Below are 113,497 nucleotides of genomic sequence, written 5' to 3'. Positions count from 1 at the left end.
ATGATAAGCACTGGCCGGAATCACACTGGCGAAGACTCATTGAGCTAATGCAACCGACCGGCATCCATATTAAACTCCCGTGGGGCGCAGAACACGAAAGGCAACGCGCAGAGCGTTTGGCCGCGGGTTTTTCAAATGTGGAAGTGTTACCTAAACTCACGCTGGCTCAGGTTGCCGCGCAACTGGCAGGCGCCAACGCCGTCGTATCCGTGGATACCGGATTAAGCCATTTAACCGCAGCGCTGGACCGCCCCAATATCACCCTCTTCGGTCCGACCGACCCGGGACTGATCGGGGGGTACGGTAAAAACCAGCATCAAATGGTCAGTCCGACGCAGCATATGAGAGACATTACCGCAGATGCGATTTTTTCGTTTTTACAGGGCAGCCATCGGCTTTCTAACAGGGATATTTAACCCATGAGTTATGTATTTCTGCTGATTTTACTTTTTCCGGTGAAACTCATCCGGAAGCTGTTTCGCAAAGACACGGGCAGAAACCTTGTCATTCAGACAGCCAAAATCGGTGACTTTATCAATGCAACGCCTCTACTGGCGTATCTGCAAAAAAGCGATGTGCTGATCAGCCGCAGCGTTAACGCATTGGCTCAGCATGACGACAGTATCGAAGAGATCTTTTTTGTGGAGCAGCAAAAGCGCAACCTGTGGCGTAAGCTCTGCTTCGCCTGCCGGATCATGAATCGCTACGACAATGTCTATCTGCTGCAGCCCAACAGTGTGAATCTCTTTTTCGCCTCAGCCTGTAATGCAAAAAACAAACAATTTTTAAGCACTTATACGCGCAGGTGGTATCACGGAATTTTTTATGCCACGGCTGATGGTACCGTTGAGCATGGCAAAAAGACGCTGTCCGTCACTAACTATCTCAAGCTCGCCGATCGCGCGCTCACCGGGCAGGACTCCCCCAAGCACGCCACAAAGCCCCTGTTCAAGCCTGCGGTTTACCCGCAAATTCTCGATAAACCCGGGGTTATCCGAATTGGTATCAGTATTTCTGCCGGTAACAAAGCAAAGACGGTTCCCCCGGCAATCTGGAAACGTATTGTCGATCATCTTGCCGACCTGCCCTGCGAGTTTTATGTTTTTGGCGCACCGAACGAACAGCCGTGGATGGATGACATCACCCGCGCTTACGGTGAAATTCCCAATTTTATCAACCTCATTGGGAAAATATCGCTCGAAGAACTGCCGTGGGCGATATCCAAAATGGATTGTTATATTGCGTCAGATTCAGGGAATATCTACATTGCCGATGCGGTGGGCGTCCCGGTGGTGTTGCTGTTTGGCCCTTGCTGCCATTATGAACAACGTCCGCTTGGCAAGGTATTGCTGATTGGGAATGATGCGCATATTTGCTCGTATGTATTTGAAACACGCTACTATTTCTCCCAAGATCGGGAAGAACTTTTCGCTGTGACAGACGAATCACTACGTGAGCTTAAAGATTTTATTCGCGAATTACCAAAAGCGAACACAATCACATCTCTCACTGATGCCCAGGGAAACTAATTTTTATGGCTTTTCTAAGCATCATCATTGCCGCGCATAATGCCGAAGATACCCTTCATGCCACTTTAGAAAGCCTGCAGAATGCGATTGGGAGTGCAGGCGATACTGTTGAGATCATCATCTTTAATGACAGCTCAAATGATGGCACACAGGATATTATTGAAGCGTGGTTACCAAAATTACCTCATGCAACAACGCGATGTGTGGATTACCGTAACGTGGGTCAGGTCCGAAACAGTGCTGTCACGCTGGCATCAGGAGACTATATTACGATGCTGGACAGCGATGACCGGCTAAAACCGGGCAGCATTCAGGATGCCGTGGATTTTCTGCAAGCACAGCGTCCAGATATGCTACTGACGCGCTTACGTGAAATTCGTGATATTCAAAAGATCACCTCAACCTGGCAGGGTTTCGACCCTGTGGCAATCTCACAACAAGACGCGATCTCCCGTTTTTTGCGACATAAAGACTTTCAGGCACATCTGATCGGCCAATTTATTCACAAAGACCTGTATAAAGCTAACCCTATACCTTCGATGGTCTGTTACGAAGATTTCGCTGTGTTCCCCGGAATGATTATGCAAGCGCATAAAATATTTTATCAGCGTCAGGGGCATTATTATTACATCAAACGTCATGGAAGCTTATCCAGCGAACTTGATGCCAGCAAAGTCTCTTCACTTGTTGATTGCACGCTTCGCATGGAAGAAACCTTCCCGCGCAGTTTTAAACATCTCATCAATTGTCACTGGTTTGATATATACAGTAACCATAAAAAGTATCTCTCGACGCCACACTTAAATCTGGTAAAAGATCGGGTGAGCCAGATTTATTCGATTTCGTTCTTTATGGACACACATATTCGGTTTAGTTATAAGAAAAGGGTTATTGAGGCATTATGGAAAAAATAAAACTTCGACTTTATCAACTGACACTTTTTCTGAGCTTCATCTCTTTGATGCTTGCATTAGTCAATTCAGGGAAGCAACGTGAGTTTTTCTATATTGCAATTTATATCGCTATTCTCGGTTTAGCGTTTGAATATAAAAAAATTACGCTAAAACCATTCTCAATAGCACTACCCATATTTCTTATTGGATTACTGAACTTTGTCTGGTATATGGTCTATGAGTACCATAGCGAAGGCTTAAACATGTACAGCGATTATCTCGGTGCAAGTAAAAAATTACTTTTGGCGAGTATTCTCGTTTTCTATATTGACCGTTTTAAAGATTATATCGACAGAGAAAGCTTTAAGAAATATTTTCTTTTAGCGACTGCGACAGGATTTGCACTCGCAACCGGTTATGGATTGTGGCAGGCATCGCAAGGTATGGCTCGTGTTGAAATGGCAATCAATCGAGCCACGGTCTCTGCCTATGTTTACTCCGTGCTGTCACTTGCCTTTGTGTACAGCCTTTACCTCCAGCAAAATGTAAAGCTCTATGTTCTGGCCGGTATTACCATTTTGGTCTCGTTCTTTGTTATCCTTTTAACCGGAACGCGTGCTGCAATGGGGCTCTATTTACTTCTTGCTATCGTCATGACGCTTTATCATTTCAGAAGAATTCATCTGAAATCGACTCTGATCTTTTTATGTATTGTGGCGGGTATTGTAGTCGTAAGCTACAAGCCTCTGATTTCACCTAAGATCATGCAAACGCAAATCGAAGTCGATAAATATCAGAAAGGCTACGATCGCACTTCTCTCGGCGCACGTTTTTCCATGTGGACTATCGGTATTCAAAATGGTCTGGCGCATCCGTTAGGTCAGTCAGTCGAAGAGAGAGAAACATGGACAAAAAAATATATTCAAAATGGGCATCCGCATCTCGCAACGGCTCTCGTTTACATTAAAGTGCATCTACACAATGAATTCATTGAAAAGTATTCATTACAAGGAATACCTGGCCTGGCAATACTGCTCTTTTTCTTCGTATCGATGATTGGCTACGCCATCAGAAACAAAAATGGTCTGCTATTGACTGCCATGCTTCTATTATTGCTCTATGGCCTGACAGACGTCATATTGTTGAGTTCAGAGGCATTGATATTCTTTATGATCCTGTTTGCTCTGAGTACACCTTTCTCTCAGACAAAACAACGATGATAAATAATGCCCGCCTGGCGGGCATTATTATTTCTGGTGTTGATAAAACTCCGCCAGCGTCATCCCCACCGTCTTGTCCGACAGCCATGTAAACAACTGGTCCAAATCCTGGTACAACCCTTCAATGGCCGCTTCATCTTTGAACGTAGGACTTCCGCCGGGCATAAATTCTGAAGAATGGAGCATAAACTCCACATAATCATTGCCCTGCGACAAGCACTGTTGTGCGACCTTAATCATCTCAGACGCATTTCCACCGGACGGACGCAGCCAGTTAACTGACGGGGAACGGTATTTCCCACGCAGCCGATCGTAGCCCTGTTTAACGGTGTTTAGCCAGGCCGGGTGTTTATACTGAATACTCATCGGCACTTCGAGCAAAGGGCTCTTTCCCGGGCGGGAAATATCCTCTGTATCGATAAAGTAGGCATGGTCGGGGAAATGCTGATAATTCGTTCCTCCGTGACCCTGCGGCGCCCCTTTGGCATTTCGCCAGTTCACCCGTGGGGTGACGGAACAGTCAACCTGATAACCCAGCTCTATCAGCAAGTTTGCGTAGCGACGATCAAACGCCCAACGCCCGGCACGGTGGCTCAGCATTTTGGTCTGGAAGGTCTCTTCCAGTAAGTGCGTCATAAAAAGCACTTTCTCGCGCATAATTTCATCTGAAAACTCAATCAGATAAGGTTGCCAGCGCCAGTCATCACCGGTGAGGTCATGTTCAGGTGGGCTGTTCCACGCATGAAGATGCATGCCAACCTCGCCCTGGCGGCGGGCAATCACATCTTTTGCGAACTCAATGAAAACCGGTTCGATCGCCATCTCATAGTTGGTCAGCCAGACCGGCTTAAAACCAAAACGCTCGCATAGCGCCTGAAATCGTGCCAGGTAGCGTGCGTTTTCCGTTTTGATAACACGGTGGTTTTGCCAGAGATTATCGCCTTCTGTATCAATGGTGATGATAAACGCTGGTTTTTTCATAATGAGTCCGTAAGACGTAAGAGTGAGGGCTATGTTACGCACTCTGCGAAGCAGGAGTAAACCCTTCCAGGGAAATTCCTGACATTATGGAGAAAGAGTGCAAGTCGCCATCAGGTCTATTAGAATTGCTGACAGTATACCGCTGATAAGATGATGATGATTAACCTACTCGACACGCCTGATTTACGTATTTTACTTATCAAACTTCGACATCATGGCGACATGTTACTCACAACTCCGGTCATTAATTCGTTACGTCAAAAATGGCCCACGGCGCAAATCGATGTTCTTCTTTATGAAGAGACACGCGATATGCTCGCCGCGCATCCGGCGATCGGCACCATCTACGGTATAGATCGTAAATGGAAGCAGCTCGGCACCCTGAAACATCTGCAAAAAGAGTGGCAGTTACTCTGTGCCTTAAGAGCGCAGCGTTATCATCTGGTGATTAACCTTGCCGATCAGTGGCGCAGCGCCATTGTCACCCGTTTCACCGGCGCGCCAGTACGCCTCGGGTTCGCGTTTAACAAGCGAAAAAACGCGTTCTGGCGTTTTTGTCATACCGATTTGGTTTCTGTCGCCAATCACCCGTCGCTCCATACCGTTGAGCAAAATCTTTCTATTCTTTCACCGTTGCCCGTCCCGGCTCAGCCAGCCGTCACTATGGCCTATCGCGCAGAGGACTGGGATCGCGCGCGCCAGCTACTGACGCAACAGGGTGTGGCTGATAACTACGTGGTGATCCAGCCAACGTCACGCTGGTTCTTTAAGTGCTGGGACGAAGGCAAGATGGCGCAAACCATCACGGCACTCCAGCAGGATGGCCACACTGTGGTTCTCACCGCAGGCCCGGATAAAAAAGAGCTGGCGATGATAGACCGCATTCTCGCCGCGGCGCCAAAAACGGGCGTAGTCTCACTGGCCGGTCAACTCACGTTGCGCCAACTGGCATCACTTATCGATCATGCGCGCCTCTTTATTGGCGTCGATTCTGTTCCGATGCACATGGCCGCCGCGCTTCAGACGCCGTGCATTGCTCTCTTCGGCCCGTCAAAACGGGTGTTCTGGTCGCCATGGCAGGTCAACGGTGAAGTCATCTGGGCTGGCGATTTTGGCCCACTTCCCGACCCGGACGCCATTGATACCAAAACAACTGAACGCTATCTCGACGCCATTCCCGTTGATGTCGTGGTCTCCGCCGCCAGGAGATACCTGTAATGAAACACCATCGTTTAGCGATTGTTCGCCAAAAATACCGACCTGATGGCGGGGCGGAACGCTTCGTTTCCCGGGCACTTACCGCACTGAGCAACCAAAACCTGGAGCTCAACGTCATCACGCGTGAGTGGCAGGGGGAGAAGCAGGACGACTGGCATATCCATATTTGCGACCCACGTAAATGGGGCCGAATCAGTCGCGAACGCGGGTTTGCACATGCTGCGCGTGCGCTGTGGGAACAGCAGCAGTTTGACATTGTGCAGAGCCACGAGCGTATTCCTGGCTGCGATATTTACCGCGCAGGGGATGGCGTGCACCGGCGTTGGCTGCTGCAGCGTGCGCGCATTCTGCCTGCCTGGCGTGCACAACTTCTGATGCACGATCGCTACCATCGCTACGTCATGCACGCCGAACGTGAAATGTATCAGGCTCCTGAATTGAAAGCCGTTATCTGCAATGCGGAGATGATCAAACGCGAAATCATCGAAGACTTTGATATTGACGCAAAAAAGATACATGTGATTTATAATTCAATTGATTCCAGCCGCTTCGTTCCGGCAACCGAAGGACAGCGCGCTGCACTGCGTCAGCAGCTCGGATTGCCTGTCGATGCCGTGGTGTTGTGTTTCGTCGGGTCAGGTTTTGAACGTAAGGGACTGGCCAGCGCTATCCGCGCTATTGCGGGCACACCCGCGTGGCTGATTGTGGTTGGACAGGATAAAGCAGAAAGTCGTTACCGTGACCTCGCCCGTTCATTGGGCTGTGAGGGGCAAATTCGCTTCCTGGGGATGCAAAAAGAGACACTACCATTTTACCAGGTATCCGATGGATTACTGCTGCCAACGCTGTATGATCCTTTTCCAAACGTCATTCTTGAAGCGATGGCCTGCGGTTTGCCCGTCATTACTTCAGTGAGTTGCGGTGGTGCAGAGTTTATTGAGCAAGGTCAGAATGGCTTTTACTGTGATGCACTTGATATCAGCAGATTGAAGGAGGCAGTCATGACCCTTCCATCTTTGGATAAGAATAACGATATGGGGCGGGCAGCGCGTGAGCGCGTAAAAGAAGCGACCCCAGAAAAATTATCAAGTCAGCTTATTTCGCTTTATCAAAAATTACTGGATTAAAAATGCGCATCCTAATGATTATTGATGGTTTGCCCGGTGGAGGAGCCGAAAAAACGGTTCTCACCCTCTCCAGCGGATTGATAGAAATGGGGCATCAGGTCTCCCTTTTCTCCCTGCGAAAGGTGTGCGACTACGCCATCCCGGCAGGCATTGATTATCAGGTCATTCAGGATACGTGTAAAAAGCCCTGGAGAAAGCTCACCGAGATCCCGCGCCGGGCGCAGCTGCTGGACAATGCCATTGAACAGGCTGAGCGCAGCGGGAAGTTCGACGTCATATTCTCGCACCTGCATAAAACCGATCGTATTGTGGCGCACAGTCGTGCGCTGGATCGCGATAAGGTCTGGTTCTGCGTGCATGGCATGTTCTCATTCTCCTACCTGCGTCATCGCCACGGCCTTTCACGCTGGTTTAAACATTACAAAATTCGTCATACCTACGAAAACCGAAACGTTGTCGCCGTCTCCGCCGCCGTGCTGAAAGATCTCTCAGAGACGCTGTCCATCGACCTTCGTCGCAAAGCGGTTATCCATAATCCCTTTGATATTCCTGAAATCCAGCGTCTGGCGGATGCGCCTTTTGAGATGCAGGGGCAGGATTACATTATTCACGTGGGTCGTTTTCATGAACATAAACGCCACGACCGCCTTCTGCGTGCCTATGCACAGAGCAAAATAGACGCATCGCTGGTGATGATGGGCAACGGTTCTGACACCAAAATTCAACAGCTTAAACAGTTAGCGAAAGAACTCGGGATCGAAGACAAGGTTATTTTCCGCCCCTTCGAGTCCAACCCTTATCCGTGGATTAAAGGCGCACGACTTTTAGTGTTAAGTTCTGACTGTGAAGGTTTTGGTAACGTACTGGTAGAATCCATCATCTGCCAGACGCCGCCTGTCAGTACGAACTGTCCTGGCGGGCCCGCTGAAATCCTCACGGGTACGCTGGCGCGCGGGCTGTCGGAGATGAATGATGAATCACTGGCGAAAACACTGGCCGATCTCTATACCTCCCCGCCTGTCGTTGATAGCGCAACGATCGCGTCGTTCGGGATAAATGCCATTTGCCAGCAATATGTTGCGTTGGTAGACAATCAATAATAATCAGGTTTCTTATGCAAAATTCAGCGCCATTATTAAGCGTAGTGGTTGCCGTTTATAACGGCGAAGCTTTCCTGGATCAGTTCTTTACCTGCCTTGCGAATCAACAGATCGACAGTATGGAAGTCATCATCGTCAATGATGGCTCCACGGACAGTTCGATGCAGATAGTCGAAACCTGGCGTGAAAAACTGCCGCAAATGCAGGTTATCGAACAGGAAAATCAGGGTGTATCCATTGCGCGCAATACCGGTCTGGCCGTCGCTACCGGTCAATATCTCTCTTTCCCGGATATTGATGATGTCTTTAAGCCCGGCATGTATCAGCGCTTGCTTGATATGGCCGTCACGCAGAATCTGGATGTCGCCACCTGCAACGGAAACTACGTCTGGGAAAACAATAAGAAGCCTTCACGGCCGATTCTCCCGGAAGACAAGCTGGCCTCAACAGGCGTCATGACCGGTGCGGCCTGGTTAAAAAAAGCGCTCGACTCACGCAAGTTTCTGCATGTGACCTGGCTGAATATCTATCGCCATGACTTTATTCGTCAGAATGGTTTTCGTTTTGAGCCCGGCCTGCGCCATCAGGATATCCCGTGGACTACCGAAGTCTTGCTCGCAGCTGACCGCGTGCAGTACACCAGTGAACGTTTTTACGACTATTACATTCACTCCGCATCGGTTTCCCATATGCCGGACAATGATGACACGCTGATTCGCTCGGCGCGCCATTACATGAAAATTCTGCAGATGCTGGATGCCATCAACCAGCGTTACCCGGAAAAAGTGAAAGATATCCCCGCCTGCCACTGGCAAATCGCCAAAGAGGGGCTTGGGATCATTCATACCTTCGACAATATGAAGGATGTGCAGAAGAAGTCGATGATAATAAAAGAGTTCTTCGACACGGGTATCTGGAGGCTTATCTGGAAAAGTGCCAAAAGCCCCCGTTTGCGCTGGCGCCTGGGCCGACGCTACTTCCGTTTAAAACGGTATCTGGCATAAGAGATAGCTTTACCCGGCTTAAATGCTTAGAATTTCCCCGCCGAAACTAAAAAACGGATAATCGCTTGGAATTGTTGTATACCGCCCTGCTCTACATCATCCAGCCACTGGTGTGGCTGCGACTGTTGCTTCGTAGCCGTAAAGCGCCTGCGTATCGTAAACGCTGGGCTGAACGCTATGGTTACTGCCGCAATAAAGTCGTGCCGGACGGTATTTTGCTGCATTCCGTTTCTGTGGGCGAAACGCTGGCGGCGATCCCGCTGGTTCGCGCCCTTCGTCACCGCTATCCGTCACTGCCGATCACGGTCACGACCATGACGCCGACGGGGTCTGAACGCGCATTATCGGCGTTCGGTAAAGACGTTCAACATGTCTATTTGCCTTACGACCTGCCTTGCGCCATGAACCGCTTCCTGAATACCGTTCGCCCGAAACTGGTGATCGTCATGGAAACTGAACTGTGGCCAAATATGATTTCCGCCCTGCATGCCCGTAAAATTCCGCTGGTGATTGCCAACGCGCGCCTTTCAGAGCGCTCGGCGAAAGGTTACGGCAAGTTAGGTAAATTTATGCGCCGCCTGCTCAGCCGAATAACGCTGATTGCCGCGCAGAACGAAGAAGACGCGGCGCGCTTTCTCGCTCTGGGCCTGAAGCGCAACCAGCTTGCGGTGACGGGTAGCCTGAAGTTCGATATATCCGTCACGCCTGAACTCGCCGCCCGTGCGATTACGCTACGTCGCCAGTGGGCACCGCGTCGGCAGGTGTGGATTGCAACCAGCACCCATGACGGCGAAGAAGCCATTATCCTGCAGGCCCATCGTAAGCTGCTGGAAAAATTCCCCGATTTGCTGCTGATTCTGGTCCCCCGTCACCCCGAGCGTTTTAAAGATGCGCGTGAGATGGTGCAGAAAGGCGGCTTCAGCTTTACCCTGCGCAGCAGCGGTGAGATCCCCTCCGGCAGCACTCAGGTGGTGATTGGCGATACAATGGGCGAGCTGATGCTGCTTTACGGCATTGCCGATCTGGCTTTTGTTGGCGGCAGCCTTGTGGAGCGCGGCGGCCATAATCCGCTTGAGCCGGCCGCACACGCCATTCCGGTGCTGATGGGTCCACACACGTTTAACTTCAAAGATATCTGCGCTAAGTTGCAGCAAGCCGACGGGTTAATTACCGTGACCGACGCGGACTCGGTGGTCAAAGAGGTCTCAACCCTTCTGACCGACGAAGATTACCGCCTCTGGTATGGTCGCCATGCTGTCGAAGTGCTGCATCAGAACCAAGGCGCACTCACTCGTTTGCTGCAACTTCTGCAACCTTATCTGCCTCAGCGGAGCCACTAATGTCAACGCGTCTGTCGGTCGTGATGATCGCCAAAAACGCCGCCGACCTGCTTCCGGACTGCCTGGCCTCCGTCGCCTGGGCTGACGAAATTGTCCTTCTCGACTCCGGCAGCGAGGACAACACGGTGGATGACGCCCGTACCGCGGGTGCAAAGGTCTTTATCGATACCGACTGGCAAGGCTACGGCATCCAGCGCCAGCGCGCGCAGCGCTATGCTACTGGTGATTACGTGCTGATGCTGGACACTGACGAGCGCATCACACCTGAGCTCCGCCAGGCCATTCAGGCGGTGCTGGCAGCACCTCAGCCTGGCGCGGTATACAGCATTGCACGTCGCAACTATTTCCTTGGCCGTTTTATGCGCCACAGCGGCTGGTATCCAGACCGCGTAATGCGCCTCTACGAGCGTGAGCGATATCAGTACAACGATAATCTGGTCCATGAATCCCTGGCATGCGACAGTGCCCCCGTCATTCCTCTGACGGGCGATCTGCTGCATCTGACCTGCCGGGATTTCGCCAGCTTCCAGCGCAAACAGCTTAACTATGCCACCGCATGGGCACAGGAGCGCCACCTGCGCGGCAAGAAGGCCACGCTGACCGATATTTTCACCCACACGCTGGGGGCATTTCTGAAAACACTGCTGCTGCGAGGCGGCGTGCTGGACGGTAAACAGGGGTGGTTACTGGCGGTGGTGAATGCCCAGTATACTTTCAACAAATACACCGAGCTGTGGGCGCTTTGCCGCGGCTACTCAGAGAAAACGTGAGCCATGAGCACAAAAGCGATTTATCCGGGTACCTTTGATCCCATCACCAACGGTCATCTTGACATCATCACCCGTGCGGCATGCATGTTTGATAAGGTGATTCTGGCGATCGCCGCCAGCCCCAGTAAGAAACCCATGTTCGACCTCAATGAGCGCGTTGCCCTTGCCACTGACGCTATCTCACATCTGCCAAACGTCGAGGTGGTGGGCTTCAGCGATCTGATGGCCAACTTCGCCCGTGCCCGGCAGGCTAACATTTTGATCCGCGGGTTACGCGCGGTGGCTGACTTCGAATACGAAATGCAGCTGGCGCACATGAACCGCCACCTGATGCCAGAGCTGGAGAGCGTGTTCCTGATGCCTTCAAAAGAGTGGTCGTTTATCTCTTCTTCGCTGGTCAAAGAGGTGGCGCGTCATCACGGTGACGTGACCCATTTCCTGCCGGCTAACGTCCATCAGGCGTTGATGGAAAAATTAAAGTAGCCCTATTTCTGGCACTGACGGCAATAGAACGTGGCGCGCTGGGCGTGCTTCGTTGCAATAATCGGTGTCCCACAGACTCTGCACGGCTCACCCTTACGGCCATATACCTGAAGCTCCTGAGCAAAATAGCCGGGTTTACCGTCGCTCTGCAGGAAGTCCTTCAGGGTGGTCCCCCCTTGCTCAATAGAACGCAACAGCACCGCTTTAATCACCCGGACCAGCAGTTCACACTCCAGGGATGACAGCGACGAGGCCAGCCGATCGGGATGGATCCCTGCGGCAAACAGCGATTCGCTGGCATAAATATTCCCTACTCCCACCACCAGCTTATTGTCCATCAGCCACGGTTTGATCGGGGTTTTCTTCTTTGCACACTTCGCTTTCAGGTATTCCGCGTTAAACGCCTCTGAGAGCGGCTCTGGCCCCAGATGCGCCAGAACGCTGTGCCCTTCAAGCTCTTTGGTCCACAGCCATGCGCCAAAGCGTCGTGGGTCGGTGTAACGCAGCACTTTACCGTTGCTCATCACCAGATCGACATGGTCATGCTTTTCCGCGGGCAGTTCTTCGGTAAGGATGCGCAGACTACCGGACATACCGAGATGGATGATAATCCAGCCGTCGGGCAGCTCCAGCAGCAGATATTTGGCGCGACGCTGGACGCTGAGAATCGGTTTATCGCTTAACGCATGGATTTCATCGGACACCGGCCAACGCAGGCGACCGTTGCGAACGATAGCATGAAGAATAGTCGCGCCGACCAGATGCGGCTCAATACCGCGGCGGCTGGTCTCTACCTCAGGTAATTCAGGCATGGTTCCTCCGGAGTAAGATGCAGAATGCAAAAAACCCCGCAGTTGCGGGGTTTTTCAATACAAGGAGGCTAAAATTATTTGATTTTAGCTTCTTTGTACAGTACGTGCTGGCGTACAACTGGATCGAATTTTTTCAGTTCCAGTTTTTCCGGCTTAGTACGTTTGTTCTTCGTGGTGGTGTAGAAGTGACCTGTACCAGCAGAAGAAACCAGCTTGATTTTCTCGCGAATACCTTTAGCCATGATTTATTTCCTCTTTAAGTACTTAGTACTTTTCGCCACGGGCACGCAGTTCGGACAGAACTGTATCAATGCCTTTCTTATCGATTACACGCATACCTTTAGCAGATACGCGCAGGGTGACAAAACGCTTCTCGCTCTCAACCCAGAAACGGTGAGAGTGCAGGTTCGGCAGGAAACGGCGTTTAGTCGCGTTCAGTGCGTGGGAACGGTTGTTACCGGTCACCGGACGCTTGCCAGTAACTTGGCAGACTCGGGACATGTCTATTCTCCAAAAATCAAATTAGCTCGAGCTTCGTATGGGGTATCGGCGCCTCGTCAGGCTTTACAGCCCGGTCATCGCATAGTTCTATTGAACTCTCGATTGCCAGGCCCAAATGCCAAACCCGAGATTCTCAAAGGTGGCGTAGTATACGCTGACTCGGCGGTGTGCTCAAGTCCCGAACAGACAAAGATCCCGATGGATCGCGAGAAATAGCCTAAATCCAGCCATGTTCTGCAAAAGAAATGTACTCGCCGCGACCAATTATCAGATGGTCGAGCACACGAATGTCCATGAATTGACAGCATTTGATAATGCGTTCGGTCATCTCTTTGTCAGCTCTGCTTGGTTCTGCACAGCCAGAGGGGTGATTATGCGCGAGTATCACGCCGGCTGCATTCACTTTTATCGCTTCCCGCACAATTTCTCGCGGATGAACCTCAACGTGGCTCAGTGTTCCGGAAAAAAGACGGCTATGTTTTAGTACCCGGTTCCTGTTATCAAGAAAGATCACCATAAAGATCTCGCGCTCCAAATCTGATAGCTGGCTCTGGAGAAATACGCGTGTCATATCCGGGGTGAGTATGGGATCTTCCTCTTCCATACGGACATCGTAAAAACGGCGGGCCAGTTCAGCAATCCCCCTCAGTTGGGCGAACTTCGCCACGCCAATTCCTTCGACGTGCCTGAATTCCGTCAGATCCGCCGTCAATAAGCCATACAGCGAACCAAAATGGTCGATGAGCTCTTTTGCCAGCGTAAATACCGTTTTGCCGGGCGTTCCGGTGCGTAAAAAGAGTGCCAGCAACTCGTCGTCCTTTAACAACGTGACGCCATAGCGCAGCATTTTTTCACGCGGTAGCAGCAGTTCAGTCTCTTCCATGCCTGTCTCCTTCGATTTGCCATCATGCTGCCACAGCCGCCCCCGGCGCTCGACGCCCACTTTTCATTCCTGCGTAACGCCTCGCAAACTGGCCGAAGGACAAAATCACCCCCTTTTTGGGATTGTGATAAAATGCCCGCTCTCTGGTGAAACCCAACAGGAAAGAATCATGATGAGCCTGGCCGGTAAAAAAATCGTTCTTGGCGTGAGCGGCGGTATCGCTGCCTATAAAGCGCCGGAGCTGGTGCGTCGTTTGCGCGAGCGCGGGGCGGATGTGCGGGTCGCGATAACGGAAGGCGGCAAAGCCTTTATCACGCCTCTGAGCCTGCAGGCCGTTTCAGGGTACCCCGTCTCTGACAGCCTCCTTGATCCGGCCGCCGAAGCCGCGATGGGCCATATTGAGCTGGGAAAATGGGCAGACCTGGTTATCCTTGCCCCCGCCACAGCAGATTTAATTGCCCGCGTAGCAGCCGGCATGGCAAACGATCTGGTCTCGACCATTTGCCTGGCCACGCCCGCACCTGTTGCCGTCGTCCCCGCGATGAACCAGCAGATGTACCGCAACGCCGCCACCCAACATAATCTGACGACGCTGGCCTCACGCGGCCTGCTCATCTGGGGGCCGGACAGCGGTAGCCAGGCGTGTGGTGATGTGGGTCCTGGTCGTATGCTTGACCCGCTGACCATCGTTGAGCTGGCCGCCGGCCATTTTTCGCCTGTCAACGATCTGCAACATCTCAACATCATGATTACCGCGGGTCCAACGCGCGAGCCGCTGGACCCGGTGCGTTACATTACCAACCATAGCTCCGGTAAAATGGGCTTTGCGATTGCTGCCGCGGCGGCAAAACGCGGTGCAAAGGTCACGCTGGTGAGCGGCCCGGTCTCGTTACCGACACCGCCATTTGTGCAGCGTATTGATGTCACCACCGCCCTGGAGATGGACGCCGCCGTACAGGCGCATGCGCAGAACCAGCAGATTTTTATCGGCTGTGCGGCTGTTGCAGATTACCGTGCCGAAACCATTTCCGGGTCAAAAATTAAAAAGCAAGGCGATGAATTAACACTAAAAATGGTGAAAAATCCGGACATTGTTGCGGGTGTCGCCGCCCTGAAAAACCATCGTCCTTACGTTGTTGGGTTTGCCGCAGAAACAAATAATGTGGAAGAATATGCCCGGCAAAAACGTACCCGCAAAAACCTCGATTTGATTTGCGCGAACGACGTATCGCTGGCCACGCAAGGATTTAACAGCGACAGCAACGCACTGCACCTTTTCTGGCAGGATGGAGATAAAGTCTTACCGCTTGAGCGCAAGGAACTCCTGGGCCAACAATTACTGGACGAGATCGTTACCCGTTATGATGAAAAAAATCGACGTTAAGATTCTGGACCCGCGTGTTGGTAAGCAATTTGCGCTGCCAACCTATGCCACCTCCGGCTCTGCCGGTCTTGACCTGCGCGCCTGTCTCGATGACGCCGTAGAGCTGGCTCCGGGTGCAACCACCCTGATCCCAACCGGCCTGGCAATCCACATTGCTGACCCGTCGCTGGCAGCGGTGATCCTGCCGCGTTCTGGTCTGGGTCATAAGCATGGAGTGGTACTGGGTAACCTGGTCGGCCTGATCGACTCTGACTACCAGGGTCAACTGATGGTTTCCGTCTGGAACCGTGGTCAGGACAGCTTCACCATTGAACCGGGCGAGCGTATCGCACAGATGGTCTTTGTACCGGTGGTTCAGGCAGAATTTAACCTGGTGGAAGACTTTGACGCCACCGACCGTGGCGAAGGCGGCTTCGGCCATTCCGGGCGCAAATAACCGCCCGACCGACACGTATCTCACAGCGCCATAATGCAATAACAAACCGCAAACGTCAGTTTGCGGTCGCTGTGTGGATGCCAGCCTGGCAAGTGCTTATTTTCAGGGGTATTTTGTAACATGGCAGAAAAACAAACCGCGAAAAGGAACCGTCGCGAAGAAATACTTCAATCTCTGGCGCTGATGCTTGAATCCAGCGATGGTAGTCAACGCATCACCACCGCAAAACTGGCCGCCTCCGTGGGCGTGTCTGAAGCGGCGTTGTATCGTCATTTTCCGAGCAAAACCCGGATGTTTGACAGTCTGATCGAATTTATCGAAGACAGTCTGATCACTCGCATCAACCTGATTCTGAAAGACGAAAAAGACACGACTGCGCGTTTGCGTCTGATTGTGCAGCTCATTCTGGGCTTTGGTGAACGCAATCCGGGCTTAACCCGTATCCTGACTGGCCACGCGCTGATGTTCGAGCAGGACCGATTGCAGGGCCGTATTAACCAGCTCTTCGAACGTATTGAAGCACAGCTGCGCCAGGTCCTGCGCGAGAAAAAAATGCGTGAGGGTGAAGGTTACAGCACCGATGAAACGCTGCTGGCAAGTCAGATCCTGTCGTTTTGCGAAGGCATGCTCTCCCGCTTTGTTCGCAGCGAGTTTAAATACCGTCCAACGGACGATTTTGACGCCCGTTGGCCGTTAGTGGCGGCACAGCTGCAATAATCTTCAGGCCCGGTAAGCAGAACGCCACCGGGCTTGATATTACACGCCGAAAGCTTCGCGATACCCACGTACCGCAGCCAGATGATCCGCCATCTCAGGCTTCTCTTCCAGATACGCAATCAGGTCTTTCAGGGTGATGATCGACGTCACTTTACAGTCATAATCGCGCTCAACTTCCTGAATCGCAGAGATTTCGCCACGCCCGCGTTCCTGACGATCCAAAGAGATCAGCACGCCAGCAAGCGTAGCGCCGTTGGCCTGAATAATCTCCATCGATTCGCGAATAGCGGTACCGGCGGTGATCACATCGTCCACCAGCATAACGCGACCCTGCAGCGCGCTGCCTACCAGATTACCGCCTTCACCGTGGGTTTTAGCCTCTTTACGGTTAAAGCAGTACGGTACGTCGCGGTCGTGGTGTTCCGCCAGCGCAACCGCAGTGGTAGTGGCAATCGGAATGCCTTTATAGGCCGGGCCAAACAGCAGGTCAAAATCAATGCCGGAGTCCACCAGCGCTTCGGCATAGAAACGGCCTAACAATGCCAGATCGCGCCCGGTATTAAACAGTCCGGCGTTGAAGAAATAGGGGCTCTTACGCCCGGATTTCAGCGTAAACTCGCCAAATTTCAGGACCTGCTTGTTAAGCGCAAACTCAATAAACTCACGCTGCCAGGATTTCATGGGCTTACTCCTCCGACTTTTGCTTTTGTACGAACAAAAAAAAGGCGACTCATCAGTCGCCTTTAAAATCAATTTTCTAACGCCGCCTTCTGCGTCGTTACGATAGATTCAATTCCCCCTCGGGCCAACGCCAGCAAGGTAAGAAGTTCTTCATGGGTGAACGGCTCACCTTCTGCCGTGCCCTGCACCTCAATGATGCGACCATCTTCAGTCATCACCACGTTCATGTCAGTCTCAGCAGCGGAATCTTCAACGTATTCCAGATCGCAAAGCGCTTCACCGTTAACGATACCCACGGAAACAGCCGCGACCATCCCTTTCATCGGATTCGTTTTCAGCTTACCGGCTGCAACCAGCTTATTCAGGGCATCAGCCAACGCCACACATGCACCGGTAATCGACGCCGTACGCGTACCACCGTCTGCCTGAATGACGTCGCAGTCCAGAGTAATGGTAAATTCACCCAGTGTTTTCAGATCAACGGCGGCGCGCAGCGCACGTGCGATCAAACGCTGGATTTCCATGGTACGGCCGCCCTGCTTACCTTTTGCCGCTTCGCGGGCGTTACGGGTATGGGTTGCACGCGGCAACATGCCATATTCCGCAGTGATCCAGCCCTGGCCCTGACCTTTCAGGAAGCGTGGAACGCCCTCTTCGATGGACGCGGTGCACAGCACTTTGGTGTCACCAAACTCAACCAGTACGGAGCCTTCTGCGTGTTTTGTATAGTTACGGGTCAGGGTGACGGGACGCACCTGATTGGCGCTACGACCTGCTGGACGCATAATGAAATCTCCGGCTTGAAACGAATGTGGCTGCGCATTATACGGATAAAGGACGCTTATTCCTATCCTGAGAAGCCCCCGAAAGCTATAATCCCCCCATCTCTCCTTTAAAAACGGGAATGTCTATGATCCGCAGTATGACCGCCTACGCCCGGCGTGAAATCAAGGGTAGCTGGGGTAGCGCTACATGGGAAATGCGCTCGGTAAACCAGCGCTACCTGGAAACGTATTTCCGTATGCCGGAGCAGTTCCGCAGCCTTGAACCTGTTGTACGCGAGCGTATCCGTGCTCGTCTGACGCGCGGTAAAGTGGAATGCAACCTGCGTTTTGAGCCTGATGCCAGCGCCCAGGGTGAGCTGATCCTCAACGAAAAACTGGCGAAACAGCTCGTCACTGCAGCGAACTGGGTCAAGATGCAAAGCGATGAAGGGGAAATCAACCCAGTCGATATTCTGCGCTGGCCTGGCGTCATGGCCGCCGGTGAGCAGGATCTGGACACGATTGCCGCTGAAATTCTCAGTGCCCTCGACAGCACGCTGGATGACTTTATCATTGCCCGCGAAACTGAAGGCCAGGCCCTCAAAGCGATGATTGAGCAGCGTTTGGAAGGCGTGACCACCGAAGTGGCTAAAGTCCGTACCCATATGCCTGCGGTCCTGCAATGGCAGCGTGAGCGCCTGGTGGCCAAACTGGAAGAAGCGGAAGTTCAGCTGGAAAATACCCGTCTGGAACAAGAGCTGGTGCTGATGGCACAGCGCATTGACGTTGCCGAAGAGCTGGATCGTCTGGAAGCGCACGTTAAAGAGACTTACAACATCCTGAAGAAGAAAGAAGCCGTAGGGCGTCGTCTCGACTTTATGATGCAGGAGTTCAACCGCGAGTCTAACACCCTGGCCTCGAAATCGATCAATGCTGAAGTGACCAACTCCGCCATTGAACTGAAAGTGCTGATTGAGCAGATGCGCGAGCAGATCCAGAATATCGAGTAACGCTTTATTCAAGCCGCTTTCTCATCATGGCCCCGTTCAGGGGCCATTTTTTTATCGGAACAGGCTATCGGCGGCAAACGCCTATAACATGAATAATTGTAATGTGAAAATTACCGTTTAACGCCATCACACCCAGCCAAACAACGTTTAGTCATTACGAAAAATAAGGCTAACATCCTCACACAAGAAAAACTAAATCGTGACAGACCGCACAAAACGCTACCCTGTTGCCCTCAATATCGGGGGAACACATGCTGCTACATATCCTTTATCTCGTCGGGATCACTGCCGAAGCCATGACCGGTGCACTCGCTGCCGGACGCCGTCGTATGGATACGTTTGGGGTCATCATTATTGCTACCGCCACCGCGCTGGGAGGCGGATCGGTACGTGATATCCTGCTGGGGCATTACCCTCTCGGCTGGGTTAAGCACCCCGAGTACATCATCATTGTGGCTGTCGCCGCAGTGCTGACCACTATCCTTGCTCCTGTAATGCCCCATCTTCGACGTCTGTTTTTAGTGCTTGATGCTCTGGGCCTGGTCGTGTTCTCCATCATCGGGGCACAAATTGCGCTGGATATGGGCGAAAGCCCGGTGATTGCCACTATTGCCGCAGTCGTGACGGGCGTATTTGGCGGCGTACTGCGCGATATGTTCTGCAAACGCATTCCCCTGGTCTTTCAAAAAGAGCTCTACGCCGGGATATCCTTTGCATCAGCCGTTCTGTATATCGCTTTACAGCATTATGTTTCCAGCCATGACGTCGTGGTCATCGCCACCTTGTTATTTGGCTTCACGGCTCGCTTGCTTGCGCTGCGCTTGAAACTGGGACTGCCCGTGTTTCATTACACTCAGGACACCCACTGACTGGCCGCTATCTATTCTCCCCAATAAGATAGCGGTGTTTATCAGCCATAAGCGACAGCAAGCTCACGTCAGAATCCTTGCACTCCCTGCTTGCCGAGCCAGGCAACCAGGCCGGCAATGCCAGGATCATGAATAAACGCAACGAGCTGCCGGGCTTTCTCCTTTCCTGTGCCGGGAAGTGCCTGCCAGTCTGCTGCGTTACGCTCACGCATTTTCTGCCACGTCAGGTCTCCCATAGCGTTTAGCGAGGCCTGCGTCAGCGGAACACCCAATGCCATGATCCAACGAATAAAGGGTCGCTCCCGTACCAGATTAAAGCGATGCCAGAGCGCCTGCCCGCGTGCTGCGGAAAACCCCGGGGTAGACTGCAGCTGCGCCTGCGTTAATGTCAGCCATGAGAAGATATGTTCAAAATGATGCGCCTGATGCAGCGCCCGCCAGCCTGACTCACCGACTCCTTCAATATTCAGCACGTGCTTTGAACTAAGCCACGTCAGGCGGGCAAAGAACTGCTCCATACACGCCGGCGAGGCGTAAAAACAGCTCTGCGCATGATAATGCGAGGCCGGGGGTGTGGGCTTTTGTCTCTCTTCCCCCCGCCAGACCACCTTATCGAACCGCGGGATACCCTGCCCGGCCAGACTGACCTGTATCTGATCACCCGTCGCAATATCCAGCCTTTGCCAGCGTTCAACGGACCCAAGACTGACCCGTTGTACCTGCTTATCATCCAGCAGGACAGGGACCAGCGCCGCCACGACTGAGATTTTTCCCGTGCGCCCCACGGCAAAATGAATATCTCTTACTTCGGCGATCTGTGCGACCGGGGGATATTTCCATGCGACGACCCAGCTGCCTTCTCCGGGCAACCAGTTTTCGCCGGGAGGGGCATCCGCGGACCGCACCACAATGCCGTCCGTGGCAAAGGGTAATGCCGTGTTGTGCCACGTCGAGCGCTGTTTCTCGACAGCATCAACAGTCTGTACAGGCAGGGTATAACGCGCCGTCAGGGAAAAGCCGGCTTTAGATAACTCAGACAGCGCACTCGACATCACTTTCGGCCCATCCGGCCAGGCCCAGATAAATATCCCTGTCTGGCTCAGAAGCGGATTGTCCTTTTGCCGCATCATCGCGCCCGCCACTTTTGCCCGTGCGTTCATTCCCCCCATCTGTCGCTGAAGATGGTTGTCACGTAACCAAAAAAGCTCCCCCTGTAAGACGCTATTGGCCAGCGCACCGGTCACTTTTTTGGGCACTGCGGGAATTAAATACACTTGTGCAGTCCAGTCCTCACCTTTTAGCCCATCACCACGACTGATAGCCTGGGTTAACTTTCCGTCGCGATACACCAGCGTCACGGCCACCCCGTCGACTTTTGGCTGCATCCAGAGAGTGTCACGACCACGCATCCACTGGCGTAGCTCTTCTTTACTGCCCGCTTTATGCACTCCCGTATGGGCAACAGGATGTCTTACGCTCCCCGTTAGAACCGGTAAGGCCTCCTCAGAAGGTATATCGCCGAAGCAGCGCTGCCACTGCTTTAAACGGCCATTGAGCTGGTCATAGACGTCGTCATTCACCTCGCTCACGCCCTGCTTCCAGTAGGCATCATCCCAGCGTTTGACTTGCGCACTCAACGTCGCAATCTCTTTCTCTGCTTTTGCCTGAGACCACACGGGACACACCGCCGCACCGTAGCCGCACCACAACAGCATTAATCCGCTCATCCATCGCCACATCGCCACCCCTCCTTTGCGTTGGTGGAGGTATAACCCGACGCGGAAAACCGTGCTAATGGCAATCTTTCACTCTGCGAGGCGTTGTCAGACGTTTATTTTTATTGCTGCAAAACAGCTGTAAAACCTGAAAACGGCGCGCAAAATTCAATAATGCAGGGGAAAAAGTGTGACAAAGGCTACGTCACACAGCGGCGACGTGTATAATAAGCCCGTATGTAGGACTTCTTCGTTAACACATACAAAAGACTCTCATGGCTCAAGGCACGCTTTATATTGTTTCTGCCCCTAGTGGCGCGGGTAAATCCAGCCTTATTCAGGCACTGTTAAAAACCCAACCGTTGTACGACACACAGGTTTCTGTTTCTCACACCACGCGTAAACCGCGTCCGGGTGAAGTGCACGGTGAACACTATTTCTTTGTTGATCACGATGAATTCAGAGCGATGATTGGCAGAGACGCGTTTCTTGAACACGCAGAAGTTTTCGGTAACTACTACGGCACTTCGCGTGAAACCATTGAGCAGGTTCTGGCCACGGGCGTAAATGTGTTCCTGGATATCGACTGGCAGGGCGCACAGCAGATTCGCAAGAAAATGCCTGATTCACGCAGTATCTTTATTTTACCGCCATCGAAAGATGAGCTGGATCGCCGACTGCGTGGCCGCGGTCAGGACAGCGAGGAAGTGATCGCCCGGCGTATGGAGCAGGCAGTTGCAGAAATGAGCCATTACGCGGAATATGATTACCTTATTGTGAATGATGATTTTGATGCCGCGCTGAGCGATCTCAAAACCATTCTTCGCGCAGAACGCTTGCGTATGAGCCGCCAGAAGCAGCGACATGACGCATTAATCACCAAACTGTTGGCAGACTGAACCCACTTTCAGTATCATGCCCAGTCATTTCTTCACCTGTGGAGCATTTTAAGTATGGCACGCGTAACTGTTCAGGACGCTGTAGAGAAAATTGGTAACCGTTTTGACCTGGTGCTGGTCGCCGCGCGTCGCGCTCGTCAGATGCAGGTAGGCGGTAAAGATCCGCTGGTACCGGAAGAAAACGATAAAACTACCGTTATTGCACTTCGCGAAATCGAAGAAGGTCTGATCAACAATCAGATCCTCGACGTACGTGAGCGCCAGGAGCAGCAAGAGCAGGAAGCCGCAGAACTGCAGGCCGTAACCGCCATTGCTGAAGGTCGTCGTTAATTAAACCTGCGGGTCGCCCTTGTATCTGTTTGAAAGCCTGAATCAACTGATTCAAACTTACCTGCCTGAAGACCAGATTAAGCGTCTTCAGCAGGCGTATCTCGTTGCACGTGACGCTCACGAGGGCCAGGCACGTTCAAGCGGTGAACCCTATATCACGCACCCGGTAGCGGTGGCCTGTATTCTGGCCGAGATGAAACTCGACTACGAAACGCTGATGGCCGCCCTGCTGCATGATGTGATCGAAGATACCCCTGCCACCTACCAGGATATGGAACAGCTGTTTGGCAAAAGCGTTGCCGAGCTGGTGGAAGGGGTCTCTAAGCTTGATAAGCTGAAATTCCGCGACAAGAAAGAGGCGCAAGCCGAAAACTTTCGCAAGATGATTATGGCGATGGTGCAGGATATCCGCGTCATTCTTATCAAACTTGCTGACCGTACCCACAATATGCGCACGCTGGGCTCACTTCGCCCGGACAAACGTCGCCGCATTGCCCGTGAAACCCTCGAAATCTACAGTCCGCTGGCGCACCGTTTAGGTATCCACCACATTAAAACCGAGCTGGAAGAGCTGGGTTTTGAAGCGTTATACCCGAACCGCTATCGCGTGATTAAAGAGGTGGTGAAAGCCGCACGCGGCAACCGTAAAGAGATGATTCAAAAGATCCTCTCTGAAATTGAAGGACGTTTACAGGAAGCGGGAATTCCGTGCCGCGTCAGCGGTCGCGAAAAACATCTGTACTCCATTTACTGCAAAATGGTGCTCAAAGAGCAGCGTTTTCATTCGATCATGGATATCTACGCGTTCCGCGTGATCGTCCACGACTCTGATACCTGCTACCGCGTGCTGGGCCAGATGCACAGCCTGTACAAACCGCGTCCAGGGCGCATGAAAGATTACATCGCCATTCCAAAAGCGAACGGCTATCAATCTTTACATACCTCGATGATCGGTCCACACGGCGTGCCTGTTGAAGTGCAGATCCGCACCGAAGACATGGACCAGATGGCGGAGATGGGTGTGGCTGCACACTGGGCTTATAAAGAGCACGGTGGTGAAAGCAGTACAACCGCACAAATCCGCGCCCAGCGCTGGATGCAAAGCCTGCTGGAGCTGCAGCAGAGTGCGGGTAGCTCGTTTGAATTTATCGAGAGCGTTAAATCCGATCTCTTCCCGGATGAGATTTACGTTTTCACCCCAGAAGGCCGCATTGTCGAACTGCCTGCAGGCGCTACGCCGGTCGACTTTGCTTACGCCGTGCATACCGATATCGGCCACGCCTGCGTGGGCGCGCGTGTCGACAGGCAGCCTTATCCGCTCTCTCAGCCGCTTTCCAGCGGCCAGACGGTGGAAATTATTACCGCACCGGGCGCACGTCCGAACGCGGCCTGGCTGAACTTTGTCGTGAGTTCCAAAGCACGCGCCAAAATCCGCCAGTTGCTGAAAAACCTCAAGCGCGATGATTCCGTCAGCCTGGGGCGTCGTCTGCTCAACCATGCGTTGGGTGGTAGCCGTAAGCTGGCTGAAATCCCGAAAGAGAACATTCAGCGTGAGCTGGAGCGCATGAAGCTCGCCTCGCTTGATGACCTGCTGGCAGAAATCGGCCTCGGCAACGCCATGAGCGTGGTCGTGGCGAAGAACCTGCAGCAGGGTGATACCACGGCGATCCCGACGACGACGCAAAGCCACGGTCATCTGCCGATCAAAGGCGCGGACGGCGTACTTATCACCTTCGCGAAATGTTGCCGTCCTATCCCGGGTGACCCGATTATTGCGCACGTCAGTCCGGGTAAAGGGCTGGTTATCCACCACGAATCCTGTCGTAACATCCGCGGCTATCAAAAAGAGGCGGAGAAGTTCATGGCAGTCGAGTGGGATAAAGAGACGGCACAGGAATTTATCACCGAAATTAAGGTGGATATGTTCAACCACCAGGGTGCCCTGGCGAACCTGACGGCAGCAATCAATACGGCCTCTTCCAACATTCAGAGCCTGAACACGGAAGAGAAAGATGGCCGCGTCTACAGCGCCTTTATTCGTCTGACCGCCCGTGACCGCGTGCATCTGGCGAACATTATGCGCAAGATCCGCGTGATGCCGGACGTGATTAAAGTCACCCGTAACCGAAACTAGACTTATGAATTCAAAACGTTACGAGCGTATCTGCGAAATGCTCGCCAGGCGTCAGCCTGACCTGACGGTCTGCATGGAGCAGGTCCACAAACCTCATAACGTCTCTGCAATTGTCCGTACCGCAGACGCCGTAGGCGTGCATGAAGTGCACGCCGTCTGGCCGGGTGCCCGCATGCGAACCATGGCTTCAACTGCCGCAGGCAGTAACAGCTGGGTGTCCGTCAAAACCCACCAGACTATTGGCGAAGCCGTATCGCACCTGAAAGGTCGCGGTATGCAGGTCCTGGCCACTAACCTGTCCGCAAAAGCCGTCGATTTTCGTGAGATCGACTACACCCGCCCGACCTGTATTTTGATGGGTCAGGAGAAAACCGGGATCACCCAGGAAGCGCTGGATCTGGCGGATCAGGATATCATCATCCCCATGATCGGCATGGTGCAGTCTCTCAATGTCTCCGTGGCCTCTGCGCTCATTCTCTATGAAGCGCAGCGCCAGCGTCAGAACGCGGGCATGTACAAGCGCAGCAACAGCATGCTGCCGGAAGAGGAGCAGCAGCGCCTGCTGTTCGAAGGTGGTTACCCGGTGCTGGCTCGCGTCGCGAAACAGAAAAAACTGCCTTACCCCCACGTCAACGCGCAGGGCGAAATTGAAGCCGATGCCGAGTGGTGGGCCACCATGCAGTACGCAGGATAACCGATGAAAGGCCGTCTGCTGGATGCCATACCGCTCAATAGCCTGACGGGCGTAGGTGCGGCGCAAAGCAGTAAACTGGCAAAAATTGGCCTGCATACCGTGCAGGATCTCCTGCTCCATCTCCCCCTGCGTTATGAAGACCGCACCCAACTCTATAAGATTGGCGATCTGCTGCCTGCCATTTACGCCACCGTTGAAGGCGAAGTACTGAACTGCAATATCACCTTTGGCGGACGCCGGATGATGACCTGTCAGATCAGCGACGGCACCGGCATTCTCACCATGCGCTTTTTCAACTTCAATGCGGCCATGAAAAACAGCCTTGCGACCGGTCGCAGGGTGCTGGCCTATGGTGAAGCCAAACGCGGGAAATACGGCGCAGAGATGATCCACCCGGAGTATCGCGTTCAGGGAGATCTGAGCACGCCGGAGCTGCAGGAGACCCTGACCCCGGTTTATCCGACGACCGAAGGCATCAAGCAGGCAACGCTGCGTAAACTCACCGACCAGGCGCTGGAACTGCTGGATACCTGCGCCATTACCGAGCTACTGCCGCCTGAGCTGGCTCAGGGCATGATGAGTCTGCCCGAGGCGCTGCGCACCCTGCACCGCCCGCCGCCAACCCTGCAGCTTAGCGACCTGGAAAGCGGCAAACACCCCGCTCAACGGCGTCTTATCCTTGAGGAATTACTGGCTCATAACCTGAGCATGCTGGCGGTACGGGCGGGCGCGCAGCGTTTTCATGCCCAGCCCTTAAGCCCGCGAGATGAACTCAAAGATAAGCTGCTGGCCTCACTGCCGTTTAAACCCACCGGTGCACAGGCACGCGTCACGGCCGAGATTGAACGCGATATGGCGCTTGATGTGCCCATGATGCGCCTGGTTCAGGGGGATGTGGGTTCCGGTAAAACGCTGGTTGCAGCCCTGGCTGCCCTGCGCGCAATTGCCCACGGCAGGCAGGTGGCGCTAATGGCCCCCACCGAACTGCTGGCTGAACAGCACGCTAATAACTTCCGCGCGTGGTTTGCCCCGCTTGGGATTGAAGTGGGCTGGCTTGCCGGGAAGCAAAAAGGTAAAGCGCGTCAGGCACAACAGGACGCCATTGCCAGCGGTCAGGTACAGATGATTGTCGGCACGCACGCGATTTTCCAGGAGCAGGTGCAGTTTAATGGTCTTGCCCTGGTGATTATCGACGAACAACACCGCTTCGGTGTACACCAGCGTCTGGCGCTGTGGGAGAAAGGGCTACAGCAGGGCTTCCATCCGCATCAGCTGATCATGACTGCCACACCTATCCCGCGCACCCTGGCAATGACCGCCTACGCCGATCTCGATACATCGACCATCGACGAACTGCCGCCGGGCCGTACACCGGTCACCACGGTCGCCATTCCGGACACACGCCGGAGCGATATCATCGACCGCGTGCGCAACGCCTGCACTCACGAAGGCCGTCAGGCCTACTGGGTCTGCACGTTAATTGAAGAGTCTGAACTGCTTGAAGCGCAGGCTGCGGAAGCGACGTGGGAAGAGCTGAAGCTGGCGCTGCCCGAGCTGAACGTGGGTCTGGTTCACGGGCGGATGAAGCCTACTGAGAAACAGGCGGTGATGCAGTCGTTCAAACAGGGTGAACTGCATTTGCTGGTTGCCACAACGGTGATTGAAGTCGGCGTAGACGTGCCCAATTCCAGCCTGATGATCATCGAAAACCCGGAGCGTCTTGGCCTTGCGCAACTCCATCAGCTGCGCGGCCGCGTTGGCCGCGGTGCTGTCGCCTCTCACTGCGTGCTGCTCTACAAAGCACCGCTCTCGAAAACCGCACAGATGCGTTTGCAGGTGCTGCGCGACAGTAACGACGGTTTTGTGATTGCACAAAAAGACCTGGAGATCCGCGGCCCAGGCGAACTGCTGGGCACGCGTCAGACGGGTAACGCCGAATTTAAAGTAGCAGATTTACTGCGCGATCAGGCCATGATCCCCGAAGTGCAGCGCCTCGCACGCCATATTCATGAGCGCTACCCCGAACAGGCGGCAGCATTAATTGAGCGCTGGATGCCGGAAACCGAACGCTATTCCAACGCCTGATCTCAGGCAAACATCGGCAGCATCAGGTAAAGCTTGATCACCAGCGCGTTGACGATATCAATGAAGAACGCCCCGACCATCGGGACCACCAGAAACGCCATATGCGAAGGCCCAAAACGTTCGGTGATCGCCTGCATGTTGGCGATAGCCGTCGGCGTTGCCCCCAGACCAAACCCACAATGCCCGGCCGCCAGCACTGCTGCATCGTAGTTTTTGCCCATCATGCGCCAGGTTACAAACATGGCGTAGAACGCCATAAACAGCGCCTGAACGGCCAGAATAGCCACCATCGGCAGCGCCAGTGAGGCCAGCTCCCAGAGCTTGAGGCTCATCAGGGCCATCGCCAGGAACAGCGACAGGCAGACGTTACCAAGCACCGATACGGCACGTTCAAATACGCGGTAGAAGCCCATCAGCGCCAGACCGTTACTCAGCAGCACCCCAACAAACAGCACGCACACAAACGTCGGGAGCTCGAACGCTGAACCTGCCAGCCATTGCGCAACCACTTTGCCCACCGTCAGGCAGATGGCAATCATCGCGATAGTTTCAATCAACACCAGCGAAGTGATGGTGCGTCCGACGTCGGGTTTTTCAAAGGCAGTGGGCACCAGCTCATCGTCCGGTCTTCCGTCTGGCGTACCAGAGTGCTTCACCAGATACCGCGCCACCGGCCCGCCGATCAGGCCGCCCAGCACCAGACCGAAGGTGGCGCAAGCCATCGCCACTTCGGTGGCGTTTTCAAAGCCGTAGCGCTCAGTAAACAGCTTGCTCCACGCCGCCCCGGTACCGTGGCCACCAGAGAGGGTGATTGATCCGGCCAGCAGCCCCATCAGCGGATCCAGCCCCAGCAGCGTAGCCATCCCGATACCAATGGCGTTTTGCATCACTAGCAGCCCTACCACCACGATCAGAAATACGCCGAGCACTTTGCCACCCGTCCGCAGGCTCGCCAGGTTGGCATTCAGGCCAATGGTGGCAAAGAAGGCCAGCATCAGCGGATCTTTCAGGGACATATCAAAATCAATTTCCCAGCCCATGCTTTTCTTCAGTACCAGCAGGGCCAGCGCCACCAGCAGTCCGCCGGCAACAGGTTCAGGAATGGTGTATTTCTTCAGAAGGGAAACGCTGTGTACGAGCTTACGGCCAAGCAGTAAGACCAGCGTTGCGGCAACAAGGGTCGACAACGTATCGAGATGAATCATAAAAGGCTCCTGTTATGCGCGTGTTCCATACACACGCGGCGTTATCCTGGGCCGGCTTGCGCTCGTCATGAGCCACCGGCGCAAAAAGTGTAATTTTTTTTCCCCATGGGTTGTAGAAAACCTGCTCACAGCGGCAGATTTTCTTGTCTTTTTTTGTTGGCAATCGTTTGCTTTTACCAGGTGGTCAGATAAAATGCCCGCTTTTCCACCGTGGGATTGCCGCCGATGTCCGTTAACACCCTTGAGTCTCCCGATGCGCAACCGATTGCGCAGAAGCAAAATAGCGAACTGATTTACCGCCTTGAAGACCGTCCGCCTCTTCCTCAGACGCTCTTTGCCGCCTGCCAACACCTGCTGGCTATGTTCGTTGCGGTGATCACCCCGGCGCTGCTGATCTGCCAGGCGCTTGGTTTACCGGCTCAGGATACACAGCACATCATCAGTATGTCCCTCTTTGCCTCCGGCGTGGCGTCCATTATTCAAATTAAAGCGTGGGGCCCGGTGGGGTCTGGATTGTTGTCGATCCAGGGCACCAGTTTTAACTTCGTCGCACCGCTGATCATGGGCGGTACAGCCCTCAAAACCGGCGGCGCGGATGTTCCGACCATGATGGCGGCGCTGTTTGGCACGCTGATGCTGGCCAGCTGCACCGAGATGGTGATCTCCCGGGTACTGCACCTGGCGCGTCGCGTGATCACGCCGCTGGTATCCGGCGTGGTGGTGATGATCATTGGCCTGTCGCTGATTCAGGTTGGCCTGACCTCCATCGGTGGCGGTTATGCGGCAATGAGCGACCACACTTTTGGTGCACCGAAAAACCTGCTGCTGGCCGGCGTGGTGCTGGCAATCATTATTCTGCTAAACCGTCAGCGTAACCCGTATCTGCGTGTGGCATCGCTGGTGATCGCCATGGCGGCCGGTTATCTGCTGGCCTGGGCGCTGGGTATGCTGCCGGAGAACACCCCGCAGACCAACAGTGCGCTGATCACCATTCCAACGCCGCTGTACTACGGCCTGGGCATTGACTGGGGTCTGCTGCTGCCGCTGATGCTGGTCTTTATGATCACCTCGCTGGAGACGATTGGCGATATCACCGCCACGTCTGATGTCTCCGAGCAACCGGTCTCCGGCCCGCTGTATATGAAACGCCTGAAAGGCGGCGTGCTGGCGAACGGTCTGAACTCGTTTGTCTCTGCGGTCTTCAACACCTTCCCGAACTCCTGCTTCGGCCAGAACAACGGCGTGATCCAGCTGACTGGCGTTGCCAGCCGCTACGTCGGTTTTGTGGTGGCGCTGATGCTGATCGTCCTCGGCCTGTTCCCGGCGGTAAGCGGTTTTGTGCAGCATATACCTGAACCGGTACTGGGCGGCGCAACGCTGGTGATGTTCGGGACCATCGCGGCTTCCGGTGTACGTATCGTCTCCCGCGAACCGCTGAACCGCCGCGCCATCATGATCATTGCCCTGTCGCTGGCCGTGGGTCTGGGTGTTTCACAGCAACCGCTGATCCTGCAGTTTGCCCCGGACTGGGTGAAAAACCTGCTCTCTTCCGGCATTGCGGCAGGCGGTATCACCGCGATTGTTCTGAACCTCGTTTTCCCGCCTGAGAAAAATTGATCGCCCTCACGGCAGGCTGTCAACGCCTGCCGTGACATCTCTTTACACCATTCCCGCCTTGAGCATTGCGCATAAATCGTGCATAACTCCCTTATGTGCGTTTCGCGGGATGGAAGACCATGAAATTTATTGGAAAGGTACTCGTCTATCTTCTGGTGGCCCTGCTCATTGTGGTGCTGGCGCTCTATATTCTGCTCCAGACCCGCTGGGGAGCATCTCAGGCCAGCAACTGGATAACGGTGAATACCGATTACGAACTCAATTTCGATCTGATGGATCACCGCTTTTCGTCACCTTCCCACATCATTCTGGAAAACGTCACGTTTGGCCGCGACGGTAAACCCGCCACGCTGGTGGCCAGGAAAGTCGATATTGGTCTGAGTAGCCGACAGGTCACCGATCCGCTGCACATGGACACCATTACCCTGTTCGATGGCACGCTTAATCTTTCTCCTCAGACGGCACCGCTCCCGTTCCAGGCGGACCGTTTGCAGTTGAACAACATGGCCTTTAACAGCCCCAATACGGAATGGGATCTCAGCGCACAGAAAGTAACGGGCGGCGTCAGCCCGTGGCAGCCAGAAGCAGGCAATGTGCTGGGTAAAAACGCACAGATCCAAGTGAGCGCAGGCTCGCTTACCCTGAACGGCGTGCCGGCCACCAACGTGCTGATCCAGGGGCAGCTCAACGGCAAAGAGGTGGTGCTGAACACCATTGGTGCCGATATGGCGCGCGGTTCGCTCACCGGGTCCGCCCTGCGCAACGCTGACGGCAGCTGGATTATCGACACCATGCGTCTGAATGAGATCCGCCTGCAAAGCAATAAGTCACTGGTGGATTTCTTCGCGCCTCTGACCACCATTCCCTCGCTGCAGATTGGCCGTCTGGAAGTGACTGACGCACGCCTGCAGGGGCCGGACTGGGCGGTGACCGATCTCGATTTAAGCCTGCGCAACCTGACACTCAGCAAAGGCGACTGGCAAAGTCAGGAGGGGCGTTTGTCCATGAACGCCAGCGAGTTTATTTATGGCTCTCTGCATCTGTTCGACCCGATCATGAATGCGGAGTTCTCCCCGCAAGGCGTGGCGCTGCGCCAGTTTACCTCCCGCTGGGAGGGCGGCATGGTACGTGCTTCCGGCAACTGGCTGCGCGAGGGTAACGCGCTGGTGCTGGACGATGTCGCCATCGCCGGGCTGGAATACACCCTGCCGCAGAACTGGAAAACGCTGTGGATGGAGCCGTTACCGGAATGGCTGAACAGCCTGACGCTAAAAAAATTCGGCCTGAGCCGTAACCTGGTTATTGATATCGACCCGGCCTTCCCGTGGCAAATCACCTCTCTTGATGGCTATGGCGCGAACCTGCAGCTGGCGAAAGATCGCCAGTGGGGCGTATGGGGTGGCAGCGCAACGCTGAACGGCGCGGCGGCGACCTTTAACCGCGTGGACGTGCGTCGTCCGTCGCTGGCGCTGAACGCTAACACCTCAACGGTAAACATTACCGACCTGAGTGCTTTCACCGAAAAAGGCATTCTGGAAGCCACGGCGACGGTTTCACAGCTTCCGCCACGGCAGACCACAATCAGCCTGAACGGACGCGGCGTGCCGCTCAACGTGCTGCAGGCGTGGGGCTGGCCGGCACTGCCCATTGGCGGTGATGGCAATATCCAGCTAATCGCCAGCGGCAGCGTGCAGGCCAACGCACCGCTGAAACCGACGGTTAACGGGAAACTGAACGCGGTAAATATGGATAAAAAGCAGGTACAGCAGACGATGACGGGGGGAGAGGTGTCGACACTATCCTCGCCCCAGCCCTCTCCCTGAAAGGAAGAAGAAGCAAACCCTTCCCTCCCCCCGTTGGGGAGAGGGTTAGGGTGAGGAAAATTAAAGGTGTACCACCACCTCATTACCCTCCGCTTTCACCACCACGCCCCACTCGCTCCCGGCCTCTGAGCCGCCTTTTACGCCACTCAGTTTCTGCACGTTGCGCAAGCAGACCGACCAGTTTCGCGCGTCACCTGTGCTGGTAATGGTCACGGTGTCGCCGCTGCGTGTGGCTTTCAGCGTAAATGTCACAGAACCGTCCGCCGCAGGCACTTCGCTCACCGCCATCGCGCCATCGCCAAGGTTAAACAGCTGGAAAGCTGTCCCCTCGTTCCAGGCGTAGTCCGGTTTCTGTTGATTGTTGCCCAACGCCAGCAGGGTGTTATCGCGCACATAGACCGGCAGGCTGCGGAAATCATGCTGCTGTTTATGCCAGCGGCTGCCCTCGATTTCATCGTTATGCCAGAGATGGGTCCAGCGCCCTTCCGGCAGGTAAAACTGCACGTCACCGGCCTCAGAAAACACCGGGGCTACCATCACCGACTCCCCCAGCATGTACTGACGGTCGAGGTAATCGCATGCCGGATCGTCCGGGAACTCCAGCATCATCGCCCGCAGCATCGGTGTGCCATACTCACGAGCCAGAGCAGCCTGGCGATAGAGATACGGCATCATCTGACATTTCAGCTGAGTGAAGTGACGCACCACATCACAGGACTCATCATCGTACGCCCACGGTACGCGGTAAGATTTGCTGCCATGCAGGCGGCTGTGGCTGGATAACAGCCCAAACGCGCACCAGCGTTTGTAGACGTGTGCCGGCGCGGTATTCTCAAATCCACCGATGTCATGGCTCCAGAAGCCAAAGCCGGACAGACCAATCGACAGCCCGCCGCGCAGGCTTTCCGCCATCGACTCGTAGTTGGCGTAACAGTCGCCACCCCAGTGCACCGGGAACTGTTGCGCACCTACCGACGCCGAGCGGGCAAACAGCACCGCCTCATCCGCGCCCACCGTTTCTTTCAGTACGTTCCACACCAGTTCGTTATATAGGTATGCGTAGTGGTTGTGCATCTTCTGCGGATCGGAACCGTCAAACCACTGGACGTCCGTCGGGATGCGCTCGCCAAAGTCGGTCTTAAAGCAGTCGACGCCAATATCCACCAGGCCCTTCAGCTTGTCGGCATACCACCGACACGCGTCCGGGTTAGTGAAGTCATAAATCGCCAGGCCGGGCTGCCATTTGTCCCACTGCCACAGGGAACCGTCCAGACGCTTGAGCAGGTAGCCCTTCTCTTTCAGTTCGCGAAATACCGGCGACTTCTGGCCGATGTACGGGTTAATCCACACGCAAACCTTCAGCCCTTTCTCCTTCAGGCGGCGGATCATCCCTTCCGGATCCGGGAAGGTCACCGGGTCCCACTCAAAATCACACCACTGGAAGGCCTTCATCCAGAAGCAGTCGAAGTGGAAGACATGCAGCGGCAGATCGCGCTCCGCCATGCCATCAATAAAGCTGTTCACCGTGGCTTCATCGTAGTTAGTGGTAAACGAAGTCGTGAGCCACAGGCCGAAGGACCACGCCGGGGGCAGTGCCGGACGCCCGGTGAAGCGCGTATAACGGTTCAGGACCTCTTTTGGCGTCGGGCCGTCGATCACGAAGTACTCCAGATACTCCCCTTCGACGCTGAACTGCACTTTGGAGACTTTCTCCGAACCCACTTCGAACGAGACGTTTTCCGGGTGATTCACCAGCACGCCGTAGCCGCGGTTGGTCAGATAGAACGGGATATTTTTGTATGACTGCTCGGTACTGGTGCCGCCGTCGCGGTTCCACGTTTCGACCGTCTGGCCGTTGCGCACCAGGGCGGTAAAGCGCTCGCCCAGACCGTAGACCGTTTCACCTACGCCCAGATCCAGACGCTCAAAAACATAATGACGATCGGTACGGGTATCCTGCACGTAACCGTTGTTTTTCAGCTGACTGCCGGTAATGCGCTGGCCGTTGCGCAGGAAGTCCAGCGCCCAGCACTCGCCTTTGGTGACGCGCACGCTGAGGTGACCGCTTTTCAGCTCAGCAAATTCGGCATTGTTTTCAATCTCAACGTTCACCTCTTTGATGACATTCAGAGGATAGTGCGGACCGTTGTTCAGCGCGCCCTGGAAGTGCTCGATACGCACGCCGACAATCCCTTCCTGCGGGGAGAAAAGACGGACGGTGAACATCAGGGTATCAAGCTGCCAGGTACGTTCTCGTACATCACGCGGCGCCACGTACACCACAAGGTCATTGCCCTGCTGCTCTACATCGAACACCTGAACCGGGCAGGTGACGTTCAGGCCCGGTTGAATGAGCCAGTTTCCATCACTGATTTTCATGCTTTCGTCCTCTTAGTTCTGCAATTCTTTGCTGACCGGCAGGTTTTCAAACTCCTGCTGATTGCGGCGCGCGCCGTGTGCCAGCTCGCTCATGATTTTGGTCAGGAAAGGCGTTTTCAGGGTGTAGTAGCGTTTGGCGATGATGGCGCTCAGCACATAGCAGACCGCCGGGGCCAGGGTGAACAGGCCGATAATGATGCTGATGGTCGCGCTGTTCTGGGTTTTAGCTGCGGCGTCATAACCCCCCCCTGCCAGCATCCAGCCGATCATCGCCCCACCCAGCGCCAGGCCGAGTTTCAGCACAAACAGCGTGCCCGCGAAGCTGATGCCGGTAAGACGTTTGCCGTTGGTCCATTCGCCGTAGTCGACGGTATCGGACATCATGACCCACTGGATCGGCGTCACCAGCTGATGCAACACCCCAATCACAAAGATGAAGGTGAACATCACCACCGTGGCATGCATGGGAACGAAGAACATCGCCACGCTGACCACTGCCAGGGCGGCGTTAGTCCACCAGAAGATGCTGACCTTGCATTTCCAGTCGGTGAGCGGTTTCGCCAGCGCAGAGCCAATCAGGTTGCCGACACAGTAGGTGGTGAGGAACGCGACAAAGATTTCCGGCGAGCCCATGATCCAGGTGCAGTAGTACATCATCGCACCGCCACGCACGCAGACGGCGAGGATATTAAGAATGGTCAGCACACCAACAATACGCCACTGGTCGTTGTGCCAGATATCTCGCAGGTCTTCGCGCATGGAGGTGGTGCTGGGCGGCACCTGGATGCGCTCTTTGGTGGTGAAGAAGCAGAACGCCAGCATCAGGAACGCGACCACCGACAGCACGGCGATCCCGCCCTGGAAACCGAACGCTTTGTCATCGCCACCAATCAGGTTAACCAGCGGCATCATCAGTACCGTCGAGAGCATGCCGCCCGCGGTCGCCAGCACAAAGCGCCAGGACTGCAGGGAGATACGCTGCGTCGGGTCGTTGGTGATCACCCCGCCCAGGGCGCAATAAGGGATGTTAACCACGGTATAGAGCAGCGTCAGCAGCGTGTAGGTAATGGCGGCATAGATCATTTTGCCGTTGAGGCTGAGGTCCGGCGTGGTGTAGGCCAGCACGCAGACAATGCCGAACGGGATAGCACCGAACAGTATCCACGGCCGGAATTTACCCCAGCGGCTGCGGGTACGGTCGGCGATCAGGCCCATGCACGGGTCCGAAATCGCATCCAGCGCACGTGCCAGCAGGAACATCGTGCCGACAAACCCGGCAGGAATGCCGAAGATATCGGTATAGAAAAACATCATGTACAACATAACGTTATCGAAAATGATGTGGCTGGCGGCGTCACCCATGCCGTAGCCAATTTTCTCTTTTACTGACAATACGTCGCTCATTTTTTTATCCTTCACGCTGTAGGGGGCGCTGAGACCGGTTACAGATTTTTAAACCATTGTTTCAGGAGCGGGTATTGCGTTTTCTGGTTAGCTGGTTACGTTTCTTGTTTTTTGTGATCGCGGTAAATATTGACGAGCACGAAATGCTAACCTGAGGATTTTCTTAGGAATTAACTGAAACAGGGGTGTTAAGGTCAAAAGAGAGGTGAAAAAAGTGTGCCGGGGTATGTGGTAAATGCCTGAAAGTAGCTATAATGCGCCCCGCCTCCATGTAGCAATGCAGGCGCGGAAGATCGTCATCTCCGGTGAGGTGGCTGGACTTCAAATCCAGTTGGGGACGCCAGCGTTCCCGGGCAGGTTCGACTCCTGTGATCTTCCGCCAAAATTCTTTGAATAGATTATTCTCATATTTGTTCCACCATTAAACCCAAGTAATAATTTAATCTATTCACTAAAATTTTTTATGTGACTCTTCTGCTTTCTAGTAATGTCTAAGTCATCTTTTTTAGTTTTCTCACCCACAAATATTCAGGCCTTAAACTTTACCCATGTGTTTCAAATAATTAATTACGTTGATATTGATTTGTTCGGTTATATTTCGGATATCATAATAGCCAAACTTTAATCGTGAGGTACAATTCCTGAACGGCAAAATGCTTTCCTGGCTAAGTTTTTAGCCAATATGCCAAACTCAACTTCTCATCTTTCGTTGCGGCTTCAAATTGCGCCTTTAACTTTATTTTAATGCAGATCTGCAATGAAGGGGTTTTTCCGGATTTTGGGTAAGTTGGGTCGCATTTCATATCTAACGAGTAGGATATCTGCGTTAAGTTAGCATTCACTCACCCAACCGCATATGCAGCAACGGAAACGCATTCCCCTGTCCGTCCCGTTCTGAGCGCCCCACCTGCACAAACCCCATATGCTGATAAAACGCAACACCCTGCGGGTTTTGGTCGTTTACATCCACTTCATTCGCACCAAAATGCGCAATGGCATAGTTCAGCAGTAATTTACCCACGCCCTTCCCCCGGCTCGCATCATCCACAAACAGCATTTCAATGCGGTTTTCATCCACGCCTAAAAAGCCATGAATAACACCCGCTTCATCGCGGGCAATCATAACCTTGAGATTGGGCAGATAGGCATTGAGCAATAACGGGCGCAGCGCCGCAATATCACTTTCCTGCAAAAAATGGTGGGTGGCACGAACGGAAGACTCCCAGACTGTGACGAGACGGTCGAAGTGTGAGGGGTGTGCGGTTTCGATTTTCATGGGGGGGATCATTATAGAGCGCAGCGATTAAATCAAGTATCCAGAAGCATAGAGACAATAAAATGAAGACCTTAAATGAAGTAATAAACTCTCGAACCTGTGAAAGTCGAGAGCGTATCAAGGAAATGGCCCGGAAGTTGGTTCAGGAGACTGGTCAGCAGATAGAGCATGAAAAGCAAGAATCCCCAACAGACATTGAGAATAAAGAAACCAGCTAATCCTTCATGGTAGTTGTTCGGGTAAACCGAACAACTGAGGAATGGTAAATATTCTAGCGCCCTGTCCCCCCTCACCTAGCCCTCTCCTTCAGGGAGGGGGAACTGACCGTGCGGTTTGTCATCCCCCACCTTAATCTCCATCACTGCATACACCCCGTCTTTTGGCACGACCACGGTGACGTTTTCCACCGGCACACCTGCCGCGATATGAATATCCTGCAGCTGCCGGAGCGTCCGCGGGTAAATATCCTCCCAGCCGATACAGCGCAAAATAAAATCGATTTGTGAGCTGCTGGCCAGCATATTCGAGACAATCACCGCCCCGCCGGGCTTTATCAGCCGCAGCGCACGCTGGAGGAAAATCACCGCATCGGCATCGTTGAAATAGTCGAAAATCCCCAGCGCATCCACCAGTTCGGCCTGATGCTCGCCCAGCTCATGCAGTAAATCTTCGTTACGCACCAGCGTATGGAGCAAGTTGCGCCTGAGCAGGGTCAGCTGTTCACCCACGATAATGCCTTCCTGCGCCGCCATGGTTTCGGCCCAACTGAGCGCCACAGGGTCTTTATCCACCAGCGTCAGATACACCTGCTGGCCGTCGAGCTTCGCCTCGCGCAGCGCCTCCAGCACGGGGATTGCAGCCCCGCTTGCCAGGCTCACCCAATTGTTATCGTTCCCGTTGCGGATGTATTTATCCACCATCGCAGCCAGTACTTTTGCACGGGAGCGCACACCAATGGCATCGTTCGCATGGATAAACCACTGGCGGCTGTCGCTGTCCATTCGGGTTCCGTCTGGCAGGCGCTCCTCCAGCGGGTTTTGCACCACAAAAAGCGCCAGCGCAGAGGGAACCAGCCGGGTACGCCACGCGGTGAGCGCCGGACGATTGCGGTAGGCTTGCCCGGAATAACAGTTCTGTGGGACAAGCACGGCCTGTCCCCCCTCTTCGTATTCAATCAACGGAGGACGAAGCGCCGGGTCGGCTTTCAGCGCCCGGTTAATCGAATTGATCTCACGGGCAGTGTCGTCCTTCATCGGCCACTGGTCGCTAATATCCGGAAATGACGCACTGAAAATGGTCATATTTTCCGGTGCATCGCCGCGAAAAGGCTGCCAGTTCATGTCGTCGTCTCCCGTTGAGCTTTTAACGGAAGTCTATCCAGGCGAGCCAGTAAAACCCTACGAAGAAAGCACGATCTTCACTGCTTAACCCACACCAGCTGATCAACCTTGAAGCCCAGACTGCGTGCGGTATTCAGGTAGTCCTGTTTCACGGCATCCGGAATCGTCGGCGTACGAGACAGGATCCACAGATAGTCGCGGTTCGGCCCGCTCACCAGCGCATACTGGTACTTATCGTCCAGCTTGATCACGTTATAGCCGCCGTAGAAGGGGCCGAAGAACGACACCTTCAGCGCTGCCGTCGTCGGTTCGCCGGTAAAGTACGCTTTGCCTTCACTCTCATTCCACTTGTTTTTAACCGGGTCGAAACCCCGGTTAAGCACGCTGATGCCACCGTCGCTGCGCTCGCCGTAGGTGGCGGTCACCTGCTCCAGCCCGCGTTCGAAGCGGTTTTCCAGGCGGGCAACTTCATACCACTTGCCGAGATAGCGGCTGGCTTCAAAATTTGAAATGGGCTTTACGCCTTTCGGTGGCGTAGGGGATTTGCAGGCCACCAGAGTCAGGGCAATGGCGACACCCGTCACAACAGGCCATAGTTTCATGAGAATTCCTTTCATTTGCACGGTTGGAAGTAAAGTGTAGTGCACCGTTACGGCGCTTCATCCCGTGAGGGAAAATTCGTAGTATATTGAGAGTATTCCTCCACTCTGGACACGGACATGGCTTACTCCATCGGCGAATTCGCCAGACTCAGCGGGATCACCGCCACGACGCTGCGGGCATGGCAGCGTCGCTATGGTTTACTCAAGCCACAGCGCACGGAGGGCGGCCATCGCCAGTACAGTGATGAGGACGTCCAGCAGGCACTGAAAATCCTCGACTGGGTGAAAAAAGGCGTGCCCATTGGCCAGGTCAAACCGCTACTGGAACGCCCCGTCCCGCGCCGAACCAACAACTGGCAAACGTTGCTTGAGACCATGCTGCAACGCCTGCAGGACGGGAAAATTGAGTCCCTGCGCCAGATGATTTACGACGCTGGCCGCGAATACCCCAGGCCAGAGCTGGTTGCAAATGTGCTGCGTCCGTTGCGCAGCCAGATGTCAGCCAACATCCCTGCCGCCATGACCCTGCGCGAGATCCTCGACGGCATTATCATCGCCTACGCCTCGTTCTGCCTTGAAGGCGACAAAAAAGCGCCGGGTGATAACATCCTGCTTAGTGGCTGGTACCTGAATGACCCATGTGAAATCTGGCTCGAGGCGCTGACGCGTACCGGACAAGGACACCGTATCGATATTTTGCCTACCCCCTCCACGTCACTGGCGCCTGAAATTTTCCCCGAGCGCAAATGGCTTCTGGTGACCAGCGGTAAACTGACCGCCGCACGGAAAAAGCAGGTGGCGCAGTGGCAGCAGCAGGTATCCCTTGAAGTGATTATCCTCTGATTATTTTCTCCTGCGGTAAACTTCACGAAAAGTTGAATATTTTTCCGTCCCGCAAATGCTAACGTTTTCCTGTGACTGACAACCCCACAGGAAAACACAATGAAAAAAACAACCCCTCTGCTGATGCTGGCCGCCATGGCCTTTACCCCTGCCGCGTTTAGCGCCCCTGCCGGCACCCTGAGCGTACATATTCTCGACCAGCAAACCGGGATGCCACCATCTGACGTTACCGTCACGCTGGAGAAGCAGCAGCAGAACACATGGACCCAGATTGCCAGCGGCAAAACCGACCACGACGGACGTATCAAATCACTCTATCCGCAGGATCAGGACATGCAGCCAGGCGTGTATAAAGTGACCTTTAAAACCGCTGATTACTTCCACGGCAAAAAGCTGGACACCTTCTTCCCGGAGATCCCAGTGCTATTTACCGTGACCCGAACCAACGAGAAACTTCACATCCCGCTTCTGCTGAGCCAGTATGGCTACTCGACCTACAAGGGCAGTTAAGAAACATTGATTTTAAAGGATAATAAAAAATAACTCCGCCAATACTTGGACAAATTACTCATGTTGTGTAAGTTTTAGATATACGAACTGGAGACACACACCATGACAATGAAACCTGTAATCGGTATTAGCGGATGTTTGACCGGTTCCGCCGTTCGCTTCGACGGCGGACATAAGCGTATGGGCTTTGTCATGGACGAACTGGCCCAGTGGGTGAATTTCAGGCCCGTCTGCCCTGAGATGGCCATCGGCTTGCCGACGCCACGCCCTGCACTGCGTCTTATCGTGACGGACAGCGGTGAAACCCAGATGCGTTTTAGCCACGCCCCGCACGAAGACGTTACGCAAAAGATGGCTGACTTTACGGCAGATTATCTGCCTAAAATCGGCGATCTGGCGGGATTTATCGTCTGTGCAAAATCCCCCAGCTGCGGCATGGAACGCGTGCGGCTGTATGATGAAAACGGCAACCGGGGCCGCAAGGAGGGTGTCGGGCTGTTCACTGCCACCCTCCTTGAAACCCTGCCGTGGTTACCCGTGGAAGAAGATGGTCGCCTGCACGATCCGGTGTTGCGGGAAAACTTTGTTGAGCGTGTTTTCGCGCTTCATGAACTGAACACACTGCGCGCCCAGGGTCTGACGCGCCGTGCGCTATTAGATTTCCACAGCCGCTACAAACTTCAGCTGCTGGCGCACCATCAGGCGGGTTATCGTGAAATCGGCCCGTTCGTTGCCACGCTGCACGAGTGGGAAGATTTGGACGCCTTCTTTGTGGCGTACCGCGAAAAGCTGATGACCATCCTGAAGAAACCTGCCTCGCGGAAAAATCACACCAACGTGCTGATGCATATTCAGGGGTATTTCCGTAACCAGCTCAACAGCCGCCAGCGCGGCGAACTTCGCGACGTGATCCTGCACTACCGTAACGGGCAGTTGCCCATCCTCGCGCCGATCACGCTGCTGAAGCACTACCTGGCCGAATACCCTGACCGGTATCTGATGACGCAAAACTACTTTGATCCCTATCCTGATGATTTGGGTCTGCGTCTGGCAGTCAAGTGATCATAAAAATGCGAAGGCCCCATTGACCCTCAGAGGCCCAAAGCAGTACCCCGTTTAGACGACACCCTCACTGTCGTCTCTTTTTTTGCATTTAACCTTAAAGACTGTAATTATATACAGGCCTACAGTGCAAAAAAGGAGCCTGCCTGTGATCAAAAGCCTGCACATCCAAAACTACCGCTCGATTCGCGACATGTCGCTGGAGCTGGAAGCGCTCAATATCGTCTTCGGCCCCAACGGTACCGGGAAATCGAATATCTACAAGGCGATACACCTGATGCACAGCGCGGCGCAGGGGCAGTTCTCCCAGGCGCTGGCAAATGAAGGCGGTATTCTGAAGGTGTTCTGGGCAGGTAAGACCCGTAGCGACCAGCTCCGGCGGATGAATCTTGCGGTGGAAACAGACACTTACGAGTACGAGCTGCAGGTGGGCTTTGTCGAGCAACTGCCCTATCCCTCCCAGTTTCAGCTCGATCCGGTCATTAAAGAAGAGTCCATCTGGCTTACCGGTCAGCGCCGTCGCCCTTCATCACAGCTGATGAAGCGCAGGAATCAGGCGGTATTTCTCAACAACGTGCACCACGAAAAAGTGACTCACAGCGGCACGCTGTATGAAAACGAATCGGTGTTCGGGCAGCTCGGCGAACCGCATCTCTACCCGGAAGTGTCGCAGATGCGGGAGTCCCTGCGTAACTGGCGCTTTTACCATGAATTTTCCGTCTCATCCGGCTCGGCGATGCGTGCCCCGCAGGTCGGTTTCCGCTCCCCGGTACTGGCCAGCGACGGCGCCAACCTGGCGGCCGCATTTCAGACCATTGTCGAGATTGGTGATGAAATGTTGCTGATGCGCATTCTCGACCAGGCCTTCCCCGGCTGCGAATTTTACAGCGACAACACCGGCGGCCGCTTTCGCATGATGATGCAGCGCGAGGGGCTGAGCAGGCCGCTGGAACCGGCGGAGTTTTCCGACGGGACGCTGCGCTTCCTGTGCCTGGCGGTAGCGCTGTTAAGCCCACGCCCACCGGCCTTTATCGCGTTGAACGAACCGGAAAACAGCCTGCACCCGCAGATGCTGCCCGCGCTGGCGAGCTTAATCGCCGAGGCCAGCCGCTACTCGCAGATCTGGCTCACCAGCCACTCGCCGGAGCTGGCGAAGTTGATTGAGAAGCAGCGGTCGTTTTCATTGTATGAGCTGTCGATGGCGGAGGGGGAGACGAGGGTGGACAGGCTGGAGTAACTCTATATCCTCATCTCCTGTTCACCGGGGTGGATTCTTTTCTTTCGACATAAAGCATTGTATTCCTCCAATGATTACCCCACCACTAATGGAAAGGTTAACAGCTTCAACAAGATCACTCATTGGAAAATCAAATTGCCCGATGAAAAAATAGGTAACAAAGGCTATCAGCAAACGGCCGCACAAAAGCGTGGCAAAAATGCCAGCGATCCAAACAGCTACCAGCAATAGGAATAATTTTATCCTCGTAGTAAACATTATTTTTCTCGCTTAATTTGTTTTGTATAGCCTCATTGGCAGCCTGTCCTTTGCTTCCGAAATATTCAGAACTCAATGACTCCAGAACCGTTTCGCCGTTGACGGTGGCCTTCTCCCACCACAGTAAGCTGTGGTCGAGCGCAGCAATCTGATCCTCAGTCAGCGAGACGCCAAACAGCAGGCCCAGCGACTGCTGCGCCGCCGCGGCGTTATCCATCAGATAGCGCATCCGATCCAGATCGGAGCCGATACCGTTCAGGTAGCGGTTATCGGTCTGGTCGAGTACCACGTTGGAAACATAGCGGGTATCGAACGCCGCATCGCCGAGGAAGCAGTAATAAATTAATGACGAAGCCGAAAAGTCTTACGCCATTCTGCCGGACTCACGCCAAAACGCGCCTTAAATTGCTGGCGCCAGGTCACCGCAGAGTTAAACCCTACCAGCTCTGCCACGCTTTCAATGGGCATATTCCCGGCTTCTAACAATATCTGGCTGCGCCGCAGGCGCTCGGTGGTCAGCCAGTCGGCCACGCTCATCCCGGTGGCTTTTACAAAATGGCGGGTAAGCGTGCGGCGGCTCATCGATACCACCTCTGCCAGCGAGTCCAGATTATGCGGTTCGGCAATGTGCTGCTGGAGATAGTCAATCAGGGAGTTGATTCGTCCGTCACGGGTATCTTTCGGTACCGGCTGGGCAATAAACTGTGCCTGCCCCCCCTCGCGGTGTGGCGGCACGATCATACGGCGGGCAATCTGGTTGGCGACCACGCTGCCAAAGCGCTGGCGGATGATGTACAGGCAGCAGTCAAGCGCGGCAGCAGTACCCGCAGAGGTGATGATATTGCCGTCATCGACGTAGAGCGCATTGATATCCAGCTTTACGTCCGGGAAAAGCGTCTGAAACTGATGTTCAAATTCCCAGTGCGTGGCCGCGCGTTTACCGTCGAGAATGCCCGCATAACCCAGCACAAACGACCCCAGACAAAGCCCGACGATCTCCGCCCCGTTGTCTCTGGCCTGGACCAGGCTGTCGAGAAGCGTCTGGGGCGGGCGTTGCTGGACATGCTGCCAGTAAGGCACCACGACGATATCTGCCTGGCCGATGGCGGAGAAATCGTGAGTCGCGTTAAGCGCAAACCCGTCTGTGGATGTCAGTAATCCCGGTTTTTCGGCGCAGATCAACACACTAAAGCGCTTTTCGCCGGATACCGTATCACCAAACAAAATGCAGGGAACGGAGTAGTGGAACGGGCTGAACCCGTCTACCGCAACAATCGCGACGTTGATTAGCGCCATGTATCTCTCCTTTCCCCTGGTGATGCTCAGAATATAACGGTTTCACCATCCTCGGGAATGCTCACCGCATCACCAATCAGGTTCGCGTCAACGTACTCACGCAGCGCATGGCGGGTCAACAGACAGTGGTTGATGGCCTCCATATGGGTCGCCACAATTTTCGCCTGCGGCAGCAGGAAGTGGACGTTGAGCACATCTTCCTGGCCCATGATAATCGGCCCAAACCCGATGACGTGAGCATAGCCCGCGTTAAGCACCACCACATCCGGCTGATGCTTTTGCAGATCGGCTGCCACTTCATCACGCCAGATGGTATCCCCGACAATGTAGAGCGTCTTCTCATCAGGATGACGTAAAACCACGCCACAGGCTTCACCCAGCCGTTCCGCCAGCTCCGGCACGGCGTAAGCACGATCGGTACCGTGCTGACCGCCGCGGGTTTTCGCGATCCGGATATCGCCAAACGCCGTCTCCTCGGTCATTACCGTCAGGTGGGTAAATCCCTGGCTGCGCAGCAGCGCGGCGTCGCTGTCGTTCTGCACAAAGACAGGTTTATCTTTGCCGATCAGTTCCACTGCGGCGCGATCCCAGTGATCGTCATGGGTATGGGTGACGATCACCGCATCCGCCTCCAGCAACGTGTTGACGTCAACGGGAAGCTCGACCATCGGGTTGCGGATTTCCGCATGCGCCGTGCCGGGGAAGCCCGGATAAGCGCCCTTCGGGGCCAGCATTGGGTCGATTAAAAAGCATTTCCCGGCGTAGGTAATCAGCTGAGTGGCATTACGAATCTGGGTGATGTTCATGGGTATTCTCCTCATAGTGTGAAGAGGAGAATAGCCCGATGCCGCGCGTAACGATGTGGGCCACAGGGCGATGATCGATGAAATCGGGTCAACGTTATCGCATCCGCAACGCATCCACCACCAGCGAAAAGGCCGGCGACGGCTGCTTTCGGCTCGGGTAGTAGAGATAATACCCCGGGAAGGGCAGACACCAGGGTTCCAGCACGCGGATTAACCGGCCTTCAGCAATATGATCGCCAAACTCGTCTTCGGGCAGGAAAGCAATCCCGAATCCCGCCAGGGCAGCTTCGACAATATGCCAGGAAGTATTAAAGGTCAGCTGGCCATTCACGCGCACGTTCAGATCGCCACCGTCCTGATCAAAATCCCAGACGTAAATCCCGCCGGATTTAATCATCCTCTGGTTAATACACTGGTGCTGCGTCAGCTCATGCGGCGTTTGCGGAACAGGATGACGGGCGAAGTAGTCCGGCGAGGCGACCGCGGCCATACGCAACTGCGGGCCTATCGGCAACGCGATCATGTCTTTATCGATGGTATCTCCCATTCGAACGCCCGCATCGAAGCGGTCGGCAACGATATCGCGAAAACCGTGATTGGCGTCGAACTCGATGTGAATGTCAGGGTATTGCCGCAAAAGTGGCGTCAACTTAGGCAACAGGGTGCGCGATAACACATCGGGTCCACAGGTGATCCTCACCGTGCCGGCAGGCTTGTCGCGAAGCTCCGTCAACATGTCCAGCTCCGCTTCGATTTCATCGAAACGGTTGCCAATGGCGTTGAGCAAGCGTTCGCCGGCTGCGGTGGGGGAAACGCTGCGGGTGGTGCGGGTCAGCAGGCGGATCTGCATCCGGTTCTCCAGCCCGGTTATGGCCTGGCTTAACGCGGGCTGGGTCACGCCCAACTGTGCCGCGGCACGGGTAAAACTGCCCTCACGCGCCACGGTGACAAAAGCAAAAAGATCGTTCAGGTTACGCTTCATCACACCCTCATTTATAAGCCAAACTTATAAGCTCATTAAGCATTGATTAGCTAGTCAGAATACACCCGCCGTGTAAAATTTTCACTGTGACCTGACGTCAACCACATTCCAACCTTTCATCTGCATGCGTTATTCCCGTGAATAGCGCCCGGCCCCGGCTTGTCCGAATCTGGCCGAACGAATAACAAGGTAAACACGATGTCCGCTATGGTGAACGAAACATCAGCGCGCCAGTCCCGTGCCTGCTGGAGCGGCGTGCTGGCAATGACCCTCTGCGCTTTTACGCTGGTCGCCTCAGAATTTATGCCTGTAAGTCTGCTGACGCCCGTTTCGCGGGATCTCGCCGTCAGTGAAGGCCTGGCGGGCCTCGGGATCGCGATATCCGGCGCGCTGGCCGTATTGACCAGCCTGTTTCTCTCTTCTCTTGCGGGAGGCATTAACCGCAAATCGCTGCTGCTGGGCCTGACGGCGTTGATGGCCGTCTCCGGTCTGATTATCGCCGTAGCTGAGAGCTATCCCCTTTATATGCTGGGACGCGCACTGCTTGGCGTGGCCATTGGCGGCTTCTGGTCGCTCTCCGCGGCGACCGCAATTCGCCTTGTGCCACCGCATCAGGTTCAACGTGCGCTCGCCATTTTTAACGGTGGCAACGCCCTGGCGACCGTCGTTGCGGCTCCGCTCGGCAGCTGGCTGGGGGCGACAATCGGCTGGCGCGGTGCCTTTTACTGCCTGGTGCCCGTCAGCCTGCTCGCGTTTATCTGGCAGTGGTTCAGCCTGCCTTCCATGTCCGTGGAAAAGCGCACCGCGTCGTCCACCAGCGCCTTCGGCCTGCTGAAAAACCCTCTGGTGGCAAAAGGAATGGTCGCGTGCGGCGTCTTTTTCATGGGGCAGTTCGCGCTGTTTACCTACGTGCGTCCGTTCCTGGAAACCGTGACTTTCGCCAGCGCGACGCAGTTATCGTTAATCCTGCTGGTCATTGGCGTGGCGGGTTTTATCGGCACCCTGCTGATCGGCACGTTTCTGCGCCGCGGATTTTACACCACGCTGGTCGCCATTCCCGTGGTGATGGCGCTGATTGCCGCGGCACTGATGGCCTTCGGCCATCACCTTGCCGCCGTCACCGCCCTGCTCGGCCTCTGGGGACTGGTCGCGACGGCCGCCCCCGTCGGCTGGTGGACCTGGGTTGCCAGAACGCTTCCTGAAAATGCCGAAGCGGGTGGCGGACTGATGGTGGCAATGGTGCAGCTCTCCATTGCGCTCGGCTCCACGCTCGGTGGCCTGGCCTTTGACCACAGCGGCTGGCAAAGCACCTTTGCACTCAGCGGTGTACTGCTTATCGCCGCTGCCATGTTCACGTTTTACACCTCACACAACGACACACTTCACAGGAGTTAATCATGAGAAGATTCACCATGGCGCTCGGGCTGTTAGTCAGCGCCTTCGCCGCCAGCGCTGCCGATATGTCCCGGGGCGCAGATAATTTCTACAAAAGCGATAAGGTTACGCAGCAGAAGGTGACCTTTAAAAATCAGTATCAGATGAACGTCGTCGGCAATCTGTATAGGCCAAAAGAGGCGGATAAAAACGCCAGACTGCCGGCGATCGTGGTCGGCCATCCGATGGGCGCGGTGAAAGAGCAAAGCGCCAGTCTCTATGCGCAAAAGCTCGCGGAACAGGGCTTTGTCACCCTGGCGATTGATCTCTCATTCTGGGGGGAAAGCGAAGGTAAACCGGGGCATCTGATCTCACCAGAAATCTATTCCGATGATTTCAGCGCGGCCGTGGATTATCTGAGCACCCAGGCCTTTGTCGATCCGCAGCGCATCGGGGTGCTGGGCATTTGCGGCAGCGGCAGCTTCGTTATTAGCGCGGCGAAAATTGACCCGCGCATGAAAGCGATCGCCACCGTCAGCATGTATGACATGGGCTCCGCCTTCCGCAACGGTCTCAACCATTCCGTGACGGTTGAACAGCGTAAAGCGATGATTGCCTCTGCCGCTGAGCAGCGTCTGAAAGAGTATCAGGGTGCAGAGACAGCCTACATTCCCGGGACGGTAAATAAGCTGGATGATTCTACGCCGGCTATCCAGCGTGAGTTCTTCGATTTCTATCGCACCGAACGCGGCGGGTACACGCCACAGGGCGAGAAAGAGGCGCTGACGACGAAACCGATGATGAGCAGCATCGGTAAGTTTATGAACTTCTACCCGTTCAACGATATCGAAACCATTTCACCGCGTCCGATGCTGTTTATCACGGGTGATAAAGCGCATTCGAAAGAGTTTAGCGAAGACGCCTATAAACGCGCCGGTGAACCGAAAGAGCTGTATATCGTGCCGAATGCAGGCCACGTTGACCTGTATGACCGCACGGATCTGATCCCGTTTGCAAAACTGGCCTCGTTCTTTAAAGCCAACCTGAAATAACCCGGTAAGGCGTATAACACCCTGTTATACGCCTTTGTCCTGACTACCAGCCCGGCACCGCGCCACCGTTAAAGAGGGTCTCTGCGGCCTTCGCCACTTCCGGCGACTGATACGACTGGATAAATTCCTTCACGTTTTCCGCGTCTTTGTTGTCTTCCCGCGTCACCACGATGTTCACATACGGCGAGTTTTTATCTTCAATAAACACGCTGTCATGCACCGGCGACAGCCCGGTTTGCTGGAGATAGGTGGTGCTGATAATGGCGACATCCACTTTCGGATCATCCAGCACGCGCGGCAGTTGCGCCCCTTCCAGCTCCATAATGTTCAAATGCTTCGGATTGGCGGTGATATCCAGCGCCGTCGGCAGCAGGCCAACGTCCGGCTTCAGGGTAATCAGCTTCTCTTTTTGCAACAGCAGCAGTGCGCGGCCAAGGTTGGTCGGATCGTTTGGAATGGCGATGGTCGCGCCGTCCTTCAGCTCAGACACGGATTTGATCTTGCGGGAGTAGCCGGCCATCGGGAAAACAAAGGTATTCGCTACAGCAACCAGCTTGTAGTGATGCGCCTTGTTATCTTCTGCCAGGAACGGGCGATGCTGGAAGACATTGGCATCAAGATCGCCCTGACTGGTGGCATCATTGGGCAACAGCGAGCCGCTGAACCCCACCAGTTCCACATCCAGACCGTATTTCTCTTTCGCCACTTTTTTAGCGACTTCCGCCACGTCCTGCTCAGCGCCGTTAATCACGCCGACTTTGATGTGTTTGGCATCGCTGCCGCCTTGATCGCAACCTGCCAGCAGCAGGCCCGCGAGAACCAGAGCACCCAATCGAAGTTTCACGAGACATATCCTTTTGATAAACGTTTCAGTGACTATATCGACAACGGTACGGCTGGCTAAAAAACGAAAAAGCATCAATAAGACGGATAAGTTATATGTGCGGGGGCGCTATTGATCCGACCTGAGCATGCCCGCACGGCGTAACGGCGTTTCACGTAAAAACCACGACAGTACAAACGCCAGCACCATAATGCTTGCCGCCAGCAGGAACACCGCGTGAATGGCTGAGTCAAACGCATCAAGGTAATCGAGCCGCAGGGCCTCTGGCAGCCGGTGAATGGCCGCAGGATTGAGCTCATGCGGTAACTCCGCCCCTTGCGGTAAACGGTCCATCAGACCCGATTGTAAAACGTGGGTGAAGACCGCGCCAAACAGCGCGACGCCGATGGCCCCGCCAATGGAACGAAACAGCGTGACCCCGGAAGTCGCCACCCCGTATTGATCGGCAGAGACGCTGTTTTGCACGGCCAGCACCAGTACCTGCATGACCAGCCCCAGACCCATCCCCAGCACGCCGGTAAAAATGTACAGCTGCCAGGTCGGCGAGTGGATCGAGATGCGCGTCAGCAACACCATGCCCACCACGCCAAGCAGCGTACCGGCGATCGGGAACAGACGGTATTTTCCGGTACGGCTGATAATCCGCCCGCTGATGATCGAGGTCAGCAGCAGTCCGCCCATCAGCGGGATCAGCTGCAGACCGGCCTGAGTCGGCGTGGCGTCTTTCACAACCTGCAGATAGAGCGGCAGGAAGGTGACCGAGCCAAAGAGCGACATCCCGATAATAAAGCCAATCAGGCTGCAGAGCAGAAAGCTGCGATCGCGGAACAGCGAGAGCGGAATGATCGGCTCCCAGGCCAGACGCTCCTCATAGATAAACCCGGCGATACCCGTCAGGCCAAAGGCCAGAATGCACCACAGCTGCGGGTCGTTCCACTGGCGTATCGTCCCGCCTTCAGTGGTAAACAGGATGATACACAGCAGCGCCATGCTGAGGTAAATCGCCCCCAGATAATCAATCTCGTGCTTGTTGCGCCGTGCGCTGCCGTGGAACACCGCGCCTATCACCAGCAGGGCAAAGAGACCGAGCGGCAGATTGATATAAAAAATCCAGCGCCAGGAGGCATGCTGCACGATAAACCCGCCGATAAGCGGCCCGATCACCGTCGCCAGACCAAACACGCCGCCAAACAGCCCCTGATAGCGGCCACGCTCCGCAGGCGGAATAACGTCCGCCACGGCGGCCATACTGATGACCATCAGACCGCCGCCGCCCAGCCCTTGCAGGCCGCGCATCAGCACCAGTTGGGTCATGTTTTGCGCCAGACCGCAGAGCACCGACCCCGCCAGAAACAGCACAATAGCGATTTGAAGGACGATTTTACGCCCAAACAGATCGCCGAATTTTCCGTACAGCGGCACCACAATGGTCGAGCTGAGGATATAGGCCGTCACCACCCAGGAGAGCTTATCCAGGCCACCCAGTTCCCCAACGATGGTGGGCAACGCCGTGGAAACAATCGTCTGGTCCAGCGCCGAAAGCAACATCACCAGCAGCAACGCGCTGAACAACAGCTTTATCGACGGCGCGTTTTGCGCAGGTTGAGTCATTACGTCGGACTCCATAAGAGATCGCTTGAAATTAATTAACTGGATAATTAATATTTAAGTAAGTGATGAATAAGATCAAGAGATCCTGCGACTATGCCAGCACATAAGGACAATTCTGAACCGCGCCGCCCCGGTCGACCACGCGGCGGAAAGCGGGCAACCGCCAGCCGCGAACAGCTGCTGGATATTGCGTTGAGCCTCTTTTCCCGCCAGGGAATCGCTCAAACCTCGCTGAACGCCATCGCCAAAGAAGCGGGCGTAACGCCAGCGATGCTGCATTACTACTTCAATTCACGAGAACAATTGCTCGACGCGATGATTGAGGAGCGCTTCCTGCCCTTACGTAACCGGATCGGCGCAATTTTCGCCGAAAACCCCGACTCGCCGGTCAACGCATTAACGCAAATGGTGAAGGTACTGGCCGAGCTGGCGGAGCAGCACCGCTGGTTTGCCCCGCTGTGGATGCAGGAGGTCATCGGGGAGATGCCTGTACTGCGCACGCATCTGCACGCGCGGTTCGGTGACGACAAATACCAGGCAACGCTCGCCACCCTTAAACGCTGGCAGCAGGAAGGGCAACTGAACCGGGCACTCGCGCCAGAACTGCTGTTCACCACGCTGCTAAGCCTGGTGCTGGTGCCGTTCTCAAGAATGCGCAACGACGAGAGGCTACACGCCCTCTCGCCAGAGATCATTGTGCGTCATGCGCTGGCCGTGATGGGCAACGGCATCGGCGGTTAAAGGGATTTGGTCAGATAATGCCTTTGCATACCCGGGTACGGGTAATCCGGCAACGACATCTGCAGCTGATAGCCCTGCTTTTCATAGAATGGACGTGCCTGGAAGCTGACCGTATCCACCAGCGCATGGGTGCAGCCTTTGCGTCGGGCTTCGTCTTCTGCCGTTTTGATAAGCTGGCTGCCGACGCCCGATCCCCGCACGGTGTCGCTGACCCACAGAAAATCGATGTTTAGCCAGTCGCCTTTGCGCACGCCAATTAACCCACCCAGCATCACGCCCTTATCGTCTCGCACATAAACGCCAATGTCGCCGCTAAAGTTTGAGAGATCTAAAAATTGTCCGTTGTAGGCGCGAAGCCCTGTTAATAATTCTTCTTTTTCATCGTGTGTGACGTTATCCGTCGTGCTCAGATGCATATTTTTCTCCTTATTTTCTGTGCAATCTTAATATTGCACAGCCTTTCCTTCATCAAAACTCCTTTTTTTCTCCATTCTTTAAACATTGAAATATTCATTCAATAAGTACTTAAAAAAAGTCTTTCCAATACGCACCTGAAACGTATAATGAGAACGATCATTCTCACTTTTATAGGGTAACCGACGATGAGCACAAAACTGGAAGAACGCCAAAAACAGCGTCAGGACGACATCATCGCTGCCGCGCGTCAGTGCTTTCGCACCAGCGGTTTTCATGCGGCCAGCATGTCGCAGATCGCCAGCGAGGCAAAGCTCAGCGTCGGGCAAATCTACCGTTATTTCAGTAACAAAGATGCGATTATTGAAGAGATGATTCGCCGTATCATCGACTCACGCATCGAAGAGATTCAGGGTAAAACGCTGGTCGAGGGGATGCCTCAGGCGCTCGCCTGGCGACAGACCCTGAATGAAGATGACGATGCGCTGATGCTTGAGATGTCGGCTGAAGCCACGCGTAATCCCCAGGTGGCGGCCATGCTGGTCGAAGCGGAAAAGCGGATGTTTGCTAATGCCTGCGCACACCTGAAAAAACAGTTTCCCCACCTGAGTGATGATCATATTCGCTGCTGCGTGGAGATTACTGCGGTAATGATTGAGGGGTCTATTTACCGTCGACTCACCCCCTTAAACGTACCCTCTGAACAATTAGAGCCTCTTTATCAAAATATTTTAAATATGCTTTTCTCTGCGAAGTAATCGCATGTGAATAATTAGCGGGAAGACGTTATTCCCTTATTAACATTTCCGGCTCTGCCGGAGATGCGGTATCGCTGTGCCTTTAAATAGCCCCCTTCCTTGTTAAGCCATTAACAGGGCAGGCATCGTTCACCCTGGAAAAAATTATGAAAGCCATAACAACCTCCATCGCAGCATTATTCCTCCTGACGGGGTGCGATAATGCACAAACATCTGCTCCTCAACATCCCCTCCCGCAAGTGGGGATTGTTACGCTCCTGAGCCAACCCGTTTCCGTGGTCAGTGAACTGACCGGACGCACCACGGCCGCCATGAGCGCGGAAGTGCGTCCTCAGGTGGGCGGCATTATTCAGAAACGGCTCTTTACCGAAGGCGATACCGTGCAAGCCGGACAGGCGCTGTATCAAATTGACCCTTCCAGCTACCGCGCCGCCTACGATGAAGCCGCCGCGGCCCTGAAACAGGCGCAGGCGCTGGTGCAGGCCGATTGCCAGAAAGCTCAACGCTATACACAACTGGTGAAAGACGACGGCGTATCGCGTCAGGATGCCGAAGATGCAAAGTCCACCTGCGCGCAGGACAAGGCCAGCGTGGAGTCGAAAAAAGCAGCCCAGGAAAGCGCGCGCATTAACCTCAACTGGACCACGGTGACCGCCCCGATTGCCGGACGTATTGGCATCTCTTCGGTCACCCCCGGCGCACTGGTCACTGCCCAGCAAGAGACCGCACTCGCCACCATTCGCGGCCTGGACAATATGTACGTCGATTTAACCCGATCCAGCGCCGATCTTCTGCGATTACGCAAACAAACGCTTGCCAGCAACAGCGAGACATTGAGCGTGTCGTTGATCCTTGAAGATGGCAGCACCTATCAGGAAAAAGGCCGTCTGGCCCTGACTGAAGTGGCAGTGGACGAATCCACCGGATCGGTCACACTGCGCGCCGTCTTCCCCAACCCGCAGCATCAGCTTCTGCCCGGGATGTTTGTTCGCGCCAGAGTGGATGAAGGGGTAATGAGCGAAGCCATCCTCGCCCCGCAGCAGGGAATTACCCGTGATGCCAAAGGCAACGCCACCGCGCTGGTGGTAGGGGCAGGCAATAAGGTGGAACAACGTCAGCTGGAAACGGGTGACACCTACGGCGACAAATGGCTGGTGCTGAGTGGGCTGAAGGCTGGCGATAAGCTGATTGTGGAGGGCACCGATAAAGTGACCGCCGGTCAGCAAGTTAACGCCGAAGAGATGAAAACCGCGGGAGGAAACGCCTGATGTTTTCCCGCTTCTTCGTGCGTCGCCCGGTTTTTGCCTGGGTGATTGCTATTCTGATTATGCTCGCCGGGGTGCTGGCGATCCGTACCCTGCCCGTCGCGCAGTATCCCGACGTCGCCCCGCCGTCGATCAAAATCTCTGCCACCTACACTGGCGCGTCGGCACAGACTCTGGAAAACAGTGTCACCCAGGTCATTGAGCAACAGCTGACCGGGCTGGATAACCTGCTCTATTTTACCTCCACCAGCAGTTCGGACGGCTCGGTAAGCATCACCGTCACGTTCGAACAGGGAACCGACCCGGATACCGCGCAGGTTCAGGTGCAGAACAAAGTTCAGCAGGCCGAGTCGCGCTTGCCGACCGAGGTACAGCAGGCCGGCATTACGGTGCAAAAATCGCAGAGTAACTTCCTGCTGATCATGGGCGTGTACGATAAAACCGACCACGCCAGCAGTTCGGATATCGCCGACTGGCTGGTGAGTAATATGCAGGATCCGCTGGCACGCGTAGAGGGCGTCGGCAGCCTGCAGGTGTTTGGTGCGGAATACGCCATGCGCATCTGGCTTGACCCGGCAAAGCTGGCGTCGTACTCGCTGATGCCATCCGACGTTCAGAGCGCTATTGAAGCGCAGAACGTGCAGGTTTCCGCCGGTAAAATCGGCGCGTTACCCGCGTCCGGTACCCAGCAGTTGACCGCCACCGTGCGTGCCCAGTCGCGCCTGCAGACGGTCGATCAGTTTAAAAATATCATCATTAAGAGCCAGTCCAGCGGCGCAGTGGTGCGTATCGGCGACGTGGCGCGCGTGGAGATGGGCAGCGAGGATTACACGGCTACCGCCAGGCTGAATGGCCACCCGGCAGCCGGTATGGCGGTGATGCTCTCGCCGGGCGCGAATGCGCTCAATACCGCCACCGCGGTGAAAGCTAAAATTGCCGAATTCAAACGGGCAATGCCGGAAGGCTATGATGTGGCCTATCCGAAAGACAGCACCGAGTTCATTAAGATCTCGGTGGAAGATGTGATTCAGACGCTGTTTGAGGCCATTATCCTCGTGGTAGTGGTGATGTATCTGTTTCTGCAGAACATTCGCGCCACGCTCATCCCCGCGCTGGCGGTGCCGGTGGTTCTGTTAGGCACCTTTGGTGTGCTGGCGCTGTTCGGTTATTCCATTAATACCCTGACGCTGTTTGCGATGGTGCTGGCGATAGGTCTGCTGGTCGATGACGCCATCGTGGTAGTGGAAAACGTCGAGCGCATTATGCGCGATGAAGGTCTGCCCGCCCGCGAAGCCACCGAAAAATCGATGGGCGAAATTTCCGGTGCGCTGGTCGCCATTGCGCTGGTGCTTTCCGCCGTGTTTCTGCCGATGGCCTTCTTCGGCGGCTCAACCGGCGTCATCTACCGCCAGTTTTCGGTCACCATTATCTCAGCGATGATCCTCTCGGTGGTGGTGGCGCTGACCCTGACACCCGCGCTCTGCGGCTCGGTACTGCGCCATACGCCTCCTCACAAAAAAGGGTTTTTCGGCGCGTTTAACCGCTTCTACAGTAAGACCGAGCATGGCTACCAGAATAAAGTCCTGCGCGCGCTGCGCCGCTCCGCGGGCATGCTGGTGGTCTACGCCCTGCTCTGTGGCGCGATGGCCGTGGCAATGCTGAAGCTGCCCGGCAGCTTCCTGCCCACGGAGGACCAGGGTGAAATCATGGTGCAGTACACCCTGCCTGCCGGTGCGACAGCGGTACGTACCGCGGAGATCAGTCGTCAGGTTCGCGAGTGGTTCCTCACTAAAGAAAAAGCCAACACCGATGTGATTTTTACGGTCGAGGGCTTTAGCTTTAGCGGCAGCGGCCAGAATGCCGGGATGGCGTTTGTCTCCCTGAAAAACTGGTCCGAGCGTAAAGGCGACGAGAACACCGCTCAGGCGATTGCCCTGCGCGCCACTCAGGAACTCGGCTCCCTTCGCGATGCCACCGTTTTTGCCATGACGCCCCCGGCCGTAGACGGCCTCGGCCAGAGCAACGGTTTTACCTTCGAGCTCATGGCCAGCGGCAGCACCGATCGCGACACGTTGCTGAAGATGCGTAATCAGCTGATCGGCCAGGCGAATCAGGACACCTCCCTGCATGCCGTTCGCGCCAATGATTTGCCGCAGATGCCGCAGCTGCAGGTAGATATCGACAACAACAAAGCCGTATCGCTGGGGCTTTCCCTGAGCGACGTCACCGATACCCTCTCCAGCGCCTGGGGCGGAACCTACGTGAATGACTTTATCGATCGGGGCCGCGTGAAAAAGGTCTACATCCAGGGAGACAGCGATTACCGCGCCGTGCCTTCCGATCTCAACAAATGGTACGTACGCGGCAGCGACAGCACCATGACACCGTTCTCCGCTTTCGCCACCACGCGCTGGGAATATGGCCCGGAGAGTCTGGTGCGCTACAACGGCTCGGCGGCCTATGAAATTCAGGGCGAGAACGCCAGTGGTGCCAGCTCCGGTACGGCGATGACCCGGATGGAACAGCTGGCGAACAACCTGCCGGCCGGCACAACCTGGGCGTGGAGCGGGTTGTCGTTACAGGAGAAACTGGCGAGCGGTCAGGCGATGAGCTTGTATGCCCTCTCCATCCTGGTGGTATTCCTGTGCCTGGCCGCGCTGTATGAGAGTTGGTCGGTGCCGATTTCAGTCATTCTGGTGATCCCGCTTGGGGTGCTGGGTGCGGCGCTGGCCGCCTCGCTGCGCGGGCTGAGCAACGACGTCTATTTCCAGGTGGCGCTGCTGACCACCATCGGCCTGTCGTCGAAAAACGCCATTTTGATCGTTGAGTTTGCGGAGGCGAAAGTCGCGGAAGGTTACTCCCTGACGCGTGCCGCGCTGCGTGCGGCTCAGACGCGACTGCGTCCGATCATCATGACGTCGCTGGCGTTTATCGCCGGGGTAACACCGCTGGCCGTCGCCACCGGTGCAGGCGCCAACAGCCGCGTGGCGATTGGGACCGGCATCATCGGCGGGACGCTCGCGGCAACGCTGCTGGCCATCTTCTTTGTTCCATTATTCTTCGTACTGGTGAAACGTCTCTTCTCCGGTAAGCACGCAAACCGGAGGTCATAATGTTTCGTGTATCTGTTTTAGTGTTGGCCCTGCTGAGCGCAGGCTGTGTTTCGTTAGACCCTACCTATCAGCGTCCTGACGCGCCCGTCCCTGCCTCGTTGCCGGGCGCCCACGGCGAAGCCACCGCCGTGGTCAGCCAGTGGCAGCAGGTGATGAACGATCACCGCCTGAACAGGGTGGTAACAATGGCACTCACCAGCAACCGCGATGTGCAAAAAGCGATTGCTGATATCGACGCCGCCCGCGCCCAGTATGGTGAGACGCGCTCGTCTCTGTTCCCGTCGGTGGATGCCAGCCTGAGCCATACCCGCAGCCGCACGCTGGCCAGCGGCGTGAGCACCAGCGATGAGGCTAACGGCGCCGTCTCCAGCTTCGAGCTGGATCTGTTTGGTCGTAACCAGAGCCTCTCGCGCGCCGCGCGTGAAACCTGGCTTGCCAGCGAGTTCACGGCGCAGAACACGCGCCTGACAATGGTCAGCGAGCTGACCACCGCCTGGATTACTCTGGCGGCAGATAACAGCAATCTGGCACTGGCAAAATCCACTCAGGAGAGCGCAGCGAACTCGCTCAAGATTGTGCAGCGTCAGCAGGACGTCGGGGTCGCCGCCGCAACGGATGTCAGCGAAGCGATGGCGGTTTATCAGCAGGCCCGCGCCAGCGTCGCCAGCTATCAGACGCTGGTGATGCAGGACAAAAACGCCCTGAATTTGCTGGCGGGCGAGACGGTACCGGAAAACCTGCTACCCGGTACGCTGGAGAGCCTGAGCGATAACGCCATCACCCTGATCCCGGCGGGCGTTAGCTCCGCCACGCTGCTGCGTCGCCCGGATATTCAGGAGGCTGAACATAACCTGTTGAGCGCCAATGCCAACATCGGTGCTGCGCGCGCCAACTTCTTCCCGACGATTTCGCTTACCGCCAGCGCCGGGGTCGGCAGCGATTCGCTCTCGTCATTGTTCAGCCACGGCATGAAGGTCTGGTCATTCGCGCCGTCCATCTCCCTGCCGCTGTTCAGCGGCGGCAATAACATGGCGCAACTGCGCTATGCCGAAGCGGAGAAAAAAGGGCTGATTGCCACCTATGAGAAAACCATCCAGAGCGCGTTCAAAGATGTAGCCGATGCGCTGGCGCGCCGCGAAACCCTGAGTGAAGAGCTTGATGCGCAACGTGAATACGTGGCGGCAGAGCAAAAAACGCTGGATGTGGCAACGCGCAGCTATCAGGTGGGGGCGGGTGATTACCTGACCGTTCTCACCGCGCAGCGCGCCCTGTGGTCGGCACGGGCATCATTGATTGCCCTGCAGCAGACCGACTTTGAAAACCGTATTACGCTGTGGCAGTCGCTGGGCGGAGGGATTCAATAACCGCCGGTGCCGGTCCGGGTCAGGGTTCTCATACGCAGGAAGACAAAAATTCATACTTTCGGCTGGCGTCGCTACACTGAATGTAACGATATATTTCATGGGAAGCCTGTGACGTCTAAAGGGGATTTTGATGAAAGCTGCACACCTGGTTTGCCTGCTCGTTTGTCTGCTCTTCGCCGCGTTTGTCCATGCCCAGGAAAAAGACGATCCCGTGAAAGAGGCCCAGATAAAGCAGCAGATCCTTAAAGATGTGAAGAAGGCCTGCACGCCCCAGAAAAAGCAGAGCGATAAAGCCTGGCAGGCGATGATTTTGTCGTCTGAGGCCAATCAACTGTTGATCAAAAACGCCATCACGGCCGTGAAGCGCGACAATCTGGATGCTTACTGGGACGCGGTCAGTCAGGTAGATTGTATGGAAGATTATTAAGCGTGAAGCCGGGCTTCACGCTTTTTTTTAGCGCTTTCGTACATCCGGAATAATCAAATCCCCGCGCAGAACATAGGACCCCAGCATCTGCGTTTTCTCCGTCAGCCAGCCCACAATACGTGCCGCCATAGCATCCATCGAGTATTCAATGGCCGGGATCACCGGGATACCCGGCAGATGCAGCGATCCGGCAAGGCTAAAGACCATAATGTCGTCCGGCACGGATTTATTAAACGCCTGCAGCTGCGGGATCACCCGCTGAGCTTCCTGTTCGTCCGCCACCAGCAGCGCGTTAAAATTCAGCGTGCTCGCATTGTTAAGCAACTCCTGCAGCGCAACGGATGAGGAGGTGGCATCCATAAAGACGAGGTTGCGATTAAAGGGCAGGAAATTTTTCTCCAGCGCGTGTTTATAGCCCAGCAACACCTGGTCGGCGAAACCGCTGCCTTGCGGATGGATCAGGGCTATCTGGCGTCGCCCCTGGCTGGTCAGATAGTTACAGGCGGTTTCGGCGGCAAAGGCGTGATCGAACTGGATGCTGTTGGAATTATCGGACTCCATGCAGTCAACGAGGATGACATTGTCCATCTCGACGTCCAGCGGGAAACGCGCGCCAATCACCAGGATGTCATCACATAACCCACAGGAAAGTTCTTCCAGGGCGTGCATCACTTCCGCTTTGGTATGCGCGAAGCGCAACAGCAGATGTTTTTGATGCTGGCTGAGGTGCTTTTCCAGCGCGTAAAGATAACCGGTGGTCTGGTTAATATTCTCCTGCGCGCAAATCACCCCAATACACCCCGTCGACTGGCTCAGCAGCGACTGCGCAATTACATTGGGCCGGTAGTTCAGTTCATCAACCGCTTTTAAAACGGCCTGGCGGCTGGCTTCCTTTACGCCACGCGACCCACTCAACACTCGCGATACCGTGGCTTTAGACACCCCGGCAAGACGTGATACATCATTGATTGTCGACATCTCTTTCCCCTGGCAGGCTTACTTCGCACCTGCAAATTCCATCACCGCTACGGCTCATATTATAGCCAGAATGGAGTATATCCTTTTCCGTTTTTCATGGAAACCGATTTTCCATTTCAACTCAAAATGATGTCAAAACGCGCAAATTATGTGACATGCATCTGGTTAATTAGCGTCATAAGTAGTGGATCTTGATGGTTGTCACACTTCTGCCTTTTATAAATGGAAACCGGTTTCCGTATAATGTCCAATCATCCTCGCAATAACTTTTTACATTTAGAGGATGGTTGTCGATGTTCAAGATTATGCTGTGTTGCTCTGCCGGGATGTCCACCAGCCTGCTGGTCAGCAAAATGGTCGATGTCGCGAAAGAGCGCGGGTTGCCGGTAAAAATAGACGCGTATGGCGTTTCCGAATTTGATACGCAGTTTCCGCAGTACCAGGTTGTCCTTCTCGGACCCCAGGTGAAGTACATGTTACAGACACTCTCAGACAAGGCGGCTACAAAGGGCATCCCGGTCCAACCCATCGACATGATGGATTACGGTATGCAACGTGGCGATAAAGTACTGGACTATGCTCTGTCGCTCATCGAAGCGGCACACTAAAAGGTGTTCACATGAGTTCGTTATATCAATCAATGGTCGCGGTTATTGAGCAGTCAATTACCCCGCTGGCCGCGAAGCTCGGCCAGCAAAAGTATGTGATTGCCATCCGCGACGGCTTTACCGCCGCGCTGCCGTTTATGATCATCGGCTCGTTTATGCTGGTGTTCATCTTCCCGCCCTTCTCCGCGGATACGACAAACAGCTTTGCCCGCGGCTGGCTGGATTTCTCCCAGACTTACCGTGAACAGCTGATGCTGCCGTTCAACCTCAGCATGGGCGTGATGACGTTCTTCATTTCGGTGGGGATTGGTGCAAGCCTGGGGCGTCAGTTTAACCTCGATCCGGTGATGTCCGGTCTGCTGGCCTTTATGGCCTTCCTGCTGGTGGCGGCTCCGTATGCCGACGGCAAGATCTCGACCCAGTACCTCTCCGGCCAGGGGATTTTCACCGCGCTGATCACCGCCATCTACTCCACCCGCGTGTATGCGTGGCTGAAGCAGAACAACGTGACCATCCGTCTGCCGAAAGAAGTGCCGACCGGTGTGGCGCGTTCGTTTGAGATCCTGATCCCGGTCATGGTGGTGATCGGTACCCTGCACCCGCTGAACCTGTTTATCGAAGCACAAACCGGGATGATTATCCCGCAGACGATTATGCACCTGCTGGAACCGCTGGTCTCTGCATCTGACTCCCTGCCTGCCATTCTGCTCTCCGTGCTGCTGTGCCAGATCTTCTGGTTTGCCGGTATCCACGGCTCGCTGATTGTCACCGGCATCATGAACCCGTTCTGGATGGCCAACCTGTCCGCAAACCAGGCGGCACTGGCGGCTGGTGCAGCGCTGCCACACGTTTACCTGCAGGGTTTCTGGGACCACTACCTGCTGATTGGCGGCGTCGGCTCCACGCTTCCGCTGGCCTTCCTGCTGCTACGCAGCCGCGTCACACACCTGCGCACCATCGGCAAAATGGGCGTTGTGCCCAGCTTCTTTAACATCAACGAACCGATTCTGTTCGGCGCGCCAATCATCATGAACCCAATGCTGTTTATCCCGTTCGTGTTTGTTCCGCTGGTGAACGCCTGCCTGGCGTACGGCGCCACCAAAATGGGCTGGCTGGCACAGGTGGTGTCGTTAACCCCGTGGACGACCCCGGCCCCTATTGGCGCATCGTGGGCGGCAAACTGGGCGTTGAGCCCGGTGGTGATGTGTCTGGTGTGTATGGTGATGTCAGCGCTGATGTACCTGCCGTTCCTGCGTGCTTACGAGCGTACGTTGATAAAAAACGAAGAGCAGAAAGCCCAGGCAACCGTCGGTGCCGCTGAAACAGCAAGTCATTAAGTCAAAGAGGAAAGGTCATGAAATACGCATTTCCCGATAATTTCTGGTGGGGCAGCGCAAGCTCCGCCCTCCAGACCGAAGGGACACGAGAGGGTGAAACCACCTGGGATTACTGGTTTGCCCGCGAGCCAAACCGTTTTCATAATGGCGTGGGACCGCAGCACACCTCCACGTTTTATCAACACTGGAAAACGGACATTCAGCTGTTAAAGCAGCTGAACCACAACAGCTTTCGCACCTCGATTAGCTGGGCGCGCCTGATCCCCGACGGTATCGGTGAAGTGAACCCGGAAGCGGTCGATTTTTATCATCAGGTCATTGATGAGCTGATTGAACAGGGTATTACCCCGTTTATCACCCTGTTCCACTTCGACATGCCGATGGCGATGCAGGAGATTGGCGGCTGGGAAAACCGCAACGTGGTGGACGCTTACGCCCGTTATGCGCAGATTTGCTTCGATCTGTTTGGCGATCGCGTGCTGCACTGGTTTACCTTCAACGAGCCGATTGTGCCGGTGGAAGGCGGCTATCTGTACGATTTCCACTATCCCAACGTGGTGGATTTTCGTCGTGCGGCCACCGTGGCATATCACACCGTGCTGGCGCATGCGCAGGCGGTACGTGCTTACCGTGCCGGGCACTACGCTGGGGAGATCGGTATCGTACTGAACCTGACGCCGTCCTATCCGCGCTCGCAAAACCCGGCTGACGTCAAAGCGGCACACATTGCGGACCTGATGTTTAACCGCAGCTTCCTTGACCCCGTCCTGCGCGGCGAATACCCGGCGGACCTGGTGGCGTTGCTGAAATCTTACGATCAGCTCCCCGCCTGCAAACCGGAAGACAGTTTCCTGATTGCGGAAGGAAAAATCGACCTGCTCGGCATTAACTATTATCAGCCGCGTCGCGTGAAATGCCGTGACAGTGCGGTGAACCCACAGGCACCGTTTATGCCGGAGTGGTTCTTTGATAATTACGAAATGCCTGGCCGCAAGATGAATCCATACCGTGGCTGGGAAATTTATGAGCCGGGTATTTACGATATTCTGATTAACCTGCGCGACAATTACGGTAACCCACGCTGTTTTATTTCTGAGAACGGTATGGGTGTCGAAAATGAACAGCGCTTTATTGAGAATGGTCAGATAAACGATCAATACCGCATCGATTTTATTTCCGAACATTTGGCCTGGCTACATAAAGGTATTAGCGAAGGGTGCCAGTGTCTTGGCTACCATATGTGGACATTTATTGATAACTGGTCGTGGTGTAACGCGTATAAAAATCGCTACGGATTTATCCAGCTCGATTTAACTACCCAGCAGCGCACCATCAAGAAAAGCGGCGAGTGGTTTGCCGCCACCGCATTAAATAACAGTTTTGACAGAGAGTCAGTGTAATGATCGCATTAGAAGAAGCCGTAATGGAAATTATCGTCAACGCCGGTCAGTCGCGTAGCCTGTGCTTTGAAGCCCTGCACGCGGCGCGTCAGGGCAACCTTGACGAAGCCAAAAGCCTGCTGCGCGAAGCCGATGGCTACGCGCGCCAGGCGCACAAAATGCAGACCAAATTGATCGAACAGGATGCGGGCGAAGCCCGCCAGCCGATGACCTTAATAATGGTTCACGCGCAGGATCATTTAATGAATTCCCTGCTGGCACGTGAATTATCCGAAGAAATAATCCATTTATATCAGAGATAATGTATGGCGAAAAAACGTTAATGTAATCACTCTGTACCTAAAATAGAAATCCACTTGTTCTGATGATAGCGACAAACTCTGTCAGATCGGAGCGGGATGGTTATTGTCTGAATAAAATTAAACTATATTGAGATAACCATGAATTATATTAAAAAACTTCCATTAACCATGGCGGTTGTCGCCGCGCTTTGCCCAATTTCTGTACTCGCACAAGAATTTACGCAAGAGCAAATCGACGCCATCGTGGCGAAAGCGGTAGACAAAGCGCTGGCCGAACGTCAGGCCAAAATGGACGCCGCCGTCGCGAAAAAAGCGGACGTGGTCACCGAACCGCAAAGCGCGGCGCAATCACCGGACCTCGCGATTCCGTTTGGGGTTAAATTTACCGGCTATGCCCGCTACGGCGCGCACTTCCAGGCAGCCGACCAGAAATACGTGGCAGTAGACGGTTCCTATAACGGTGCATCCGCAATCGGTCGTCTGGGTAACGAAGGCAACGGCGGTGAATTCCAGCTCTCCAAAGCCTTCAAGGGCGACAACGGTGCCATCTGGGACATCAACGTGATGATCGACCACTGGGGCGACGAAGTTAACCTGAAAAAAGCCTATGCCGGTGTGACCAACATTATGGCCTCCAACCCGAACGCCTATTTCTGGGCCGGCCGTGACTTCCACCAGCGTCCACAGCAGGGTATCAACGATTACTTCTGGATGAACCACGACGGCCAGGGTGCCGGGGTGAAGAACTTCGACATCGGCGGCGTGCAGTTTGACGTTGCCGCGGTGGCCGCGGTGGAATCCTGTAGTCCGGAAGTGATGGAAGATGAGGCGAACCCGTCGCGCATTACCTGTACCGGCGGTTCCGGCACGGGCGACAAAGGTAACTACGCTGCGACCTCAAAAATCCACGGCATGAAAGTCGGCCCGCTGGATCTGGAGCTGTACGCGAACTACGGTTTTGACTCCAAAGCCATTGAGAGTGAAGAGCGTCTGAAGGCCTGGCAGGGCGGCGTGGTGCTGAGCCACACCAACGACAGCGGCGTGAATAAGGTGATTGCCCGTTATTCTGATAACGCGGATAACAGCGTATTCAACAAAACCGAAGATCTGACCACGGTCTACGCCAGCTTCGAAGGGCTGTACAAATTCACCCAGGCCACGCAGGTGGAGTACATCCTCGCCTTCCACGACTACGACAACAGCCGCGATAAAACCGACAACCGTAAGAACTACAACGCCATCGTGCGTCCGATGCACTGGTGGAACGACGTTCACTCCACCTGGCTGGAAGCGGGCTGGCAGCACGTGGATTACGACAATGGCGGTGATAACAAAGGCTGGAAGCTGACCCTGTCGCAGAACATGTCTATCGCCATGGGGCCAGAGTTCCGCCCAATGCTGCGCTTCTACGTGACCGGCGGCAAAGTGGATAACGAACGCACCGCCCGTGTGAACGGTACAAAAGATGAGACGCTGGATGATTTCAACGTCGGCGCGATGTGGGAAGCGTGGTTCTAAGCAAGGTAAAAGCAAAACGGCAACGCACGTTGCCGTTTTTCGTGTTTGCACCCTCTCCCCGTGGGAGAGGGCCGGGGTGAGGGCATCAGGCCACACCGCACCCGGCAAGACCCATGTTATGCTACACAAAAACCAACATAACAGGGGAGAACATGGGTTCCACACGTAAAGGAATGCTCAACGTTCTGATCGCCGCCGTTTTATGGGGCAGCTCAGGGGTTTGCGCGCAGTACATCATGGAGAAAAGCCAGATCTCGTCCCCTTACCTGACGATGATTCGCCTGCTGTTTACCGGCGTCATCTTGCTGACCCTCTCCTTCGTGCATGGCGACAAGATTTTCTCGGTCATCAAACATCGTAAAGACGCCCTCAGCCTGCTGTTTTTCTCGCTGGTTGGTGCGCTCACCGTCCAGCTCACCTTCCTGCTGACGATTGAAAAATCCAACGCGGCGACGGCCACCGTGCTGCAGTTTCTCTCGCCAACGATCATTGTCGCCTGGTTCGCGCTGGCGAGGAAAAAACGTCCCGGCGTGTTTGTTTTATCCGCCATTTTGACGTCACTTGTCGGCACCTTCCTGCTGGTCACCCACGGCGATCCAACCTCGCTCTCCATCTCCCCTGCCGCCCTGTTCTTCGGTATCGCCTCGGCCTTTGCCGCCGCGTTTTATACGACCTACCCGTCGACGCTTATCGCCCGCTACGGCACGCTGCCGATTGTTGGCTGGAGTATGTTAATCGCGGGGGTCGTGCTGACGCCATTCTACGCCGGACGCGGGACCACCTTCGTGATTGATGGCAGCCTGCTGCTGGCGTTTTTCTATCTGGTGGTGATTGGCACGGCGCTGACGTTCAGCCTGTATCTGAAAGGCGCGCAGATGATTGGCGGGCCGAAGGCGAGCATTCTGAGCTGTGCCGAGCCGCTGAGCAGCGCCCTGCTGTCGGTGATTTTGCTTGGGGTGGCGTTTACGCTGCCGGACTGGCTGGGCACGCTGCTGATTGTGTCGTCGGTGGTGCTGATTTCGATGGATTCGAGAAGACGGGTTCAGACATCGGCGTAGCCTGATATCCCCTCTTCCCTGTGGGAAGAGGGGATTTACTTATTTTGCTTTCACCTTACTCGCCACCAGCAGCGCCGTCAGCAACATCAGGGTTCCTGAAATCACCAGCGGTGACGTCAGCCCCAGATGGTCCAGCGCAACGCCGCCGATCGCCGCACCGCAGGTGTTCGCCAGCTGGATCACCGCGACCTGAATCGACCCGGCTTTTTCCGCCTGATCGGCGAGCGAGCGGGTGATCCACGTCGACCAGCCCACCGGCACCAGCGCAAAAGCAAAGCCCCAGATAATCGCAATCGCCGACGCAACCCACTTATCGCTGCCCCACAGCACCAATACCGCAGCGCTAATTGCCAGCACCAGCGGCGCGCCCGCCAGCGCCACTTTCAGAGAACGCTTCAGGAACGGGGACGACAGCGAGGTACCGACAAAGCTGGCGATACCGAAGCTCAGGAGCACCAGCGTCAGGCCATCCACATCAAACCCGGCCATGTTCATGAATACCGGGCGGATATAGGTGAAGAAGGCAAACTGTCCGGCAAATGCCATAAAGATGGCGGTCATCCCCGCCAGCACGCCCGGGCGCTTCAGCAGACTGAACATATTCTGTTTATGATGTGCCGCTTCCCCCGGTAAAGACGGCAGCGCTTTCCAGACCCAGAGAATGCATAGCCCCCCCATCACCGCGGCAGCGTTAAAGACGTTGCGCCAGCCGATGATCCCGCCAAGGAAACTGCCCAACGGCGCAGCTATGACCAGCGCAATCGAAACAGCACCAAAGATCACGGAGAGGGCTTTCGGCACGGTGCGCGCGGGAACCAGACGCATGGTGAGCGAGGCCGACATCGCCCAGAAGCCGCCTAATCCCAGCCCCAGACAGGCGCGACCCAGCAGCAGCAAGGTGAAGTTATTGGCAAAGGAGACCAGCAGGCAGGAGAGCGTCAGCAGCACGCTGAACAGAATGACCACTTTGCGGCGGTCGATGGTGCCGATCACCTGGGTAATAAACAGGCTCGCGAACATCGCCACAAAGGCGGTCACGGTGACGGACTGCCCCGCCACGCCTTCGGAAATGCCCAGATCCTGTGCCATCGGCGTCAGCAGGCTCACCGGCAGAAACTCAACGGTAATCAGGCAGGCAACGCAAAATGCCACGGAGAAAACCGCCGACCAGTTGGGGCGAGTGACCTCCTGGGTCTGCGGTCTGGGCGTGGGCTGAATGTGTTCTGTCATGGCGTCACCTGAGATAAAAACGTGCGGAAAAGTCGCGCAGTTTATCATCAAAAGTGTGACGGATTTAACGATTTGACAACTTTTGTCGTTTTTAATGAGCCTGAAGAGAGCGCGTCGTCGACTGATACCTTTTCTGCATAACGAAAATGAAAATTCAGTATCCACATTTGAGGTGAAACAATCATAGCGTCTGAAAAGGAGAAACTATGAAAACACGTAATTTATCTCAAAATCTTACCGTCAGTGCCGTCGGCTACGGTGCCATGGGTCTGAGTGAATTTTATGGCCAGACTGATGACAACGCCTCGCTGCGGGTATTGCATAGCCTTATCGATCTGAACGTGACGTTTATTGATACCGCAAATTTATATGGCCGTGGTCATAATGAAAGACTAATCGGTCATTTTCTTGCCGGGCTGGATAAAAGCACTCGCGAGCAGTTCAAAATAGCCACGAAATGCGGCATCGATCGCTCTCCCGACGAGTCTTATGCTCGCACCATCAACAATACGCCTGACTATATCATCCGCTGCTGTAATGAGTCCCTCAAGCGGCTTGGCGTGGAGCGAATCGACCTCTTTTATCTACACAGACTGAGTAACACCACCCCGGTCGAAGAGAGTATGGATTGTCTACGCACCCTTGTGAAAGAGGGCAAGATCAACCACATCGGCCTTTGCGAAGTGTCGGCGTCAACGCTGCAACGGGCCCATGCGGTACATCCGGTCACCGCGCTGCAAACGGAATATTCTCTGTGGACACGCGATATCGAGGAAAGCATTCTGCCGGTCGTGAAAACGTTAGGCATTGGTCTGGTGCCCTACTCGCCTCTTGGCAGAGGCTTCCTGACGGGAAAATACCTGAACAATAGCGAATTTGCAGAGGGTGATTTCCGTAAAAATAACGAGCGCTTTATGCAGTCCAGCCTCGATCATAATCGCCAGCTGCTCGATGTCATCCACCCGCTGGCGGCGAAATACGGCTGTACCGCGGGTCAGATTGCCCTTGCCTGGCTGTTAGCGCAATACGATCGGCTGGTTCCCATCCCGGGCACTAAGCACACCGGCTATCTGGCCGAGAACGCGCACGCTGCCAACATTGAGCTTGAGAAGAGCGATATTGAATCATTGAACAACCTGCATCGCCGGATAGCGATTAAAGGCGATCGCTATTCTGCCGAGGGTATGAAGGGCGTGAACGCCTGATACCTCATCATGAAAATAAAAAAACCGGGTTTTCCCGGTTTTTTTATATCGGATACGCCGTGCCGTTAGCGATAAACGCTCAACGCGACGCCTTCCCCACCGCCTACACACAGCGCGGCGACGCCACACTTGCCGTCATTACGGACCAGGGCATGAACCAGCGTCACCAAAATCCGGCAGCCGGATGCGCCTATCGCATGCCCAAGCGCGATTGCCCCGCCGTAAGGATTGATACGATCCGGGGAAATCCCAGCCTGCTGAATCACCGCCAGCGCCTGAGCGGCAAACGCTTCGTTGGATTCAAGATGATCGACATCCTCAGGCGTCCATCCCGAGCGGGAAAGGCAGTCGGCAATGGCCTGGATCGGGGCTGCGCCCATTAATGCCGGCTGGACACCGGAATGGGTAAACACGCCCAGCGACGCCAGAACCGGCAAGCCACGCGCTTCGGCGGTATCACGCGTACAAAGCAGCACCGCAGCGGCACCGTCATTCAGCGATGAAGCATTTCCCGCCGTCACCGTTCCCTCTTTTCGGAAGACTGGCCTCAGCTTCGTCAATTTATCAATACTGGTTGCACGCGGCCCTTCGTCCCTCTCCACGCTGATCGTTTCGCCTTTTCGCGTCAGCCATTCAACCGGAACAATTTCGCGCTCAAAAATGCCGCGCGCCTGCGCTTCAAGCGCATTGTGGTGAGAGACAAGGGCATATTCGTCCTGCATTTCGCGGCTGATACCAAACTCGGTCGCAACGTTTTCTGCGGTGATACCCATATGATAATCGTTGAAGGCATCCCATAGCCCGTCAGAAACCAGGCTATCTTTGAGAGTGATATCGCCCAGCCGCGTTCCGCTACGCGACGTCATGGCGATATGCGGCGCGTTGGACATGCTCTCCTGACCCCCGGCGATCACAAACTCAGCCTCACCCGTCTGCAGCGCCTGCATGCCAAGATGGACTGCCTTAAGCCCGGAACCGCACACTTTATTGATCGTCAGACATTGCGTTTCAACGGGTAATCCGGCATTCAGAGCCGACTGCCGCGCCGGGTTCTGGCCACACCCCGCCGTAAGAACCTGACCCATAATGACCTGAGAGATATTACTGGCCTCTACGCCAGATTCTTTCAGGAGCGCCTGAATGACCCGGCTTCCCAGGTCAGCGGCGGAATGCTCCGCAAGCGCGCCCAGAAATGCGCCCGTCGCCGTGCGGCGGGCTGCAATAATGACAACCTCGCTCATGCGTCACTCCCTTTCAGTCCCGGCAACGTATGACCCGTCGCAGCGATTGCCGCGCGGTAGGCGGTAAGACCGTTCATACAGGCGGGAACGCCGGCATACACCGCCATCTGTATCACAATTTCAAGCAGCTCTTCCGGCGTCACGCCGGTGTTGAGCGCGCCTCTCATGTGCAGTTCCAGCTGCGGCATAGCATTACCCAGAGTCACAAGCGAGGCGACAGTCAGCATTTCGCGCGTTTTGAGTTCCAGTCCCGGACGTCCCACCACATCCCCAAACGCATAGTCGGTTATCAGGGCGGGCAGGCCCGGGTCCAGTTCGCTCAGGCGGCGGGTGACTTTATCCGCGAGCCCTGCTTCAAGACGGTCCATGATCTCTCTGCCATAGCGCGTGCGGTCATTAATTTGACTCATAAGATTTCTCCATACGGGATTGTTTTGCGGTCAAGGTTGCAGGAATAACCGCGACAAGCAGAACGGACAGGCCGATAGCCGTGCCGGCGACGATATACAGGAGCGGCATTGAAAATGATGAAACCATCCAGGCACCAACCGACGCGCCGATACCAATGGCGGTATTGAAAAACGAAACGTAGATTGCGGAGGCCGGGAAGGCTTTATCTTCAGCCATACGTAAAACCCACGTCTGGAAGCCGACAAATATTCCTGACACGGCAACGCCCCAGATAATCATGCTGGTGAATATCAGCGCAGCAGAGAGCGAGGAACCTGACAGGCCCAGGAACAGCAGCACTGCACAGATCAGCAGTACAGACAGCGAAACCGTCAGCTTGAGATACTTATCAATCATCACGCCGGTCAGGAAATTACCGGCCAGACCCGCGATGCCGTAAACAAAAAGCACGGCGGGAATAAAGGCGGTGGACAGTAAACTCTGCGTGTGAAGCCAGGGTTCAATGTACGTAAAGGCGGCAAAGTGCGCCGTAACAGCCAGCAGGGTTGCTGAGTAAATTTTCCACAGGGTAGACGATTTCAGCACGCCCTTAAGCGCATCCAGGCCAAGCGCGCTTTTGCTGGCGATCTGGGGAACAAGCACGCTAATACCCACAAAGGCAATTACGCTCAGCGCGGCCATCAGCCAAAATGCCTGCCGCCAGCCGAAGTGGATACCAATGTAGTTGGAAACCGGTACGCCAAAAACGCTTGCTGCGGAAACGCCACCAAATACGATTGACGTCGCCGCACCAATATATCTGGCAGGAACCATGGCAACCGCCGTTGCGCCGATCATCGCCCAGAATGCACCGTGTGCAAGCGCGCCCAGCACGCGGGCACTAAGCAGCATTCCGTAGGTGTTTACCGTCGCGGCCATGACGTTAGAGATCAGAAGCACCACGGTGAGCACGAGTAAAAGCCGCTTCTTAGCCACATTGCCTAAAAAGACGGAGGCAAACAGCGCACTCAACGCCCCCACCCAGGCATAAAGCGACACGGTCATGCCCACCGCGGATTCCGAAGACCGTAATCCCTCTGCGATTGGCGTTAATAATCCGACCGGCGCCAGTTCGGTAGTGACAATAGTAAACGTTGAAATAGCCAGAATGAATAACGCAAGCCATGACCTTAACGTCATATTTTGCGGAGAGAGTTCTGAAGTCATACTACTTACCTCAATAATGGTTTAAATAATGTGCCAATTTTTTTCTGCTGCATATCGGGTAAGCGCGGAATGCTCTCCCACACAGACGGGATGCCCAATGGCTTCGAGCATTGGAATATCCGAAAGATCGTCACCGTAGGCATAACAATCCGCCGGATGAATCTCCTTATCCCGGCAAAACGTCATCAGGGCGTCTTTTTTACCCGCTCCAATTGTTTGGGGCAGGCCGATTTCCCCCGTCAACTCGCCTGCGTCATTTATTATCAACGGAGCACAGAGTATGTCCGTTACCCCAAGATATTTCGCAATGGGTGACAGAATCGGAAGCATAGAGCCCGATATAAATACGGTGTACATGTTCTGTCTCTGATGGCTTTTAAGTGCTGAAACGGCACTCTCAATAAAAAATTCGTTTTCTGGCTTACGCCTGAACCATTCATCGCCCATTTCTTCCAGATAACGACAAGACACACCTTTAAACTGGCGATAATACTCTCTGTTCAGCGTCTCCCTTGGCACACCGTTTTTTACGTCGACGCGAAAACGAGACATATAGCGTTGAAGACGATCGTTTTGATTATTTTCCCTGCACCAGAAGTCATAGAAATCAAACATACTTTTAATATTTATTAGCGTCTCATCAACGTCAAAAAATGCGGCGTGTTTACGCAAAGCCTATTCCTCGTAGTTTTTTCTTCGACTCTTAACCGGGAAATCTTTATCCGTACCAGGCACGCCAGCATCCGCCCAGCGGGAAGGCTGAATTTCAGAAACCACCACGGAAATTTTATCCAGCGGCGCACCCGTGTTTTTGTGAATGGCAAACGTAATATCTTCCTGAAGCCTAATGACTTGATTTTCATCTTTCATCGGCCAGGTCATCACATGAACAAACGGCATACTTTTCTCACTCTATAGTTGTAAATTCATCGAAGGAACGGCCCTGGAGTTTTAAATGGGCATGGATATCACCTCCAAGACCGTAAAAACCAATTGCACCGCCGTAGCTCTGACGCGAGCTCATATAAAGTACGACCACGTTAATAATTCTGTTTCCTTTCCTCTCAGGAGCCGGAAAAGGATCGGTTAACTCTGCCCAATATTCAGCGTTACCTTCGCTGTCGGTTATAAATACGTTGGGTATGCCCAGCGGGCCAGGCCTGCTCGTCGCCTCAGAGGCTAAATCGTTCTCCCTGAGACTCATCACGGTATAAACGCTATCCGGGACAAGACTCCTGAACGAAAACGTGAATCGCGCTCGCTTCTTGTCTTCGGACAACGTGACGTCAAAGGTTCCCTCTGCCTCAAGCCAGGCAGCGAGAGTGATAGGCTGGATGTCTCGCTTTCCATCGCTGCTGCGATAATCCGAGATATAGCCTTCATGAAGCGGCAGGCTAGGCCGCATTTCCTTATTGGCCTGAGGCCGCTGTTCCGGGGCGAATATCATCCGATAGTTGTTCATCGGAATGGGTAAAGGCAGAGTATGAAGAATGATCTCCTTCAACGCGTCCTGGGGCATCTTTTCTATATCGCACATAACGTTATAGGGCGCGATTTCCCCAAATGCCGGGAGCGTGCTGTCCGGTGAAACAATGACGCTTCGCCACTGCAGGCCGTTATCCCCGGGCACCATGCCAACCACGACAAAATTTCCCTTCCCGTCCATGACCTCCGCAGGGGGGTAAAGCGGCCCCTGCGTGGTCGCAGCCAGACGGTATTTCTGGCTACGTAATTCAGGCATGCGTTACCCCCTGCGCCACCCCTTGCTGCTCAACGATGGTCGCCTGCATGGCAACCTCAGCCAGAGATTTTTCTTTCTCTGCGATCAGGGTGGAAGGATAGACGGTGAACGACACATCCATCGTCGCGCAAAGCGTTTGGTGCTGAGTGACGCGTACCTGAGCCTTGAAGCGCCCCCGGCGGTCATTAATATCTTTTTCAAGAAATTCAAAATGGACCAGCGCCGGTAAAGGGAACAGGAAGCTGGCGAAATTGATTGCCATGCTGTTAATGACGTAATAGCGCCCGCTTTCCTGCTGGTAAATAAATTCTTCGGTGACGCCGATAAAAGCCTGTCGGCTGGCTTCAACCAGGAGCATTCCCTGAATATGCTGGCCCGTCTGGTGATCCGCCATCAATTCGCAACGCTCATCGATTAACAGAGGCATCGCATAGAGGTCGGGATGATGCTCAGCTTGTTCCGCAGGCCCTATAAGTACGTTCTGCTCCAGTTTTTTATGGCAATGTGCGTTTTTTTTGTCGCTCACCAGTTTTTCCAGAGAGCACATTTTTAATTTATTACCATGAATCGCGTTTCTTGCCTGGTTTGAAATTACTTTCCCGGCAAAATCCTTGCGTACTCCCTGCCCAACAATAATTTCATGTTCTTTATCAATGATATTTGCAGGAATCTGAGTCAATAATTCAAGCTGAGATATAGTCAGTACATCTTTACCATTGGCAAATTCATTAAATTTATCGCCAACAACTACCAACTTTTTACAATTCATTCATTGTTCCTCAACAACAGCAAGCACGATAGATACGCGTATAAAGGCCGTCATTGCCGCCAGTGATAAAGTTGTCGCCGGCCTGCTGAATGATTTGCTGGTAACGCGCATTGGTAAATGCTTCTTTATATTCTGCTTTATCGCCGTTGAATGAGGAGATAAACATCACGCCAGGAACGCCGCTGATCAGGGAATGAAACGCTTCGAAACTTTCGATTTTATCTTTGTTATCTCTTACCACATTAAAGATAGTTTCATCGCGCCACTGACGATACTGCTGATAGTTATGCGCGGGCACCTCAACGTGACGAAGCTGAATATAATTTGATTCGGGTAAGCTCTTTTTATTATCGATTGGGGATTCAACAAACTTAAGCAGTTCGCGACGAATATCGGCAGAAAGAACAGCAGAGAAACGATGGAACATGGATTCCATTTCACTCTCAGCCCACGCAATTTCTTTAATGTCATTGAAAGCGCGCAGTTCCAGCAGTTCATTAACACCGTTTTCTTCACAGGAATAGTAGCGAACGTTTTCATTGCTTTTTAAGGAAGTAAAATCTTTCTCAGTAAAAGTATTTTTTAACGGGAAGCGTGATACCAGTACATATTTAGACGACATAATTACTCCGAATATTGATTGAGTGAGGGTTCTGGTAGAAATTTATCAATATAGGAAACAATTGGAATTGTTAAATTTGTAATATATTTTTGGTATTACTGTTAAAACGGGTTTTACTGCCCGCATTTAGCGTGTAATATCGAAATGGAAAAAAGACGAAATACCTTTTCGCATTCAGGACCCACGTATGGCCACAGCAGAACATTTAATCAGCAATAACCTGCCCAGTATCAAACAATTACAATGCTTTCTCGCTGTCGCACATGAACTGAACTTCCGTAAGGCTGCCGAACGCCTACGCATGACTCAACCGCCATTGACGCGTCAGATAAAATGCCTTGAAGCGGTTCTGAAACGTCAGTTGTTCAGCCGCAACACACATGACGTTAGCCTCACAGAAGCAGGCCGTGCGCTGGTTGTTCAGGCTGAAAAAATACTCAAAGACATCAGTAACCTAAAAGAAGATCCTCTCTCTTCTGAAACGAGCCTGCGTATTGGACTCACGCGGACCCTTAATTTTGAATATATTGAACCCGTGAATACCCAGCTTCAAAAAATGAACGCGGGAGATGATGTCGAAACGCCGGACCTGACGTCAGCCCAACTGCTGCAAAGCTTGTCTAAAAACATGCTGGATCTGGTGCTGACCGGTGAAAAAGGAACGGGTCATGAAGACATTGTTCAATACCGCTGGGTCTGCCAGGAACCGTTGCTCATCGCAATGCCCTCTTTACATCCTGCCAGCCTGAAAGAGAAAGTCGCGCTGGAGGATATTAGCGATCTTCCCATTTTCTGGTTTTCCAGAAGTGCCAACCCGTCATTTTACGACAAATGCGAAAGCTACTTTGATACGCTGAAAACGCCTCTGAAGCGGATAAAAGAGCCGGATGATACCCTTGTGATGCTAAGCCGTATCGCAAGAGGGAAAGGATTTGCGCTGCTGCCTCAGTCGAAATGCACCTTTAATCAGGAAGGACTTTGCTACCGTGAACTCACGGACGCCGAGGCAAAAAGGTTAAACATAGATATCTATGCCGCCACTCGCCTCAATGAAAATAGAGAGGAGATTCTTAACGCACAGAATGTGTTATGCGGGAAAACGGCTTAATGCAGGTAAAACACGCCCTCTTCCGGCAGGAAAAGCTGGTTATAGCGCAGCTGGAAGGCGTTTAGCTCCTGCGGATCGGGCTCCATTTCACGCATAAAACCCAGCGTCAGACGGACCTGCGCGTCCGTGATCGGCGCGGCCAGACGGGCTTTACGCAGCATACGGTGCCAGGCAAGCAAATTCTCTTCACTGCCGTCGACAATGCAGACCTGCCAGATCAGCAGCACCTGCGCCGCGTTTTGCAGATGCGCTTCGTCCGGGCGTTCAAGGTAGCGGATAAACTCATTGCCGGGCGTTTTACCGAACTGATCGATCATCGATTCTACAGGAACCGGGGTGATCCCCAGCCGCTCGCTCAGGCGTTTAATTGCGCGACGTGAATCTGAGGTCAGGACCCGAAATCCCACCACAAACACCACGGCAAGCGTTGCCAGCATTATCCAGACCATGCGTTCTCCTCTACGTCAGCCACTCATCATAGCGGGAAACGCGCGGCGTCGACAGCGGTCAAGGCCATAATAGTACAGTGAAAAAAGGTGGAAAATCGTTATGAGGGCAGCGCCAGGCATGCTGGCGTGTAGTGCGCCGAAGACAGCCCGCGCAGAACGGGCTGCGGGGCTGTTGCTTTAGACCGGTCAGCGTGCCTGCAGCCCTTTCAGCAGCGCGTCATGGAAGCGCTGAGGGTCCTGCATCTGCGGCGCATGGCCCATGTCGTTAAACTCAACCAGCGTCGCATGCGGAATGCGTTTTTCCGTCTCCTTACCCAGTACTGCATAGTTGCCCAGCGTCTTGCGGATCGCCGGCGGGGCGAGGTCTTTCCCGATGGCGGTGTTGTCTTTGGTGCCGATCATCAATAATACCGGCATCTTCAGTTCACCAAATTCGTAGATCACCGGCTGGGTATAAATCATGTCGTAGAGCAGGGCTGAGTTCCAGGCGACACGCGTTTTGCCCGGCCCATTGTTCAGCCCGGCCAGCATCGTCACCCAACGCTCATACTCCGGCTTCCACTCCCCGGCATAGTAAGTATTTTTCTCGTACTGACGAATACCATCGGCGCTGGTTTTAAGTTCACGCTGATACCACTGATCGACCGTAATATGCGGTACGCCGCGGGCTTTCCAGTCTTCTAAACCAATCGGGTTAACCATCACCAGCTGTTCCACTTCCTGTGGCCACATGAGCGCGTAGCGGGTCGCCAGCATGCCGCCGGTCGAGTGCCCAATAACCGTCACGCGATCGACGCCGAGCTGCTTAAGCAACGCGTGGATGTTATCCGCCAGCTGCTGGAAGGTGTACTGGTAATGCTCGGGTTTGGTGGATTTACAAAAACCAATCTGGTCTGGTGCCACCACGCGGTATCCGCTGGCGGAAAGCGCGCGGATAGTCCCCTCCCACGTTCCGGCGCAGAAGTTTTTACCGTGCATCAGCACCACGGTGCGGCCGTTGGGTTTTTCTGGCTTAACGTCCAGATAGGCCATATCAAGCGGCTGATGTTGCGAGGTAAAGGTGAAATGCTTAACCGGCCAGGCGTAATCAAACCCCTCCAGCTTCTCGCCGTACGTCGGCGCATCCGCCGCCAGGGCGGGGGAGGCAAGCGCCACCAATAGCGCAAGACAGGATAGTCGTCGGTTTACCATGCAAGCTCTCCATAACAAAACGGACAAAAGCCGCGGGGTGCGGCAGCAAAATTAAAATGTAGAGCATTGCAGGGAGCGGGTCTGTAAAGGGGGGTAAAGGTGGGATGTAAAAAAAAGCCCGGCGGTCAACCGGGCAAAGAAGTTACCTGCACACTCAGGCTACTTTTAATTTCTGCATCCGATTTTCACGGCGGATCTTACGTTCTTCCAGCACCGCGACCATCGCCATCAGGACGATACAGCCGATGGCGGCGGCATCCAGCGCGGCAAAGGTGCCCGCCCAGCCGGTGAGGCCGAAAATCGGCGTGCCGTCGGCGATCATACCCAGACCCAGCTTGGCGAAGCTGTCACCGATCAGGTAGGCGAAGGTGCCTTTAATTCCATCGGCAGCGCCGATCGCTTTTTTCGGTACGAAGCCGACTGCTGCCACGCCGATCAGCAGCTGTGGACCAAACACCAGGAAGCCGAGCGCGAACAGGGACGCCAGGTAAACGTACTGGTTGCTGGCGTGCTGGTAGACGCCGAGCGTGGCGATAATCAGCGCCAGCGCGACGCAGGCCACCAGCGCGCGGCGACCATTGGCGAGGTCCGAGAGCCAGCCCCACAGCAGCGTGCCGACCAGCGCGCCCACTTCGAACAGGGTAAAGCCCTGAATCGCAACTTCTTTGGAGAGCTTCAGCTCCTGGAAGGCATACACGGTCGACCACTGGTCGATGCCGATGCGCACCACGTACAGGAAGATGTTGGAGAAGCACAGCAGCCAGATCACTTTGTTTTTCAGCACGTACTCAACAAAGATCTGCCATTTGGACATCTCGTTTTCTTCGGTCTCTTTGTCCTCTTCGCTGATCTCCTCGCCGAACAGCTCTTCGGCTTTGCCGAGGCCGTACGATTCCGGGGAGTCGCTGCCGTAGCGCAGGCCAATAAAGCCGACGATCAGGGCGATAATCGACGGGAAGATAAACATGCCGATCACGTGGCCGTCGAACAGGTAGTTTGCGCCGAACAGCGCCACGCCTGCCGCACCTGCCCCACCGAGGTTGTGGGAGATGTTCCACATGCCGAGGTACGAACCACGCTTACGACGCGGGGTCCATTTGGTGATGGTGGAGTAACTGCACGACCCGCCGGTACTCTGGAAGAAACCGCTCAGGGCGTAGAAGGCGATCATCATGAACAGGCTGACGGAGCCCGCGCCCATGCTGGCGCTGAAGCCGAGCATACAGATGGCGGAGAGGATCAGCATAAACGGCAGGAACTGTTTGGTGTTTTTGCCGTCCGCGTAGTAGGAGACGACGGTTTTACCCACGCCGTAAGTGATGGAGAAGCCCAGGCCAATCATCCCCAGCTGCGTCATGCTCAGCCCGTAGGTTGAGATCATGTCGTTCTGCGCGATGTTAAAGTTTTTGCGGATCAGGTACATGGTCAGGTAGCCGATAAAGACCACCAGGTAAGACTGCATGAACGGTTTGAACCACATTTTACGCCGCACATCGAGCGGCAGATCCAGGGTCGGTTTGCGCACCTGATTTAAGAAGGCCAGCATGATTGGTTTACTCCTGAGCTGATTTTTGCAGCATTGTAAAAACCAGCCGGGAGCGACGCCTGAGACAGCGTCCAGGTGAAACCAGGAAAATTTCTTAGTTTTGCGCTATTCGGGATGAAAAGGTGAAGCACATCACGCTTCGTGTGCCTCGCGCGGCGCCTGCGCATGCAGGAACGGCAGCAGCAGCAGGGCCGAAATTCCTGCCGCGATGGCGATCACGGCGAAGAAACCGCTCCAGTGCCAGACGTCGATCACCCGCGCCAGCGGCCAGCCGGAGAGCGATGCGCCAAGGTAAGCAAACAGCCCGACAAAGCCCGTCGCTGCTCCCGCGGCGTCTTTGTGTGAACACTCCGCCGCGGCCATGCCGATCAGCATCTGCGGGCCAAAGACGAAAAAACCGGTGGTGAAGAAACACGCCGCCTGCATCACGTAGCTGGCAAACGGCATCAGCCATAGCGAACCAACGGAAAGCAAAATCCCGGCGGCGAAGATCAGATTCATCGGCCCGCGGTTACCGTTGAAGAGCTTATCCGAGCCCCATCCCGCCACCAGCGCGCCGATAAAGCCGCCCAGCTCGAACATCGTCACCGCCGAGTTGGCGGTCACCAGATCGACGCCCAGGGTTTCGGACATATACAGATTGCCCCAGTCGTTGATCGCCGCACGCACCACGTAGACCAGCACGTAGCAGAGGGAGAGTAACCAGATATAGGGATTTAACAGCACATATTTGGTGAGGATCTCTTTACGCGTCAGCCCTGCACCTTCCTGCTGTTGAGCGACTTCCATCTCGTCGTGCCGCCAGTCGCCTACCGCGGGCAGCCCCACGGTTTGTGGCCTGTCACGCAGTCGCCAGCAGAGAAACAGCCCGGCAACGATCGCCAGCCCGCCGGCAATCATCATTCCCGTGCGCCAGCCGTAGTGCAGCGCCGCCGCCCCGACCACCATCGGAATAAGCGCCCCCCCGACGTTATGCGCCGTGTTCCAGATCGCCCACCAGCCGCCACGCTCGTTGCGCGAGTACCAGGCGGTGAGCAGACGGGCACACACCGGCGCGCCCCATCCCTGGAAAAAGGCGTTCAACGCCCACAGCAGCGCAAAGGCCCAGAGCGAGGTGGAGAAGCCAAACAGAATGTTCACCACCCCGGTGGCAATGAGTCCAGAGCCCATAAAATAACGGGCATTCGAGCGGTCGCTGACGATACCGGAGAAGAACTTCGACAGGCCGTAGGTGATGTAAAACAGCGTCGCCAGCAGGCCAATATCGGTGCGTGTCATCACCCCGCTGGCGAGGATTTCCGGCGCGGCGGCATTGAAACTTTTGCGGGTAAAGTAAAAAAGCGCATACCCCAGCCAGATGGTGATCAGGATATGGCGACGCCAGTAACGATAGCGGGCGTCAATTTCACGTTTATCGTTTAGCGGGGCGGCATTCGCCGGGGTTTTAAACATGCTGACTCCTCAGCGGTAAACTGACGCTGACACGCGTGCCGTGGGTGCAGGAGATGGTCAGGGTACCACCCAACGCCTTGACGCGCTCACGCATGCCCGCCAGGCCAAAACCCAGCTGGCCGGAGCCCGGCGGCAGACCGCAGCCATCATCTTCAATCACCAGCATCAGGCGTTCATCCTGTTGCCATCCCTGCAGCGTTACCGCGCTGGCGCTGGCGTGCTTAACAATATTATTCAGCCCTTCCTGACAGACGCGGAACAGCGTGACGCGCTGACCCTCGCTCAGCAAAGATTCATTGATGCGCCAGTCAAGATGGCTGACGATCCCGCGGCTTTCCAGCTCCATCTCGCGCATCAGAGACCGTACCGCCTGCTCAAGCGTAAGATCGTCCAGCTGGCGCGGTCGCAGCCTGCCAAGCAGTCGCCGCACCGAGTCATACACACCAAGAGAGAGCTGTTCGATATGTGCCCCGCCCTGCTTTACGCCAGCGTTTTCGGCCGCCAGACGCTGAACGATGCCTGCCTGAGTACGAATGGCGGTAATGGTCTGGCCGATGTCATCGTGCAACTCGCGGGCCACCTCCTGCCGGACGCTCTCTTCCGTTTCCAGCAGGCGTTCTGCCAGACGGCGATTACGCGCCAGCTCGGTTTGTAATGAGTGGTTAAGTTCACGCAGGCGCTGAATCCCGGCCCCCAGCAGCAGCCCGGTCAGGCTCTGGGCCAGCAGGGAGAGCAGTAAATCGACGGGGTGATCGTGCCAGGTCTGGCTGGCAATCAGCGCGATAGCGTTCATCAGGGTGGCAATCAGCGCGCCCTGCCAGCCGTAGTGCCACGCGAGGGCAATAATCGGCAACGCCAGGCAAAACGGGGTAAAGCGCGACAGCTCATCGGGCAGGCCAAGCTGCAGCCACAGGCTGATCGCAAACAGCAGCAGATACCAGATAAGATGCCGGGCGCGCCAGTTTACCGGCTGAGAGACCAGCGCCGGTCCGAGCGGCTGCCAGACGGTACTGGTGAGGTAGTGCCAGATAACCAGGCAGGTGGGAGCCAGCGTCAGACCGCCGGTCAGCGTCAGCAGAAGGGCGTTAAGCATCTCCTCCTCGCCGGTCCACGGCAGGGACTGCAACAGCGCGGCGGCAATCAGCGCAGCCCCCTGACGCAGCAGCGTGCGCCAGTCGCGCTGGTGACGATAACGGGAGATCAGCGCCACCGGGATCAGCGTGAGTACGCTGCCCGTCACCAGTAAAGGCAAGTGCGCCAGCGCCACCTCCTGCGCCAGCCAGACCAGCATCAGCCATTCGGCGCCCAGCAGTACCGGCCAGAAACCGCGCGGGCATTGCAGCATCAGCCCCAGACGCAGGCCAAACGGGAAAAGCAGCACCGCCAGCTCCGGGCGTTCAACCAGATGCAGGCTGATGCTCCACAGGCAGAACCAGGCGGCGGAGAAAATGGAAAAACTGGCAGCAACGGCGATCAGCCGTGAAAACAGCGGGTTCATTGCCAGCTGTCGAACATGCGGCGCGCCAGTTCAACGTCATTACTGACGCCGAGTTTTTCCATCAGATTAGCGCGGTGAACGTGAACGGTTTTTGGCGACAGCCCCAGGTCCACGGCAATCTCTTTCACCGACATCCCCTGTGCCAGTTTTTCTGCCACCTGACGTTCGCGTCGGGTGAGTGGGTCCTGTCGCCCTGCCGCCAGCTTGATGGCGATATCCGGCGTCAGGTAGCACCCGCCGGTGGAGACCGTGCGCACGGCAGCGATCAGTTCGTCCGGGCTGCAGCGCTTGGAAAGAAATCCGCGTGCGCCTGCGTTCAGTGCCTGCTCCACCAGCGCCGGGCTGTCATGGACCGAGAGCATCACGATCGCCATCCCTTTCGGCAACTGGCTCAGCAGCTCGAGTCCTGAGAGATCCGGCATCGAGATATCGCAGATACAGACCTGGACACCGCGCCCGGGCAAACCTGCCAGCGCCTCGCGACCGGAGCCGAACTCCGCCACCACCTGAAAATCAGGCTCAAGGTTCAGCAGCTGGGCAAATCCGGAGCGGACGATGAGGTGGTCGTCAATAAGGGCGATGGTGGTCATGGCGAGTTCCTGGCGGGTTAAAAAACGCGCTTACCTTAACGATAAGCGCGTGGGGGTTCAAGCTTTGCGCTATTTACTCGAAGAACACCGCAATTTTGTTAAACATGGTGGGATCGGACTGGTTGCGCACCACTTTCTCGACATCTTCCAGCTTGTCGATCTGCGCAATCATCTGCTCCAGACGCTGATCGTCATTCACCAGTAGCCAGATGCGGCTGTGCTCGCTGCCCTGAATGGGCAGACAGAGGATACCTTCCACGTTAAACGCGCGGCGGGCAAAAAGCCCACAGACGTGCGTCATCACGCCAGGGTGGTTGCGGACGGTGAGTTCCAGAATGACGTTATCATGTTGTTTCTGCATGGCTTATTCCCCCACCATCTCAGTATTTGCCGCACCTGGCGGCACCATCGGGTACACTTTTTGTTCAGGATCGATACGCACGTGGATCAGCGCCGGGCCAGGACGAGAAATCGCCGCCTGCAGCGCCGCATGAGGGTCCGCTTCGGCGTTCAAATCGCAGGTATGCAGGCCAAAACCGGCGGCAATCTGCATAAAGTTAATCGTTCCTGGGTAGGTCGCGGCAAACACGCCCTGCGTATAGAACAGACTCTGCTGCTGGTGCACCAGCCCCAGCGCCTGGTTGTTCATCAGGATGATTTTCACGTCTAACTGGTTTTCGGCTGCCGTCGCCATTTCCTGAATGTTCATCATCAGGCTACCGTCACCGGAGAAGCAGATCACCTTGCGATCGGGATTGGCCAGCGCCGCGCCCACTGCCGCCGGGAGGCCAAAGCCCATGGTCCCCAGTCCACCCGAGGTCAGCCACTGACGCGGACGGTTCAACGGGTAGGCCTGGGCGGTCCACATCTGGTGCTGGCCTACGTCGGTGGTGATAATTGCGCTGTCATCAACGCAGGCGGCCACGGCGTTAATCAGCCCGTAATGGCTCAGCGGGTCCCCCTCGGTTGGGATAGCGCCCGGGAACTCTTTTTGCAGATCGGCAACCAGCTGACGCCAGTCGGCGCGATCGGAAGCGTTCGTTTGCGGAATCAACTGCGCCAGCACCTCGGCAACATCACCCTGAATCGCCACGTGCGGCTGCTTGATTTTACCCAGCTCGGCACGGTCGATATCCACATGAATGATTTTGGCGTTCGGGCAGAACTGCTCGGTCTTGCCAATCGCCCGGTCATCAAAACGTGCACCCAGAACAATCAGCAAATCCGCTTCTTGCAGAATGTAGTTCGTGCTGCGCGCGCCGTGCATCCCCAGCATACCCAGCGACAGCGGGTATGCTTTTGGCAACATACCCAGCGCCATCAGGGTCATGGTGGTGGGCAGGCTGGCTTTCTCTGCGAGCTGGCGTACCGCGTCGGAGGCATTAATCGCCCCGCCACCCAGATAAAGCACCGGGCGTCTGGCGGCGTTAATCATCGCCGCTGCAGCCTGCACGCTCTCTGCGCTGAACTGCGGCGCTGGCGCACGTTCACCCGGCTCCGGCAGCACGTCAATCTCGATCTCTGCGGTCTGAACATCCTTAGGAATGTCTATCCACACCGGGCCGGGACGGCCGGATTGCGCAATACGAAACGCATCGCTGATAACCTGAGGAAGCTCGGTGATATCGCGAACTAAATAGTTATGTTTAGTGATGGGGATAGAGATGCCGTAGGTATCCACTTCCTGAAACGCATCGGTACCGATCATGGAGGACGGCACCTGGCCGGTGATGCAGATCAGTGGAATTGAGTCCAGGCGCGCGTCGGCGATAGCGGTGACCAGGTTAGTCGCACCCGGGCCACTGCAGGCCATACAGACCGCGGGTTTGCCCTGCGTACGCGCCATGCCCTGAGCGATGAAACCCGCGCCCTGCTCGTGACGCGCCAGAACGTGACGAATCTGCGTGCTTTGGCTTAACGCATCATACAGCGGCAGCACCGTGCCGCCCGGGATCCCCGCAACCGTGGTGATGCCCTGTCGTTCCAGCAAATGAACGATTAACTGCGCGCCCGTGAAACGCGTTTTGGTGGATGTTGTGCCCGAACTTGCCATGCTCCAGTCCTTTTCTTCTGAGCCGACTTTCCGGGGAGGGTCCTTAAACGAAAAACCCCGCCCGGTTTGCGCCGGCGGGGTTTTGGATTTGTGTGTTGATCCAGTCCCTACGGCGCATTGCCGACGACCACCACCACACGCACGACGACCACTGCGGCTGGTTGCGCAGTTGCTAGTAGGGTCGAGGTGAACATGGATGCTGTCATTGGGGACCTGTGTTTGGAATCTATTGATAGAATTTATACAAACACAGCTTTTCGGGCATGACAATGGAAATATTTTCATCTGCGCAAAAATGCGTCGAAGATCACGTTTCGTTTGTTGCGTGCAGAAAACAAAAAACCTCGCCTGAGCGAGGTTTTTTTTCAGAGGTTTTGCGGTTGGTCGCCGCAGAACACACTGTGTTACGTCAACGCAAAAAGTATACGCGATCGAAGACGAACGCGCAATTCAGGCACGGATTTTGACGTTTTTGAGTATGGACCGCCTTCTGAATTTTGTCCAAAAAATACTGTTCATGCATACAGTATTTATCTATACTGAGGGTGTTCGCAGTGAGCGAGGGGGCCGCAGTTCTACCGGCGCAACGAAGTCCTGGCTGAAACGGGTGGTGCCGTCAGTGCCTTAACCCCCTGAAGTGAGCACACTGTGTTACGTCAATCCAGGTGCTGGTCACAGGCGGCGGAAAGGTACGCCAGCATCGTGCTCCTTTTAACCAAAAGGAGACGCGTATGAGCGTAGTGGATATGGTGATACTTATCCTCAAACTCATTGTTGCTGTACTGCAACTACTTGATGCTGTCCTGAAATACCTTCGGTGATTCAGGTTCAAGTCGCACCTGAGAGGGGCGGGCAACCGCCCCTCTTTAATAACGAGGGAATGCTATGTCGCGTCTGTTAATTGAGCCTGTCACGCCAGAAGAACCAGGCTATATCGCCTTAAAGGCCGAAAGTATCGCATCGAATTTCAACATGCTGCGCCGGCTGGAAGAGAACTGGCAGCGCGGTGAAAACCGTTTTAACGCACCGGGCGAAAAGCTGCTGGGCGCCTTTTTGAACGGCAAGCTGGTGGGCGTATGCGGTCTTAACCGCGATCCCTTCAGCCAGCAGCCGCGCGCCGGCCGCATTCGTCATCTCTACGTCAGCGAGAAGTGCCGCGGGCTGGGCATTGGTAAGCAGCTTCTGACCGTGGTAATGGCCGATGCCAGCATCTGGTTTGATTTTCTCAACACCCACGCGCCGGACGCTGCATACGGGTTTTATCATCAGGCGGGCTTTACGCTGGTCTCGGATGAACCACGGGTCACACACCGTCTGTTTTGCGCGGTGTGACCGGCTGGCAGCATCAGGTTGTGAATGTTACAGTTGAGTGACAATTCACCGCCAGATACGCCATGACCATTACCGTCTTCTGCATTTTACTGTTCGCCGCACTGCTGCATGCCAGCTGGAACGCCATTGTTAAAGCCGGTACAGACAAGCTCTATTCAGCAATCAGCGTTAGCGGTTCCGCCGCGTTTATCGCCCTGGTATTACTGCCCTTCTCCCCACAGCCGTCTGCTGCCAGCTGGCCGTTTTTAGGGGTCTCCTGCGCGCTGCAGGTGGTGTACACGGTGCTGGTTGCAAAGACCTACCAGGTCTCCGATATGAGCCAGACCTATCCGCTGATGCGCGGTACGGCACCGCTGCTGGTGGCATTGATAAGCGTGCTGGTGCTGGGAGATAGCCTGTCATGGCTCGCGTGGTCCGGCATCGCCGTGATCTGCCTGTCGATTCTGGCTATGGCCATGAACGGCCGCATGACGTCGCGTAAGGGGGTCTGGCTTGCACTGCTCAATGCCTGCTTTATCGCCGGGTATACGCTGGTCGATGGCACCGGCGTGCGGTTATCAGACACCGCGCTGGGCTATACGCTGTGGACCTTCTTTATGAATGGCTTCTGCCTGCTCTTCTGGGCGATGATGGCACGCCGACGCGAAGCTTCCAGATACCTGCGTACGCACTGGAAAAAAGGGCTGCTCGGGGGTATCGGCACCATGGGCTCTTACGGCCTGGCGCTCTGGGCGATGACCCAGGCTCCGCTGGCCGTGGTCGCCGCCCTGCGTGAAACATCCATTCTCTTCGGGGCGCTGATCGCATTTGTGCTGTTAAAAGAGAAGGTTGCGGGCCTGCGTATCGCGGCCGCAGTGGGAATTGCGGGCGGGGCGATCCTGCTGCGCCTGGCATAAATCACTGGCAACATTAGTTGCCGATCTTGTTTACAAATCCTGCCTTTACCCCTTCTGACATTCATCACAGGAATGCTTAATTTGTCCTCTCTCTGTGGTAGATTCCTCGCGCATTTATGGGAATGCGTAGTCACTTATTCTTTATTTCTCTCTTTTGGCAAAAGTATTCAGCGACATGAAAAAACACAGGAATGTTAACTTATTGTTGATGCTGGTGTTACTGGTGGCCGTCGGTCAGATGGCGCAAACCATCTACATTCCGGCGATCGCCGATATGGCAAAGGAACTTAACGTCCGCGAGGGCGCAGTACAGAGCGTAATGGCAGCTTATCTGCTGACCTATGGCGTTTCGCAGCTGTTCTATGGACCGCTGTCTGACCGCGTCGGGCGTCGCCCGGTGATTCTGGTGGGTATGTCCATTTTCATGGTGGCGACGGTGATTGCCATTACCACCCATAACCTGACCATATTGATTGCCGCCAGCGCCCTGCAGGGTGTCGGCACCGGCGTCGGAGGGGTGATGGCGCGAACCCTGCCACGCGATCTCTATCAGGGCACCCAGCTCCGCCATGCCAACAGTTTGTTAAATATGGGGATTCTGGTGAGCCCGCTGCTGGCACCGCTAATTGGCGGCTTGCTCGATACGATGTGGTCCTGGCGTGCCTGCTACGCTTTCCTGCTGGTGCTGTGCGTGATTGTGACCTTCAGCATGGCGCGGTGGATGCCGGAAACCCGGCCAACGGACGCGCCGCGCACCCGCCTTATCACCAGCTATAAAACGCTGTTCGGCAACGGCGCGTTCACCTGTTATCTGCTGATGCTGGTTGGTGGCCTGGCGGGTATTGCCGTGTTTGAAGCCTGCTCCGGCGTGCTGCTGGGTGCCGGGCTTGGCCTGAGCAGCATGGTCGTCAGTATCCTGTTTATTCTGCCCATCCCGGCCGCGTTCTTTGGTGCCTGGTTTGCCGGCCGTCAGAACAAGCGTTTCTCAACGCTGATGTGGCAGTCGGTGATCAGCTGCCTGCTGGCAGGTCTGATGATGTGGATCCCGGGGCTGTTTGGCGTGATGACCGTCTGGACGCTGCTGATCCCGGCGGCGCTGTTCTTCTTCGGCGCGGGGATGCTGTTCCCGCTCGCCACCAGCGGCGCAATGGAGCCGTTCCCGTTCCTCGCAGGCACGGCGGGCGCACTGGTGGGGGGACTGCAGAACATCGGTTCCGGCGCGCTGGCCTGGCTCTCGGCGATGATGCCGCAAACTGGCCAGGCTAGTCTGGGTTTGCTGATGACGCTGATGGGGCTGCTGATTTTACTGTGCTGGCTGCCGCTGGCGTCGCGTGTTCCCCATCACGAGCAGCCGGTTTAACCGCATGATGGCCCGGCTTCTCGCCGGGCTTTTCACAAACAGGCGCGATCATGGCCTGCAGCAGCGGCTCTGGCGCAGGACGCCAGGCGCCCTCTTCCCCGTCGTAAAACTGAATATCCGCGTTGATAGCGTAGGGAACTTTGGCCTTTTGCAGTTCGCAGGCCATAAACGAGGCAAACGCCATTTGCGATGCGGTTGGGGTGAAGTGATTTGATTCACCCACGCCCCAGCCGCCCACCCAGCTGACGTGACCGGTTTTTTGCTGCCAGTGCAGCGCGGTCGCAATACGATTATGGATAGCCGCTTTCTCCGCCACCGTCCCGGACGTCCACGGATATTTACCGTTACTCTTTAGCGGACCCCACGGGAAAATGTGCCACTCCGCCAGCAGATAATTTTGGCTGTGCGCCGGGAGTTTCAGGCTGGAGAGGTCCTCTGGCGCAGCCCGCAGACGTGGCGCGATGAAGATCATGCGATTAGCATCAATTGCATGAATGTCTTTGACGGTTTTCTCGTAAACCCGGTTAAGCGACGCGGCGTTATGGTTGAGCTTGTCCGCCGGTTCATAAATCAGGTCAAAACCCAGCAGGGGATAGCTTTGGCCGAAGTAGTGCGCCACGGCAATCCACCAGTTAATCACCTCTTTTTCCGTCTCGGCTTTCGGGTCGTTTTTATATTCATCGGCCTGATAAGCGATAATCGGGATCACCCCGTATTGCTCGCAGGCTTCCACCAGCTTACGCAGATGAATCAGCCGCGCTTCCGTCGGTTCATCGGCCACGCGGATACGCACATGGCTGATACCCTTCGCACGAAAATCGCGAACCACCAGCGGATCGAACTCCCGAATGCCGCGCTCGGTGCGCGCCCAGTCTACGTCCATCCCCACGCCCAGCTTTTGCGCATAAAGCACAGCCGTCAGCGGTGGCTCAGCGGCAATCACCCAGCCGGAAGAGAACAGTAACGCAGTGGCAATCAAAGGCTTTAACACGGTGTACCTTGCGAGAAATCAAAAGCATTACCTGTATTTAGCACGCTTTTTCACATTTGGTGTAGCGCCAAAGCGTAATAATTCTTCAGCCAGCCAGTTCTCTCAGCCAGCTAATAAAGGCATCTATTTTCGGCCACTGTCGTCCTGGCAGGGTCGACATGTAGTAATGCTGATGGCATTTAAGCGTTTTCTCCCCAAACGGTGCAATCAACTCACCGCGTTCGAGCCGCTTTTGTACCAGCCGTTTTCGCCCCATCGCGACCCCGACATGGTTCATTGCCGCGACAATCGCTAAATCAGAACGATCGAAGCCAATGCCCGATGATGATGGCATGTTCACTGCAAAATGTGCCGCCCAGCTGAGCCATTCGTCGGTACCGGAATCGTTGCTCCAGGCCTGGCGATCGTGCAGGAGCGTACAGTGGCTGAGGTGGGCGGGGTTTTTCAGCAGGTCATGTTCCCGGGCATACGCCGGCGAGCAGACGGGTAAAATCGCCTCGTCCATCAGGAAGTGATGCGTCAAATTGGCTGGCGGCGTATCGTCGAAATAGAGCGCCAGATCGATACCGGTTCGCTGCATATTGACGTTTTCATTGCCGGTCAGGATGGTCAGCGAGATCGCGGGATAACGCCGGGTGAAATCTCCGAGCATAGGCACCAGCCAGCACTGGGCAATCGACGGGCGAGAGTAAACCGTCAACGTACCGGACAGCGCCTGGTTCTTGATATCCAGGATCTCCTGGTTCAACGTATCCAGCGACGATTTCAGCGTCCAGTAGACGCGTTTACCCTCCTGCGTCAGCTCCACTTTACGGTGGGAGCGGACAAACAGCGCTATCCCTAACTCCTCTTCCAGCAGGTTGATACGGTGGCTCACCGCACTGGGGCTGAGCGACAGCTCCTCCGCCGCCAGCGCGAAGGACTCGTGGCGGGCGGCCACTTCAAACGTATACATTTTTGACAGTTGCCAGCCGTTTAACAGCCGGTTTCGACCTTCATTTGCGTCATTCATCGCACTTCTCACACAGACTTTTGCTGCTCAGGATACCGCTCAAAGTTGAATTTATGTGAACCAAACACGCATTAAGTGCGCTTTTTTGAGTCCAGTCACGCGTTTGATCCAATCTGGCTCACCTGAAAGGCAATTTATATCGTTTGTCATCACCCGCTGATTTTTCGTCCAATACCCGTAAATAACATAAGGGTGAGGTGAGATATGGGTGCTCAGGTCTGGGTTGTGGCGACGCTGCTCATCAGCATCGCGTTAATCGTATTAACTATCGTAAAACTGAAGTTTCACCCGTTCCTGGCGCTGCTGCTGGCGAGCTTTTTTGTCGGTGCCATGATGGGAATGCGCCCGCTGGACATGGTGAATGCCATTGAAAGCGGTATTGGCGGCACGCTCGGCTTCCTGGCGGCGGTGATCGGGCTTGGCACCATCCTCGGCAAAATGATGGAGGTGTCCGGTGCGGCAGAACGCATTGGGATAGCGCTTCAGCGTTGCCGCTGGCTGTCAGCTGATGTCATCATGGTACTGGTGGGGCTTATCTGCGGCATTACGCTGTTTGTTGAAGTCGGCGTCGTCCTGCTGATCCCGCTGGCCTTCTCCATCGCCAAAAAGACCCATACCTCGCTGCTGAAGCTGGCCATTCCCCTCTGTACCGCGCTGATGGCGGTGCACTGCGTGGTTCCGCCGCACCCGGCGGCCCTGTTTGTCACGAATAAGCTGGGGGCGGACGTGGGGACGGTTATCGTCTACGGTCTGATGGTTGGCCTGCTGGCCTCGCTGGTTGGCGGCCCGCTGTTCCTGAAATTGCTGGGCGATCGCCTGCCCTTCAAAGCCGTCCCGGCTGAATTTTCTGACCTCAATGTTCGTGAAGAACATACGCTGCCCTCGCTGGGAGCCACGCTGTTTACCGTGCTGCTGCCCATTGGCCTGATGCTGGTGAAGACCCTCGCCGAGCTGAATATGGCAAGAGAAGGCACGCTGTATACGCTGCTGGAATTTATCGGTAACCCGATCACCGCCATGTTCATCGCCGTGTTCGTCGCCTATTACCTGCTGGGGCTGCGCCAGCATATGGGGATGGGTACGATGCTGACCCATACCGAGCATGGCTTTGGCGCCATCGCCAACATTCTGTTGATTATCGGCGCGGGCGGCGCGTTTAACGCCATCCTCAAAACCAGCGGCCTGGCCGATACCCTGGCGCACATTCTGTCGAACCTGAATATGCACCCGATCCTGCTCGCGTGGCTGGTGGCGCTGGTTCTGCACGCGGCGGTGGGGTCGGCCACGGTGGCGATGATGGGCGCAACCGCCATCGTCGCACCCATGCTGCCGCTCTATCCTAACGTCAGTCCGGAGATCATCACCATTGCCATCGGTTCCGGTGCCATTGGCTGCACGATCGTGACCGATTCCCTCTTCTGGCTGGTGAAGCAGTACTGCGGTGCCAGCCTGAACGAGACCCTGAAGTACTATACGACGGCGACGTTTATCGCCTCGGTACTTGCACTTGGCAGCACATTCCTGCTTTCTTTCATTATCTGAGCGCGAAGAGACGTACTATGGAAAACGCAACTATCAGCACCTTAACCGCACAGTTCCCTCTGATTGAGGATCTGATTGCCCTGAAAGAGACCACCTGGCTAAACCCGCGCACCACCTCGCTTGCTGAAGGGTTGCCGTATGTCGGGCTGAGCAAAGCCGATGTGGACGATGCGCATGCACACCTTAACCGCTTTGCGCCGTATCTGGCAAAAGCGTTCCCCGAAACGGCGGCCACGCAGGGGATTATCGAGTCCGAACTGGTGGCTATTCCGGCGATGCAGAAAAGGCTGGAGAACGAATCGGGGATAGCCATTCCCGGCACGCTGCTGCTGAAAAAAGACAGTCATCTGCCTATCTCTGGCTCCATCAAAGCGCGCGGGGGCATCTATGAAGTGCTGACTCACGCCGAAAAACTGGCGCTGGAAGCAGGGTTGCTGAGCGTCGAAGACGATTACAGCATCCTGCTGGAACCGCGTTTTAAAGCGTTCTTCAGCCAGTACAGTATCGCGGTGGGATCCACCGGCAACCTCGGGATGTCCATTGGCATCATGAGCGCGCGCATCGGCTTTCAGGTTACGGTGCACATGTCTGCCGATGCCCGTGAGTGGAAAAAAGCCAAACTGCGCAGCCACGGTGTGATCGTTGTGGAATATGAGCAGGATTACGGCGTGGCGGTGGAGCAAGGACGTAAGGCCGCGGAGAGCGATCCGAACTGTTTCTTTATCGACGATGAGAACTCCCGCACGCTGTTCCTCGGCTATGCGGTGGCAGGCGAGCGGCTAAAAGCGCAGTTTGCCGCGCAGGGCCGCGTGGTGGATGCGGAACATCCGCTGTACGTCTATTTGCCTTGTGGCGTCGGTGGCGGTCCTGGCGGCGTGGCGTTTGGCCTGAAGCTGGCCTTTGGCGACAACGTACACTGTTTCTTCGCCGAGCCGACGCACTCCCCGTGCATGCTGCTGGGCGTCTACACCGGGCTGCATGATGCCATCGCCGTGCAGGATCTGGGTATCGACAACGTGACGGCCGCCGACGGGCTGGCGGTTGGACGCGCGTCTGGCTTTGTGGGCCGGGCGATGGAGCGGCTGCTTGACGGGTTCTATACCCTTTCCGATCAAAGCATGTACGACATGCTCGGCTGGCTGGCGCAGGAAGAAGGCATTCGCCTTGAGCCGTCGGCGCTGGCGGGCATGGCCGGGCCGCTGCGTGTTCCTGTCGCATCCGCGAACGCGACCCATCTGGTCTGGGCAACCGGCGGCGGAATGGTGCCGGAAGACGAGATGGCGAAGTACCTGGCTAAAGGGAAAAAATAAACTGCAGATGGGTGACCGCAAACAGCAGTGACAACGACAGCACCGCGAGGGCGATCAGGAACTTATCGCGCACCGCCTTCGGCTGTACAAAATCGTCCTGCGTCACATCCATTACGTTGCGACTGCGGGTATAGCGCCACAAAACGATCGCCACAAGCGCCAGCACGACCAGTGAGATCCAGAATGGCACGCCTGTGCGATGCCAGTTGTGCTTGATGGCGAGGGCAATCAGCGCGCCATACCCCAGTAACGTACGCAGCCAGGCCAGCGACGTCCGCTCCGGCTGCAGGCCGGGGTCGGCTTCGCGTCGCGCTTTGCGGTTATCCACCATACAACACCAGCACCATCACCACGCCCGCTACCGCCAGCAAAATCATGCTGATGATGAGTAACCCACGCGTATAGGGAAGATCCTGCTTAAGCCGCATCGCCTTTTCGTTACGCAGCCAGCGCAGGTAGCCGTATATGGCCAGCACGCCGGCAAACAGGCACAGCAGCAACGCCAGCACTTCGCGGATCAGCGGCGTGGCAAAATCAGGCGCGAGCTGGTCAAGCCCCACACCCGCGGCGAGAAAGCCCAACGCGGTGCGGATCCATGCGAGGAACGTACGCTCATTAGCCAGCGAGAAGCGGTAGTCAGGGGCTTCACCGAGGCGGGAAATTTTCATGAAGATTCCTTGTCTGCTACAGGCAGGTTCCAGCATAGCGTAAATCGACAAGGACAAGGAGACCGGCATCGGGCGATGCCGGTCAGGACGATTAATGCAGCGCTGGCCAGTACGCTTTGTTGGCCTCGATCAGGTCATCCAGAATCGCTTTCGCAACGGAGGCGCTCGGCACCGTTTTCGACAGCGTAATCGCCTGCCACAATTTCTGGTACGAGCGCTGCTCCCAGGCATCCACTACCAGTTTTTCCACCGCTACCTGTTGGCTCATCAACCCTTTCTGGAAGTGTGGAATATCGCCCACCGTTAACGGCTCCGGCCCGTTATGACCGACCAGGCACGGAATTTCTACCATCGCGTCGGCATCAAAGTTATGAATGGCACCGTTGTTGGGCACAATCAGCAGCATGCGCTCCTGAGTGTTGAAGGCAATCGCAGTCGCCAGATCGACGATGTACGACGCATGTTCGTCGATTTCCAGCTCCCCGGCGGATGATACACCGGCTTCGATAATCGCCCGGCAGGCGCTGAACACATGCTTCTCACGGTGATCCATCACCTCGTTAGCGCGCGTGCGTTCCGGATTGGAGTGCGCGACCACGTAGTCCGGGAACAAGTAATATTTCAGATAAGTGTTTGGCATGGTGTCCGGATCCAGCGACTGCACATCTTTTGCCTTCGCGAACGTGTCGTTCCAGCTGGCTTCGGTATGAGCATTGTCAGAGGGCGGCACATAGCCATTTTTCGCGACATATTCGCGCAGTTTCGGCATTAAATCATTGCCGTTTGCATCTTCAATGGATGTCCACCATCCGAAGTGGTTCAGCCCGTAGTAACGCACGCGCATCTCTTTACGGTCTTTAAGGCCGACTATCTGCGCCATACGCCCTTCAATGCCGATGGGCATATCGCAGATGTTGAGGATTTTGGCGTTGGGTCGCAGGCGACGGGTCGCTTCAGCCACGATGGCCGCCGGGTTCGAGTAGTTCAGCATCCACGCATTCGGGGAGTATTGCTCCATATAATCGACCAGCTCCAGCACGCCGCCAATAGAGCGCATGCCGTAGGCGATCCCGCCGGGTCCGCAGGTCTCCTGACCCAGCACACCGTGACGCAGGGGGATTTTCTCGTCTTTTTCACGCATCGGGTATTTACCCACGCGGATATGTGCCATCACAAAATCGACGTCGGTAAAGGCCGCTTCAGGATCGGTGGTGTAGCTAAACTCAATCTCCGGAGCCTGCTCTTTAAGGATGATCTTGCACGCCTCGGCGATGGTCTCCTGACGTGCGCCGTCGTTGTCATAGAATTTCAGCGCGCGCAGCGGAAAACGGTCGCGGTTGGCTAACAGCATCAGGACGATACCCGGCGTGAAGGTACTGCCGCCGCCTGCAATGACAACTGAGAATTTTTTCATGATATAGCCTCTGTCAGGGTAGTTTGTTCGTTTGTTGAAGGGGTTTTCATCAGCGATTCAAGCTGGTCTCGCACCTGAGGAACGTGCAGTCCAACAATCACCTGAATGCCGTTGCCGCGTCGCACCACACCGTGTGCGCCCAGGGCCTTAAAGACGTCGTCGCTTTGGGTTTGCGCCATGTCGACCAGCGCGATACGTAAGCGGGTGGCGCAGTTATTAATGCTTTCGATATTGGCCGCGCCGCCCAGCGCCTGCAGGAATCCGGCGGCTTGCCCAACCTGCTGGCTGGCGGCAGCCGGTGCGGTGGTTTGCCCGCGTGCCGCTTTATAATCCGCCTTGCTGTAAAGTTTGACTTCGCTCTCTTCACGGCCCGGGGTTTTAAGGTTCAGCCGTTCAATCAGCGTTTTGAAGACCACGAAATAGAGGCCGGTGAAGCAAAGACCGATACCCATCTGGGTGAATACCGTCGAGGCGTGGTTGTGGAACATGGGGATCCAGTTTTGCGGCAGAAACTGGTCCAGCAGTCCGCCGCCCATGTTGCCCACGACGCCGAAGATGTACATCACCGTCGCCATCGTGGCGGCCAGAACGGCGTGGACGGCAAACAGCAGCGGCGAAATGAACAGGAAGGTGAATTCCAGCGGCTCGGTAATGCCCACCAGCACGGCGGTCAGCGTGGCCGGGATCAGCAGGCCTGCCACTTTGACGCGGTTTTCCGGTGACGTGGTGTACCAGAGCGCCAGCGCAATCCCGACAGAGCCAAACACTTTGGCGTTGCCGTGAAGCGCAAAACCGCCTTCCGGGAACAGGGTTTTCAGCGGCAGCGTGCTTTGGCTAAATTCCTGAAGATGCTGCGCCCAATAAACCTGGATGCCGCCCTCGACCGCTGCCGGGCCAAAGATAAACGGACCGTAGACAAAGTGGTGTAATCCGGTAGGGATCAGAATGCGTTCCAGGAAGGTATAAACCCACACCCCCAGCGCACCGGCAGAGCGTAAAAAGGCCTGCAGGGACTCAATGCCCAGCTGCACTTTCGGCCAGCCCATCAGCGTCAGCCAGGCGCAGGGGATCATCACAAAGAACGCGAGGATAACGACAAACGAGGTGCCCTGAAAAATCCCCAGGAAAACAGGCAGCTGCTTGTCGAAATAGCGGTTGTGGATAGCGGTGACAATCCCCGAAATCACAATCGCCCCAATGATGCTGGTATCGAGCGTTTTGATACCGGCAATCATGGCCAGTCCGCTGCCAGCAGTGGGCTCAGCGGCGAAGTTGACGCCAAAGAAATGACCCCATGTCATCCCCATCGCATTGATAAAGTAGTTCCAGGTCAGAAAACTGATCAGCACCGCCAGGCAGGCGCGGCCCTGCGCCTGCTTCGCCAGACCAATCGGTAAACCCACGGCAAAAATCAGCGGCATATTGCGAAACACCGCCCAGCCGCCCTCTTCAATGATGTGAACAATTTGCGCGAACAGATTATCGGGGGCGGTTAAGGCCTCGCCCACAAACAGCGGGTTGCGAAGCATGATGGCGATCCCGACCACGATCCCGGCAAAGGGAAATAACAACACCGGGGTAAACATGGCGCCGCCAAAACGTTGTATTTGACTGAGCATTTTTAAATCCTCACGTAACAACCTGTAGGGGGTAGAGGCCTTTATGATTTTTTGCTGGGCCTGAAGTGAGCATAAGAATTTACCCATGGGCGAACATGACGTGCCGCTGCGATTCGTGATCGCATTCATGGTTTTATTTTGACCAGTCAGGTCTACTTTTCGTTGTTAATATGGACATGTCAGGACGCAATCCACACGTTAATACGGGCAGAGAGGTCTACTGGTGATCTACAAATCTATCGCGGACAGGTTGCGGCTGCGGCTGAATTCGTCGGACTACAATATCGGGAGTCCGCTGCCGGGTGAGAAAGCGCTGGCGCAGGAGTTTGGCGTGGCGCGGATGACCATTCGAAAGGCGCTGGATCTGCTGGTGAACTGGGGGCTGGTTGAACGCCGACACGGTAGCGGGACATTCGTGGCGCGTAAAGATGTCCACCACGAAACCACCAATCTGACCGGGCTGGTGGAGGTGCTGCGCCAGCAGGGAAAAGAGGTACAGAGCAAGGTGCTACAGTTCGAAGTGATGCCCGCCCCGCCCGCTATCGCCAGCCAGCTCCGCATTCAGGTGGATGAGCGTATCTACTTCTCGCGCCGGGTGCGTTATGTCGACGGAAAGCCCCTGATGCTGGAGGACAGCTTTATGCCCGTGAAGCTGTTCCGCACGCTTTCACTGGCACATCTGGAGGGGTCGAAGTTTGATTACATCGAGAAGGAGTGCGGAATAACCATCAGCGGCAACTACGAGAGCCTGACGCCGGTGCTGGCAGATAAACAGCTCGCCGGTTACCTGAACCTGCCGGAACAGACGCCGCTGCTGCGGATAACGTCTCTCTCCTACAGCGACAGCGGTGAATTTCTCAATTATTCCGTGATGTTCCGTAATACCCGTGATTACCAGGTGGACTACCATCTGCGGCGCATCCACCCGGAAGACCTGCTAACTCATCCCCCAGAACAGCACCGCCAGTAGCTGCGGGGTAATAATGCGCAGGAACATCACCAGCGGGTAGACCGTGGCGTATGACAGCGCCGCCGCGCCGCTGGTGGCGTGCAGGTTGTTGGCAAAGGCCAGTGCGGGTGGGTCAGTCATTGATCCGGCGAGCATGCCGCAGAGCGTCAGATAGTTCATTTTGGCGAACATCCGCGCCAGAATCCCCATCGTCAGGAGCGGAATCGCCGTGATAAATATCCCGTAGCCGACCCAACTCATCCCCTCACCCTTCACCAGGGTATCGATAAAATCGCCCCCGGATTTCAGGCCGACCACCGCCAGAAACAGCACAATCCCCAGCTCGCGCAGCGCCAGGTTGGCGCTCGGCGGCATAAACCAGTAGAGCTTACCGATACAGCCGATACGCCCGAGGATCAGCGCCATAATCAGCGGTCCGCCCGCCAGGCCCAGCTTGAGCGCAACCGGAAAACCCGGGACATACAGCGGAATGGAGCCAAGCAGCACCCCCAGCCCGATACCGATAAAGACCGGCAACATTTGCACCTGCTGCAGTTTTTGCTGGGCGTTACCCACCATGTCCGCTACCGCATCAATGGATGACGGGCGCCCAACCAGGTTCAGGATATCCCCGAACTGCAGGCTGGCTTCCGGGCTGGCGACCAGTTCCACCCCAGCACGGTTAAGACGGGAGATCACGACGTCATAGCGCTCTTTAACCTGCAAATCGCGTATTTTCTTGCCAAGCACGTGCTCGTTGGTCACCACGACGCGCTCTACGCGCATATCGGTGCCGCGTGTGGAAAGTGAGGTCTCCACCTCCTGACCAATCACCAGCCGCGCGTTGTTTAAATCCCCGGGCTGTCCAACCAGGTGCAGCAGGTCACCCTGCTGAATAATGGTCCCGGGCGCGGGTACCATCAGCATATCGTCACGTTTAAGGCGTGAGCAGATAATATTGGCGCTGTTCAGGATCGGCACATCCTGAATCGCCATATTGTTGAGGTTGGGGTTATCGACGCGAATGTTGATGGTTTTAATCGGCATATGGCCGTTGGTGAGCGTGGTTTCGTGGTCTTTTGCCTCGTTTTCGACGTTAATGCGAAAGAGTACCCGCACCAGCCACATGGAGAGCAGAATGCCACAAATCCCAAACGGATAGGCCATGGCGTAGCTCATCCCCATCTGGTCGACAATACCGGGGGAGATGCCAAGGTCGCGCAAAATTTGCTGCCCTGCACCCAGTGCAGGCGTATTGGTGACCGCCCCGGAGAAAATACCCAGCACCACCGGCAGCGGGATATCGAAGAGCTTATGCAGAATGGCGGTGACCAGCCCTCCCATCACCACAATGCCGAAGGCAAACAGGTTCAGCCGTAATCCGGAGACCCGAAGGGAAGCGAAAAAGCCAGGCCCCACCTGAATACCGATGGTGTAGACGAAGAGGATCAGACCGAATTCCTGGATGAAATGGAGCATTTCGGCGCTGAGCACCAGCCCAAGCTGGTCGGCAAAATGGCCGACAAAAATCCCGCCGAACAGCACCCCGCCTATCCCAAATCCGACGCCGCGGATTTTAATATTGCCAATCCACAGACCCACCACTGCGACCAGGGCCAACACGCTAACGGTTAACGCGATATCACTCATGATCCACTTCCTGTGCATAACCTTAGTTATGCTACGGATTCTCTCAGAGCCGCACGCGGTTGTATGGGCGATGGCGCACAAAAAAGCCCTGCCGGGGCAGGGCGTTATCTTTTCATCCTCTCCCTGTGGGAGAGGCAACAACCCGCAGAGGGTTAACTGTTCAGCGCAGGACGCTCGCTAATGGCGATACGCTGCGGTGCAATAGCTTCCGGCACGTTGCGGGTCAGGTCGATATGCAGCAGCCCGTTGGTAAATGTCGCGCCGGACACTTCCATATGGTCAGCCAGAGTAAAGCTCAGGCTAAACGGCTGATTAACCAGGCCCTGGTGCAGCCATTTGGTCTCGGTTTCTTGTTTTTCCGGCGTACCTTTCACGGTCAGGCGCGTGCCTTCGAGCTGAATATCCAGATCGTCCTGGCGGAACCCGGCCAGCGCAAGGGTGATGCGATAGTGGTTGTCATCGCTTTTTTCGATGTTGTACGGCGGAAACGTCTGTTGCTCGGTGGTGCTTTGCAGGGCATTAGCCAGTTTGTCAAAACCAATCCACTGACGCAGCAGGGGGGATAAATCGTAGTTACGCATACTAAATCTCCTTCTGAGAAGCGAGTTCGGCACAGTTTATTTTTGTGCGCAGTTGTTCCTGCAAATCCTCATGGATTCACATATGCTCCCATTACGGCAAGCAATTCTGGGTGGGCCGCTCGCGCGACCCGCATAATCAGTTGATCTCGATACGGCGCGGTTTTTTCTCTTCCGGAATCACACGTTCCAGTTCGATAAACAGCAGGCCGTTGACCAGGTTCGCGCCTTTCACGTGAATGTTCTCGGCTAACTGGAACTTGCGTTCAAAGTTGCGCTCGGCGATACCCTGATAAAGGTAGGTACGTTCTTTCTGCTCGGCCGTATGTGAACCTTTCACCACCAGCAGGTTGTCCTGCGCGGTGATCTCCAGTTCGTTCTCTGCAAAACCGGCGACGGCAATGGCGATGCGGTAGTGGTTTTCATCAACCAGTTCAACATTGTATGGAGGGTAGCCGTTGCTCTGGCTTTGGTTATTTTCTAAATGGTTAAACAGGCGGTCAAAACCAATTGCAGAACGGTATAGCGGGGAAAGATCGAAGTTACGCATAAATAAAAGCTCCTGAAATCAGCGAGAAATTGTAGCCTTCCACCATGGACAGGCCAGTGTGCCCCTGAACACCCCGCAGGCGTGTTCGTTATCGGGTTACATTCTTAAAATGGGTCTGGAACCGGTCTTTTCAAGCGCAGCGGACGCACTTTTTTTTGCACTTTCGTGCATCTCGCTTAGACTGGGACAACAGCACAAAGGGTTAAATTGCGATGGCTGCCACAGTGCGGGGTTATCGGGCTATCCATTTTGAACGAGGCTCGCTATAACCCTGAGTTGCAGGTTTATGCAGTGCCATTAACGATGACTGAGTGATGATGAAAAATGTTCTGATAAAGCTGACGACGTTCAGCGGGGTTGTTTTACTTTGCGGGTGTTCGAGCGTGATGTCTCACACCGGCGGTAAAGAAGGAACATATCCGGGGACGCGTGCCAGCGCTGAGATGATCTCCGATGACGATACCAACTGGGGCACAAAATCCCTGGTCATCCTGGATATGCCGTTTACGGCTGTGGCCGATACGCTTTTGTTGCCGTGGGATATGTTCCGTAAGGACAGCTCCGTGCGCTCGCGGGTAGAGAAAAGCGAGCAGCAAAATCTGGCCACCAATTCCGTCATTCCGCCCGCTTAACGCCAACGCGTTAACGCTGCCCGGTTTCCGTTAGCCAAAGCTGACGGAAACCTTCTGTCTCTTCCATCCATGCAATAAAACGCCCGTCCGGGGAAAACACGACCGCATCACCAGACGGTGGATTGCCGTGATCGGACGTCAAAAACGTCACCTCTCCGGTTTGCGCATCACAGCAGGCAATCCGCTCTTCCAGCACAAATCCAAGACGGTGACCGGCAGGGTGCCAGGTAAATGCCGACTGAATGTCACTTTCGTTATGCGTCAACTGGCGTGGTTCGCCGCCTTCAGGAGCGATAAGCCACAGCTGCACAATGCCCTTATCATCACGCATCAGAAACGCAATCTGCGTCCCCTGCGGGTTACAGCGCACCCAGTGACGCGGCACGTTTACCAGCCCCGGGAATGCCCGCTGGTGGGTAAAGGTCAGCCGGCGCTGCATGACACCCGCCGGGGGCGCAGGCAGCGTCTCAGGAGTCCCCTGCAGCGGCGCATCGCCCGCGCGTTTCCATCCCTGCTCGTCGTTGGGTAGATCCACAATAAACAGTTCTGGCACTTTCTCGCCTGTCGCAGACACGGTATCGCCGATAAACGCCAGCCTGTCATTGCCCACCCAGCCCTCTTCATAGGCTCGGTTGATCTCATCGCTGCCGGGCTGAGGCGCGGGCGTCGTGCGGCTCACCAGCACGCTCCAGAAGGTGCCGGAATATTCACGTGGATGCTTCCCTTGCGGCGTCACCGGGCCAAAAGGCGCTGCGACGCCGACGTTACGTAAATCGAGCTTCGGGTCACGCTCATGCAATACATGGTCGTTGTAGGTAAAGCTCACGAACTGTCCGTCAGGGCTAAAAACGTGCACGTGGCTGCCGCCACGCAGCGCGCCTGCGGTATAAGGCGGCGTGATATCCATGGCATCCAGGTTACTCACCTGACCGTTGTGTACAACCACGCCCTGACGATGATGAAAATCGTAGTGCCAGTCTGCATCCGGATTTTCCGGGCCGTGGATAAAGACATATTTGTCCTGCTGCGGATGAACGGTCACCACGCCAACATGCGCGCCGTGACTGGCGCGATAGATCACCTCGACGTCACCCGTAATAACATTGACCCGCTCAATAGTTTCACCGGTAAACGATGCGCCGGACGGACGCACATCGTAGGCCAGCCACTGGCTGTCCGGCGTCCAGGTATTGATATTGGTAAGCTGTTGATGACGGGAGGCGAAGGTGATTTGTTTCATGGCGTTACCCTGATGCGCAGTTATCGCATCAGGGTAAAACATTGCGGGGAATTAGCCTACACGTTTGACGTCACCCACCAGCAGGATGTAGGAGAGCGCACCGAGCAAGGCCACTGCGGAGATATAGATCAGTGCCGGGCCAAAGCCATAGTCCTGAGCCAGATAACCGATGACCAGCGGAACCGTGATCCCCCCCAGTCCACCGACAAAGTTGAACACGCCCCCGGTCAGACCAATCAGGCGCATCGGGGCCAGCGAGGAGACCAGCGACCAGGTTATGGAGGCAAAACCGTTACCGAAGAACGCAATCGCCATCAGCGTCATAATCCAGACCGGATCGTTGGTGTAGTTTGCACCCATGATGCAGGTGGAGATCAGCAGCCCGCAGATAATAGGCGTTTTACGCGCGACACCCAGCGAGAACCCTTTTTTCACCAGCCTGTCCGCCAGCCAGCCGGAAAGCAGCACACCAAAGAAGGCCGCCAGGAACGGTACGGTGGTCATAAAGCCCGCCTTCAGCGCGGTGATGCCTTTTTCCTGGGTCAGATAGTTCGGGAACCAGGTCAGGAAGAACCACAGCGTGGAGGTCACCGCGAACTGCCCCAGATAAACCCCCACCAGCTTGCGATGGAAAACCAGCTTCCAGTCGGCTTTGGTCAGCGGCTGACGCGCCTCTTTTTTCACCGGCGCATCGCCATCCACCAGGCCGCCACCGTCGCGGATATAGTCCAGTTCAGCTTTGCTGATACTTTTGGTGAGACGCGGCGGTTGATAGACCTTGAACCAGATCAACGACCAGATAATGCCGATCCCCCCGGTCACAATAAAGACCCAGTGCCAGCTCAGCAGTTCCTGGATCCAGATCAGCAGCGGCGTCAGGAATGCCAGGCCGACAAACTGCCCGGAGGTGTAGAACCCAACGGCCGAGGCGCGTTCATGCTCCGGGAACCAGCTGGTCACCATGCGGTTATTGGTCGGAAACGCCGGGGCTTCGAAAATCCCGGTGATCGCACGCAGGCCAATCAGCGACATCAGCCCGGTGGCAAAGCCCTGGAACAGGGTCGCCACCGACCAGCCGAAGATGGCAATGAAATAGGTCAGGCGCGAGCCGACGCGGTCAAGGAACCAGCCGCCGGGGATCTGGCACAGCGTATACAGCCAGGCAAACGCCGAAAAGACGTAGCCCATTTCCGCTTTGCTGATCCCAAACTCCTCCTGAATATGGGCTGAAGCCACGGCAAGGTTGGCGCGGTCAACGTAACAGATGACCACCGTAATAAAGATCATGACCAGCGTCAGGTAGCGCCGACGCCCGGTTTTTGCAGCAGTAACAGGAATATCCATCGCAATCTGTCTCCAGATTTTGGGCATAGCGAAGCCGCTCACCATGCCCTGTAATTTACAGAGGGTGTGTTTGTTATTGTTGAAATTACTTTTTAGTGGCGATGTGCTTAGGCTGAATTACCACTCAGCGACAGAGCCATCTTCATGACGCCATAACGGGTTGCGCCAGTCCGGCGCGTTTTTACTCAGCTCAATGACTTTGTCTTCGTCGATATCCACGCCAAGGCCCGGCTTCGTTAACGGTTTAAAGAAACCGCCTTCCATGCTGAAATCATCTTTGTTTTTCACAAAGTCGAGCAGTTCCGCGCCCTTGTTATAGTGAATGCCCATGCTCTGTTCCTGGAACACCGCGTTGCGCGAGACAAAGTCGATGTGCAGACAGGCTGCCAGTGCGATCGGCCCCAGCGGACAATGCGGTGCCAGCGCCACGTCGTAGGCTTCCGCCATCCCGGCGATTTTGTAGCATTCTGTGATGCCGCCGGCATGCGACAGATCCGGCTGCAATATCGCCAGGCCGCCAGCTTCCAGCACGCGTTTGAACTCGAAGCGCGAGAACATGCGCTCACCGGCGGCAATCGGGATATGCGTCTGTGCGGCCAGTTTCGGGTAGTACTCCGCCTGCTCGGCCAACACCGGCTCTTCGATAAACAGCGGACGGTACGGCTCCAGCTCTTTAATCAGCACTTTGGCCATCGGCGCGCTGACGCGACCGTGGAAGTCCAGGCCAAACTCAATCTCGTTACCGAACGCTTCACGGATCTGCGCCACGGTATTTACCGCGCGGTCTACCGCCCGTGCGTTGTCGATGACGCCCATCTCTTCGCAGCCGTTCAGTTTAAAGGTGTCAAAACCAATATTGCGCAGCTGCCTGATACCGTCGATCACTTCCGCGGGACGGTCGCCGCCCACCCAGCTGTAGGCTTTGATTTTGTCGCGCACCAGGCCGCCCATCAGCTGCCAGACCGGGGCATTCAGCACTTTGCCTTTGATATCCCATAACGCCTGGTCGATACCGGCGATGGCGCTCATCAGAACCGGTCCGCCCCGGTAGAACCCCGCGCGGTACATCACCTGCCACAGGTCGTTGATGCGGGCAGGATCTTGTCCTGTCAGGTACTCGCCCAGCTCATGCACCGCCGCTTCCACGGTACGCGCACGCCCTTCAATGACAGGTTCGCCCCAGCCGACCACGCCTTCATCGGTTTCGATTTTCAGGAACAGCCAACGCGGCGGTAAACGGTACGTGGTGAGTTTGGTTATTTTCATTTCACTGCCTCTCGATACGCTTTCACAAATGCGGCCGCCTGCTGTGCGGTACGTTCGACGGATTGCCCGGCGCGATAGAGATCGCTGCCCAGACCCGCTCCGACACAACCTGCGTTGATCCACTGCGCCAGGTTTTCTGGCGTCACGCCCCCCACGGCAAAGACCGGTACGCTGGCGGGCAATACCGCTTTCAGCGCGCTGATATAGGCCGGACCAAAAGCCGATGACGGGAAAATTTTGAGCGACTGCGCGCCCGCATCGAGAGCCGCGAACGCTTCTGTTGCCGTTGCGCATCCCGGACAGACGGTCATGCCGTAGCCCACTGCGCGACGGATCACCTCAGGGTGAATATTCGGCGTCACAATCAGCCTGCAGCCCATCTGCGCAAGCTGGTCCACCTGCTCCGGTTGCAGAACGGTGCCAGCGCCAATCAACGCCTTATCACCAAACGCGTCCACGACCGCCGGGATGCTCTTTTCCCACTGTGGGGAATTAAGCGGTATTTCCACGGCGTCAAAACCGGCGTCGATCGCCGCACCTACGTGCGCTAAAACCTCGTCGGGCGTGACGCCGCGCAGGATAGCGATGAGGGGAAGATTAGTTTGCCACTGCATGAGCGATGCTCCTTATTCCTGCCTGAAATGCCGTGTCGCCTTCTACCGCAGCCACGTCCCGCCCGATGGCATTGAACGCCTGGCGGTAGCGAGAGGTCAGCGATGAACCCGCGACGAGGGTGATGGTCTGTTGCCCGGCGAACTGCTCGCTCAGGCTGGCGACTTCCGCGCCAATCAACAGGCCCGATAAAAATTCGCTGACCTGCGTACGGGGAAGCGTGCCCAGTACATGCGAAGCGCGAACTTCAAAAAGTTGCGGCAAAACGGCAGGGCTGGCGATACCCCGCTCCAGCCCGGCGGCAAAGGCCTCGGGCGAAACGTCCTGCTCCGGCAACCCCGCGCCCACCAGCGAGTGCGTCAGCAGCAAGTGGTGCAGCTCACCGGTCATCACGGTGCGAAAATCGTGGATGTGCTCAGCGTCGGCCTGCACCCATTTACAGTGCGTGCCGGGCATGACGTAGACAGAAGAAGGAGAGAGCATGCGCGCGCCAAGGAGCTGGGTCTCTTCGCCGCGCATCACATTGTGGTTATCGTTCCGGGAAACGCACAATCCTGGAATAATCCAGATATTGTCGCCAACGGACGTTAACTGCTCGCCAATGGCAGCGAACGCGGCAGGTACGGGCAGATAAGGCGCGACCTTCCAGCCCACGTTACTGCCCACCATGCCCGCCATGACCACCGGCGTGGTGCTCTCGCGCCAGTTGTGTGTCACCTCTGCTAACACCGCCTCGGGGGATTTACCGTTCAGGCGCGTCACGCCTGCTTCTGATTGCCTGCTTTCCAGGCACTGCTCGCCCTGATACAGCCAGGCGCGCAGATTGGTCGATCCCCAGTCAATAGCGATGTAGCGAGATGTCATGTGATTTCCTTCAACCTTCGTGTCGAGCTGGCGATCATCGTGAGTGCCGCCTGCTCTGCCGCATCGCCGTCCTGATGCCGGATAGCATCGAACAGCGCTTTATGTTCCTGGAGCGTTTTTGGCATGTTGGCCTCATCGCCCATCCAGGTTCGTTCAAATACCGCGCGCTGTAGCGAGCTGATGGCAACGCTAAGCTGCTGTAATACCGGGTTATGGACCGACTGCAGCACCGCTTCGTGATAGCGGATGTCCGCTTCGTTGAACGCATCCCGGTTCTGGTTATTGGCAATCATGTCGTTCAGGGCGGACTCAATCTGAGCCAGGTCTCCTGACGTTGCACGTTCCGCAGCCCAACGGGCGATGGCCGGCTCTACCAGGTTTCGTACCTCACTCATCGCGCCAATCAGCCTTGGGTCGTAGTCGTTTTCCAGCACCCACTGCAGGACATCGGTGTCGAGGTAGTTCCACTGATTACGCGGGGCGACAAAGGCGCCGCGGTAGCGCTTCATTTCAATCAGCCGCTTTGCCATGAGCGAGCGAAACACTTCCCGAATGATGTTGCGCGAGGTTTCAAACTCCTCACACAGCTCTGCCTCAGCAGGCAGCGGTGAACCGGGAACGTACTTTCCACCCACGATCTGGGTGCCCAGCGTGATGACGATGCGATCGGTTTTATTGAGAGTCATGGAGAGTCCTTATGCTCTGTATGTTCAGGACTACTTTACCTCGACCGCTGAATTTCGCCTCACTTTTGCAGTACAAACGTGACGCCTTTCGTCATTACCGTGGTTGTAATGTAGTACAATCAATTAATGTTGTACTACAATACAGATCACAAAAAGAACAATTCGATAAATTCAGCGCAAAAAAAAGCCCCGGTTGATAACCGAGGCTGATGAGCGTGAAACGCTGTTACTGCAGAACAAATTTCTCGATCGCGTAGGCAACGCCGTCTTCGAGGTTAGATTTGGTCACGAAATTGGCCACGTCTTTCACCGACGGGATCGCATTGTCCATTGCCACACCCATGCCCGCATATTCAATCATCGCAATGTCGTTTTCCTGATCGCCCAGCGCCATGATCTCGTCCGGTTTGATGCCCAGCGTATCTGCCAGCGATTTCACACCGGTGCCTTTATTGACGCGTTTATCCAGGATTTCGAGGAAGTACGGCGCACTTTTCAGCACGGTGTATTTCTCTTTTACCTCAGCCGGAATGCGCGCTATCGCTTTGTCCAGGATGTCAGGCTCATCAATCATCATCACTTTCAGGAACTGGGTGCCCGGATCCATTTTCTCAGCTTCGCAGAATACCAGTGGGATCGTCGCGACATAGGATTCATGTACGGTGTAATAGCTGATATCACGGTTAGCGGTATAGAGCGTATTGCGATCGAGCGCGTGGAAATGGGAACCGACCTCGCGGGACAGTTTTTCCAGGAACAGGTAATCGTCATAGTTCAGCGCGGTTTGCGCCACCGTGCTGCCATCCGCCGCCTTCTGTACCAGCGCACCGTTATAGGTAATGCAGTAATCGCCCGGCTGATTCATGTGCAGCTCTTTCAGGTAGCTGTGCACGCCCGCATACGGACGACCGGTGGTCAGTACCACATTCACGCCTTTTGCGCGCGCAGCGGCAATCGCGTTTTTAACGGCTGGAGAAATAGTGTGGTCTGGCAGCAACAGCGTGCCGTCCATGTCGATAGCAATAAGTTTGATAGCCATAGGGTCCCCGGGATAAATGAGTGCTGCCTCATGCTAACGCGATTAAGCCCACAAAAATAGAGCTACATTGCGCAACAAAAGCCCCCTTTTACGCCTGCCCCGGGGATAACGGCTTACTCGCGGGTGAGGACTATTTTGCCAAAAGCACCGCGGTCGAGGTGTACAAGCGCCTCTTCAAGCTGGTTAAAACGGTAGCGGTGTTCAATCACCGGTTTCAGCCCCGTGACATCGACTGCGCGGACAAAATCTTCCAGCGCACGGCGGTGCCCGACGCCAATCCCCTGAATCACCGGTGATTTCAGCAAGAGTTCGCTGGCAGGCAGCGAGATTTCACTCCCGGCCAACACGCCAATGACGGATATGCGCCCGTGAACGGCAACGGCCCGCAGGGAATGTCTCAGGTTCTCCCCGCCAACGGTTTCAATAATATGGTCGATACCGCGATCCTGCGTCAGCGCGTAAATCTCGTCAGCCCAGTTCCCTTTAAGCCGGTTGATGCCCCGATCGGCACCGAGCGTTTTAGCCAGCGCCAGTTTTTCATCACTGCCCGACGTCACAAAAACTTCTGCACCGTGTGCTTTGGCGATTTGCAACGCGAAGATTGCGACACCGCCTGTGCCTTGCACCAGCACCGACTGTCCGGCACGTAACTGTCCGCGCTCCACCAGTGCAAACCATGCGGTAAGCCCCGCGCAGGGTAAGGTGCTGGCCTCTGCGTCATCCAGCGTTTCCGGGGCGGCCACCAGCCAGTTTTCACGCATGATCACGTATTCAGACAGCATCCCCTGAAAGTAACCGCCCAGCGTCTGGTAGGGCAAATTGCGGGCGTCGCCTTTCGGTTTACCGTCTACCCACTCCGGAGAGAAGGTGGAGATGACGCGAGCTCCGGGTTTAAAGCGGGTAACGCCTTCACCCGTACTGTCCACCACGCCAGCCATGTCAGATGCCGGAGTAAACGGGAAGGTGAGCGCGATCGGCATGTTGCCTTCAATGACCATTTTATCGCGATAGTTGAGCGCAACAGCGTTCACCCGCACGCGCACTTCACCCGGGCCCGGCTGGGGTACTGGCGCCTGAGTGAGTCTGAGGTTTTCACGCCCAAGGGCGTCCATTGACCAGCGTTGCATCATCTCTGTCATCTTTTTCTCCTGTTATCAAATGCACTTCAGTACTGACAGTCTAACGTTGACTCACGGTCGCCAGTGGCGATACCTTTTCCCACCATTGATTCCTGAAGAGCGACAATCCATGACCGATACGCTGAAGGATATTCCCGTTTTTGTCGCCGCCGTAGAGGCAGGCAGTTTTGCTCAGGCCGCGGTGCGTTTGCATTTGTCGCGCTCGGCGGTAGGGAAAAGCATTGCTCGCCTTGAAGCGCGGCTGGGAGTACGCCTGTTTCAGCGCACAACGCGTAGCCAAAGCCTGACCGATAACGGTGCCCTTTTTTATGAACGCTGCCTGCGAGCACTCCAGGAAATCCGTGGCGCGGAGTCGCTGCTGGAAACAGGGAAACATCAGGTGAGTGGCCGTCTGCGTGTTGCCATGCCGGTGCTGTTTGGCCGCCAGTGCATCGCCCCGCTGCTGATAGCCTTGACGCAGGAGCATCCTGCCCTTGAGCTGGAAATGTCATTCAGCGATCGCGTAGTGGATATCGTCGAGGAAGGGTTTGATATGGCGGTGCGAAACGGCGCACTGCCGGACAGCACCATGCTGGTCGCCAGACGCCTGGGGGAACACCGAATGGTGCTGTGCGCCGCGCCGGAATACCTGAGGAATAACGGCCAGCCTGAAACCGTTGCCGATTTACGCCAGCATAAGGCCATTAACTACCTGCGTGCCGGCAGGGTATTACCGTGGGAACTGGCGGACCACGAAGGCACGCAGCACACCCTAATTCCCCGCTCATCCCTCAATATGGACGATCTGCAGGCTATCTGCGACGCAGCGCTGGCCGGGCATGGTATTGCATGGTTACCCTGCTGGATGGTGCGCAAAGAGCTGCAGAATGGAAGGCTCATCCCACTCTTAAAACAGGCACCGGATGTGCGTTTCGACGTTCACGCGGTCTGGCAGCAGACGCCGCATCTGCCCCTGCGAGTCAGGATTGCGGTCGACATGCTGGTCAGCCGGTTACCGTCAGTCCTGTCGCTGGAGCTGGATGCTGATAATTCTGCGCCCACAAAAAAGCCGCGCTAAATGCGCGGCCTCTGACTTGCGGTGTAACAACCCTTAGATATCGATATTCGCCGCTTTCAGGGCGTTCTCTTCGATAAAGGCACGACGTGGTTCAACCGCATCGCCCATCAGGGTTGTGAACAGCTGATCGGCTGCAATCGCGTCTTTAACGGTCACGCGCAACATACGACGGCTTTCCGGATCCATGGTGGTTTCCCACAGCTGATCCGGGTTCATTTCACCCAGACCTTTATAACGCTGAATAGACAGACCACGACGGGACTCTTTCACCAGCCATTCCAGCGCCTGCTCGAAGCTTGCTACCGGCTGACGACGTTCACCACGTTCGATAAACGCATCGTCTTCGATAAGACCACGGAGCTTCTCACCCAGCGTACAGATACGGCGATATTCCGGACCGGTCACAAACTCGTGCTCCAGGGGGTAATCGGTATCAACGCCGTGAGTACGCACGCGCACAATCGGTTCGAACTGCTGCTGAGCGTTCTGCTGGACATCAAACTTCCACTGGCTGCCGTGCTGCTCTTTCTCGTTCAGCTCGGTTACCAGGGTGTTCACCCAGCGGGTAACAACCTGTTCATCGCTCAGATCGGCTTCCGTCAGGGTTGGCTGATAAATCAGCGCCTTCAGCAGCGATTTAGGATAACGACGCTCCATACGACCAATCATTTTCTGCGCCGCGTTGAACTCGGACACCAGACGCTCCAGCGGCTCACCGGCCAGTGCAGGGGCGTGAGAGTTCGCATGCAGGGTCGCACCATCAAGCGCGATCGCGATTTGGTACTGATCCATCGCTTCGTCGTCTTTGATGTACTGTTCCTGTTTGCCTTTCTTCACTTTGTACAGCGGTGGCTGTGCAATGTAGACGTGGCCACGTTCAACAATTTCTGGCATCTGACGATAGAAGAAGGTCAACAGCAGCGTACGGATGTGCGAGCCGTCGACGTCCGCATCGGTCATGATGATGATGCTGTGGTAGCGCAGTTTGTCCGGGTTGTACTCGTCACGGCCGATGCCGCAACCGAGCGCGGTGATAAGCGTTGCCACTTCCTGAGAAGAGAGCATCTTGTCGAAACGGGCCTTCTCCACGTTGAGGATTTTACCCTTCAGCGGCAGGATAGCCTGATTCTTACGGTTACGGCCCTGCTTCGCAGAACCGCCCGCGGAGTCCCCTTCCACGAGGTACAGTTCGGACAGCGCCGGGTCGCGTTCCTGGCAGTCAGCCAGTTTGCCTGGCAGGCCAGCTAAATCCAGCGCGCCTTTACGACGGGTCATTTCACGGGCTTTACGCGCCGCTTCACGGGCACGTGCCGCATCGATAATTTTGCCAACCACGATTTTCGCGTCTGACGGGTTTTCCAGCAGGTATTCGCTCAGCAGTTCGTTCATCTGCTGTTCAACCGCCGATTTCACCTCAGAAGAGACCAGCTTGTCTTTAGTCTGAGAGGAGAACTTCGGATCCGGTACCTTCACGGAGACAACCGCAATCAGGCCTTCACGGGCATCATCACCGGTGGCGCTGACTTTCGCTTTTTTGCTGTAGCCTTCTTTGTCCATGTAGGCATTCAGGGTACGGGTCATCGCCGCACGGAAGCCCGCAAGGTGAGTACCGCCGTCACGCTGTGGAATGTTGTTGGTGAAGCAGTAGATGTTTTCCTGGAAACCATCGTTCCACTGCAGCGCCACTTCCACGCCAATACCGTCTTTTTCGGTAGAGAAGTAGAAGATATTCGGGTGAATGGGCGTTTTGTTCTTGTTCAGATACTCAACGAACGCCCGGATACCGCCTTCGTAGTGGAAGTGGTCTTCTCTGTTGTCGCGTTTGTCACGCAGACGAATCGAGACACCGGAGTTCAGGAACGACAGTTCACGCAGGCGTTTCGCCAGAATCTCATATTCGAACTCGGTAACGTTGGTGAACGTTTCAAGGCTCGGCCAGAAACGCACCATGGTACCGGTTTTGTCGGTGTCACCCGTAACAGCCAGCGGTGCCTGCGGCACGCCGTGCGTATACAGCTGACGGTGAATTTTACCTTCGCGCTGGATAACCAGCTCCAGTTTCTGCGACAGGGCGTTAACCACGGACACACCTACACCGTGCAAACCGCCGGAAACTTTATAGGAGTTATCATCGAACTTACCGCCTGCGTGCAGAACGGTCATGATAACTTCCGCAGCCGATACGCCCTCTTCCGGGTGAATACCGGTTGGGATGCCACGACCGTCATCGGTGACGGAGACGGAGTTGTCCGCATGGATCGTGACCACGATGTCTTTACAGTGACCCGCGAGCGCTTCGTCGATAGCGTTATCTACCACCTCGAATACCATGTGGTGCAGACCGGTGCCGTCATCCGTGTCGCCGATATACATACCCGGGCGCTTACGCACCGCATCCAGCCCTTTCAGGACTTTGATACTGGAGGAGTCATAAGAATTCGACATCAACGTTTCTCGCTCATTTCAACTTGGGTTAATCCGTTATTTTACCCTTTTCCACGGTAAACATCTTCGAATTTTCGTCCGACATGTCTATAACGTGTTCAGCGCTAATCGCACTGACGAAAACCTGTGACTGCGTGGCTTTTAAGCGGCTGGCAAGCAGCCCGCGCCGCGCGTCGTCAAGTTCCGAGGCAAAATCATCTATCAGGTACAGGCAGCGTCGCCCGCTCTCACGGGTCAAAAACTCTCCCTGCGCCAGGCGCAGCGCGCACATCAAAAGCTTGAGCTGCCCACGCGACAGCGTGTCTTCCACCGGCGCACCGTCGGCACGAATGCGGAAATCCGCCTTGTGCGGGCCATGTGCGGTGTAGGTCAGCATGCGGTCGCGCTCGAAATTTCTCTCTAACACTTCGGCATAATCTGTCTCTTTCTCCCAGCCGCGCTGGAAGGAGAAGGTGAGAGAGAATTCAGGTAAAAACTGTTTGCAGGTGTCGGCCATATCGTCGGCGATACCCGCGCTGTATTCGGCACGCCAGCAGCTGATTTGTTCCGCAAGGGGAATTAATTCCTTGTCCCACGGGCGCAGCTGGGCGTAGCGTGTCACCTGGCG

The 113,497-nt window shown here is 55.4% G+C and carries 110 protein-coding genes, 1 tRNA gene, 1 pseudogene and 1 other annotated feature (2 of these 113 cut by a window edge); of the genes and pseudogenes, 53 read left to right on the top strand and 59 right to left on the bottom strand.

Annotated features, from left to right (window positions below):
• The 4 genes in view from rfaC to ACMGG3_RS18985 are tightly spaced (at most 5 nt apart) and all read left to right on the top strand, a layout consistent with a single transcriptional unit that may run on beyond the window.
• Positions 1–416, top strand: the 3' end of a protein-coding gene (rfaC, locus tag ACMGG3_RS19000; RefSeq protein WP_014168067.1) for a lipopolysaccharide heptosyltransferase RfaC. 568 nt of this gene lie to the left of the window's left edge; 416 of the gene's 984 nt are visible here — the last part of the coding sequence; the start codon falls outside the window, past its left edge; the stop codon is at positions 414–416.
• Positions 417–419: 3 nt separating this feature from the next.
• Positions 420–1,529 (top strand): glycosyltransferase family 9 protein, encoded by a 1,110-nt coding sequence (locus tag ACMGG3_RS18995; RefSeq protein ID WP_414149377.1) that lies wholly within the window; start codon positions 420–422, stop codon positions 1,527–1,529.
• A 5-nt stretch (positions 1,530–1,534) separates the two neighbouring features.
• Positions 1,535–2,443: a glycosyltransferase family 2 protein gene (locus ACMGG3_RS18990; protein ID WP_014168065.1), complete on the top strand. Its 909-nt coding sequence runs from the start codon at positions 1,535–1,537 to the stop codon at positions 2,441–2,443.
• Positions 2,431–3,642, top strand: a complete 1,212-nt coding sequence (locus ACMGG3_RS18985) for an O-antigen ligase family protein (RefSeq protein ID WP_014168064.1) — start codon at positions 2,431–2,433, stop codon at positions 3,640–3,642. The genes ACMGG3_RS18990 and ACMGG3_RS18985 overlap by 13 nt, the downstream gene beginning before the upstream one ends.
• 27 nt (positions 3,643–3,669) lie before the next feature.
• Here the strand turns inward: ACMGG3_RS18985 and ACMGG3_RS18980 are convergent, their stop codons facing one another.
• Positions 3,670–4,623 carry a polysaccharide deacetylase family protein gene (locus ACMGG3_RS18980; protein ID WP_041162360.1) on the bottom strand — a complete coding sequence of 318 codons (954 nt, stop codon included), beginning with the start codon at positions 4,621–4,623 and terminating at the stop codon, positions 3,670–3,672.
• Positions 4,624–4,773: 150 nt separating this feature from the next.
• Between ACMGG3_RS18980 and rfaQ the strand changes: the two genes are divergently transcribed.
• The 7 genes from rfaQ (at position 4,774) to coaD (ending at position 11,665) form a co-directional block, all read left to right on the top strand.
• Positions 4,774–5,841, top strand: coding sequence for a putative lipopolysaccharide heptosyltransferase III (gene rfaQ, locus ACMGG3_RS18975; protein WP_080964435.1), 1,068 nt, complete (start codon positions 4,774–4,776; stop codon positions 5,839–5,841).
• Positions 5,841–6,968, top strand: a complete 1,128-nt coding sequence (locus tag ACMGG3_RS18970; RefSeq protein ID WP_020882684.1) for a glycosyltransferase family 4 protein — start codon at positions 5,841–5,843, stop codon at positions 6,966–6,968. The genes rfaQ and ACMGG3_RS18970 overlap by 1 nt, the downstream gene beginning before the upstream one ends.
• A 2-nt stretch (positions 6,969–6,970) precedes the next feature.
• Positions 6,971–8,068 (top strand): glycosyltransferase, encoded by a 1,098-nt coding sequence (locus ACMGG3_RS18965; protein WP_032679322.1) that lies wholly within the window; start codon positions 6,971–6,973, stop codon positions 8,066–8,068.
• 14 nt (positions 8,069–8,082) lie between these two features.
• A complete protein-coding gene (locus ACMGG3_RS18960) occupies positions 8,083–9,072 on the top strand; it encodes a glycosyltransferase (RefSeq protein WP_414149376.1) in 990 nt (329 codons plus the stop codon).
• A 65-nt stretch (positions 9,073–9,137) separates the two neighbouring features.
• Positions 9,138–10,412: a lipid IV(A) 3-deoxy-D-manno-octulosonic acid transferase gene (gene waaA / locus ACMGG3_RS18955; protein WP_014168058.1), complete on the top strand. Its 1,275-nt coding sequence runs from the start codon at positions 9,138–9,140 to the stop codon at positions 10,410–10,412.
• Positions 10,412–11,182 carry a glycosyltransferase family 2 protein gene (locus ACMGG3_RS18950; RefSeq protein WP_148576852.1) on the top strand — a complete coding sequence of 257 codons (771 nt, stop codon included), beginning with the start codon at positions 10,412–10,414 and terminating at the stop codon, positions 11,180–11,182. The genes waaA and ACMGG3_RS18950 overlap by 1 nt, the downstream gene beginning before the upstream one ends.
• Before the next feature lie 3 nt (positions 11,183–11,185).
• Positions 11,186–11,665 carry a pantetheine-phosphate adenylyltransferase gene (coaD, locus tag ACMGG3_RS18945; RefSeq protein ID WP_014168056.1) on the top strand — a complete coding sequence of 160 codons (480 nt, stop codon included), beginning with the start codon at positions 11,186–11,188 and terminating at the stop codon, positions 11,663–11,665.
• 2 nt (positions 11,666–11,667) lie between these two features.
• On the opposite strand, the gene mutM is transcribed toward coaD, so the two are convergent.
• From mutM to radC, 4 genes are all read right to left on the bottom strand, one after another.
• On the bottom strand, positions 11,668–12,477 hold the full coding sequence (gene mutM, locus ACMGG3_RS18940; RefSeq protein ID WP_025206463.1) for a bifunctional DNA-formamidopyrimidine glycosylase/DNA-(apurinic or apyrimidinic site) lyase: 810 nt from the start codon (positions 12,475–12,477) through the stop codon (positions 11,668–11,670).
• A gap of 74 nt (positions 12,478–12,551) precedes the next feature.
• Entirely contained in the window at positions 12,552–12,719 is a 168-nt protein-coding gene (rpmG, locus tag ACMGG3_RS18935; RefSeq protein ID WP_003024094.1) for a 50S ribosomal protein L33, read from the bottom strand.
• 22 nt (positions 12,720–12,741) lie between these two features.
• Entirely contained in the window at positions 12,742–12,978 is a 237-nt protein-coding gene (gene rpmB, locus ACMGG3_RS18930) for a 50S ribosomal protein L28 (RefSeq protein WP_002436699.1), read from the bottom strand.
• Between the two features lie 217 nt (positions 12,979–13,195).
• Positions 13,196–13,861: a RadC family protein gene (gene radC / locus ACMGG3_RS18925; protein ID WP_020882690.1), complete on the bottom strand. Its 666-nt coding sequence runs from the start codon at positions 13,859–13,861 to the stop codon at positions 13,196–13,198.
• Positions 13,862–14,033: 172 nt separating this feature from the next.
• Between radC and coaBC the strand changes: the two genes are divergently transcribed.
• From coaBC to slmA, 3 genes are all read left to right on the top strand, one after another.
• Entirely contained in the window at positions 14,034–15,245 is a 1,212-nt protein-coding gene (coaBC, locus tag ACMGG3_RS18920) for a bifunctional phosphopantothenoylcysteine decarboxylase/phosphopantothenate--cysteine ligase CoaBC (protein WP_086462925.1), read from the top strand.
• Positions 15,223–15,681 (top strand): dUTP diphosphatase, encoded by a 459-nt coding sequence (gene dut, locus ACMGG3_RS18915; RefSeq protein WP_014168052.1) that lies wholly within the window; start codon positions 15,223–15,225, stop codon positions 15,679–15,681. The genes coaBC and dut overlap by 23 nt, the downstream gene beginning before the upstream one ends.
• 120 nt (positions 15,682–15,801) lie before the next feature.
• Positions 15,802–16,398, top strand: a complete 597-nt coding sequence (slmA, locus tag ACMGG3_RS18910; RefSeq protein WP_020882692.1) for a nucleoid occlusion factor SlmA — start codon at positions 15,802–15,804, stop codon at positions 16,396–16,398.
• Positions 16,399–16,437: 39 nt separating this feature from the next.
• Here slmA and pyrE read toward each other — a convergent pair whose 3' ends face one another.
• Both pyrE and rph read right to left on the bottom strand, forming a co-directional pair.
• Positions 16,438–17,079, bottom strand: coding sequence for an orotate phosphoribosyltransferase (gene pyrE, locus ACMGG3_RS18905; protein WP_078775060.1), 642 nt, complete (start codon positions 17,077–17,079; stop codon positions 16,438–16,440).
• A gap of 68 nt (positions 17,080–17,147) precedes the next feature.
• Complete coding sequence (rph, locus tag ACMGG3_RS18900; protein ID WP_013094888.1) at positions 17,148–17,864, bottom strand: ribonuclease PH; 717 nt, start codon at positions 17,862–17,864, stop codon at positions 17,148–17,150.
• A gap of 125 nt (positions 17,865–17,989) precedes the next feature.
• Between rph and ACMGG3_RS18895 the strand changes: the two genes are divergently transcribed.
• Both ACMGG3_RS18895 and ACMGG3_RS18890 read left to right on the top strand, forming a co-directional pair.
• Positions 17,990–18,853, top strand: a complete 864-nt coding sequence (locus ACMGG3_RS18895; protein ID WP_020882693.1) for a YicC/YloC family endoribonuclease — start codon at positions 17,990–17,992, stop codon at positions 18,851–18,853.
• 251 nt (positions 18,854–19,104) lie between these two features.
• The gene (locus ACMGG3_RS18890) at positions 19,105–19,722 is read left to right on the top strand and encodes a trimeric intracellular cation channel family protein (protein ID WP_020882694.1); all 618 of its coding nucleotides are present in this window, start codon (positions 19,105–19,107) and stop codon (positions 19,720–19,722) included.
• Between the two features lie 68 nt (positions 19,723–19,790).
• Here ACMGG3_RS18890 and ligB read toward each other — a convergent pair whose 3' ends face one another.
• On the bottom strand, positions 19,791–21,461 hold the full coding sequence (gene ligB / locus ACMGG3_RS18885; RefSeq protein WP_078775061.1) for an NAD-dependent DNA ligase LigB: 1,671 nt from the start codon (positions 21,459–21,461) through the stop codon (positions 19,791–19,793).
• A 251-nt stretch (positions 21,462–21,712) separates the two neighbouring features.
• Between ligB and gmk the strand changes: the two genes are divergently transcribed.
• Genes gmk through recG form a run of 5 tightly spaced genes read left to right on the top strand, consistent with a single transcriptional unit; the run spans position 21,713 to position 27,579 of the window.
• Complete coding sequence (gmk, locus tag ACMGG3_RS18880; protein WP_014168044.1) at positions 21,713–22,336, top strand: guanylate kinase; 624 nt, start codon at positions 21,713–21,715, stop codon at positions 22,334–22,336.
• A gap of 54 nt (positions 22,337–22,390) precedes the next feature.
• Entirely contained in the window at positions 22,391–22,666 is a 276-nt protein-coding gene (gene rpoZ / locus ACMGG3_RS18875; RefSeq protein ID WP_000135058.1) for a DNA-directed RNA polymerase subunit omega, read from the top strand.
• A 19-nt stretch (positions 22,667–22,685) separates the two neighbouring features.
• Positions 22,686–24,800 carry a bifunctional GTP diphosphokinase/guanosine-3',5'-bis pyrophosphate 3'-pyrophosphohydrolase gene (gene spoT, locus ACMGG3_RS18870; RefSeq protein WP_014168043.1) on the top strand — a complete coding sequence of 705 codons (2,115 nt, stop codon included), beginning with the start codon at positions 22,686–22,688 and terminating at the stop codon, positions 24,798–24,800.
• A 4-nt stretch (positions 24,801–24,804) separates the two neighbouring features.
• Entirely contained in the window at positions 24,805–25,494 is a 690-nt protein-coding gene (gene trmH / locus ACMGG3_RS18865; RefSeq protein ID WP_014168042.1) for a tRNA (guanosine(18)-2'-O)-methyltransferase TrmH, read from the top strand.
• Positions 25,495–25,497: 3 nt separating this feature from the next.
• A complete protein-coding gene (gene recG, locus ACMGG3_RS18860; protein ID WP_020882696.1) occupies positions 25,498–27,579 on the top strand; it encodes an ATP-dependent DNA helicase RecG in 2,082 nt (693 codons plus the stop codon).
• 2 nt (positions 27,580–27,581) lie between these two features.
• Here the strand turns inward: recG and gltS are convergent, their stop codons facing one another.
• On the bottom strand, positions 27,582–28,784 hold the full coding sequence (gene gltS / locus ACMGG3_RS18855; RefSeq protein ID WP_014168040.1) for a sodium/glutamate symporter: 1,203 nt from the start codon (positions 28,782–28,784) through the stop codon (positions 27,582–27,584).
• A gap of 225 nt (positions 28,785–29,009) precedes the next feature.
• Here gltS and xanP point away from each other — a divergent pair, with 225 nt between their 5' ends.
• The gene (gene xanP / locus ACMGG3_RS18850) at positions 29,010–30,401 is read left to right on the top strand and encodes a xanthine/proton symporter XanP (protein WP_032679316.1); all 1,392 of its coding nucleotides are present in this window, start codon (positions 29,010–29,012) and stop codon (positions 30,399–30,401) included.
• A gap of 119 nt (positions 30,402–30,520) precedes the next feature.
• A complete protein-coding gene (locus ACMGG3_RS18845; RefSeq protein ID WP_414149375.1) occupies positions 30,521–32,224 on the top strand; it encodes an AsmA family protein in 1,704 nt (567 codons plus the stop codon).
• 60 nt (positions 32,225–32,284) lie between these two features.
• Here the strand turns inward: ACMGG3_RS18845 and yicI are convergent, their stop codons facing one another.
• The gene (gene yicI, locus ACMGG3_RS18840; RefSeq protein ID WP_414149374.1) at positions 32,285–34,603 is read right to left on the bottom strand and encodes an alpha-xylosidase; all 2,319 of its coding nucleotides are present in this window, start codon (positions 34,601–34,603) and stop codon (positions 32,285–32,287) included.
• 12 nt (positions 34,604–34,615) lie between these two features.
• Positions 34,616–36,007 carry a glycoside-pentoside-hexuronide family transporter gene (locus ACMGG3_RS18835; RefSeq protein WP_337275895.1) on the bottom strand — a complete coding sequence of 464 codons (1,392 nt, stop codon included), beginning with the start codon at positions 36,005–36,007 and terminating at the stop codon, positions 34,616–34,618.
• A 287-nt stretch (positions 36,008–36,294) separates the two neighbouring features.
• Here ACMGG3_RS18835 and ACMGG3_RS18830 point away from each other — a divergent pair.
• Positions 36,295–36,389 (top strand) — tRNA-Sec (locus ACMGG3_RS18830).
• Positions 36,390–36,845: 456 nt separating this feature from the next.
• On the opposite strand, the gene ACMGG3_RS18825 is transcribed toward ACMGG3_RS18830, so the two are convergent.
• The 3 genes from ACMGG3_RS18825 to ACMGG3_RS18815 form a co-directional block, all read right to left on the bottom strand.
• Entirely contained in the window at positions 36,846–37,283 is a 438-nt protein-coding gene (locus ACMGG3_RS18825; protein WP_414149373.1) for a GNAT family N-acetyltransferase, read from the bottom strand.
• Positions 37,284–37,576: 293 nt separating this feature from the next.
• Positions 37,577–38,623 (bottom strand): class I SAM-dependent methyltransferase, encoded by a 1,047-nt coding sequence (locus ACMGG3_RS18820; protein ID WP_414149372.1) that lies wholly within the window; start codon positions 38,621–38,623, stop codon positions 37,577–37,579.
• Positions 38,624–38,700: 77 nt separating this feature from the next.
• Positions 38,701–39,225, bottom strand: coding sequence for a lipocalin family protein (locus tag ACMGG3_RS18815; protein WP_020882704.1), 525 nt, complete (start codon positions 39,223–39,225; stop codon positions 38,701–38,703).
• Between the two features lie 117 nt (positions 39,226–39,342).
• On the opposite strand from ACMGG3_RS18815, the gene ACMGG3_RS18810 reads away from it, so the two are divergent.
• From ACMGG3_RS18810 to ACMGG3_RS18795, 4 genes are all read left to right on the top strand, one after another.
• Positions 39,343–40,068: a MerR family transcriptional regulator gene (locus tag ACMGG3_RS18810; RefSeq protein ID WP_014168030.1), complete on the top strand. Its 726-nt coding sequence runs from the start codon at positions 39,343–39,345 to the stop codon at positions 40,066–40,068.
• A gap of 99 nt (positions 40,069–40,167) precedes the next feature.
• Positions 40,168–40,578, top strand: coding sequence for a hydroxyisourate hydrolase (gene uraH / locus ACMGG3_RS18805; protein ID WP_014168029.1), 411 nt, complete (start codon positions 40,168–40,170; stop codon positions 40,576–40,578).
• 102 nt (positions 40,579–40,680) lie between these two features.
• Entirely contained in the window at positions 40,681–41,640 is a 960-nt protein-coding gene (locus tag ACMGG3_RS18800; RefSeq protein ID WP_020882705.1) for a YbgA family protein, read from the top strand.
• A gap of 148 nt (positions 41,641–41,788) precedes the next feature.
• Positions 41,789–42,877, top strand: coding sequence for an AAA family ATPase (locus ACMGG3_RS18795; protein ID WP_151887214.1), 1,089 nt, complete (start codon positions 41,789–41,791; stop codon positions 42,875–42,877).
• A gap of 340 nt (positions 42,878–43,217) precedes the next feature.
• Here ACMGG3_RS18795 and ACMGG3_RS18790 read toward each other — a convergent pair.
• The 4 genes and pseudogenes from ACMGG3_RS18790 to ACMGG3_RS18775 form a co-directional block, all read right to left on the bottom strand.
• Positions 43,218–43,472 (bottom strand): annotated as a pseudogene (locus ACMGG3_RS18790) (hypothetical protein); the annotation flags it as partial.
• Between the two features lie 5 nt (positions 43,473–43,477).
• Complete coding sequence (locus ACMGG3_RS18785) at positions 43,478–44,431, bottom strand: GlxA family transcriptional regulator (RefSeq protein WP_014168024.1); 954 nt, start codon at positions 44,429–44,431, stop codon at positions 43,478–43,480.
• 26 nt (positions 44,432–44,457) lie between these two features.
• Entirely contained in the window at positions 44,458–45,237 is a 780-nt protein-coding gene (locus ACMGG3_RS18780) for an MBL fold metallo-hydrolase (RefSeq protein WP_414149371.1), read from the bottom strand.
• 94 nt (positions 45,238–45,331) lie between these two features.
• Positions 45,332–46,219: a LysR family transcriptional regulator gene (locus tag ACMGG3_RS18775; protein WP_020882709.1), complete on the bottom strand. Its 888-nt coding sequence runs from the start codon at positions 46,217–46,219 to the stop codon at positions 45,332–45,334.
• Between the two features lie 198 nt (positions 46,220–46,417).
• Here ACMGG3_RS18775 and ACMGG3_RS18770 point away from each other — a divergent pair, with 198 nt between their 5' ends.
• Complete coding sequence (locus ACMGG3_RS18770; protein ID WP_032679307.1) at positions 46,418–47,614, top strand: MFS transporter; 1,197 nt, start codon at positions 46,418–46,420, stop codon at positions 47,612–47,614.
• A 2-nt stretch (positions 47,615–47,616) separates the two neighbouring features.
• Positions 47,617–48,645: an alpha/beta hydrolase gene (locus ACMGG3_RS18765; protein ID WP_040018359.1), complete on the top strand. Its 1,029-nt coding sequence runs from the start codon at positions 47,617–47,619 to the stop codon at positions 48,643–48,645.
• A gap of 43 nt (positions 48,646–48,688) precedes the next feature.
• On the opposite strand, the gene nlpA is transcribed toward ACMGG3_RS18765, so the two are convergent.
• A complete protein-coding gene (gene nlpA, locus ACMGG3_RS18760; protein ID WP_020882712.1) occupies positions 48,689–49,489 on the bottom strand; it encodes a lipoprotein NlpA in 801 nt (266 codons plus the stop codon).
• A gap of 108 nt (positions 49,490–49,597) precedes the next feature.
• A complete protein-coding gene (locus ACMGG3_RS18755; protein WP_414149370.1) occupies positions 49,598–51,115 on the bottom strand; it encodes an MDR family MFS transporter in 1,518 nt (505 codons plus the stop codon).
• A gap of 78 nt (positions 51,116–51,193) precedes the next feature.
• On the opposite strand from ACMGG3_RS18755, the gene ACMGG3_RS18750 reads away from it, so the two are divergent.
• A complete protein-coding gene (locus ACMGG3_RS18750; RefSeq protein ID WP_025206509.1) occupies positions 51,194–51,841 on the top strand; it encodes a TetR/AcrR family transcriptional regulator in 648 nt (215 codons plus the stop codon).
• On the opposite strand, the gene ACMGG3_RS18745 is transcribed toward ACMGG3_RS18750, so the two are convergent.
• The gene (locus ACMGG3_RS18745; protein ID WP_014168016.1) at positions 51,838–52,257 is read right to left on the bottom strand and encodes a GNAT family N-acetyltransferase; all 420 of its coding nucleotides are present in this window, start codon (positions 52,255–52,257) and stop codon (positions 51,838–51,840) included. The genes ACMGG3_RS18750 and ACMGG3_RS18745 overlap by 4 nt on opposite strands.
• A 186-nt stretch (positions 52,258–52,443) precedes the next feature.
• Between ACMGG3_RS18745 and ACMGG3_RS18740 the strand changes: the two genes are divergently transcribed.
• The 5 genes from ACMGG3_RS18740 to ACMGG3_RS18720 all read left to right on the top strand — a co-directional run bounded on the left by ACMGG3_RS18740 (position 52,444) and on the right by ACMGG3_RS18720 (position 59,182).
• The gene (locus ACMGG3_RS18740; RefSeq protein WP_032680022.1) at positions 52,444–53,013 is read left to right on the top strand and encodes a TetR/AcrR family transcriptional regulator; all 570 of its coding nucleotides are present in this window, start codon (positions 52,444–52,446) and stop codon (positions 53,011–53,013) included.
• Positions 53,014–53,159: 146 nt separating this feature from the next.
• Positions 53,160–54,281, top strand: coding sequence for an efflux RND transporter periplasmic adaptor subunit (locus ACMGG3_RS18735; RefSeq protein ID WP_032679304.1), 1,122 nt, complete (start codon positions 53,160–53,162; stop codon positions 54,279–54,281).
• Positions 54,281–57,391, top strand: a complete 3,111-nt coding sequence (locus tag ACMGG3_RS18730; RefSeq protein ID WP_414149369.1) for an efflux RND transporter permease subunit — start codon at positions 54,281–54,283, stop codon at positions 57,389–57,391. Before ACMGG3_RS18735 ends, ACMGG3_RS18730 begins: the two co-directional genes overlap by 1 nt.
• The gene (locus ACMGG3_RS18725) at positions 57,391–58,755 is read left to right on the top strand and encodes an efflux transporter outer membrane subunit (protein ID WP_410385293.1); all 1,365 of its coding nucleotides are present in this window, start codon (positions 57,391–57,393) and stop codon (positions 58,753–58,755) included. Before ACMGG3_RS18730 ends, ACMGG3_RS18725 begins: the two co-directional genes overlap by 1 nt.
• Positions 58,756–58,885: 130 nt before the next feature.
• Positions 58,886–59,182, top strand: a complete 297-nt coding sequence (locus ACMGG3_RS18720) for a YicS family protein (protein ID WP_020882719.1) — start codon at positions 58,886–58,888, stop codon at positions 59,180–59,182.
• 27 nt (positions 59,183–59,209) lie between these two features.
• Here the strand turns inward: ACMGG3_RS18720 and ACMGG3_RS18715 are convergent, their stop codons facing one another.
• Positions 59,210–60,160, bottom strand: a complete 951-nt coding sequence (locus ACMGG3_RS18715) for a LacI family DNA-binding transcriptional regulator (RefSeq protein WP_014168010.1) — start codon at positions 60,158–60,160, stop codon at positions 59,210–59,212.
• A gap of 293 nt (positions 60,161–60,453) precedes the next feature.
• On the opposite strand from ACMGG3_RS18715, the gene ACMGG3_RS18710 reads away from it, so the two are divergent.
• The 6 genes from ACMGG3_RS18710 to ACMGG3_RS18685 all read left to right on the top strand — a co-directional run bounded on the left by ACMGG3_RS18710 (position 60,454) and on the right by ACMGG3_RS18685 (position 66,383).
• Positions 60,454–60,768 (top strand): PTS sugar transporter subunit IIB, encoded by a 315-nt coding sequence (locus ACMGG3_RS18710; protein ID WP_014830072.1) that lies wholly within the window; start codon positions 60,454–60,456, stop codon positions 60,766–60,768.
• 11 nt (positions 60,769–60,779) lie between these two features.
• Positions 60,780–62,105, top strand: a complete 1,326-nt coding sequence (locus tag ACMGG3_RS18705) for a PTS sugar transporter subunit IIC (protein ID WP_414149368.1) — start codon at positions 60,780–60,782, stop codon at positions 62,103–62,105.
• Positions 62,106–62,122: 17 nt separating this feature from the next.
• Positions 62,123–63,505 carry a glycoside hydrolase family 1 protein gene (locus ACMGG3_RS18700; RefSeq protein WP_020882721.1) on the top strand — a complete coding sequence of 461 codons (1,383 nt, stop codon included), beginning with the start codon at positions 62,123–62,125 and terminating at the stop codon, positions 63,503–63,505.
• On the top strand, positions 63,505–63,807 hold the full coding sequence (locus tag ACMGG3_RS18695; protein WP_014168006.1) for a PTS lactose/cellobiose transporter subunit IIA: 303 nt from the start codon (positions 63,505–63,507) through the stop codon (positions 63,805–63,807). The genes ACMGG3_RS18700 and ACMGG3_RS18695 overlap by 1 nt, the downstream gene beginning before the upstream one ends.
• A gap of 138 nt (positions 63,808–63,945) precedes the next feature.
• A complete protein-coding gene (locus ACMGG3_RS18690) occupies positions 63,946–65,325 on the top strand; it encodes a carbohydrate porin (protein WP_014168005.1) in 1,380 nt (459 codons plus the stop codon).
• A 152-nt stretch (positions 65,326–65,477) separates the two neighbouring features.
• Complete coding sequence (locus tag ACMGG3_RS18685; protein ID WP_020882723.1) at positions 65,478–66,383, top strand: DMT family transporter; 906 nt, start codon at positions 65,478–65,480, stop codon at positions 66,381–66,383.
• Between the two features lie 39 nt (positions 66,384–66,422).
• Here the strand turns inward: ACMGG3_RS18685 and nepI are convergent, their stop codons facing one another.
• Complete coding sequence (gene nepI, locus ACMGG3_RS18680) at positions 66,423–67,613, bottom strand: purine ribonucleoside efflux pump NepI (protein ID WP_014168003.1); 1,191 nt, start codon at positions 67,611–67,613, stop codon at positions 66,423–66,425.
• 206 nt (positions 67,614–67,819) lie between these two features.
• Here nepI and ACMGG3_RS18675 point away from each other — a divergent pair, with 206 nt between their 5' ends.
• On the top strand, positions 67,820–68,818 hold the full coding sequence (locus ACMGG3_RS18675) for an aldo/keto reductase (protein ID WP_219372566.1): 999 nt from the start codon (positions 67,820–67,822) through the stop codon (positions 68,816–68,818).
• A 65-nt stretch (positions 68,819–68,883) separates the two neighbouring features.
• Here the strand turns inward: ACMGG3_RS18675 and ACMGG3_RS18670 are convergent, their stop codons facing one another.
• The 8 genes from ACMGG3_RS18670 to ACMGG3_RS18635 are packed head-to-tail and all read right to left on the bottom strand — an operon-like array spanning position 68,884 to position 74,808.
• A complete protein-coding gene (locus tag ACMGG3_RS18670) occupies positions 68,884–70,059 on the bottom strand; it encodes an acetyl-CoA C-acetyltransferase (protein WP_078775092.1) in 1,176 nt (391 codons plus the stop codon).
• Entirely contained in the window at positions 70,056–70,469 is a 414-nt protein-coding gene (locus ACMGG3_RS18665; RefSeq protein WP_025206518.1) for a carboxymuconolactone decarboxylase family protein, read from the bottom strand. Before ACMGG3_RS18665 ends, ACMGG3_RS18670 begins: the two co-directional genes overlap by 4 nt.
• Complete coding sequence (locus ACMGG3_RS18660) at positions 70,456–71,676, bottom strand: MFS transporter (protein ID WP_025206519.1); 1,221 nt, start codon at positions 71,674–71,676, stop codon at positions 70,456–70,458. The genes ACMGG3_RS18665 and ACMGG3_RS18660 overlap by 14 nt, the downstream gene beginning before the upstream one ends.
• Before the next feature lie 21 nt (positions 71,677–71,697).
• Positions 71,698–72,348, bottom strand: a complete 651-nt coding sequence (locus tag ACMGG3_RS18655) for an HAD family hydrolase (protein WP_025206520.1) — start codon at positions 72,346–72,348, stop codon at positions 71,698–71,700.
• A 3-nt stretch (positions 72,349–72,351) separates the two neighbouring features.
• A complete protein-coding gene (locus ACMGG3_RS18650) occupies positions 72,352–72,576 on the bottom strand; it encodes a tautomerase family protein (RefSeq protein ID WP_025206521.1) in 225 nt (74 codons plus the stop codon).
• A 7-nt stretch (positions 72,577–72,583) separates the two neighbouring features.
• Positions 72,584–73,417 (bottom strand): hypothetical protein, encoded by an 834-nt coding sequence (locus ACMGG3_RS18645; RefSeq protein WP_025206522.1) that lies wholly within the window; start codon positions 73,415–73,417, stop codon positions 72,584–72,586.
• Positions 73,410–74,186, bottom strand: a complete 777-nt coding sequence (locus ACMGG3_RS18640) for an AfsA-related hotdog domain-containing protein (RefSeq protein WP_078775095.1) — start codon at positions 74,184–74,186, stop codon at positions 73,410–73,412. Before ACMGG3_RS18640 ends, ACMGG3_RS18645 begins: the two co-directional genes overlap by 8 nt.
• Before the next feature lie 10 nt (positions 74,187–74,196).
• Complete coding sequence (locus ACMGG3_RS18635; protein WP_025206524.1) at positions 74,197–74,808, bottom strand: hypothetical protein; 612 nt, start codon at positions 74,806–74,808, stop codon at positions 74,197–74,199.
• A gap of 187 nt (positions 74,809–74,995) precedes the next feature.
• Here ACMGG3_RS18635 and ACMGG3_RS18630 point away from each other — a divergent pair, with 187 nt between their 5' ends.
• Positions 74,996–75,916: a LysR family transcriptional regulator gene (locus tag ACMGG3_RS18630; protein WP_014167993.1), complete on the top strand. Its 921-nt coding sequence runs from the start codon at positions 74,996–74,998 to the stop codon at positions 75,914–75,916.
• On the opposite strand, the gene ACMGG3_RS18625 is transcribed toward ACMGG3_RS18630, so the two are convergent.
• The 9 genes from ACMGG3_RS18625 to ivbL form a co-directional block, all read right to left on the bottom strand.
• Positions 75,913–76,365, bottom strand: a complete 453-nt coding sequence (locus tag ACMGG3_RS18625; RefSeq protein ID WP_014167992.1) for a DUF1198 domain-containing protein — start codon at positions 76,363–76,365, stop codon at positions 75,913–75,915. The genes ACMGG3_RS18630 and ACMGG3_RS18625 overlap by 4 nt on opposite strands.
• A gap of 186 nt (positions 76,366–76,551) precedes the next feature.
• Entirely contained in the window at positions 76,552–77,556 is a 1,005-nt protein-coding gene (locus ACMGG3_RS18620) for an alpha/beta fold hydrolase (RefSeq protein WP_414149367.1), read from the bottom strand.
• 154 nt (positions 77,557–77,710) lie between these two features.
• Positions 77,711–79,102, bottom strand: coding sequence for a hexose-6-phosphate:phosphate antiporter (uhpT, locus tag ACMGG3_RS18615; protein ID WP_020882733.1), 1,392 nt, complete (start codon positions 79,100–79,102; stop codon positions 77,711–77,713).
• A 132-nt stretch (positions 79,103–79,234) separates the two neighbouring features.
• Entirely contained in the window at positions 79,235–80,554 is a 1,320-nt protein-coding gene (locus ACMGG3_RS18610) for an MFS transporter (protein WP_014167989.1), read from the bottom strand.
• A complete protein-coding gene (gene uhpB / locus ACMGG3_RS18605; RefSeq protein ID WP_025206526.1) occupies positions 80,547–82,052 on the bottom strand; it encodes a signal transduction histidine-protein kinase/phosphatase UhpB in 1,506 nt (501 codons plus the stop codon). The genes ACMGG3_RS18610 and uhpB overlap by 8 nt, the downstream gene beginning before the upstream one ends.
• Positions 82,049–82,642 carry a transcriptional regulator UhpA gene (gene uhpA, locus ACMGG3_RS18600; RefSeq protein ID WP_014167987.1) on the bottom strand — a complete coding sequence of 198 codons (594 nt, stop codon included), beginning with the start codon at positions 82,640–82,642 and terminating at the stop codon, positions 82,049–82,051. Before uhpA ends, uhpB begins: the two co-directional genes overlap by 4 nt.
• Before the next feature lie 73 nt (positions 82,643–82,715).
• Positions 82,716–83,003: an acetolactate synthase small subunit gene (ilvN, locus tag ACMGG3_RS18595; protein WP_014167986.1), complete on the bottom strand. Its 288-nt coding sequence runs from the start codon at positions 83,001–83,003 to the stop codon at positions 82,716–82,718.
• Positions 83,004–83,006: 3 nt separating this feature from the next.
• A complete protein-coding gene (ilvB, locus tag ACMGG3_RS18590; protein ID WP_414149366.1) occupies positions 83,007–84,695 on the bottom strand; it encodes an acetolactate synthase large subunit in 1,689 nt (562 codons plus the stop codon).
• A 107-nt stretch (positions 84,696–84,802) separates the two neighbouring features.
• Positions 84,803–84,901 (bottom strand): ilvB operon leader peptide IvbL, encoded by a 99-nt coding sequence (gene ivbL / locus ACMGG3_RS18585; RefSeq protein ID WP_071605430.1) that lies wholly within the window; start codon positions 84,899–84,901, stop codon positions 84,803–84,805.
• A 525-nt stretch (positions 84,902–85,426) separates the two neighbouring features.
• Between ivbL and tisB the strand changes: the two genes are divergently transcribed.
• The 4 genes from tisB (at position 85,427) to emrD (ending at position 88,283) form a co-directional block, all read left to right on the top strand.
• The gene (tisB, locus tag ACMGG3_RS18580) at positions 85,427–85,516 is read left to right on the top strand and encodes a type I toxin-antitoxin system toxin TisB (RefSeq protein WP_020684667.1); all 90 of its coding nucleotides are present in this window, start codon (positions 85,427–85,429) and stop codon (positions 85,514–85,516) included.
• A gap of 64 nt (positions 85,517–85,580) precedes the next feature.
• Entirely contained in the window at positions 85,581–86,027 is a 447-nt protein-coding gene (locus ACMGG3_RS18575; RefSeq protein ID WP_014167984.1) for a GNAT family N-acetyltransferase, read from the top strand.
• A gap of 62 nt (positions 86,028–86,089) precedes the next feature.
• Positions 86,090–86,923: an EamA family transporter gene (locus tag ACMGG3_RS18570; protein ID WP_020882736.1), complete on the top strand. Its 834-nt coding sequence runs from the start codon at positions 86,090–86,092 to the stop codon at positions 86,921–86,923.
• A 175-nt stretch (positions 86,924–87,098) separates the two neighbouring features.
• Positions 87,099–88,283, top strand: coding sequence for a multidrug efflux MFS transporter EmrD (gene emrD / locus ACMGG3_RS18565; protein ID WP_020882737.1), 1,185 nt, complete (start codon positions 87,099–87,101; stop codon positions 88,281–88,283).
• Here emrD and ACMGG3_RS18560 read toward each other — a convergent pair.
• A complete protein-coding gene (locus ACMGG3_RS18560) occupies positions 88,186–89,274 on the bottom strand; it encodes a cellulase family glycosylhydrolase (protein ID WP_414149365.1) in 1,089 nt (362 codons plus the stop codon). The genes emrD and ACMGG3_RS18560 overlap by 98 nt on opposite strands.
• A gap of 85 nt (positions 89,275–89,359) precedes the next feature.
• Complete coding sequence (dsdC, locus tag ACMGG3_RS18555) at positions 89,360–90,286, bottom strand: DNA-binding transcriptional regulator DsdC (RefSeq protein WP_025206531.1); 927 nt, start codon at positions 90,284–90,286, stop codon at positions 89,360–89,362.
• 204 nt (positions 90,287–90,490) lie between these two features.
• On the opposite strand from dsdC, the gene dsdX reads away from it, so the two are divergent.
• Positions 90,491–91,828 (top strand): D-serine transporter DsdX, encoded by a 1,338-nt coding sequence (gene dsdX, locus ACMGG3_RS18550; protein ID WP_014167979.1) that lies wholly within the window; start codon positions 90,491–90,493, stop codon positions 91,826–91,828.
• 17 nt (positions 91,829–91,845) lie between these two features.
• Positions 91,846–93,138 carry a D-serine ammonia-lyase gene (gene dsdA, locus ACMGG3_RS18545; RefSeq protein ID WP_414149364.1) on the top strand — a complete coding sequence of 431 codons (1,293 nt, stop codon included), beginning with the start codon at positions 91,846–91,848 and terminating at the stop codon, positions 93,136–93,138.
• Here the strand turns inward: dsdA and ACMGG3_RS18540 are convergent.
• From ACMGG3_RS18540 to ACMGG3_RS18525, 4 genes are all read right to left on the bottom strand, one after another.
• Positions 93,122–93,469, bottom strand: a complete 348-nt coding sequence (locus tag ACMGG3_RS18540; protein WP_014167977.1) for a DUF202 domain-containing protein — start codon at positions 93,467–93,469, stop codon at positions 93,122–93,124. The two genes, dsdA and ACMGG3_RS18540, sit on opposite strands and share 17 nt — an antisense overlap.
• Positions 93,459–93,806 carry a YidH family protein gene (locus tag ACMGG3_RS18535; protein WP_020882741.1) on the bottom strand — a complete coding sequence of 116 codons (348 nt, stop codon included), beginning with the start codon at positions 93,804–93,806 and terminating at the stop codon, positions 93,459–93,461. The genes ACMGG3_RS18540 and ACMGG3_RS18535 overlap by 11 nt, the downstream gene beginning before the upstream one ends.
• 91 nt (positions 93,807–93,897) lie before the next feature.
• Complete coding sequence (locus ACMGG3_RS18530; protein ID WP_221716973.1) at positions 93,898–95,220, bottom strand: 6-phospho-alpha-glucosidase; 1,323 nt, start codon at positions 95,218–95,220, stop codon at positions 93,898–93,900.
• The gene (locus ACMGG3_RS18525) at positions 95,217–96,839 is read right to left on the bottom strand and encodes an alpha-glucoside-specific PTS transporter subunit IIBC (protein WP_414149363.1); all 1,623 of its coding nucleotides are present in this window, start codon (positions 96,837–96,839) and stop codon (positions 95,217–95,219) included. Before ACMGG3_RS18525 ends, ACMGG3_RS18530 begins: the two co-directional genes overlap by 4 nt.
• Positions 96,840–97,062: 223 nt before the next feature.
• Here ACMGG3_RS18525 and ACMGG3_RS18520 point away from each other — a divergent pair, with 223 nt between their 5' ends.
• Positions 97,063–97,809: a GntR family transcriptional regulator gene (locus ACMGG3_RS18520; RefSeq protein ID WP_047742691.1), complete on the top strand. Its 747-nt coding sequence runs from the start codon at positions 97,063–97,065 to the stop codon at positions 97,807–97,809.
• On the opposite strand, the gene ACMGG3_RS18515 is transcribed toward ACMGG3_RS18520, so the two are convergent.
• The 3 genes from ACMGG3_RS18515 to ibpA form a co-directional block, all read right to left on the bottom strand.
• The gene (locus ACMGG3_RS18515; RefSeq protein ID WP_047954846.1) at positions 97,777–99,438 is read right to left on the bottom strand and encodes a putative transporter; all 1,662 of its coding nucleotides are present in this window, start codon (positions 99,436–99,438) and stop codon (positions 97,777–97,779) included. The two genes, ACMGG3_RS18520 and ACMGG3_RS18515, sit on opposite strands and share 33 nt — an antisense overlap.
• Before the next feature lie 152 nt (positions 99,439–99,590).
• Positions 99,591–100,019, bottom strand: coding sequence for a small heat shock chaperone IbpB (ibpB, locus tag ACMGG3_RS18510; protein WP_025202652.1), 429 nt, complete (start codon positions 100,017–100,019; stop codon positions 99,591–99,593).
• Positions 100,020–100,155: 136 nt separating this feature from the next.
• Positions 100,156–100,566, bottom strand: coding sequence for a small heat shock chaperone IbpA (gene ibpA, locus ACMGG3_RS18505; protein ID WP_008500162.1), 411 nt, complete (start codon positions 100,564–100,566; stop codon positions 100,156–100,158).
• Positions 100,560–100,632, bottom strand: a sequence feature (ROSE (Repression Of Heat Shock gene Expression) occurs in the 5'-region of heat shock genes and acts as an RNA thermometer to modulate expression.). It overlaps the preceding gene by 7 nt.
• Before the next feature lie 248 nt (positions 100,633–100,880).
• Between ibpA and ACMGG3_RS18500 the strand changes: the two genes are divergently transcribed.
• On the top strand, positions 100,881–101,198 hold the full coding sequence (locus ACMGG3_RS18500; protein ID WP_025202651.1) for a YceK/YidQ family lipoprotein: 318 nt from the start codon (positions 100,881–100,883) through the stop codon (positions 101,196–101,198).
• A gap of 10 nt (positions 101,199–101,208) precedes the next feature.
• Here ACMGG3_RS18500 and ACMGG3_RS18495 read toward each other — a convergent pair whose 3' ends face one another.
• From ACMGG3_RS18495 to ACMGG3_RS18460, 8 genes are all read right to left on the bottom strand, one after another.
• A complete protein-coding gene (locus tag ACMGG3_RS18495; RefSeq protein WP_414149362.1) occupies positions 101,209–102,438 on the bottom strand; it encodes a DUF3748 domain-containing protein in 1,230 nt (409 codons plus the stop codon).
• 51 nt (positions 102,439–102,489) lie between these two features.
• Positions 102,490–103,827, bottom strand: coding sequence for an MFS transporter (locus tag ACMGG3_RS18490; RefSeq protein WP_080271857.1), 1,338 nt, complete (start codon positions 103,825–103,827; stop codon positions 102,490–102,492).
• 72 nt (positions 103,828–103,899) lie between these two features.
• Positions 103,900–105,048: a galactonate dehydratase gene (gene dgoD / locus ACMGG3_RS18485; RefSeq protein ID WP_414149361.1), complete on the bottom strand. Its 1,149-nt coding sequence runs from the start codon at positions 105,046–105,048 to the stop codon at positions 103,900–103,902.
• Complete coding sequence (locus ACMGG3_RS18480) at positions 105,045–105,662, bottom strand: 2-dehydro-3-deoxy-6-phosphogalactonate aldolase (protein ID WP_032680045.1); 618 nt, start codon at positions 105,660–105,662, stop codon at positions 105,045–105,047. Before ACMGG3_RS18480 ends, dgoD begins: the two co-directional genes overlap by 4 nt.
• Entirely contained in the window at positions 105,646–106,524 is an 879-nt protein-coding gene (locus ACMGG3_RS18475; protein WP_414149360.1) for a 2-dehydro-3-deoxygalactonokinase, read from the bottom strand. The genes ACMGG3_RS18480 and ACMGG3_RS18475 overlap by 17 nt, the downstream gene beginning before the upstream one ends.
• The gene (dgoR, locus tag ACMGG3_RS18470) at positions 106,521–107,210 is read right to left on the bottom strand and encodes a D-galactonate utilization transcriptional regulator DgoR (RefSeq protein ID WP_006177594.1); all 690 of its coding nucleotides are present in this window, start codon (positions 107,208–107,210) and stop codon (positions 106,521–106,523) included. Before dgoR ends, ACMGG3_RS18475 begins: the two co-directional genes overlap by 4 nt.
• A gap of 226 nt (positions 107,211–107,436) precedes the next feature.
• Positions 107,437–108,249 (bottom strand): sugar-phosphatase, encoded by an 813-nt coding sequence (gene yidA, locus ACMGG3_RS18465; protein ID WP_020882751.1) that lies wholly within the window; start codon positions 108,247–108,249, stop codon positions 107,437–107,439.
• A 113-nt stretch (positions 108,250–108,362) separates the two neighbouring features.
• On the bottom strand, positions 108,363–109,388 hold the full coding sequence (locus ACMGG3_RS18460; RefSeq protein WP_014167960.1) for a zinc-dependent alcohol dehydrogenase family protein: 1,026 nt from the start codon (positions 109,386–109,388) through the stop codon (positions 108,363–108,365).
• Between the two features lie 109 nt (positions 109,389–109,497).
• On the opposite strand from ACMGG3_RS18460, the gene ACMGG3_RS18455 reads away from it, so the two are divergent.
• Positions 109,498–110,445, top strand: coding sequence for a LysR family transcriptional regulator (locus ACMGG3_RS18455; RefSeq protein WP_050737667.1), 948 nt, complete (start codon positions 109,498–109,500; stop codon positions 110,443–110,445).
• Between the two features lie 33 nt (positions 110,446–110,478).
• On the opposite strand, the gene gyrB is transcribed toward ACMGG3_RS18455, so the two are convergent.
• Both gyrB and recF read right to left on the bottom strand, forming a co-directional pair.
• Positions 110,479–112,890, bottom strand: a complete 2,412-nt coding sequence (gyrB, locus tag ACMGG3_RS18450) for a DNA topoisomerase (ATP-hydrolyzing) subunit B (RefSeq protein ID WP_020882753.1) — start codon at positions 112,888–112,890, stop codon at positions 110,479–110,481.
• Positions 112,891–112,918: 28 nt separating this feature from the next.
• A protein-coding gene (gene recF, locus ACMGG3_RS18445) for a DNA replication/repair protein RecF (RefSeq protein ID WP_025202644.1) crosses the window boundary here: on the bottom strand, positions 112,919–113,497 show its 3' portion. Its footprint extends 495 nt past the window's final position; the window shows 579 of its 1,074 coding nt (coding positions 496–1,074); its start codon lies beyond the right edge, outside the window; the stop codon is at positions 112,919–112,921.

Origin of the sequence: Enterobacter sp. BNK-18 (genome assembly GCF_047456135.1) — a bacterium.
In the GTDB taxonomy this organism is placed as follows: domain Bacteria; phylum Pseudomonadota; class Gammaproteobacteria; order Enterobacterales; family Enterobacteriaceae; genus Enterobacter; species Enterobacter ludwigii.
This window is presented reverse-complemented; position numbering and strand designations above follow the sequence as displayed.

Excerpts from the sequence above, each read along its gene's own strand:
- ACMGG3_RS18480 (WP_032680045.1), bottom strand. The coding sequence starts at position 105,662 with ATGCAGTGGCAAACTAATCTTCCCCTCATCGCTATCCTGCGCGGCGTC.
- ACMGG3_RS18990 (WP_014168065.1), top strand. The coding sequence starts at position 1,535 with ATGGCTTTTCTAAGCATCATCATTGCCGCGCATAATGCCGAAGATACC.
- uhpT (WP_020882733.1), bottom strand. The coding sequence starts at position 79,102 with ATGCTGGCCTTCTTAAATCAGGTGCGCAAACCGACCCTGGATCTGCCG.
- ACMGG3_RS18460 (WP_014167960.1), bottom strand. The coding sequence starts at position 109,388 with ATGACAGAGATGATGCAACGCTGGTCAATGGACGCCCTTGGGCGTGAA.
- ACMGG3_RS18620 (WP_414149367.1), bottom strand. The coding sequence starts at position 77,556 with ATGGTAAACCGACGACTATCCTGTCTTGCGCTATTGGTGGCGCTTGCC.
- ACMGG3_RS18500 (WP_025202651.1), top strand. The coding sequence starts at position 100,881 with ATGATGAAAAATGTTCTGATAAAGCTGACGACGTTCAGCGGGGTTGTT.
- ACMGG3_RS18690 (WP_014168005.1), top strand. The coding sequence starts at position 63,946 with ATGAATTATATTAAAAAACTTCCATTAACCATGGCGGTTGTCGCCGCG.
- trmH (WP_014168042.1), top strand. The coding sequence starts at position 24,805 with ATGAATTCAAAACGTTACGAGCGTATCTGCGAAATGCTCGCCAGGCGT.
- ACMGG3_RS18685 (WP_020882723.1), top strand. The coding sequence starts at position 65,478 with ATGGGTTCCACACGTAAAGGAATGCTCAACGTTCTGATCGCCGCCGTT.
- ACMGG3_RS18800 (WP_020882705.1), top strand. The coding sequence starts at position 40,681 with ATGACAATGAAACCTGTAATCGGTATTAGCGGATGTTTGACCGGTTCC.
- ACMGG3_RS18650 (WP_025206521.1), bottom strand. The coding sequence starts at position 72,576 with ATGCCGTTTGTTCATGTGATGACCTGGCCGATGAAAGATGAAAATCAA.
- ACMGG3_RS18835 (WP_337275895.1), bottom strand. The coding sequence starts at position 36,007 with ATGAGCGACGTATTGTCAGTAAAAGAGAAAATTGGCTACGGCATGGGT.
- ACMGG3_RS18630 (WP_014167993.1), top strand. The coding sequence starts at position 74,996 with ATGGCCACAGCAGAACATTTAATCAGCAATAACCTGCCCAGTATCAAA.
- tisB (WP_020684667.1), top strand. The coding sequence starts at position 85,427 with ATGAGCGTAGTGGATATGGTGATACTTATCCTCAAACTCATTGTTGCT.
- mutM (WP_025206463.1), bottom strand. The coding sequence starts at position 12,477 with ATGCCTGAATTACCTGAGGTAGAGACCAGCCGCCGCGGTATTGAGCCG.
- slmA (WP_020882692.1), top strand. The coding sequence starts at position 15,802 with ATGGCAGAAAAACAAACCGCGAAAAGGAACCGTCGCGAAGAAATACTT.
- ACMGG3_RS18535 (WP_020882741.1), bottom strand. The coding sequence starts at position 93,806 with ATGAAAATTTCCCGCCTCGGTGAAGCCCCTGACTACCGCTTCTCGCTG.
- ACMGG3_RS18810 (WP_014168030.1), top strand. The coding sequence starts at position 39,343 with ATGGCTTACTCCATCGGCGAATTCGCCAGACTCAGCGGGATCACCGCC.
- ACMGG3_RS18635 (WP_025206524.1), bottom strand. The coding sequence starts at position 74,808 with ATGTCGTCTAAATATGTACTGGTATCACGCTTCCCGTTAAAAAATACT.
- ACMGG3_RS18730 (WP_414149369.1), top strand. The coding sequence starts at position 54,281 with ATGTTTTCCCGCTTCTTCGTGCGTCGCCCGGTTTTTGCCTGGGTGATT.
- coaBC (WP_086462925.1), top strand. The coding sequence starts at position 14,034 with ATGAGCCTGGCCGGTAAAAAAATCGTTCTTGGCGTGAGCGGCGGTATC.
- ACMGG3_RS18475 (WP_414149360.1), bottom strand. The coding sequence starts at position 106,524 with ATGACATCTCGCTACATCGCTATTGACTGGGGATCGACCAATCTGCGC.
- ACMGG3_RS18820 (WP_414149372.1), bottom strand. The coding sequence starts at position 38,623 with ATGAACTGGCAGCCTTTTCGCGGCGATGCACCGGAAAATATGACCATT.
- ACMGG3_RS18745 (WP_014168016.1), bottom strand. The coding sequence starts at position 52,257 with ATGCATCTGAGCACGACGGATAACGTCACACACGATGAAAAAGAAGAA.
- rph (WP_013094888.1), bottom strand. The coding sequence starts at position 17,864 with ATGCGTCCAGCAGGTCGTAGCGCCAATCAGGTGCGTCCCGTCACCCTG.
- ligB (WP_078775061.1), bottom strand. The coding sequence starts at position 21,461 with ATGTGGCGATGGATGAGCGGATTAATGCTGTTGTGGTGCGGCTACGGT.
- gyrB (WP_020882753.1), bottom strand. The coding sequence starts at position 112,890 with ATGTCGAATTCTTATGACTCCTCCAGTATCAAAGTCCTGAAAGGGCTG.
- ACMGG3_RS18985 (WP_014168064.1), top strand. The coding sequence starts at position 2,431 with ATGGAAAAAATAAAACTTCGACTTTATCAACTGACACTTTTTCTGAGC.
- ACMGG3_RS18950 (WP_148576852.1), top strand. The coding sequence starts at position 10,412 with ATGTCAACGCGTCTGTCGGTCGTGATGATCGCCAAAAACGCCGCCGAC.
- ACMGG3_RS18995 (WP_414149377.1), top strand. The coding sequence starts at position 420 with ATGAGTTATGTATTTCTGCTGATTTTACTTTTTCCGGTGAAACTCATC.
- coaD (WP_014168056.1), top strand. The coding sequence starts at position 11,186 with ATGAGCACAAAAGCGATTTATCCGGGTACCTTTGATCCCATCACCAAC.
- xanP (WP_032679316.1), top strand. The coding sequence starts at position 29,010 with ATGTCCGTTAACACCCTTGAGTCTCCCGATGCGCAACCGATTGCGCAG.
- ACMGG3_RS18825 (WP_414149373.1), bottom strand. The coding sequence starts at position 37,283 with ATGAAAATCGAAACCGCACACCCCTCACACTTCGACCGTCTCGTCACA.
- ACMGG3_RS18455 (WP_050737667.1), top strand. The coding sequence starts at position 109,498 with ATGACCGATACGCTGAAGGATATTCCCGTTTTTGTCGCCGCCGTAGAG.
- radC (WP_020882690.1), bottom strand. The coding sequence starts at position 13,861 with ATGGAAGAGACTGAACTGCTGCTACCGCGTGAAAAAATGCTGCGCTAT.
- ACMGG3_RS18845 (WP_414149375.1), top strand. The coding sequence starts at position 30,521 with ATGAAATTTATTGGAAAGGTACTCGTCTATCTTCTGGTGGCCCTGCTC.
- ACMGG3_RS18695 (WP_014168006.1), top strand. The coding sequence starts at position 63,505 with ATGATCGCATTAGAAGAAGCCGTAATGGAAATTATCGTCAACGCCGGT.
- ACMGG3_RS18625 (WP_014167992.1), bottom strand. The coding sequence starts at position 76,365 with ATGGTCTGGATAATGCTGGCAACGCTTGCCGTGGTGTTTGTGGTGGGA.
- ACMGG3_RS18705 (WP_414149368.1), top strand. The coding sequence starts at position 60,780 with ATGAGTTCGTTATATCAATCAATGGTCGCGGTTATTGAGCAGTCAATT.
- ACMGG3_RS18765 (WP_040018359.1), top strand. The coding sequence starts at position 47,617 with ATGAGAAGATTCACCATGGCGCTCGGGCTGTTAGTCAGCGCCTTCGCC.
- uraH (WP_014168029.1), top strand. The coding sequence starts at position 40,168 with ATGAAAAAAACAACCCCTCTGCTGATGCTGGCCGCCATGGCCTTTACC.
- ACMGG3_RS18720 (WP_020882719.1), top strand. The coding sequence starts at position 58,886 with ATGAAAGCTGCACACCTGGTTTGCCTGCTCGTTTGTCTGCTCTTCGCC.
- ACMGG3_RS18540 (WP_014167977.1), bottom strand. The coding sequence starts at position 93,469 with ATGGTGGATAACCGCAAAGCGCGACGCGAAGCCGACCCCGGCCTGCAG.
- ACMGG3_RS18740 (WP_032680022.1), top strand. The coding sequence starts at position 52,444 with ATGAGCACAAAACTGGAAGAACGCCAAAAACAGCGTCAGGACGACATC.
- uhpB (WP_025206526.1), bottom strand. The coding sequence starts at position 82,052 with ATGAACCCGCTGTTTTCACGGCTGATCGCCGTTGCTGCCAGTTTTTCC.
- yidA (WP_020882751.1), bottom strand. The coding sequence starts at position 108,249 with ATGGCTATCAAACTTATTGCTATCGACATGGACGGCACGCTGTTGCTG.
- recG (WP_020882696.1), top strand. The coding sequence starts at position 25,498 with ATGAAAGGCCGTCTGCTGGATGCCATACCGCTCAATAGCCTGACGGGC.
- ACMGG3_RS18770 (WP_032679307.1), top strand. The coding sequence starts at position 46,418 with ATGTCCGCTATGGTGAACGAAACATCAGCGCGCCAGTCCCGTGCCTGC.
- ACMGG3_RS18780 (WP_414149371.1), bottom strand. The coding sequence starts at position 45,237 with ATGAACATCACCCAGATTCGTAATGCCACTCAGCTGATTACCTACGCC.
- ilvN (WP_014167986.1), bottom strand. The coding sequence starts at position 83,003 with ATGCAGAAACAACATGATAACGTCATTCTGGAACTCACCGTCCGCAAC.
- dut (WP_014168052.1), top strand. The coding sequence starts at position 15,223 with ATGATGAAAAAAATCGACGTTAAGATTCTGGACCCGCGTGTTGGTAAG.
- ACMGG3_RS18710 (WP_014830072.1), top strand. The coding sequence starts at position 60,454 with ATGTTCAAGATTATGCTGTGTTGCTCTGCCGGGATGTCCACCAGCCTG.
- ACMGG3_RS18645 (WP_025206522.1), bottom strand. The coding sequence starts at position 73,417 with ATGCCTGAATTACGTAGCCAGAAATACCGTCTGGCTGCGACCACGCAG.
- ACMGG3_RS18755 (WP_414149370.1), bottom strand. The coding sequence starts at position 51,115 with ATGGAGTCCGACGTAATGACTCAACCTGCGCAAAACGCGCCGTCGATA.
- ibpA (WP_008500162.1), bottom strand. The coding sequence starts at position 100,566 with ATGCGTAACTTCGATCTTTCCCCGCTATACCGTTCTGCAATTGGTTTT.
- ibpB (WP_025202652.1), bottom strand. The coding sequence starts at position 100,019 with ATGCGTAACTACGATTTATCCCCCCTGCTGCGTCAGTGGATTGGTTTT.
- ACMGG3_RS18670 (WP_078775092.1), bottom strand. The coding sequence starts at position 70,059 with ATGAGCGAGGTTGTCATTATTGCAGCCCGCCGCACGGCGACGGGCGCA.
- gmk (WP_014168044.1), top strand. The coding sequence starts at position 21,713 with ATGGCTCAAGGCACGCTTTATATTGTTTCTGCCCCTAGTGGCGCGGGT.
- dgoD (WP_414149361.1), bottom strand. The coding sequence starts at position 105,048 with ATGAAAATAACCAAACTCACCACGTACCGTTTACCGCCGCGTTGGCTG.
- ACMGG3_RS18960 (WP_414149376.1), top strand. The coding sequence starts at position 8,083 with ATGCAAAATTCAGCGCCATTATTAAGCGTAGTGGTTGCCGTTTATAAC.
- dsdA (WP_414149364.1), top strand. The coding sequence starts at position 91,846 with ATGGAAAACGCAACTATCAGCACCTTAACCGCACAGTTCCCTCTGATT.
- ACMGG3_RS18980 (WP_041162360.1), bottom strand. The coding sequence starts at position 4,623 with ATGAAAAAACCAGCGTTTATCATCACCATTGATACAGAAGGCGATAAT.
- ACMGG3_RS18965 (WP_032679322.1), top strand. The coding sequence starts at position 6,971 with ATGCGCATCCTAATGATTATTGATGGTTTGCCCGGTGGAGGAGCCGAA.
- emrD (WP_020882737.1), top strand. The coding sequence starts at position 87,099 with ATGAAAAAACACAGGAATGTTAACTTATTGTTGATGCTGGTGTTACTG.
- rpoZ (WP_000135058.1), top strand. The coding sequence starts at position 22,391 with ATGGCACGCGTAACTGTTCAGGACGCTGTAGAGAAAATTGGTAACCGT.
- ACMGG3_RS18815 (WP_020882704.1), bottom strand. The coding sequence starts at position 39,225 with ATGAAACTATGGCCTGTTGTGACGGGTGTCGCCATTGCCCTGACTCTG.
- ACMGG3_RS18970 (WP_020882684.1), top strand. The coding sequence starts at position 5,841 with ATGAAACACCATCGTTTAGCGATTGTTCGCCAAAAATACCGACCTGAT.
- rfaQ (WP_080964435.1), top strand. The coding sequence starts at position 4,774 with ATGATGATGATTAACCTACTCGACACGCCTGATTTACGTATTTTACTT.
- ACMGG3_RS18515 (WP_047954846.1), bottom strand. The coding sequence starts at position 99,438 with ATGAGTGATATCGCGTTAACCGTTAGCGTGTTGGCCCTGGTCGCAGTG.
- ACMGG3_RS18725 (WP_410385293.1), top strand. The coding sequence starts at position 57,391 with ATGTTTCGTGTATCTGTTTTAGTGTTGGCCCTGCTGAGCGCAGGCTGT.
- ACMGG3_RS18660 (WP_025206519.1), bottom strand. The coding sequence starts at position 71,676 with ATGACTTCAGAACTCTCTCCGCAAAATATGACGTTAAGGTCATGGCTT.
- ACMGG3_RS18570 (WP_020882736.1), top strand. The coding sequence starts at position 86,090 with ATGACCATTACCGTCTTCTGCATTTTACTGTTCGCCGCACTGCTGCAT.
- ACMGG3_RS18675 (WP_219372566.1), top strand. The coding sequence starts at position 67,820 with ATGAAAACACGTAATTTATCTCAAAATCTTACCGTCAGTGCCGTCGGC.
- dsdC (WP_025206531.1), bottom strand. The coding sequence starts at position 90,286 with ATGAATGACGCAAATGAAGGTCGAAACCGGCTGTTAAACGGCTGGCAA.
- ACMGG3_RS18785 (WP_014168024.1), bottom strand. The coding sequence starts at position 44,431 with ATGGCGCTAATCAACGTCGCGATTGTTGCGGTAGACGGGTTCAGCCCG.
- gltS (WP_014168040.1), bottom strand. The coding sequence starts at position 28,784 with ATGATTCATCTCGATACGTTGTCGACCCTTGTTGCCGCAACGCTGGTC.
- ilvB (WP_414149366.1), bottom strand. The coding sequence starts at position 84,695 with ATGGCAAGTTCGGGCACAACATCCACCAAAACGCGTTTCACGGGCGCG.
- dsdX (WP_014167979.1), top strand. The coding sequence starts at position 90,491 with ATGGGTGCTCAGGTCTGGGTTGTGGCGACGCTGCTCATCAGCATCGCG.
- ACMGG3_RS18640 (WP_078775095.1), bottom strand. The coding sequence starts at position 74,186 with ATGAATTGTAAAAAGTTGGTAGTTGTTGGCGATAAATTTAATGAATTT.
- dgoR (WP_006177594.1), bottom strand. The coding sequence starts at position 107,210 with ATGACTCTCAATAAAACCGATCGCATCGTCATCACGCTGGGCACCCAG.
- ACMGG3_RS18895 (WP_020882693.1), top strand. The coding sequence starts at position 17,990 with ATGATCCGCAGTATGACCGCCTACGCCCGGCGTGAAATCAAGGGTAGC.
- rpmB (WP_002436699.1), bottom strand. The coding sequence starts at position 12,978 with ATGTCCCGAGTCTGCCAAGTTACTGGCAAGCGTCCGGTGACCGGTAAC.
- ACMGG3_RS18890 (WP_020882694.1), top strand. The coding sequence starts at position 19,105 with ATGCTGCTACATATCCTTTATCTCGTCGGGATCACTGCCGAAGCCATG.
- pyrE (WP_078775060.1), bottom strand. The coding sequence starts at position 17,079 with ATGAAATCCTGGCAGCGTGAGTTTATTGAGTTTGCGCTTAACAAGCAG.
- ACMGG3_RS18525 (WP_414149363.1), bottom strand. The coding sequence starts at position 96,839 with ATGCTCAGTCAAATACAACGTTTTGGCGGCGCCATGTTTACCCCGGTG.
- ACMGG3_RS18715 (WP_014168010.1), bottom strand. The coding sequence starts at position 60,160 with ATGTCGACAATCAATGATGTATCACGTCTTGCCGGGGTGTCTAAAGCC.
- ACMGG3_RS18575 (WP_014167984.1), top strand. The coding sequence starts at position 85,581 with ATGTCGCGTCTGTTAATTGAGCCTGTCACGCCAGAAGAACCAGGCTAT.
- ACMGG3_RS18750 (WP_025206509.1), top strand. The coding sequence starts at position 51,194 with ATGCCAGCACATAAGGACAATTCTGAACCGCGCCGCCCCGGTCGACCA.
- yicI (WP_414149374.1), bottom strand. The coding sequence starts at position 34,603 with ATGAAAATCAGTGATGGAAACTGGCTCATTCAACCGGGCCTGAACGTC.
- nepI (WP_014168003.1), bottom strand. The coding sequence starts at position 67,613 with ATGACAGAACACATTCAGCCCACGCCCAGACCGCAGACCCAGGAGGTC.
- ACMGG3_RS18735 (WP_032679304.1), top strand. The coding sequence starts at position 53,160 with ATGAAAGCCATAACAACCTCCATCGCAGCATTATTCCTCCTGACGGGG.
- ACMGG3_RS18665 (WP_025206518.1), bottom strand. The coding sequence starts at position 70,469 with ATGAGTCAAATTAATGACCGCACGCGCTATGGCAGAGAGATCATGGAC.
- ACMGG3_RS18610 (WP_014167989.1), bottom strand. The coding sequence starts at position 80,554 with ATGTTTAAAACCCCGGCGAATGCCGCCCCGCTAAACGATAAACGTGAA.
- ACMGG3_RS18530 (WP_221716973.1), bottom strand. The coding sequence starts at position 95,220 with ATGAAAAAATTCTCAGTTGTCATTGCAGGCGGCGGCAGTACCTTCACG.
- uhpA (WP_014167987.1), bottom strand. The coding sequence starts at position 82,642 with ATGACCACCATCGCCCTTATTGACGACCACCTCATCGTCCGCTCCGGA.
- ACMGG3_RS18490 (WP_080271857.1), bottom strand. The coding sequence starts at position 103,827 with ATGGTGAGCGGCTTCGCTATGCCCAAAATCTGGAGACAGATTGCGATG.
- ACMGG3_RS18775 (WP_020882709.1), bottom strand. The coding sequence starts at position 46,219 with ATGAAGCGTAACCTGAACGATCTTTTTGCTTTTGTCACCGTGGCGCGT.
- ACMGG3_RS18495 (WP_414149362.1), bottom strand. The coding sequence starts at position 102,438 with ATGAAACAAATCACCTTCGCCTCCCGTCATCAACAGCTTACCAATATC.
- ACMGG3_RS18700 (WP_020882721.1), top strand. The coding sequence starts at position 62,123 with ATGAAATACGCATTTCCCGATAATTTCTGGTGGGGCAGCGCAAGCTCC.
- ivbL (WP_071605430.1), bottom strand. The coding sequence starts at position 84,901 with ATGACAGCATCCATGTTCACCTCGACCCTACTAGCAACTGCGCAACCA.
- rpmG (WP_003024094.1), bottom strand. The coding sequence starts at position 12,719 with ATGGCTAAAGGTATTCGCGAGAAAATCAAGCTGGTTTCTTCTGCTGGT.